The organism is Pseudomonas sp. WPR_5_2 (assembly GCF_003634475.1).
In the GTDB taxonomy this organism is placed as follows: domain Bacteria; phylum Pseudomonadota; class Gammaproteobacteria; order Pseudomonadales; family Pseudomonadaceae; genus Aquipseudomonas; species Aquipseudomonas izuensis.
Genome location: NZ_RBLA01000002.1, coordinates 193,500 through 308,842, shown reverse-complemented (window position 1 = coordinate 308,842; position 115,343 = coordinate 193,500). Strand labels below are relative to the sequence as shown.

Genomic DNA, 115,343 nt, shown 5'->3' with positions numbered 1-115,343 from the left:
ATAAAAAAAGACTGCCTTACCTTAGAAAAACTAAATGATGTCAGACGTTATACCTACGATCACTGCAAGCCACAGAAATCGAATATCAGTACTTAGCCAACGAAATACAAGGCAAAAGCTCACTGACCATAGGAGAACTACTCATGCAATCAGATGCCCCTCGATGAGGACTATTGCTAAAGCCATCATCCAAGGGGTTATCTGGATAGACCTTAAACAACCATTAAATTTAAATACATTACTAGTATTTGGGAGTTCCAAATGAACAGCTTACCAATAAGGCCCGGGGCTCAATATGCTCTATACCAAGACATCCACGAAATAATCACTGTCGATCCCACGCAGATCGCGCTTCGGTCGATCAAAAGTAAACATTACGTATTTATTCCACACGATACGTTTCGTGCCCTGCAAGTGAACGGGGAGCTAACACTTCATCAACAGGCACCGATAGACAAATCACTCACTTCCATCTTGGCTAACTTGAACACCAAACAATCTAAGGACGTGCAGCGAAAAACGTACTATCTACGCGGCCTTGGAAAAAAATATCAAGGTTCGCTACCTCACTCACGAACAATCAATGAATTGACATTATTGGCTGCCAAGATTGGCGACTTAAAACCACCTTGTTACACCACCGTCTATACTTGGTTCCGCGAGTACAAGTCAGCCAATTTCAATCCACTTGCACTCCTCAAACACCCGAGCAATCTCCCGCGAGGCAAACAACTCAACGACGCCACTCATACCATCATCCGAGAATACACTCATAATTTTTATTTAAAAAGACCACATCCAACTGTCAAAACATTATACCGATTCATTTGCTCACACATTGAAAACACAAACCGTGCCAACCTACCACTTAATATCGCCCCAATAGAGATTCCGTCATTGAGTACGGTTCATCGGGCAATTAGAAAAATAAACCGCTATTTATTGGATCTGCATCACCACGGCTTAAGCCATGCCCAGAGAGCTCATAAATATGGCCTGAAGCATGATGTACCCGCGGCATTGCTTGCCGTCGTGGAAGGTGACTCTCATTTGGTCGACTTAGAACTGGTCGATGAAAACGGCAACAACATGGGCCGACCTTGGCTATTCATACTGATCGAAGTGATGACTCGTTGCATTATTGGTTGGGAACTTTCATTTGTACCGCCATGCGCAGAAAAGGTGCTCCGCGCGTTCCGAATGGCGCTCGAAACTTCAGAGGATTCCGAGCCCGGTGGACGCATGGAAGAACTGGTATTGGACAACGGCATGGAAACTGCCAACCAAACGATCCAAAACATTGCTGCGATACTGGGTTTTAAACTCACCTACGGGCCGCCTGGTTGTCCAGATGTGAAAGCTCACATCGAGCGTTTTTTTGGCACACTTAATACAAATTTAATTCACGCCATACCTGGCACCACCTATTCAAATAGAGAAATGAAAGGCGATTATAATTCTGATAAAAAAGCTTGCCTCACTTTAGAAAAACTAAATGATGTTTTTTCACGTTGGATTCGAGATGTATACCATGACTTTTACCATACCGGGATACACCAAACCCCGCACCAGGCTTGGACAGCCGCATTGGCACAACAACTCCCACCGGAACGCTATTCTAGAGAAGATCTGGACGGACTTTGCCGAAGTATAATATTTCGAAAATGTGCAAATGGCTGTGTACATTTTCTTAATTTAAGCTGGACCGGCCCCGCGCTGTCGGACATAGCACACCGCTTAAAAGCCAATCAAAAAGCAATGATTTACTATGACCCCTCAAACTTGTCGACTGTATGGGTTGCTCACCCGGAACGACCCACAGAATTATTTGAAGCCTACTCTACCGATCCACACTATCAGAATCATTTGACTTTATTTGAACACAAACTGGTGCTGGAGCAACTAAAAAAAGAACGCCATGCTTTTTCCGACGTTCACGCACGGCAAACACTTCTCGAAATTCACAAAGAAATTCAGTTAATCAGCGAAGGAAAAAAAGCGAAAGTCACCACCAATAAAAATACAGTAAAAAAATCCACCAAGAAAACCAATGTGCAACACAACAATATCAAGAAAACATCCAAAACACGCCCTGGACTTCCAGCTCCGGCTGAAGCTATACGCATGGATGACCTTGATGGCCCTACCGCCTACCCAATTATTTCCCCGAAGGACGACAAAGATGAATGACTTTATCATGAAGAAACTAATAGCGTTTTCAAGTCTGACAGTACTATATCCGTCATATGAGAGAGCAATCAATAAGATTATGCACAGCGTTAGCGTGACATCCACACGTCGAGAACCAAGCAGTGCAATGCTGTTAGGTAATGCCGGCACAGGTAAATCGACCATCTGCAGGAACCTAGTAAATATTCTGGGAGTACCTGTTGATGCAGAGGACTCTCATGGCGTCTATCGCTATACACCAGCTCTCCTGTGTTCAATTCCAGCCAGCTGCACCATCAAGAGTTTGTCCGTCGAAATTCTCGACCAATTAGGCGCCACCGACACCTACTCCAGAAACGCCATACTCGAACACCTCATAATAACCAAATTGAAGACATGCAAGACAAAAGTCATAATACTCGATGAATTTCACCACCTGCTTGAAAAAGGAGCCGACAAAACTCGCGAGACCCTGTGTAACTGGGTAAAATCGCTAATGAATAACACTTTGGTACCATTTGTGTTAGTTGGGACGCCCAATTGTGAAGCCATTATTGACAACCACCCACAACTGGCAAGACGCTACCCTTTCCGAGCCCGACTGAACAACCTCGGATACAATTCAGAATTCAAGATATTTCTAGCTACTTTAATTGGTGAGATGGTAAAAATTGGTGATTTCCGTGCAGAACCTTTCCTCCTAGATGAGCAAACAAAAAAGATTTTTTATGTCATCAGCGGAGGAAACCTTAATACGTTGTGTCTGCTGCTTTCGGAAATCCTGCTAGTCGCGCTTCTCAGAGAAGAAAACACCTTAACTCGAGAGGACTGCATCTCAGCATTCGACAACCTGGATATCATTCCATTTTTCTCATTGCAGGGTAATCCGTTCACCGCAGATCCCCGCACAATAAATAACATACTTAGCAAGAACTCCCCATGAAACATCTCTGTTTTGTGGCTACTCCCTATCACGAGGAAAGCCCCAGTAGCATCCTGATGAGAACGGCTTTTCATAATGGCTATACCTCTGTTTATGAAATGAAAGCCGCCCTAAACATTTCAAAAACAAAAAGTTTGCTGCAATTGGTTTTCGCAGACGGCAATATGTGTATAGCACTGTGCGGCGAATGCCCTGACCTCGCAACTCGATTAAAAAAAAGTTTCTACTCACAATTGTTGAAACTGCATATATATCGTGACGAAACGATAATTGCTGGAATGACAGTACCCTGGGCGGCGCTTCGGCGACCTTGCGTATTTTGCCCGCTTTGCCTTCAAGAAGGTCATATGAGATTTATTCAAGACATTGCGGGACTCCTATCGTGCCCCTATCATAACGTACAATATTTGACAGTGTGCGCAGCGTGTAATCGTCCTTTTAAATGGAAGGAATCGGTAGATTACCATTGCCGATGCGGGTTCGATTTACGGCTTTCACCATCCGTCTACGATACTGATGATTCAGGTCTTAAGCTACTTGAACTATTCCATAACCATGACCAAGAAACCTTTAATCGAACATTTGCTGCACTTCAATGCCTCAACGTCCGAACTCCAGCCACTCCAACCACTCCGTCTAAATTTGACATTTTTCGCACCGCACTGGAAATTGGATCGCGAAATGAAAAATGCCTATCAGACTTTATCAATGCGTGCATTAAAAGCTATGGGCAAATGCATCCATCCGCCATTACCGCCCCCTGGCTTTTATCTAATGACGCTTGGATACAGACAACCACTGCCAAGCTTAACGCTCAACGGCGATGGAAAAGTACTCCCTGCGCAAAACCAAATTGTTGTGCAAAACTTAGTTTAACATCCGATTATTTTGTTCATCATCTTGCCATGACCAGGACAGCTCTCTCTGAAGCCACAACCATAAGAACCGTCATCAAAAAACGCATCGGCAAAAAATGCTACTACACTTCGGACACCATGTGTGAATTTGTGGCCGATAAAATTGGATGTGCAAACCATTTGCCGAATTTTCACAACATCATTCGGAGTGATTATTGCCATATGCTAGACGCAGTAAAAATACTGCACTTGCCTTACAGGCAGATACACAACCTAATAGACTACGGATACTTTAAAGACTGCATAAAAATCAACAAAACGCATATACTCATAGCAAAAAAAACATTACAAATTTTGCTACCACCTACATTAGCAGTTCTGAGCTAGCGTCTGCTTCATCTATAAAAATCTTCTCAACAACACTTCATGAAGTATTAAAATCTCTTAATATACAAGCACTCGAACTACCTTCTACCTCCTACACCCGTTTCAGGATCTACCCCAGAGCATCCATCAATTCGAAAGTCATAGATCAAATAATCGCATTCAACGACTCACGAAAGCCCGTTCGAAAATCCCGAAAATACTTGCTTCCACCCTCAGCGATCGCAGAAGAACTTAATTTAAAAATTGCCACAACTACTATCATGCTCAAACAACCTCAAGTTTTCGTCAGAAATATTAAAAAAATGTTATCCCTCGACGCAAACCGTTTACCACATTTCCTTCATTCCGAGTTAAGGTACTGGCGCAAACACCATTACACCAGCAAGGAAGCTGCAGCGCGATTAAACATGTCTCACCGTGCTTTCTCACATCGATTCGGAAGCAATAAAGTGCTCTGTCGAAAAAATACTCTACGAGAGACCTTTTACGACGACAAAACATTGAAGTCTATGGAAAAACAATGCCGTCGGTTTATAACAAAACGCCAGGCGCAGGATCTTGGTGATTTTTCTGAAAACCAGCTAGAAAAATGTATTAAACTAGGCTTAATTCGCCAGTTCGACTGCATTAATCAAACAACCTCAATGGTTATCCACCTTGTTTATCTGTCAGATGTTTTGGCTTGTGAACACTCATCACCCGGGCGCGCTCCCCATAATCCATCCTTCGCCCAACTCAGGAACCGATTCTGAAGTTTCGCTACCCGTTCAATGCTCGGTCACAAAAGCCAATCTCTTGCCTTTTGTTTGTTAGATTCTGTGCGCCCCGCCCTTTTCAAAATTAAATTCATGATGAGTTACCGTCAGATATAGTTGTCGTATGCTGAAGCGCGCTCACTTTTTTCAGTAGTAAACGTCTCGATTAGGGATAATTTCGCGTTCTGCTGACACTGAAATTCAAGCCCATGACATCGCCGACCGGACAGCCGCTCTAGCTCATTGGGTAAGTTCACACTTTGATGGCACGCGTCGCTAGGATGGCTTCACGGATCTGAATCTATCACGGAGCTTGCCATCACCATGACCCAACCTGCCAACGACTTGCCTGATATGCAAATCGACACCTCCCTCACCTCGCCCCTGGGCTCGGCCGCTGCACAGCGCGCATTGGACTATTACTTGAAACCGGCTGTTTCAGAAGAAGCGGTCGAGACACGATTCTTTGATGTGAACCGCAACATCAGCAGTGAGGAGGCGCTGGTCCATGCCTCGGACCTGTTGCGTTGTGCCGCCGCCACGGCGTGCGAGTCAGCCAGCCATCTGCAGGGGACAAACCGGGACCTGGCGTTTTCGACGGTGCATATGATCGACATGGCCAAGGCCATGGTGGATCGGTCACTGGAGAGGCATCAGAACGGTTGAAACGAAGGCACGAACAAAGAGGACTGGAAAGAATTTTCCAATCGCGCAGACAATTCATTTGACTTGCAAACGAGAATGATTATTATTGCATCAACTGATCGCGAGATCAGTCGATAGACCAAGGGACCTCAGGTCGGTCTCCTGGACTATCTCCTCATCAGGCTAATCACGGTTTTTGACCCGGCTTTTTGCCGGGTCTTTTTTTGCCAGTTTTCTGGCTTATGGCTTCAGGCTAATGAAGTCTGTAGGTGCTGCAAATTCGATGGCGCGGATGATATCAAAAGAATATTTGTTGGCAAGAGAAGCCGTTGATCATAAAGGAAAAACCAATCGCAGATAGCACTTGAGAATCAATCGTGCAGTCTCTAAGCTGCGTCGGCGTCAGGGAGGACGCCCCCCTATTTCAAGCCCATATCCTCCTTCTGCCGCTTCGCACATCCCGCCGATCATCCATCGCAATACCCGTAGAAACCAGCCTACTCCCCAAGCCACGAACCCAATCTTCGACACCTTGGGTGAAACGTTTTTATGCGCTCCTAACGCCCTTCTCTTGCGTGTAAAGTAGCCAACATAAAAATCTGAATCAGGAACCCTGACCGTGGCTAAAACTCTCGACATCAGTGCCAATTTCGACAGCGGCAACATCCAGGTCATCGATGTCAGCGACCCGCTCAAGCCCCTGCTGGCTATTCGACCCGATACCAAAAGCAATCACTTTCAATGGTTCCACTTCAAGGCCAGCGGCCTGCATGTCGGCCAGGAGCACTGGTTCCGCCTGAACAATGCCAGCCAGTCCTCGTACAACAAGGCCTGGACCGGCTATCAGGCCGTAGCCTCCTACGATCACGTCAACTGGTTCCGCGTACCGACCATCTTCGAAGGCGACTGTCTGCGCTTCTGCCTTGAAGCCACGCAAACCCACGCCTGGTTCGCCTACTTCGAACCCTACAGCCGCGGCCGTCATGACTGGCTGATCGAGCAGGCGCTGACCAAGGCCGGCACCGAACTGCTGGCCACCGGCAAGAGCGTCGAAGGCCGTGACATTCAACTGCTGCGCAAAGGCACGGGTGCCGAAGGCCGGCGCAAGGTGTGGATGATTGCCCAGCAACATCCGGGCGAGCACATGGCCGAGTGGTTCATGGAAGGCGTGATCGAGCGCCTGGAACGGCACGACGACCCGGTGCTGAACAAACTGCTGGCCAGCGCCGACCTGTACCTGGTGCCGAACATGAACCCGGACGGTGCCTTCCACGGCCACCTGCGCACCAACGCCATGGGCCAGGACCTGAACCGCGCATGGCAGAGCGCCAGCCCGGAAGTCAGCCCGGAAGTCTTTTTCGTCCAGCAGCAAATGGAAAAGTATGGCGTCGATATGTTCATCGACGTTCACGGTGACGAGGAAATCCCCCACGTCTTCACCGCCGCTTGCGAAGGCAATCCGGGCTACACGCCGCGGATCGAAAAACTCGAAGAGCACTTCCGCAGCCATCTGAAGAAAACCACCAAGGACTTCCAGACCAAGCACGGCTACACCCGCGATGAACCGGGCAAGGCCAACATGACCCTGGCCTGCAACGCCGTTGGCCAGAAATACGACTGCCTGTCCCTGACCCTGGAAATGCCGTTCAAGGATCATGACGATCATCCGAACGCGGAGACCGGCTGGTCCGGCAAGCGGTCGAAGCAGTTGGGCAAGGATGTGTTGACCACCGTGGCGGAGATGGTCGACTCGTTGCGCTGATCTATCCCCTGATTTCATTGCAAACCGCGGAACCTGTAGGAGTGAGCCTGCTCGCGATCGCGGCGTATCAGTCAATAGAAATATTGAATGTGGCGCCGTCATCGCGAGCAGGCTCGCTCCTACAGGTTTTGCGTGCTATCGATCAACCGCGATCCTTGCCCCGCAACATGCTCTCCAGCACTCCATCACGCCGTATCCACCCATGAAACAACGCCGCCGCCAAGTGCAGCAACACCGTCAAAAACAACAGATACGCCAGATACCCATGGGCCTTGCGCAGGAACGCGAACACCTGCGCGTTCGCCGGCACAATTGACGGCAACTGCATCGAACTGCCGAGCATCACCGGTTCACCGGACGCGGAAATCATCGCCCAGCCGAGCAACGGCAAAATCAGCATCAAAGCATACAGCAATACATGGGATGCCTTCGCCGCCAGCGCTTGCCAACCCGGCAGGTCCGCCGGCAACGGCGGCTGTTGCGTGGAGAAGCGCACCACAAGACGCACGATCACCAGCAACAAAATCGCCACGCCCAAGGGCTTGTGCAGGTGGATCAGCCATTCATGGCGTTCGGAGACCGAGGCGACCATGCCTGCGCCGATGAACAGCATGGCGATGATCATCAGCGCCATCAGCCAGTGCAGCAGGCGCGCCAAGGGAGCGAAATGGTTGGGTTGAGTATTCATTGTTGAGCCTCCTGCTTGGCGGCGGGCAACTGGCTGACTTCGCTGGTGCGACGCAGGTAGGAATTGGAGTAGCCGGCTGAACGCGCGGCGAGCAACGGGTCGTCGGACCCTTCGATGCCCGCAGGCAGCACCAGTGGGTCGTAGTTAATGTCGCGGCACTCACCGTTGAGTTGTGGCTGGGTTTTTTCCAGCACCAGGGTGCCGGCATTCAACACCTTGCGTCCTTCGGGCCAGGCCTTGCTGGCGTCGTTGACCGGGTCGCCGGGGTTGGCCAGGGTGATGTTCAGCTGAAAGCGCAGCGGGCCGGCGGTGATCCGCTGGACCAGGTCGTTCTCTAGAAAATCGCTGCCCTGCGGTGCCGTGGCGCCGGGCGCGTCCTGAGCCACCGGCACCATGCTCCAGCGCACCGCTTGCCGCTGGCCGGCGGCGTTGACCAGATAGAACGCGTTGACGCTGTTGTAAGTTTCCGTCACGTAACTGGCCGAGGGTTTGGCAGTCTTGATCCATGCCAGGAACGGTGCCGATTCCGGGTGCGAGCCGAAGAACGCCGGCACCGCGGCCGGGTCCGGTTTACCGGTCGCGGGAAGCGGCGACTGAGCCTGCTGAAATTGATAGAACGCTTCGGGCGTGCCCACCGGAAACACCGGCATGCTGTTCATCCCGGTGCGCCATTGCTGGCCGTTGGCCTGGGTGAAGCGCAACGCCAGGCTGCGGATCGGCACGGCGCTGTCCGGCGCGTAGGGATTACCCGCCGGCAAGGCAAAACGACCGACCACCGACGTGCGCGGCTCATTGAATACCTGTGCAATGGAATAACTGCGAGCCTCGCCACTGCTCTCGAAATGGCCGATCACGCACACACCCTTGGCATGATTGCGTCGGAATCCGGGGTGCACGCCGTTATTGGTTTCCAGCACATTGATCAGCTTTTTCGGCGTCAGCCGTTGTGGGTCCAAGGTGCCGTTGACGTAGGCAAACGCCCCGGCCACGACAGCGACAACCACGGCAATGCCCGCCAGACGCAACGCAACGCTGGCGGCACTCAAGGGTGGCGGTGATGATCGATCTACCATGAAAGACTCCAGGGCCATCGGCCACAAGTGAGAAGAATCAAGCAGACGAACCGCATACAGGTTTATTCCATCGTGCGGTGTTTATTTTTTCGGGCGTGGAATAACCTCGGTTATCGGGCGTCTTCCTAGTCCCTAGCGTAGTGACTAGTCAGCACTTCATGAACGATATCGACGAACAACTGAGAAAAATCATTCCCGGATTGCGGCGATTTGCCGTGTCATTGACGCGTAACGCCAGCAGCGCCGACGACCTGGTGCAATCGTGCCTTGAGCGTGCACTGTCGAGCTGGGGCAATAAACGCGTCGAGGGCGACTTGCGCGCCTGGCTGTTTGCGATTTTGTATCGACAGTTTCTCGATGCGCATCGCCGCTCCCGACGCTATGCACGAATGCTCGAATTCTTCACCGGGCGCGATGATGCGCAGCCTTCGGTGGAGCGCACCGTGATTGCCCAATCCACCCTCAATGCCTTCGACCAACTGCCCACCGAACAGCGCGCGCTGTTGCTGTGGGTATCGGTGGAAGGCCTGAGTTACAAAGAGGTCGCCGAGATCCTCGACGTACCCACCGGCACCGTGATGTCCCGCCTGTCCCGGGCCCGCCAGGCCCTGCGCCAACTCAGCGATGGCGAAATCACCCGCCCTGCCCTGCGGAGACTCAAATGATCAGCATGCCCCCCAGCGAGCGCGACTTGCACGCCTACGTCGACCACCAACTCAACGAGGACGACCGACACCTGGTCGAGTCTTTTCTCGCCAGCAATGCGCAAGTTGCCGCACAAGTGCGCGCCTGGCAGCAAGACGCCCAGCAACTACGAGCGGCCCTCAGTGGCGCGTTGCAGCAACCGGCCAACCCGGACCTCGATCCGGCGCTGATTCGCCAGCGCCTTAAGCGCCAGTCCCGGCGCCACCTGGCCAGTGCCGCAGTGTTGCTGATTGCGGTCAGCGTCGGCGGGGTCAGCGGCTGGCAAGCCCGGGAAATGACCCTGCTCAGCGCCGCGCAACCGATGGCCGATGCCATGCAGGCTTACCGCCTGATTGCCCAGCAGGGGTTGTTGCCGGCGGACTACAAGGCCGGCGAAGACGGCGACATGCAGGGCTGGCTCGACCGTTATTTCACCCAAGCCAATCGCTTGCCGGACCTGACCGGCGCCGGGTTCAAACCGGTGAGCGGCCGCCTGCTCAGCACCGAACAGGGACCGGCGGCGATGGTGGTGTACGAGAATCAGGACGGCAACAAGATCAGCTTCTACGTGCGCCCGCCGGGACCGAAGAACTTCCTGTTGCCACGAGGCAGTCGCAGTGATGGCGGGTTGCAGGCCGAGTATTGGTCCGGTGGCGGCTACAACTATGCGATGGTCAGCCCGACGGATACGCCGGCGGCGCAGATGCTCAGACAGACCACGAACTTCTGAGCACCATCAAATCACTGTGGGAGCGGGCTTGCCCGCGATGGCGGCCTGGTAGCAATAAAGATATCGCCTGAAAGACCGCTATCGCGGGCAAGCCCGCTCCCACAGGGTTCAATGAGTCTCTGGAGATTGCGCTCAACCTTGTCCGAACACCTGCGACGGCCGCCGTAGCAAAGGATCAAACGGATTGATCCGCGGCCCGATCAACGCCGCTTCACGCTTGAGCATCTCCACCACCGTCGGCAAGCGATCCGGCCCCAGGCGGTCACTCACGGTCGCCACGCTCAACGCCGCCACCGCCCGGCCTTCACGATCGAGGATCGGCACCGCCACCCCGGCCATGCCCTGCAACACACCGGTGTTGCGTCCGGCGTAACCGAGCTTGCGCACATTCTCGACTTCCGAGCGCAGGAACACCTCGTCATACAGATGGAAATCCTTGAGCCGCGGCAGGTTGTAATGGATCACTGTTTCGCGTTCTTCTTCCGGCAGAAACGCCAGGATCGCCAGGCTGCCCTGCCCTACGCCCAGCGCCACCCGGCCACCGATGTCACCGGTGAAGGTGCGAATCGGAAACGGACCTTCGCTGCGGTCCAGGCAGATCGCATCGAAGCCGCTGCGCGCCAGCAGAAACAAGGAATCGCCGAGCGACGCCGAAAGCCGCAGCAACGCCGGGCGCACCAGTTCGCGCAGGTTTCCGCTGTTGCCCGCCCGGGCGGCCAAGGCGAAAAAGTCCAGGCTCAGGCGGTAACGCTTGCTGCGCGCGTCCTGCTCGACCATGCCCTCCTCCATCAGGCTGCGCAGCAAGCGGTGGGTGGTCGGTTGCGATAAACCGATGTGCTGGGCCAGTTGCGTCACGCGCTCGCCGCCCTCCACGGTATCGCCCAATGCCCGCAACACCGCAAACAACCTTGGGACGGCGCCGACACCGACTTCATTTTTGTTTTCATTCCGCTCAATGGAATCTGACATGAATTTTCTCGCATATTAATTTACTCACCGAATGAAACTGAAAATAGTCATCGCTTCAGTGAAATAGGCCATTGAGCCCATCCTAGTCTTCGTCCTAATCTGCGTCCACACAGGGGCGATTCGAACAACAGCGGCAGCCGACCCAAGTCGAGCGCCAACGCACCCCGCAAACATTTTTTCGTATCTGCCCATACAAAAAAGCGCGCCCCGAGGCGCGCATAACAATCTCAGGTGGAGGCGCAGTCATGGCTTTTTTGCAACTTCAAAAACTTGGCAAACGCTACGGTGAAATCGACGCCGTGGTCGCCACCGATCTCTCGGTCGAGAAAGGCGAATTCGTTTCCCTGCTCGGCCCCTCCGGATGCGGCAAGACCACCACCCTGCAAATGATCGCCGGCTTCGTCGACGTCACCAGCGGGCGCATCGTGCTGGACGGTCGCGACATCACTCACGCCAAACCCGCCAGCCGCGGCCTGGGGGTGGTGTTCCAGAGTTATGCGCTGTTCCCGCACATGACCGTCAAGGACAACGTCGCGTTCGGCCTGCGCATGCGCAAGGTGCCGAACGCCGAGATCCAACAGCGGGTCGAGCGTGTATTGAAGCTGGTACGCCTGCATCAGCACGCCGAGCGTTATCCTCGGGAGCTGTCCGGTGGCCAGCGCCAGCGCGTCGCCCTGGCCCGGGCGCTGGTGATCCAGCCGCCGGTGTTGCTGCTGGATGAACCGCTGTCCAACCTCGACGCCAACCTGCGCGAAGAGATGCAATTCGAGATCCGCCGCATTCAACGCGAAGTGGGCATCACCACACTGATGGTCACCCACGACCAGTCCGAAGCGCTATCGATCAGCGATCGCGTGGTGGTGATGCAGGCCGGGCGCATCACTCAAATCGACGCGCCCTACACCCTCTACGAACACCCGCGCACCGAGTTCATTTCCGGCTTCGTTGGCAAGGCCAATCTGCTGCCCGGTGAACGCGATACGAACGGCGCGGTTCAGGTGTGCACTTATGGCGCCGGCGAACTGACCCTGAGCCTGCGTCCGGAAAAAATCGACCTGCGCGAGGCGGGTCACGGGCGCCTGCAAGGCAAGGTCAGCAGCCGCTTCTTCCTGGGCAGCCAATGGCTGTACGGTGTGTCGACGAGCCTCGGCGAACTCAGTGTGGTGCGCCGCAACGACGGTTCGGCCCCGCTGAACGAAGGCACGGCGGTGGGCCTGGATTGGGATACGGCGCTGTTGCGGGTGCTGAGCATTGACGAGGTGACAGCATGAGCACCCTCGCCGCCATCCGCCAGGGACGCCAGGGTTACTGGCTGTCGGCACCGGCCCTGACGCTGTACGTCAGCCTGCTGGTGATCCCGCTGTTGCTGACTCTGGTGCTGTCGTTCAACGTCTTCGACTACGGCTCGGGCATCAACGCCGACGCCTATACCGCCGAGCATTACGGCAGCCTGCTGGGCGATCCGTACTTCTACGAGATCTTCCTGCGCACCCTGTGGATCAGTGCGCTGACCACCTTGCTCTGCGTGCTGATCGGCGTGCCCGAGGCTTACATCCTCAGCCGCATGGGCACCCCGTGGCGCTCGATTTTCCTGATCCTGATCCTTACCCCGTTGCTGATTTCGGTGGTGGTGCGCGCCTTTGGCTGGAGCCTGCTGCTCGGTGCCGACGGCCTGGTCAATCAGGTCCTGCAAGCCTTCGGTGGCTCGCCGATGAAGTTGCTCTATACGCCGTTCGCCGTGGTGATCGCACTGGTTCACGTGATGCTGCCGTTCATGATCATTCCGGTCTGGACCTCGCTGCAGAAGCTCGACCCGGCCGCCGAGCAAGCCGCGCTGTCGCTGGGCGCCAGCCACTTCACGGTGATTCGCCAGGTGGTGCTGCCCCAGGTCATGCCCGGCATCCTTTCCGGAACCCTGATCGTGTTCGGCCTCGCCGCCAGCTCATTTGCCATTCCCGGCCTGCTCGGCGGACGCCGCCTGAAGATGGTCGCCACGCTGATCTACGACCAATACCTGTCGGAACTCAACTGGCCCATGGGCGCGGCCATCGCCGTGGCCCTGCTGCTCATCAACCTGCTGATCATGCTGTCGTGGAACCGCATGATCGAAGGCCGCTACAAGAAGTCATTGGGATAATTCGTCATGTCCAGGAACGGTCCTTTCGCCCTGCTGTTTCATGCCCTTGTGGTGCTGTTCATGCTCGCGCCGCTGGTGGTGGTGTGCCTTGTCGCCTTTACCCCGGAGAACACCCTGAGTCTGCCGACCAGCGATTTTTCCCTGCGCTGGTTCCGCGCCGTGTTCGAGCGTGCCGACTTTGTCGATGCGTTCTACAACAGCCTGATCCTGGCGTTCAGCGCCGCCTCGCTGGCCACCTTGATCGCGGTGCCGGCGGCGCTGGCGATCACCCGTTTCGAATTCCCCGGCCGGGATTTCTTCAACGGGTTGTTCCTGTCGCCGATCATCATTCCGCACCTGGTGCTGGGGGTGGCGTTGCTGCGCCTGTTCGCGCTGATGGGAGTCAACGGCAGCTTTGCGTGGCTGATCTTCGCCCATGTGCTGGTGATCACCCCCTACGTGCTCCGTCTGGTGCTGGCCTCGGCCATCGGCCTGGACCGCAGTGCCGAACACGCCGCGCAATCGTTGGGAGCCGGGCGCTTCACGCTGTTCCGCCAGATCACCCTGCCGATGATTCTGCCGGGGGTCGCCGGGGGCTGGTTGCTGGCGTTCATCAACAGTTTCGACGAGGTCACGCTGTCGATCTTCGTCACCTCGCCGGCCACGCAAACCTTGCCGGTGCGCATGTACGTCTACGCCACCGAGTCCATCGATCCGATGATGGCGGCGGTGTCGGCACTGGTGATCGCGCTGACCGCGCTGACCATGATTCTGCTCGATCGGGTCTACGGCCTGGATCGGGTTCTGGTGGGCAAACAATGAGGGCGCCATGGCTCTGCTGAAACGACTGGCCGAAGGCGACCGCCCGGCCCTGGACTTTACCCTCGATGGCCAACCGGCCAGCGGCCTGCTCGGCGACACCGTACTGACGGCGGTGCTGACCTGCAGCGAACACCTGCGCGGCAGCGACTTCAACGCCGAACCCCGCGCCGGGTTCTGCCTGATGGGCGCCTGCCAGGACTGCTGGGTACGCCTGGGCGATGGCCGCCGGGTCCGCGCCTGCTCGACGTTGCTTGAAGCGGGACAACACATCAGCCGCGAGCCGGGGCGATCGATATGAACAGCTCTTTCACCTGCAAACACCCAATCCCCTGTAGGAGCTGGCTTGCCAGCGAAAGCGGCCTGTCAGCCACCATCAATGTTGCCTGTGCTGCCCCCTTCGCTGGCAAGCCAGCTCCTACAGGAGCGCTGCGTCGGGCACAAAAGCTGCGGCAACTTCCAATCCATTGTGGGAGCTGGCTTGCCAGCGAAAGCGGCTTGTCAGCCACCACCAATGTTGCCTGTGCCGCCCCCATCGCTGGCAAGCCAGCTCCCACAGTGGTCGCGGATCGTTCACAAAAGAGGTGCGCATGAAGCCTGTCGTCATCATCGGCGCCGGCCCGGCCGGTATTCGCGCCGCGCAAACCCTGGTGGCACATGGTGTCCGCCCGGTGTTGCTGGATGAAGCCGCACGCGGTGGCGGGCAGATTTATCGGCGCCAGCCGGCCAATTTCACGCGCTCGCCGGTCAAGCTGTATGGCTTCGAAGCACGCAAGGCCCAGGCCCTGCACCAGACCATCGATCAGTTGCGCGAACAACTCGATTATCGCCCCGACACGCTGGTGTGGAACGCCGAAGACGGTGCCCTCGACACCTTGCACGACGGCCGTGCCGCGCGACTGGGGTTTTCCCGGGTGATCGTCGCCACCGGCGCCACCGACCGGGTTCTGCCGGTGCCGGGCTGGACCTTGCCCGGCGTCTACAGCCTCGGTGCGGCGCAGATTGCCTTGAAATTCCAGGGCTGCGCCATCGGCGAGCGCGTGGTGTTCGCCGGCAGCGGCCCGTTGCTGTATCTGGTCGCCTATCAATACGCCAAGGCTGGCGCGAAGGTGATCGCGGTGCTCGACAGTTCCCCCTTCAGCGCCCAGGCCCGCGCCCTGCCCGGCCTGCTGGCTCAACCGGCCACATTGGCCAAAGGTCTCTATTACCGCGGCTGGCTCACCGCCCACGGCATCCCGGTGCACCAGGGCGCGACGTTGCAAGGTGTCGAAGGTGAGCAACGGGCGCAGGCGCTGATCTGGTCGGACGCAAAAGGCCAACATCGACTGGACTGCGATGCCGTCGCCTTCGCCCACGGCCTGCGCAGCGAAACCCAACTCGCCGACCTGCTTGGCTGCGAATTTGCCTGGAACCCGCTCAACCGTGCCTGGCTGCCACAACGCGACCGCGCCGGACGCAGCAGTGTCGCCGAGGTGTACCTGGCCGGTGATGGCGCCGGGATCATGGGCGCCGACGCTGCGGAAATGGCCGGCGAGCGCGCCGCGCTGGCGTTGCTCGAAGACACCGGCCACCTGATCCCGGCGCAACGCCCCGCGCAGCTTGAACAATCGCTGGAACGCATCGGCGATTTTCGTCAGGGTCTGGAACGTGCCTTTGCCTTTCCCGAGGACTGGGCCGCGCGCATCAACGATGACGTGATGGTCTGCCGCTGCGAAGAAGTTCGTGCCGGCGATATTCGTGAGGTCGTGCGCGAAGGTCACTGGGAAATCAACCGGGTCAAGGCCCACTGCCGGATCGGTATGGGTCGCTGTCAGGGCCGGATGTGTGGCGCGGCCGCAGCGGAAATCATTGCCTGCGAAAGCCGGCGCGACGTGTCCGACATTGGCCGGCTGCGGGCCCAGTCTCCCATCAAACCGCTGCCCTTTGGCCTGGAGATCGAAGCATGATCGAAGTCGACGCAGTGATCATTGGCGGCGGCATCGTCGGCGCTTCGGCGGCGCTGTTTCTTGGCAAGGCCGGGCGGCGCGTGGTGCTGCTGGAGCGGGATTTCTGCGGTTCGCATTCCAGCGGCGTGAACTACGGTGGCGTGCGTCGTCAGGGGCGGCCGCTGTCGCAACTGCCGCTGTCACAACGCGCCCACGCCATCTGGGGGCAGTTGCCGCAATTGATCGGGATCGACGGTGAATATCAACGCAGCGGTCACCTCAAACTTGCTCGCAGCCTCGACGATTTGCGAGCGCTACAGAACTATGAAGTCAGCAGCCAGGGCTTCGGCCTCGATTTGCAGGTGCTTGACCGCACCGAACTGCGCAGGCGTTTTCCATGGGTGGGAGACGTCGCGGTGGGCGCCTCCTATTGCCCGGATGACGGTCATGCCAATCCGCGCCTGGTGTCCCCTGCGTTCGCCCGGGCCGCGCGACGCCATGGCGTGCAGGTACACGAGCAATGCGCGGTTACCGCCGTGGAACACGACGGCCAGCGCTTTCGCGTGCGCACGCAAACCGGCCTGGAGTTGCATGCGCCCTGGTTGTTGAACTGCGCTGGCGCCTGGGCCGGCAGCCTGGCCGCGCAGTTCGATGAACCGGTGCCGATGCATTCCGGACACCCGGCGATGCTGGTCACCGAGCCCTTGCCTCTGGTGATGGATGCCAGCACCGGCGTCGAGGGCGGCGGTATCTATGCACGCCAGGTCGCGCGCGGCAATTGCGTGCTGGGCGGCGGCCAGGGCTTTGCCCTCGACGATGCCCGCGCCCGTCCCGGTCAAGGCGCGGTGCTGGAAATCCTGCGCCAGGCCGTCGAGCTTTACCCGTTTCTGGAAGGCGCCCAGGCGATTCGCACCTGGAGCGGCACCGAAGGTTACCTGCCCGATCGCCAACCGGTGATCGGACACAGCCGTACCCAGCCCGGTCTGTTGCATGCGTTCGGCTTTGCCGGCGCCGGTTTCCAGATCGGCCCGGCGGTGGGCCAGGCGCTCACCGAGATCATCTGTAGCGGCGCGTCAAAGACGTCGCTGGATGCGTTTTCCATCACCCGGTTTCACTCCATCTCCGTAGCTTGATAGAGGAAGGTCGCGCCAATGAATAACGTCAAACGCACTGCTCTGCTCGGTTTGTCCTGCATGAGCGCCCTGCTCGCCGCCGCCCAGGCCCACGCCGAGCCGACGCTGTACCTGGGCATGAACGGCGGGACCATGGAGCGGCTGTACGCCGACAAGGTACTGCCGGCTTTCGAGAAGGCCAACAACGTCAAGGTGGTGATCGTGCCCGGTACCTCCGCCGATATCCTGGCCAAGGTCCAGGCCAGCAAGGGCAACCCGCAGATGCACGTGATGTTCCTCGACGACGGCATCATGTACCGCGCCATCGGCATGGGCCTGTGCGACAAGCTCGAAGACAACCCGACCCTGGCGCAGATCCCGGCCAAGGGCCGGATCAAGGATCAGGCGGTGGCCGTCAGCCTCGGTGTGACCGGTCTGGCCTACAACACCCGACTGTTCAAGGAGAAAGGCTGGAGTGCGCCGACCTCGTGGATGGACATGGCCGATCCGCGCTTCAAGGACAAGGTGGTATTCCAGTCGATGGCCTCCTCCACCTTCGGCCTGCATGGTTTCCTGATGTTCAACCGTATCCAGGGCGGCAGCGAGACCGATGTCGAACCGGGGTTCAAGGCCTGGCCGAACAGCGTCGGGCGCAACGTGCTGGAGTACATTCCGAGCTCGGCGAAGATTTCCGAAATGCTCCAGACCGACGAAGCAGCGCTCTTTCCGCTGACCCCGACCCAGGTCACCGCCCTGAAACTCAAGGGCATGCCGGTGGAATACGCACAACCGAAAGAAGGTGCCGTGGTGCTCAACGTCGCCGAGTGCGCCATCGCCAACAACACTCAGCCGCAATTGGCGCAAAAGCTCGCCGCGTTCCTGCTGACCCCCGAAGCCCAGGCTGCCGCGCTTGAGGATGGCGACCAGATTCCGTCCAACCCCAATACGCCGACAACAGACCGTACCCGCGGGCAGGTCGAGGCGATGAAGCAGTACCTGCAGACGGCGATCGCGGTGGACTGGGATCAGGTCAACGAACAGCGCCCGGCGTGGAATGCGCGGTGGAATCGGAGTATCGAGCGCTAAATCACTGACACAGCCCCTCTAACAAACGACACAAATCTCCTGTAGGAACATGGCTTGCCCGCGATGGCGCCAGTACAGTCAACGACGCTGTGCCTGACCTGCCGCCATCGCGAGCAAGCTTTGCTCCTACAGGGGATCATCGACATCCGCAAAAATCAGACACAACTGGATGCGAATTCCCGCCTCTGGTTACACTATGCCGCCGCAGCTCGGGGAGCCTGCCTGAAGATTACGGGGTGACATCACAGTGGCCGTTCGACCGCCCAACCGTTCGCGACTCACTCCGCGCTGGCCATCGCTGCGCCGCCTCTTCGGCAAGGCAACTACTGCACCCGCCAACGGTGTCGCGAGCGGTCGGGTCATCCACGACTACTTTCACCACAAGGCCCATTCCCAGGGTTACACCCTCAGCCTCAGCCAGCAACGCGTGATCGACTGCATGGCGCAGCATGCCGCGACGCTGCTGGGTGCCGGGGCGAAAACCCTGCCGGGTCTTTACCTGCATGGTGCAGTGGGTCGCGGCAAGAGCTGGCTGCTCGATGGTTTTTTCCAGGCCATCCCCCTTGCGGAAAAACAGCGCCTGCACTTCCACGAGTTTTTTGCCCGGTTGCATCGGGGAATGTTCACTCATCGCGATCAACCGGATGCGCTGGCCACCACGCTGGATGAGTTACTGCGTAACTGCCGCGTACTGTGTTTCGACGAGTTCCATGTCCACGACATCGGCGATGCGATGCTGATCACGCGGCTGTTCAAGGCGTTGTTCCGCCGAGGCATCCTGCTGCTGGTCACCTCCAATTACCCGCCCGAAGGCCTGTTGCCCAACCCGCTGTACCACGCGCGCTTCAAACCGGTGATCGACCTGATCAACGCGCGCATGCAGGTGATGGAAGTCGGCGGGCCACACGACTACCGCAGCCAGGCCAGAACTCACGCGCAGCAACTGTTTACCCAGGGGCAGTATGTCTGGCCCGCCACGCCGGCACAGCGCCAGGCCTCGAACCTGCCTGCCGCCCAAACCCCGGCCATTGCCCTGCCGGTCGGCACCCGCCATCTGCCCGCCCGCTACTGCGAAGGGCGCACCATCGGTTTCACCTTCAGCGACCTGTGCGACCACCCCACCGCCGTCATGGATTACCTGGAACTGTGCCGGCGTTTCGATCACTGGATCATCGACGAACTGCCCAGCCTGGCCGACTGTTCGATTGCCGCCCAGCAACGCTTTATCAATCTGGTGGACGTTTTATACGATCAGGACAAGCACCTGATATTGCTCGGACAGCGCTCGTTGCGCGAAAGCCTGGGTGGCGAGGCCATCGACCTGGCGCGTACGCGCAGCCGGTTGGGGCAGTTGGTTGAGATCCGGGAATCGGTTTAAACCCCGGTTTTGTGTGGCAGTACCGGCCTCTTCGCGAGCAGCGCTCCCACCGTTGACCACGGCGGCCCAATGTGGGAGCGAGCCTGCTCGCGAAGGGGACCTGACAGGCAGCACACTATTCCCGCTATCATGCCGCCCATTCCTTCGACCGATAGCGAACCCGTTCATGCACACCCTTGCACAACTGCGCGCCGGCACGCTGACAGGCATCACTCGCCTGGACCTTAGTTGCGGCCTGACAGAGTTCCCCCGGGAAATCTTCGACCTGGCGGACTCCCTGGAAGTGCTCAACCTCAGTGGCAATGCCTTGAGCAGCCTGCCGGATGACTTGCACCGCCTGACGCGCCTGCGCGTGCTGTTTTGCTCCGATAACCAGTTCACCGAACTGCCTGCTTGCGTGGGTCAATGCGCGACACTGACCATGGTCGCCTTCAAGGCCAACCGTATCGAACACGTACCGGGTGAAGCCCTGCCGCCGTTACTGCGCTGGCTGATCCTGACGGATAACCGCATCCGTGAGCTGCCAACCGAGCTGGGTGAGCGCCCTTATCTGCAAAAACTCATGCTGGCGGGTAACCGCTTGCAGCGCTTGCCCGACAGCTTGCGCAACTGCCATCGGCTCGAGCTTATCCGTATCGCCGCCAACTGTTTGACCGATCTGCCCGAATGGCTACTCTCCCTGCCAGGCCTGACGTGGCTGGCCTACGCCGGTAACCCGCTGGAAACCGAAGCCGATGCGGCCGCCCTTGAAGCCACCGCGAGCATTCCATGGACGGCGCTGGAGCTGGAGCAAAAACTGGGCGAAGGCGCTTCCGGGGTGATTCATCGGGCGACATGGGCACGACCGGGACAACCGGACACGCAGGTGGCGGTCAAACTCTACAAAGGCGAAATGACCAGCGATGGCTCGCCGCTGCACGAAATGAACGCCTGCATCACCGCCAGCACCCATCCCAATCTGATCCGCGTTGAAGGGCGGATTATCGGTCACCCACAGCAAACGGCCGGGCTGGTGATGCAGTTGATCGAGCCGAGCTACCGCAACCTCGCCGCGCTGCCGAGCCTGGCCACCTGCAGCCGCGACGTTTACGCCGACGACACTCGCTTCACTGCCGATGTGGCGCTACGCATCGCCCGTGGCATTGCTTCGGTGGCCGGCCATTTGCACCACCAGGGCATCACCCACGGCGACCTCTATGGTCACAATATCCTGTGGAACGAGCACGGTGATTGCCTGTTGGGCGATTTTGGCGCGGCGTCGTTCCACGCCACGACGGACAGCCTGGAAAGCCGTGCATTGCAACGGATCGAAGTGCGAGCGTTCGGGATCTTGCTGGGGGAATTGCTGGAGCGGATCGACTCGGGGTTGAGCGATGAACGGCGTGTGCAGCTGGAGGCGTTGCAGCAGTGCTGTTGTCAGCCGGAGGTGCTGGCGCGGCCGGGGTTCAGCGAAATCGTTACGGAGTTGAATAACGGGTGACCGCTTCGCGGTCATTCGCGAGCAGGCTCGCTCCCACAGTTGACCGAGTTGCCTTGACGGACACGGTCCAATGTGGAAGCGAGCCTGCTCGCGAAAGCGGTGTCACTGAAGAAACGAATTAACCCGCCAACCCGACAAACATGTCCTGCACGTCATCATGGTTATCAAGACCTTCGAGGAAGGCTTCGACTTCAGCCATCTGCTCATCGCTCAGACCGCTGACCGGGTTCTTCGGCTGGTAGCCCAGCTTGGCCGACAACACGGTGAAGCCTTGCTCAGGCAGGGCTTTCTGTACCGCATCGAGGTCCGTTGGCTCGGTCAGGAACAGGGTCGCGCCGTCTTCACCGGGCTCGAAATCCTGGGCACCGGCTTCGATGGCGGCCATTTCCGGATCGGCATCCGGGGTGTCCGGCGAGGCTTCGATCATGCCGACGTGGTTGAAATCCCAGGCCACCGAACCGGAAGCGCCCAACTGGCCCTTGCGGAACGCGACGCGGATTTCAGCGACGGTGCGGTTGATGTTATCGGTCACGCACTCGACGATCAGCGGCACCTGATGCGGCGCAAAGCCTTCATAGGTCACGCGATGGTATTGCACGGTTTCGCCCAGCAAACCCGCGCCTTTCTTGATGGCGCGATCCAGGGTTTCCTTGGGCATCGAAGCTTTCTTGGCCTGTTCAACCACCAGGCGCAGGTGTGCGTTGGTGGCGACATCGGCGCCGTTGCGCGCAGCAATGGTGATTTCTTTCACCAGTTTGCCGAAGATCTTGCCCTTGGCATTGGCTGCCGCTTCTTTGTGTTTAACCTTCCACTGTGCGCCCATTACTCACTCTCTTGTCTATGGCGCCGAGACATCTATTGGCCGACGCATGGTGCCAAGTTTATACGGCCTAAAGTTGGCAATCGACCAAAAAATATGACCCTCTGATCGGGATTCAGGATCGACAACTTCACCCACCGTTGTAGGGCGATTCTGAAACTTCGATTTGCGATGACTATAAAGCGCTGCGGTTTCGTACCCTCTGTGCCCGTATCCCATGGCAGAAGCGCGTTCGATGCACGACGACAAGGAAAGTCCCTTCACCCTGACCCTCCTCGATGACGACCTGAGTTTGCAGGTGGTGCAGTTCAGCGGTCACGAGGCCCTCAACCAACCCTATCGATTCGACATCGAGGTGCTCGGCCTGGCAGCGGTCATGGAGCCCAATCGCCTGCTGCAACAACCGGCGCACTTGAACCTGGGGCAAGGTCAGGGAATTCATGGCGTGCTGCACAGCGTCAGTCGTGAACATCGCGGGCCGCACCGGTTCAGCTACAAACTGGTGCTGGTGCCCGCGTTGCAAGCACTGGACAAGTACAGATCACGGCGGGTCTTTCAGCATCTCAGCGTGCCCATGATCCTGCGCCGGTTGCTGGAGGAACATGACCTGCCCGACAGCAGTTACCGTTTTGAACTGGGGACCGGGCACTATCCGCTGCGGCCATTTTGCATTCAGTACGAAGAAACCGACCTGACCCTGCTGCAACGGCTGTGCGAAGAAGAAGGCATTCACTATCACTTTGAACATCATCGCGATGCCCATGTGCTGGTTTTCGCCGAAGACAGCCTGAGCCTCCCGCAAGAACCGCTGCTGATGCCGTTTGACGGCGATGCCCCCGAGACAGGCGGCCCTGCGACCATCACCGAATTGTTCCAGCGCCATGATGCGCCCCCCTTGTCCCCACGACTGGATCCCAGGGATCGCGGCGCGGCAGGATGTAACGACAGCGCGGCCAATCAGCCCCTTGCCCCGGCAATGCCGCCCATGCCCCGCCCCGCTGTCGAACAGCGTCATTGCGATCAACGCGCCCGCCGGCACCTGGAGCGCCTGCGTTGCCGGCAAGTGCAAATCCACGGCAAAAGCAATCATCACGAATTACGCAGCGGCCGGATCGTCCAGGTCGCCGAACACCCGCTGCCAGGTTTCAACGATCAATGGCTGGTGATCCAGACGCGGCATCAGGGGCAACAGGGCTCGATTCTGGTACCGGACACGCCGCCGCGTTACCACAATCAGTTCACCGCCATTCCCTGGTCGACGGTATTGCGTCCGGCACTCGAACAGGTCAGGCCGGGCATTCGCGGTTATCAGCCTGCCCGGGTGTGCGGCCCGACGGGGCAACCGACAACACTGGATGATCGCGGCCGGATACAGGTCTGTTTATGGCCCACGGCGGACGCTGATCCTGAGGAATCCGACGGACTCTGGGTACCGATTGCCCTGGCCGCGTCGAACAATCGCATTGACCCGTCCATGCTGCCATTGGCCGGTAGCGACGGGCTGGTCTGTTTCCTTGACGGCGACGCCGACCGACCGGTGTTTTGCGCGAGCATGGGGCAACACCATACGCCCCAGCCCGTCCGATCCCCGACACCGCGTGGCGAATCTCGCCTGCTGCTCGACTGGCTGATCAACCCCACGGACCCTGCACCCTGACCGTCAGCCCTTATCAGCCTTGCCCGCCGCCGGGGCGAACTTCGCCAGGCACACGTTCAGGCTCGGACGCCCGACAATGCCGGGTTCAGGTACGCAGGGGTTTTACAGTCATCGCCCGGTCAGGCACTAACGGATAGTTGGTTTTCAGGCCACCGGGGCGGCTGTTCCAGTGCGGGATCAGCACCAGCGCGGAGAACATCGCGCAGCCGGCGAAGACGATGAATACGGTGACGGTGTCGAAGTAACCCGGCAGCAGCCCGCCGAGAATCGCGCCGACCGAGCCGCAGCCATTGACGAAGCCCGCCGCCGTGGCACCGGCCTTGGCAGTGCCGAAATCGATGGCGGCCGCGCCGCTGATCATCGAGTCAGGGCCATACAGGGTCAGGCCCATGACGAACAGCAATGCCACCACCAGAACCACGCTACCGGTATGCAAGGCGCCCATGAAGAAGGCCAGCGATACGGTCAGCGCCAACAGACTGAGGACACAGGCCGGCATGCGGCGGGCGCCGAACAGTTTGTCCGAGGCCAGGCCGATCATGATCGGCCCCAGCAACCCGGCCAGTTCGAATGCGGTAGGGATAATCGCCGCGCCCACCTTGCCCACCGAGGGCATCTGTTCGAAAACGATCACCGGGCCCCAGAGCAGAATCGCATAGCGCGCCGGCTTCAACATGAAGTACGCGAGACCGAGAATCAGCACCGTACGGTTGCGCAGGATTTCCTTCAACGGCTCCAGGACGCTGATCTTGCTCTGGGCGTACGCCTCTTCAGCGGTCAACTCGGGTTCCGGCTCCACGGCCGGCAAGCCCACGTCTTCGGGTTTGTTGCGTTGAAAAATAAAAAACAGCACGGCGACCAGCCCAACCACCGCCGCACTGGAAATGAATGCCGCGTGCCAGGTTCCGATCAGCGTATACGCCCACCAACCGGCAAACGGCGACGCCACCAGACCGCCAAAGGCGTAGCAGGAACTCCACAGGCCCAGTACCCGCCCGCGCTGCTCGGCGGGAAAGAAACTGCCGAGGTTCTTGCACAGCCCCGACCATCCCGTGGACTGCGCCAGGCCCTGGATCAGCATGCAGGTGGCAAAGATCGGCAACGTGGCGAAGCTGCCCATCACCAGCGCCGCCCCCGCCGAAATCAGCAAGCCACCGAGGACGACAACCCTTGGACCGAAACGGTCGGCAAGGATGCCCCAGGTGAATTGACCGACGGCGTAAGCGGTCAGGTAAATGGCGTCGAGGTTGGCCATGGCCATTTTGTCGAGCATGAACGTCGGGTCTTCGCCGATCCCGAGTTTGGCGACGGAAAATGCTTTGCGGGTGAAGTAGAAAGCGGCGTAGGCGAGCCAGGTGATCGCGAAGATCTGCACGCGCCAACGCTTGATGGTGCCGATGTGCTTGTTCATTGTGGGTCTGACCTCAGGGTGTGAGTGTGCTGGCAGAATTTGAAGAAAACGCCTGTGTTTTTATTGTTGAGCACTGCGAAACTGCCTGGTCCCTGTGGGCGGTTCCGGTCAGATGAGTCCTGCTGTCGCACGCACGGGCTCATGGTACTCGCTGCTGTTCGACCGACCAGTCAGCGGGTTGAGATGATAAAAACAATTACTGATTAATAAGTGAAATCGATTTATCGTATTTCCAATATAAGCTCAGCTTGTACCTGGAGATTTCGATGTCGGTTTCCCACGCCCAGCTCAAAGCCTTCCACGCCGTGGCCGTCCATGGAAGCTTCACCAAAGCCGCCGAGCGGTTGTTTCTCACGCAACCGGCAATTTCCGATCAGGTGCGCAAACTCGAAGAGCGCTACGGTGTGTTGTTGTTCCACCGCAACAAACGCTCGGTGCGTCTCACGGACCTGGGCGAGCGCTTGCTTGGCGTCACCCAGAAACTGTTCGTGATCGAAGCCGAGGCCCAGGAGTTGTTGCAGGACTCCCAGGCGCTGCAGACCGGTAGCCTGATTCTGGCGGTGGATGCGCCGGTGCACGTGTTGCCGCAGATCGCCCGGTTCTGTGAGCGCTACCCCGGCATCAGCGTGAAGATCGAAACCGGAAACACCGATGAATCGTTATTCCGGCTGTTCAATTACCAGGCCGACCTGGCGTTGCTGGGCCGTGATGTCAGCGATGAGCGCCTGATCTCCTTGCCACTGCGCAATGACCCGATGGTGGCGTTCGTTTCGCGTAACCACCCCTGGGCCGATCGCGAGTCCATCTGCCTGGCGGACCTCGACGATACCCCGCTGGTGCTGCGGGAAATCGGCTCGGTGACCCGCCAGACCCTGGAAGAAGAAATGGCCGGCGCGGGATTTCGCATCCGCCCGGCAATTCAGGTGGAAGGACGCGAAGCCGCGCGGGAGGCGGTGGTGGTGGGGATTGGCGTGGGTGTGGTCTCGGCTGCCGAATTCGGCGCCGACTCGCGGGTGTGCGCGTTGCCGATCACCGATTGCAAACGGCGCTTGACCGAGACGCTGGTGTGCTTGCGCGAGCAGAGTTCGCGGCGGATTGTGGCGACGTTTCTGGAGATGGTGCGCGAGAGCCTTGTGTAAGCAGGTCTGGCCCCATCGCTGGCAAGCCAGCTCCCACAGGAATGGGGGCTGGCCACCTATGTTGTGTACGACGCAAAACCTGTGGGAGCAAGGCTTGCCCGCGATGGCCGCACCGCGGTCTACCTGACCGGCGCCAACCCGAAAAACGCCTGAATAAGCCGCAAATCCCGCCGCCGCTCCATGCACCCCATCATGTGCCGGTTCACCAACCCCTCGCCAATGATCGGCACCGCCGCCACCCGTGGGTCGTGGCTGACTTCCACCGACGACACCACGCCCACCCCCAACTCGGCCGCCACCGCCTCGGTGACGGCTTCACGACTGTCCAGCTCCAGCAGCACCCGTGGATTGATCTTGGCCTGAAAGCAGGCTTCGTCGAAGGTGCGTCGGGTGATCGAACTCGGTTCACGAAGCACCATGATCACCTGGTCCAACTCCTTCAGCGGCACGCCCTTGGCCCGTGAAGCCCACGGATGACCATCCGGCACCAATGCACAAATGCGTGACTCGCTCAGCGCCTGCAGATGCAGGCCCTTGCGCGGCTCGACTTCGGTCAGCACTGCCACGTCGGCATGCTCGGACAACAGCGCCGCGAGGGTTTCCTGGGCATTGCCCAGACGCAGGTTCACGGTGATCCCCGGATAGCGCGCCCGCAGGCTCGCGAGCATCGGCATGACCATGTGCGGGCCGTCCGCCGCCACTTCCAGGCGCCCGGTGAGCAACTGCCGGTTGGCCTCCAGCATCACCTGCGCCTCTTCGGCCAGGCCGAACATCGCCCGGGTGATTGCCGCCAGTTTGGTGCCCTCTTCCGTCAACTCCACCCGTCGCGCGGTGCGGCGCAACAGGGTGATCTGGTAGTGCTCTTCCAGCGCCTTGATGTGCCCGGTCACCGCCGGTTGGCTGATGAACAGTCGTGCGGCGGCGCGGGTGAAGCTGCCCTCGCGGGCCACGGCATCGAACGCACGGAGCTGAAACAGGTTCATGAATAACTCTCACTGATGGCTGGCATAACAATAAACAATTTGATTGATAACTCGGCAAATTGCAATTTAAGCCCCGTAGCTTCATCCCATCGATTGCGAGGACACGAGAATGAGTACTGCCGCACCCATCCTGCTCACCCCCGGCCCGTTGACCACTTCGGCCCGCACCCGCCAGGCGATGATGGTCGACTGGGGTTCGTGGGATGACCGCTTCAACCAACTGACCGCCAGCCTGTGCGAGCAACTGCTGGCGATCATCAACGGCGCCGCCAGCCACCATTGCGTGCCCCTGCAAGGCAGCGGCACCTTCGCGGTGGAAGCGGCCATCGGCACCCTGGTGCCTCGCGATGGCAAAGTCCTGGTGCTGATCAACGGCGCCTACGGCAAACGCCTGGCGAAAATCTGCGAAGTGCTCGGCCGCCCGTTCAGTACCTTCGAAACCGCCGAAGACGAACCGACCACCGCCGCCGATGTCGACCGCCTGCTGCGGGGCGATACCGGCATCACCCACGTCGCGCTGATCCATTGCGAAACCAGCACCGGCATCCTCAACCCCTTGCCGGACATCGCCCAGGTCGTCGCGCAACATGGCAAGCGCCTGATCATCGACGCCATGAGCTCCTTCGGCGCGCTGCCTGTCGATGCGCAACAGGTGCCGTTCGACGCATTGATCGCCGCTTCCGGCAAATGCCTGGAAGGCGTACCGGGCATGGGTTTTGTGTTTGCCAATAAAGAATCCCTGGCCGCCGCCGCTGGCAACTCCCATTCGCTGGCGATGGATCTGTTCGACCAGCACGCCTACATGATGAAAACCGGCCAGTGGCGCTTCACCCCGCCGACCCATGTAGTCGCGGCGCTGCACGAAGCCCTGCTGCAATACAACGAAGAAGGCGGCCTGCCGGCGCGGCATGCGCGTTATGCCGCCAACTGCCAGGCACTGATGGAAGAGATGGCCAAGCTGGGGTTGCGCAGCTTCCTGCCGGCCGCGATCCAGGCGCCGATCATCGCCACCTTCCACGCGCCGAAAGACCCGCGCTATCAGTTCAAGGAGTTCTACGAGCGGGTCAAGGCCAAGGGTTACATCCTCTACCCCGGCAAATTGACCCAGGTCGAAACCTTCCGCGTCGGCTGCATCGGCCACGTCCAACCGGCCGAAATGCGTGAAGCCGTGGCAGCCATCGGCGAAGTGTTGCGCGAGATGGAAGTCCTCGAGATCTAAACCACCACGATCCCTGTGGGAGCGGGCTTGCCCGCTCCCACAGGAAAGGCGAACTCCCTAATAGCTCGTTCTCACAGGAATTTTTCACCATGAACTACACCAACCCAACCCAGCTGCAAGCCGCCATCCTCGACTGGGCCGGCACCGTCGTCGATTTCGGTTCTTTCGCACCGACGCAGATTTTTGTCGAAGCCTTCGCCGAATTCGACGTGCAGGTGTCCATCGAAGAAGCCCGTGGCCCGATGGGCATGGGCAAGTGGGACCACATCCGTACCCTGTGCAACCTGCCGGAAGTCGCCGAGCGTTATCGCAAGGTGTTCGGCCGCACACCGACCGACGATGACGTCACCGCCATCTACCAGCGCTTCATGCCGTTGCAGATCGAGAAAATCGCCGAACACTCGGCGTTGATTCCTGGCGCGCTGGACACCATCGCCAACCTGCGCCGGCAAGGGATCAAGATCGGTTCCTGCTCGGGCTACCCGAAACAGGTCATGGACAAGGTCGTCGAGCTGGCGGCCACCAACGGTTACGTCGCCGACCACGTCGTCGCCACCGACGAAGTGCCAAACGGCCGCCCATGGCCGGCCCAGGCCCTGGCCAATGTGATCGCCCTGGGCATCGACGACGTTGCCGCCTGCGTGAAGATCGACGACACCGTGCCGGGCATTCTCGAAGGGCGCCGCGCCGGTATGTGGACCGTGGCACTGATCTGCTCGGGCAACGCGTTGGGTCTGGACTACGAGGGTTATCGCGCCCTCGGCAGCGATACACTGGACAGCGAACGCAAGCGTATCCACGCCCTGTTCGAAGGCTCTCGCCCGCATTACATGATCGACACCATCACCGACTTGCCGGAAGTGATCGCCGACATCAACAAACGCCTGGCCAAAGGCGAGATGCCGCAGACCCACTGATTCACACCAGCCCCCTGTAGGAGCGAGCGAGCTCGCTCCTACAGGCTGTCAATTCCCTGAACTAGGGCATTCAGCGACCGATAACCTCAGGCAAATCCGCTGAAACAGGATTACAGTTAAAGCACACCGTTGATCAGGAACGGTGGCTTGACCCGACCTGTGAGGAACGCCGTATGCCATGGAAAAACTCCGAATCACGCTACAGCACCGTATCGATCGTGCTGCATTGGTTGATGCTGGTCCTGCTGGCGCTGGTTTACGCCAGCATCGAACTGCGTGGGATATTCCCTAAAGGCAGTGGTGGTCGAGCGCTGATTGTGGAGTCACACTTCATGCTCGGCCTGACGGTGTTTGTCCTGGTCTGGTTGCGGTTGTTCGCGCGCAGCTTCGGCCCGGCACCCCAGATTTTCCCGGCATCGCCTCAGTGGCAGACGATGCTGGCCAGGCTGATGCACTGGGCGCTTTACCTGTTCATGATCGCCACGCCGATTCTCGGATGGCTGACCACCAGCGCCAAAGGCAATCAAGTGATGTTCTACGGCGTCGACCTGCCGATGCTGGTGGCTGAAGACAAGGCATTCGCCAGGCAACTGCAGGAATGGCACGAGCTCGCCGGAACCATTGGCTACTGGCTGATCGGCCTGCATGCCGTAGCCGGGCTGTATCACCACTATGTGGTGGGCGATAACACCTTGTTGCGGATGATGCCCAAGGGGGTGAGCCGTAATACTTGAATACACCGAATCCCCCTGTGGGAGCGAGCCTGCTCGCGAAAGCAGTGGCACATCCGGCATTGAGGCGCCTGATATACCGTTTTCGCGAGCAGGCTCGCTCCCCCAGGGGGATTGCGGTGCCTTTCAGATTTGTGGATTGAACCCCCGCCGTCCCTGCAAACCGCCGGTATGCACGAAAATCAGTCGCGTGCCTGGGGCAAACTTCCCCGCCTCAACTTGCTCTTTGAGTGCCAGCAATGCCTTGCCGGTATACAGCGGTTCGAGGGGAACGCCGCTGGCTTGTTCGGTCTGCTCGATGAACTCCAGTAACAGCGAATCGACTTTGGCAAAACCGCCTCGGCTGGCGTCGAGCAGTTCATAGACCGGCTCGGTCACGCCCGCCTCCTCCACGATCCGCTCGACCTGTTGCGCCACACCATGATCGTCAGGCACCGCCAACGCACCATAAACCGGGTGTTTCCCCACTTCGGCCAACACCAGTCCGGCCAGGGTGGTGCCGGTTCCACAGGCCAGCCACCAACCGTCGTAGTCATCCCACCCCAGTCCGTCCAGTTGTGCGCTGACCATTGTCTTCAGCTGTTCGCAACCCTTTGCTCCTTGCAAACCGCCGCCACCTTCCGGGACTGGAAACAGATCGGGATATTGCGCCTGCCATGGGTCCCAGAATCCCGCCTCATGTCGCGCCCGATAGCCGCCGTAGCCTAACCAGTGCAGCTGCATGCCGAACGCCTGCAAGTCGAGGGTCGTGGGTGTTTCCTGAGGATGCCCGCGCAACAGGCCGACCGTGGCAAAACCAAACCGCTTGCCGGCCGCGGCCAGTGCATGCAGGTGATTGGAGTGAGCGCCGCCCAGGCTGATGATGCCTTCGGCACCGGCCCGGTCAGCGGCTTTGAGATGTTCGATGAGCTTGAACCACTTGTTGCCGCTGATCAGTGGGTCGATCAGGTCCAGGCGCAGGATCGCGGACTCGATGCCGGCGGTTTTGAGCCAGTCGAGGTGGAGGGGTTCGAGGGGGGCTTGGGGTAGCCAGTCGGAGGGAGGAAAAAACATTGGCGCCTGATTGAGCTCATAAAGAGCCAGCATTCTAGTCGCTCATAGGCCGCCATCGCGAGCAGGCTCGCTCCCACAAAGGATCTTGGTCGCGCCGAAGATCGAATGTGGGAGCGAGCCTGCTCGCGAAAGCCATTGGCACTTTTAGCCTGCGTATTACAACCCGGCCGCCAACCGCGAACCCTGATTGATCGCCCGCTTGGCATCCAGCTCCGCCGCGACATCCGCGCCGCCGATCAGATGCACGTTCTGCCCCGCCGCCACCAGACCTTCCTGCAACTCGCGCAGCGGGTCCTGCCCGGCGCAGATCACGATGTTGTCCACAGGCAGTACTTGCGGCTCGCCGGTTTCGCCGATGCGGATGTGCAGGCCATCGTCATCGATCTTCAGGTATTCGACGCTGTTGAGCATCTGCACCTGCTTGTTCTTCAGACCGGTGCGGTGAATCCAGCCGGTGGTCTTGCCCAGGCCGTCGCCGACCTTGGATTTCTTGCGTTGCAGCAGGAACACTTCGCGGGCCGGTGCATGGGGCGCGGCCTTGATCCCGGCGACACCGCCACGCGCCTCCAGGTGCGTATCGATGCCCCACTCTTTCCAGAATTCCTCACGATTCAGGCTGGTGGCCTGCCCCTGGTGAACGAGGAATTCCGAGACGTCAAAACCGATACCGCCGGCGCCGATCACTGCGACCCGCTTGCCGACCGGTTTGCGCTCAAGCAGCACGTCCAGGTAGCTCAATACCTTGGCATGCTCCACGCCGGGAATCGCCGGCAGCCGTGGCGCAATGCCGGTGGCCAGGATGATTTCGTCGTAACCGCCCTCGACCAGTCCGGCCACATCCACGCGGGTGTTCAGGCACACCTCGACGTTGGTGGTTTGCAGTTTGCGGCCGAAATAACGCAGGGTTTCATAGAACTCTTCCTTGCCCGGCACGCGCTTGGCAACGTTGAACTGGCCGCCGATTTCGCTGGCCGAATCAAACAGCGTGACCTGATGACCACGCTCGGCCGCCACGGTCGCGGCAGACAAACCGGCAGGGCCGGCACCGACCACGGCGATCTTCTTGAGCTGCTGCACCGGCAGGTAATTGAGTTCGGTTTCGTGGCAGGCTCGCGGGTTCACCAGGCAACTGGTCAACTTGCCGCCGAAGGTGTGATCCAGGCACGCCTGGTTGCAACCGATGCAGGTGTTGATTTCATCGGCGCGACCTTCAGCGGCCTTGTTGACGAAGTCCGGGTCGGCAAGGAACGGCCGCGCCATCGAAACCATATCGGCATCGCCTTCGGCGAGGATCTGCTCGGCGACTTCCGGGGTGTTGATGCGGTTAGTGGTGATCAACGGAATGTTCACCGAACCGCGCAACTTGGCCGTGACCTTGCTGAACGCCGCACGCGGGACTTTGGTGGCAATAGTCGGGATCCGCGCTTCGTGCCAGCCGATACCGGTGTTGATGATCGTCGCACCGGCCTGCTCGATGGCCTTGGCCAACTGCACGATTTCTTCCCAGGTGCTGCCGCCTTCCACCAGGTCGAGCATCGACAGGCGGAAAATGATGATGAAGTTCGGGCCGACCGCTTCACGCACCCGACGCACGATTTCCACCGGCAGGCGCATGCGGTTTTCGTAGCTGCCGCCCCAACGGTCGGTGCGGTGGTTGGTGTGAGCGGCCAGGAACTGGTTAATGAAGTAGCCTTCGGACCCCATGATTTCGACGCCGTCGTACTCGGCCTGTTGCGCCAGGGTCGAGCAGGTGACGAAATCGCTGATCTGTTTCTCGATGCCTTCTTCGTCCAGCTCTTTAGGCTTGAACGGGTTGATCGGTGCCTGGATGGCGCTTGGCGCGACCTGTTTCGGGCTGTAGGCATAACGGCCGGCGTGAAGGATCTGCATGCAAATCTTGCCGCCCGCCTCATGCACCGCGCGAGTCACGATCTGATGCTTGAGCGCTTCTTCCTCGGTGGTCAGCTTGGCGGCACCGGAGTACACACCGCCCTCGTCGTTCGGACCGATACCGCCGGTCACCATCAGGCCGACACCGCCACGGGCACGCTCGGCGAAGTACGCCGCCATGCGCTCGAAGCCACCCGGCTTCTCCTCAAGACCGGTGTGCATCGAGCCCATCAGGGTACGGTTGCGCAAGGTGGTAAAACCCAGGTCCAGCGGGGCCAACAGGTGCGGGTAATGAGCGGCGGTCATCGGTAACTCCACAACGAGCGATCACGGAAAAAGGCGGGCGCTCTTTGGCGCCCCTCAGTCATGGGTTACAGACTATTGGCACTCCAAAGACCTCTCAATGACCGTAAGTGACAAACTAATGATCCAAATGTGCAGAGACGCCGATGCCTTTAACCGTTTGAGCCGGCACAGCATGGACGCCGTGGGTGAAATGGCTCATGTCGTGATGTCGGACCATTGCTGGAGAAACGCGTCAATGGATTGGTTTTTCTCGCGTTTAACGGGATTTCCAGTCGCGTAACCACTGCAAGCCGGCCGAGGTATTGCCACGCGGCCGGTATTCACACCCTACCCAGCCGTCATAGCCCAACTGATCGATCAGCTCGAACAGATAAGGATAATTGACCTCTCCCAGGTCCGGCTCATGTCGGTCCGGCACGCCGGCGATCTGGATGTGGCCGATGCCGTCGAAGTCCCTGCGGAGTTTGGTGGCCAGGTCGCCCTCGACGATTTGGCAGTGGTAGCAGTCGAACTGGACCTTCAGGTTACTGGCTCCCACTTCCTTGCAGATGGCTTGAGCCTGATCCTGCCGATTGAGGAAAAAGCCCGGCATGTCACGCGTATTGATGGGCTCGAGCAGTACGGTGACGCCTGCCTTGGCTGCTTGGGCGGTGGCATAGGCGAGGTTTTCCAGGTAAATGCCGTGATGCCGTGCCCGGTCAATCTCGGAGGGCAGCAGGCCGGCCATGACATGGATGCGAGAATTGCCCAACACGCTGGCGTATTCCAGGGCGCGATCAAATCCACTTCGAAATTCAGTCTCCCGGCCGGGCAACGACACCGTGCCGCGTTCGCCCGCCGCCCAATCACCGGGCGGTGCATTGAAGAGTGCCTGCACCAGGCCGTTGTCGCTCAAGCGCTGCTTGAGCTCTTCGGCGCTGTAGTCGTAGGGAAACAGATACTCCACCGCTTCGAAACCATCGGCAGCCGCGGCGGCGAAGCGATCCAGAAACGCATGTTCCGGGTAGAGCATGCTGAGGTTGGCAGCAAAACGAGGCATGGTAGCTCCTGAGATAGCGGGTTAGACAAAGGGCCAGATCAGCAGGGTAATACAGAAACCCAAGGTGCCGAGCAAGGTGGTCAGCACCGTCCAGGTACGCAGGCCGTCCGCCACGTTCAACCCGGACAGCTTGGTGAAAATCCAGTAACCGGCATCATTGATATGGGACATGGCCAACCCGCCACCGCCCATGGCCAGGCACAGCAAGGCCATGTGGTTCGGGGTGAGATTGAGGGTCGCAATCAGCGGGCTGATGATGCCCGCAGTGGTCACCAGCGCCACCGTGGTCGAGCCCTGCACCGCGCGCAACAGCAGCGTCAGCAGAAAGCCCAGCGCCAGCACCGGCAGACCGGTGGTGCGCAACATGTCGGAAACCACCGCACCGATACCGGTATCCACCAGTACCTTGCCAAACACCCCGCCGGCACCGGCAATCAGGATCACCATGGCCACGCCGGGCAAAGCCGAACCGATCACATCGGAAACCTGACTGCGGCTCCAGCCCCGGCGCGTACCCAGCAGCCAGGCACACAGCAAGGTGTCGAGCAGCAACGCCACCAGCGGGGCACCGAGCACAGTCATGATGCCTCGCAGAAGCGAATCGGCTGGCAGCAACGAGGTCGACAGAGTCCCCAGCAAAATCAGAATGATGGGTAGCAGGATCAGGCTGACGATCAGGCCAAACCCCGGTGCGGGTGCCGGCGGCAACTTGGCAACGATGCTGCTGGTGGACTCCTCCAGGCCCATATGTGATGCAGCCACGGCTGCTTGCGCAGTGTTCGTGTGGTTGCCATTGGACCAGGCGGCCAGATCTTCGTTGGTGACATGCGGGCCATAGACCTCGGCACGAACATCGTCGGTCATCGGGTACACCCGACGGGTCATGTGTCCGGCCACGCGGTAGCCGACATAGCAGAGGAACGCGGTGATCGGCAGACCGAACATCAGCACCCGGCCCAGATCCGCGCCCAACTGACTGGCAGCGGCCACTGCGCCGGGATGTGGCGGCAGAAAGGCGTGTACGGTCAACATCGCCGCGCACATCGGCAACGCGAACACCAACAGCGGCCTGCGCGCACTGCGCGCAACACCATAGGCCAGCGGCATGAGGATGATCACGCCCACCTCGAAGAATACCGGCACCCCGACCATGAAGCCGGCCATCGTCAACGCCAGCGGCGTACGTCGATTGCCGAAACGGGTAATCAGCGTCCTGGCCAGCGCCTCGGCACCGCCGGAGAGCTCGATGATCCGTCCGATCATCGCGCCCAGGGCAATGATGATCGCAATATGACCCAGGGTCTTACCCATGCCGCCTTCGATGGTGGCGACCAGATCGGCCGGCTTCACCCCGGCCACCAGCGCCACCAGAATGCTCACCAGCATCAAGGCCACGAAGGGCTGAAACTTGTACTTGAGCACCAGGAACAACAGCAGAGCGATTCCGAGCCCCGCGGTAATCAGCAGGATTAGCGGGCTCATTGCACACACCCTCCACACCGGGTGAGCGAAACGTTTCCGCCAGTGGATCTGAACATGCCGCCATGAAGATGAGTCATGCCTGGTTATCCTCTTGTTATTGTATTTTTTGGCAAGCCGAGTCCGTCGAGAGTCGCTGCGCGTCTCCCGGTCAGGGCCTCCGTTATCCGTCGGTCGTGTTAAGCCAACGCCTTACCAGTGCGCACCAAAAGCCGCTCGCAGCTCTTCCAGCGCCGCCTGGTCGAGCGGTTCAGGCTTGGGATTGCTCATCAGCCAGAGCCGCGCGGTTTCCTCGAGTTCTTCCAGGGCGTAGCTGGCCCTGGACACCGAACTCTCCCAGACCACCGGGCCCAGCCGTTCGAGCATCACGCCACGAACGCTGTTGGCCAGTTGAGCGACCTGTTCGGCAACCTTCGGGGAACCGGGTCGCTGGTAGCCGATCAACGGGATGTGGCCGACTTTCATGACCTGATACGGCGTCAGCGGTGGCAGGATGTCATCCGCCTGCCAGACACCGGCCAGCGTCAAGGCCACCAAGTGGGTGGAGTGGGTATGCACCACGCCGCCGACACTTGGGTTGCGATCGTAGACCTGGCGATGCAGCGCCAGGGTTTTTGAAGGTTTGTCACCGGACACCCATTCACCCGCCAAATTGACCTTGGCGATGGTTGCCGGATCGAGGCGTCCGAGGCAGACGTCAGTCGGGGTGATCAACCAGCCGTCGTCCAGGCGTGCGCTGATGTTGCCGGCGCTGCCGACGGTGTAACCGCGCTGATAAAGGCTAAGGCCTGTCTCGCAGATTTCTTCGCGCAAGGCGTTTTCGTTACTCACTGCACACCCCCGGCGAGTTGATTCAAGGCTTTGCTGAAGAAATCCCGGCCACCGAAATTGCCCGATTTGAGTGCCAGCGCCAGAGGTTCGTCAGTACTGCTGACGGTCGCGGGGACACCCGGATCGATCTGTGCGCCGATCTGCAGCAGCTGTACGCCCAGTGCCTGCACCACAGCGCCCGAGGTTTCTCCGCCGGCGATCACAAAACGGCGCACGCCGCTCTGGCGCAGACCTCGTGCAATTTCGCCAAAGGCGTTTTCCACCAGGCTTCCGGCTTGATCCACCCCCAGTTGCTGTTGCACCGACTTGACCGTTTCCGGTGAGCTGGTGGCGTAGATCAATACGGTTTGTTCGTTATCACGAGCGAAGGCCAGGGCTTGCGCGACCACCGGTTCACCCGCCGCCAGGGCCAACGGATCAATGCGCAAGGCCGGCCGGCCGGCTTCGAGCCAGGCCGCCACTTGTCCATTGGTGGCGATCGAAGCACTACCGGCCAACACCACTTCCGCGCCGAACACCGCCGGGAGTTTCGAGGCATCGAGGTCGCGCAGCTTGCCGGCGCGACGGAAGTTTTCCGGCAGGCCCAAGGCCAGCCCCGAACCACCTGTCAGTAAAGGCAGATCGGCGCAGGCGGTACCGAGGGTATATAGATCGCTGTCCGACAGGGCATCAGCGATTGCCATGCCGACACCTTGAGCTTTCAACTCTGTGATTCGTGCCCGCACCTGCTCAGCGCCGCAGGCAATGGTGTCGTAGCGCAACAGACCGACATTCAGGCGGGTCTGCGATTGCAGCACCCGAACCAGATTGGCATCGGTCATTGGCGTCAGCGGGTGGTGCTGCATGCCCGATTCGCTGAGCAGTTGATCCTGCACAAACAAGTGACCGCGAAAGATCGTCCGGCCATTTTCCGGGAACGCCGGGCACGCCAGGGTAAAGTCGCTATCCAGTGCGGCCAGCAGCGCTTCACTGACCTGGCCGATATTGCCGGCCGCGGTGGAGTCGAACGTCGAGCAATATTTGAAAAAGATCTGCTCGCAACCTTGCTCGCGCAACCAGGCCAGCGCCGCGAGGGACTGCTCGACCGCTTCGGCGACCGGCGTGGTACGCGACTTCAGGGCAATGACGATCGCATCGGCATCAAGCCCGGCGGCAATTTCCGCGCTCGGGATACCGATGCTTTGCACGGTGCGCATACCGCCGCGCACCAGCATGTTGGCCAGATCCGTGGCACCGGTGAAATCGTCGGCGATGCAACCCAGCAGCGGGCGGGCGGTGGATTTTGTCATGGGGTGTTCCTCAAACGGGTTCAGGCTTCAAACGGACTGGGGCTTGGCAGTCGGCAATTCGATGCCCGGAAAAATCTTGATCACTGCCGAATCATCCTCACGGCCGAACCCGGCACTGGACGCCTGCATGAACATTTGGTGAGCGGTCGCCGACAGCGGCAGCGGGAATTTGCTGGCCCGGGCGGTATCCAGCACCAGGCCCAGGTCCTTGACGAAAATATCCACGGCGGACAACGGTGTGTAGTCAGCCTTGAGAATGTGCGGCACGCGGTTTTCGAACATCCAGGAATTACCGGCGCTGTGGGTGATCACCTCATACAGCGCATCGGCATCGACCCCTTCACGCAGGCCCAGCGCCATGGCTTCGGCAGAGGCGGCAATATGTACGCCGGCAAGGAGCTGGTTGATGATTTTGACCTTCGAGCCCAGGCCATGGACGTCACCCAGGCGATAAACCTTGCCGGCCATGCCAGCCAGGATCGACTCGGCCCTGGCATAGGCGTCGGCCGGCCCCGAGGTCATCATGGTCATCTCGCCAGCGGCCGCCTTGGCGGCCCCCCCGGAAATCGGTGCATCCAGATACAGCAGCCCCAGCGCGGCCAGGCGCTGGCCCAAGTCCACGGCATAGGTCGGGGCTACGGTAGCGCAACCGATCACCAGACTGCCCGGCCGCAGTGAAGCCACGGCACCACCGTCACCGAACAATACGGTTTCGGTCTGCTCGGCATTGACCACCACGGTAATGATCACGTCACACTCAGCGGCCATGTGCGACGGCGAAGGACAAGCCACCCCGCCCTCCCCCGCGAACTGTTCTGTGACGGCAGTGCGCACATCACAGGCATGCACATTGAAACCGCTGCGCAACAACGATCGGGCAATACCCAGACCCATCGCGCCCAGACCGACAACACCGACATTCTTGTTATTCATTGGGAAGACTCCTGAGAAAAACAGCGGCTTATTCAACGCCAGCAAGGCGCAGACGGCAGGCCGCATTGTAGATATGTGCGCGGGCGGCATGCCCGGCGGCGAGCGGATCGCCCAGCCGAATGGCCGCGACGATCGCCTTCTGCGTAATCAATTCGCAGCGGGCGGATATTGGCGTTGGCCGTGACGAAGATGCTGTGCCCTTGTCGGGGTGGCAGCACGCCTTCGGCTTCAATCTTGTCCAGCAACTGCTGAGCGACACTGTCGCTGAGCACGTGAGTCGGGACCTTATCGAACATCTTGGCCACCCTGTTTTTGTCTTGTAATCAGGTCGTCATACAGGTTGGGTAGATAATCCCCCAATGAGCAGATTATGTGAAGTATTTTTTTGAAATAACATTTTTTAACACCGAGTCTGAGCCTTTACCATGGAAGGGTCATCCAAAGGGAACCCCACTCCTTGCCTCATGAGAACAAACATTCGCCACAGCTCGTCCCTTCACCGTAGATTCGCTACTATGTTTTCCCGCTTTCCTTTCATGCGGATTTTTACTTTGGAGCCCGGATGCCTAGTCAAAAGGACATCGCCGACGAACGCGGCGCACCGATGATTCCAGAACAGCGCCGTGAGTTGATGCTGCGCCAGTTGCGCAAGCATCAGGTGCTGAGCGTTCATCAATTGATAGAGATGTTCGACTGCTCGCACATGACCATACGCCGTGATATAGCGCTGCTGGAGCAGGAAGGCCGTGCTTACTCGGTAACCGGTGGCGTGCGAATCGCGAGCCAGCTCCATAGCGAGCCCAGCCATCAGTCCAAGGCGGTGGTCGAGCTGCCACAGAAGCAGGCAATGGCCAGGATGGCTTCGCGGCTGCTGCATGCGGACATGACGATTTATCTGGATGCGGGAACGAGCACGCTGGAGATCGTCCCGTATATCAAGGCGCTGACGGGCGTGACCGTGGTGACCAACGACTTCGGGATCGTGCAGGCATTGATCGATGCACCCCATGTCACAGTCATTCACACCGGCGGGCAGTTGGATCATTCCAATCAATCATGCGTGGGCGGTCTGGCGGTTGCCACCTTGCGCCAGGTTGTCACCGATATCGCGTTCATCTCGACCAGCTCCTGGGATTTGCGTCGTGGCCTCACCACACCTTCGGCGCTGAAAGTGGAGGTCAAGCAAGCCGCGATGCAATCGGCGTCGCAAGTGGTGCTGATCGCCAGCAGTTCGAAGTACGGTACTTTCAGTATGTACAAGATCGCTGGGCTGGAGCAGTTCGACATCATCCTCAGCGACGACGCGCTGACCCCTGCCGCCGCCGATGGCATTCGCAAGCAGGGTGTTGAGCTGTTGCTACCGTCTGACAGCCCTCCGGCTTGAACAACAGGCCTGGATCCGACAGTACCCCGAGCCCTCTCCTCCGTTGTGCTTGGCACGCCATGGCGTGAAGTTGTGGGTGTAGCGGTTTCCGACCGACGACGCTTGGCTTCCAAGTGGATCAGGCGTGTCATGGAAGCAACGGCCCAGGGCCGAAACGCGTAACTGCGAGGGTCCGGGTCAAGGTCGAAAATGACCGGTCCGTGCGAATTTTCAGCAACATGTTTTAAGTTTTCAGGAATCAACCGTGGCGCGTCCGCAGTCCCATCCGACCCCCGTCCTGCTTGACTTCGGCGAGTTCGAGCTCGACGAGGCCAACGCTTGTTTGTTGCGCGATGGGCAAGCGGTGGCGTTGGCGCCGACCCCTTTCCTGTTGTTATGCGTACTCGCTCGCCAGACACGGACGTTGGTATCCAAAGATGCGTTGCTGGATGCCGTGTGGGGGCATCGGTTTGTCAGCGACTCAGTCCTGAAGACGGCCATCAGCGATCTGCGCAAAGTGTTGGGCGATGACCCCAGGCACCCTCGTTTTATCGAGACAGTGTCGCGGCGCGGCTATCGCTTCATCGCCGCGTCGCCCCTTGCTGCTTCGGTACCGCCTGCATCCACGGCAGTTCCGCCGACCGACACACCTCGGTTGCCGTCATTCATCGGTCGCATTGCCGAAGTCGCCAGGCTGCAACGGGCATGGGAGCGGGCCGGTGGCGGCCAGCGGGCCGTGGTCTGGCTGGCTGGAGAACCGGGGATCGGCAAGACCACGCTGATCGAACATTTCCTCGCCGGCCTTGGCGGCATCGCTTGCGCACGCGGCCATTGCATGGAGCACTTCGGCACCGGCGAACCGTACCTGCCGGTGCTGGAGGCGTTGGCCGATCTGTGCCGCAGCGACCCTACCCTGCCGGCGTTATTGCGCGAAGTGGCACCCACCTGGCTGCTGCAATTGCCGTGGCTAAGTAGTACGCAGGAGCGAGACGCATTGCGGCGCGAGCTGGCCGGTGTCGGTCCGGAACGCATGCTGAGGGAATTCGGCGAACTGTTGGACCGCTATACAGCGTTGCGCCCGCTATTGCTGGTGACCGAAGACCTGCACTGGAGCGACCGGGCGACGGTCCAGCTGATTAACTACATGGCCCGACGCCGTGGCCCCGCACGCCTCATGTGGCTGTCAAGCTTCCGCCTTGCCGAGGTGGTGGCGCTCGACCATCCGCTCAGCTCATTGCGCCACGAACTGCGACTGCAACGCTTGTGCGAGGAAGTGGTGCTCGACCCGTTTTCCGAAACCGAGGTCGCCGACTATGTAGCGTTGCGTTCAGCCTCACTCGCATGCGATGAAGCCTTCGTGCGCGCCCTGCACGAACGGACCGACGGCGTGCCGTTGTTCGTTTCCTCGATCATCACTGAAGTGATGGATGCGAAAGAGGACGAAACCACCATCGAAGCTCGGCTGGCCGATCTGGCGGTTCCCGACAACCTTGCGGCCATTATCGATCACTACATTGCCAAGCTGGCTCCCGAGCAACGAACACTTCTCTGCGCGGCGGCGGTGTGCGGGTCCGATTTCCGGACTGAGACGGTTTCGCTGGCCCTCGAGCGTAGTCTCTCTTCGGTGATCGACGCCTGTGAGGAATTGATGCGTGAGCAGGTATGGCTCACACAATCTCGGGCACCCGATGTTGATGAAGCGGTAGAGCTGCCTTACTCGTTCCGCCACGCTCTTTTTCGCCAGGTGTTGTACGACCGCACGCCGCGTTCGTTGCGCATCGATCTCCATGGCCAGGTTGGCACTGCCCTCGAACGCGAGCGCTCGGTCGGAGTGCCGGTTGCTGCCTCGGAACTGGCGATGCACTTCGACCGTGCCCGGCTGCCGATGATCGCGCTGCGTTATTACGCCGAGGCCGCAGAAGCCGCGCTGCTGCACTTCAGCCCGGACTTGTGCATCGGCCTCACTGAGCGCGCCCTGGTCCTGCTTATGCAGGCCCCCGAAGGGACGGAGCGCGATACGCTCGAAATGACTTTGGCTACGTTGCAGGGGGTTTCAGCCTTCCACATGTTCGGTGTCGGCAGCAAAGCCAAGGGCGCTTTCGAACGGGCGTACACGTTGCTCACGGATGTACCCGAGCACCCCATGCGCGGGCGCCTCCTGCATGGATTCGGCTATCTGCTCGGTCTGCGCGGCGACTATTCGCAGGCCTTGGAAGTGGCAGAACGTGCAGAAGCGCTCTCCCTGAACGCAAACGATCAATCGCTCATGCTGGCAGCGTGCATCGTTCAGGGCGAGGTGCATCACCTCCAGGGCCGCACGAAAATGACACGCAGCTGGTTGGAGCGCGCCCTCGCGATCGCCGAGGCTCTGGATATCGGGACAAACGAGATCTTTGCGACTGATCCCCAAGCCATGCTGCACGGAATGCTGGCCATCGAGCTGGTGCGATCTGGCCTGATTGAGCAAGGACGGATCCATATGCAGCGGGCACAAACCCGCGCTCATACGCTTCGACAACCTATGACAGGGCTAGTCGCAACCTGGCAGGAGGTGTTGATCGAAGTGCGACTGGGAAACCCTGTGCGGGTGGCAGCGCTGGCTGACAACATGCAGAAGCTCGTCGACGAATATTCGCTCGCACTCGGTCGTACGGCTTGTCGCTGGTGGCGCGGGTGGGCCGACGCGCGCAACGGGGCGCCGCGAGAGGGCTACCGGCACATCCGTGAGGCTTACGAGGAACACACGGGACTCGGGATGCGCTCCGGTGCCAGCGAAGTACTCGGCTACGCCGCCGAGGCGCTGCTCCTGGCGGGTGATTACGACGCAGCACAAGTCCAATTGCAGGAAGCTTTCCGGATAGGTGAGGAACTGGGCGAACGTGTCTACCTGCCGCAGCTTTTGCTGCTGGAGGCCGCGCTCGCGCGAGCTCAGGGTTGGTCGGACGCCAGCAACTCGGCGGTGCGGCGTGCGATTGAGGAGGCGCGCGCCCAGGAAGCATCATGGCTGGAGCTGCTCGCGCTGGTTGCATTGTGTGAGTACCACGATGCCACGCCAGAGGATCACCAGGCATTGGTAATGCTGATTGATCAACTGCCCGAAACGCACGGAACCGAACAGGTAAAGCGTGCGCGCTCGCTGCTCGAGGCTGTCAAGCGGGCTTGAAGTGACGGTTGTGAGAGCAAAGGTGATCCGACCGAAGTCTGACCTTTTGCTTACGACTCGACCCAGGGGGACGGCTTACGCTGGCATCGAACTTTCTTGATCCCAGGTCTGCAATGAGCCTTAACCCTGAATCCAAATACCCGAGCCGCCGCACCTACGTTCTCAAGCTGCGCAGTGATGCCGAACCGGGCGCCCTGGTGGGTCGTTTGGAGAACCTGGTCACCGGACGTCAGCGCGAGTTCTCGTCGGGCAAAGAGTTGCTGGAGTCGATTAGTACGGATCTGGTGACAGCCGTCAGCGAGCAGGCGGTAGACGTCGATGGTGAATGATCCTTTCCCGCATCGACAGACAAAGCGCATCGCGACCGAACGCTGACGGTTCGCTGACGACTTTGCCTACACAGTCCCCCTACGCTGACGCCACCTCGAACTAGACGAGTCCATTTCTGATGCCGCGACTTTCCACCCCCCATCCGCTGCCTTGCCATGCCGGTGGGACAACCTTGCAACGTACCAAGTGCCCGACCGCGGTTGCCATGGCGGCTGCCTTGGCCACATCGATCGCCTTCGCCCTTTCTGGCTGCTCCACACCGGTCCTCAAACCCTCGGTCGACGTGCCGAGCAACTTCGCCGCGAGTACGGCGTCCGAGATGGAGCCCGAGGCGGCCTGGTGGGAGGTCTACCATGACCCATTGCTGACGGATCTGGTGCGCCGAGCCGCGCGGGAAAATCGCGACGTCAAGATTGCCGCCGAGCGACTGCGTGCCGCGCGGGCCGGAGAAACGGTCAGCCAGTCCTGGCTGCTTCCGAGCGTCGGTGCGTCGGTCTCTGGCAGTGACCACAACACCGGTTTCAATTCGGCCGTCAAACAGGGGTATCCGGATATCAAGACCGCCAGTGCGGGCTTGGACGTCTCGTGGGAACTCGACCTGAGTGGCCGCCTGCGAGCCGGTGCAGCGGCGGCGGATGCCGATGCGCTGGCCGCGGAACACAGCATGCGCGGTGTGCGCCTGCTGGTGATGAGCGATGTCGTCAGCAACTACTTCTCACTGGTCGGTGCACAGCGCCAGGTCGCAACACTGCGCGCTATCTCGGCGATGCAGGACGAGACGCTGCGTCTGGTCACCGCGCGTCAACAGGTGGGGCTGGCCTCCGCATTCGACGTCGAACGCGCACAAACCGACGCCTTGTCCGCGCGGGCGCAGATTCCGCCGTTGGAAACTCAAGTGGCGGTTGCGCGCCACCGTATCGCGGTACTGATTGCCGACCAGTCTTTCAACAGCACCAACATTCAGCCCTCGAGCAGCGACATGACGGATGTGCCTGAGGCCAAGCCCGGGCAGCCAGCCGAATTGCTGCAACGCCGACCTGACGTGCTGGCGTTGATGGCCCAGCTCGATGCCGCCAATGCGCGTCGCCAGCAAGCGAAAGCTGAGTGGTTCCCGCAACTCTTTCTCGGTGCGTCCTTCGGCCGCCAGGGCCTGAACCTGAATGGTGCCGATCTCGGCGCTGCGCGCTTTACCAACGTCGCGGGCCTGCTGGCAATGCCGCTGTTCAATGCCGGACGCACGCAAGCCATCAACGAAGCGGCCGAAAGCGCTCAACAAGAGGCAGTACTACGCGCCGAAGACGGCATCGTGCGAGCGCTCGAGGATGTGGAAAACGCCCTTGTCACCCTTGCGCAGGAACGCCGCCGCTCGGGGTCGCTGCAATTGGCCGCTGCCTCAGCGGAGTCGGCGCAAAGTCGCGCCCAGTCGCTCTATAACCGCGGGCAGATTGACCTGTTGCCTTTGCTGGATTCGCAGCGCGCGCGCCTGGCGGCACGCCTGAATTCCAACGAAAGCAACACCCGCCTGCTACTCGATAGCGTGCAGCTCTACAAAGCACTGGGCGGGGGCTGGCAGGTGTTCGAACAACCCTCCAACCCAACCGCATCCGTCAAAGCCGACCGGCCACCACTTTCCTAAGTATCTGTTGTTTTCCAAAGAGGAACCGTCTTGAAGAATTCCCTTACTGCGGCCGGCACCCTGGCCGTCGTCGCTATGCTGTGCGCGTGCAGCCCGGATCAGCCGTCCGTGCCGGCCCCCAGAGCGGTACGTACTGTTGAAATCAACTACGACAACGCCCGCGACGTCAGCCGCTATGTGGGCACCGTGCAGTCGCGCCATGAAGTCGACCAATCCTTCCGTGTGGGTGGCAAGGTTGCCCAACGCAAGGTCGACGTGGGTCAGGTGGTGCACGAAGGCGACATACTGGCTGTGCTGGATGACAACGACTACCGCCTCGCGGAAGAAGCGTCGCAACAGCAGTGGTCCGCTGCCGTGGAGCAGACGCGCCAGGCAGAATCCGATCGCCAGCGCCTGACGGCCCTGAAGGCGGATGGCTCAGTCAGCGCGGCTGACGATGAGCGTGCACATACCAATGCCCAGACCACGCGTGCGACCGCCGAGGCTGAAGCGCGAAAGCTTGAGCTCGCCCGCAACCGTCTGAAGTACACCGTACTGCGCGCCTCCCGTAGCGGCGTGGTCACGGCGGTACGCATCGAAGCGGGACAAGTCGTGGCGGAAGGCCAACCGGTTATTACGATTGCCAATCCGGACGAATCCGAGGTCGTCATCGATGTCCCCGAAGACCAGTTGTCGGTCTTCAAGGAGGCACATTTCAAAGGTGCGCTGGCCAGTGCGCCAAACGAAAGCTTCGATGCCACCTTGCGCGAATTGTCGCCACAGGCTGCGACGCAAACGCGCACCTACCGCGCTCGACTTAAACCAGCCAAGGCCCTGCCACTGGGTGCCACTGCCACGGTTACGGCCGAGCGCGTGATGACCAGTGTCGCAGTGGCAACGGTTCCGGCGACGGCACTCACGCAAAGTGGCGGTCAGCCAGCGCTTTGGACCGTCTCGCCGGAAGGTGTGGTCGATCTGGAGCGGGTGGCCGTCTGGGGCTATCGCAATGACGAGGTGCTCGTCACTGGGCCGCGGGCTGGCACATTGGTCGTTACGGCCGGTGTACAGAAGATGACCTCAGGATTAAAGGTCGCCCTCCCCAACGCCGCAATCAATGAAACAGACACCACGCAGCAGGCCGCCCGATGAGCAACTTCAATCTCACCGACTGGGCATTGCGCCACCGCGCCATTGTCCTGTTCATGCTGCTCATCGTTGCAGTGGCCGGTGCCTTCAGCTTCACCCGGCTTGGCCAACTGGAAGACCCGAACTTTTCCGTGCCGTCCATGACCGCTATGGTCATCTGGCCGGGCGCCACTGCCCAACAGTTGCAGGACCAGGTCCTCAACCGCATGGAGAAAAAATTCGAGCAGATCGACAACTTCGAGAAGGTGGTTACTTACGCGCGGCAAGGCTATGCCGGCATGACGCTCACCGTGCGCGGCGGCACCTCCAAGGCTGACCAGCGCGAGGCTTGGTACCAGGCGCGCAAGAAACTCAACGATCTGAGTCTGGAGATGCCTGACGGCGTGATCGGCCCGATCCTGAACGACGAGTACGGCGACGTGTATGGCCTGATGTATGCGGTCAAGGGCGACGGCATCGGCCACGCTGAGTTGTCGGACGCGGCCGAAGACATCAAGCGCCAGATGCTGAAGGTGCCGATGGTCAAGAAGATCGATCTCATCGGCAAGCAGGCCAAGCGTGTCTACGTCGAGTTCTCGCACGAGCGCCTGGCAGCGCTGGGCATTACACCGCTGGCCATCGCCGAAAGCCTCAAGAGCCAGAACGCCATGCTGCCCGCAGGCCAGATCGACACCCATGGCGACCGCGTCATGGTGCGCGTGAGTGGCCAGTTCGCCAGCGAAGAGGCCATCCGCAACGTGCCCATTTCCGCGGGCGGCCGGCTGATCAAGCTCGGCGACGTCGCGACCGTTACCCGTGGCTTCGAGGACCCGCCGACCTACACGGTACGTCACAACGGCCAGCCTGTACTGATGCTCGGCATCACGATGACCAGCGACGGCAACATCGTGGACCTTGGCAAGGCGATGGACACGGCAGTCGCCAAGATCCAGTCGGAACTTGCGCACGGTGTGGAACTGGAGCTGGTGGCCGATCAGCCCACCACGGTGAGGGATGCAATCCTGGACTTTGGGCGCGCGCTGGTCGAAGCGCTGGTCATTGTGATTGCGGTCAGTCTGGCCAGCCTGGGCTGGCGCGCAGGCCTGGTGGTCGCGGCCACGGTGCCGCTGGTGCTGGGTGGCGTGGCGCTGGTGATGCTGGCGATGGGCTGGAACCTCGAACGTATCTCGCTCGGCTCCCTGATTATTGCGTTGGGACTGCTGGTGGATGACGCCATCATCGCTATCGAGATGATGGTGGCGAAGATGGAAACCGGCATGGACCGCGTGAAGGCGGCCGCCTTCTCCTATCAGTCCACCGCCATGCCACGGCTGACCGGCGCGCTGATCACGGTCGTAGGCTTCCTGCCGATCGGCCTGTCGAAGTCCACCACCGGCGAGTACGCGGGGGGCATTTTCTGGATCGTCGGTGCCGCGGTGCTGTTCTCGTGGATCTGTTCTGGCATCTTCACACCGTACCTGGCGGTCAAGATGCTGCCCAACGACTTGGGCAAGCACCAGCACGCTGATCCGCACGATACGAAGTTCTACCGCAGCCTGCGCCGCCTGATCGATGCCGCCATTGAGCGCCGCTGGGTGGTCATCGGTGCGACGGTGGGCGCGCTGGTGCTTGCTCTGGCCTGTATCAAGCTGGTGCCGCAGCAATTCTTCCCCAACAGTTCGCGTCCTGAACTGGTCATTGACCTGCGTGTCAAGGAAGGCTCCTCGTTCGCCGCGACGACTGAGCAGGTCAAGCACATGGAGGAGGTCCTGGCGAAGGACGAGGACGTGCGTTTCTATACCGCCTACACCGGCGCCGGCGCACCGCGCTTTTATCTCTCGCTCAACCCCGAGCTGCCTAATCCGGGTTTTGCCCAGTTCGTTGTGATGACCAAAGATCTGGATGCGCGCGAGCGAGTACGTGCGCGGCTGGTGGACTTGGCTAACCAACAATTCCCACAAGCGTGGATACGCGTGACCCGACTCGAGTTGGGGCCACCCGTCGGCTACCCGGTGCAGTTCCGCGTGGTAGGCCCCGATACCCAGGTAGTGCGCAAGATCGCCCGAGACGTGGAGAAGGTAGTGGCGTCCAACCAAAAGGTGCGCGACCTCCAACTCGACTGGAACGACCCGGTGCGTACGCTGAAGGTGGAGCTTGATCAGGACAAGGCGAGTGCGCTCGGCCTCACGCCGGCCGATGTGTCGTTGGCGACCCAGACCGTGATGAATGGCGCAACCCTGTCGCAGTTGCGTGAGCGCGAGGACCTGATCGACATCGTGGCCCGTGCCGTGCCAGAGGAACGCTTGAACCTCGACACACTGAAAAACATCAACCTTTACACACGCCAAGGCACGGTGGTGCCCCTGTCGCAAGTCGCCCAGGTGCGCGCTGAACTGGAAGAGCCGGTACTGTGGCGCCGCAACCGCGACATGGCGATCACGGTGCGTGCCGACGTGAAGGATGGTGAACAGGGTGTATCGGTGACGCAGGAAATCCTGCCATTGCTCAAGGACATCGAAGCCAAGCTGCCGACCGGATACCGCATCGATGTAGGCGGAGCGGTTGAGGAAAGCGACAAGGCAAACAAGGCGCTAGTCGCGGTAGCCCCGTTGATGCTGGTCACCATCCTGCTGTTGCTCATGCTGCAATTGCAGAACTTTTCCCGCATGTGGATGGTGATGCTCACCGCGCCGCTGGGCCTGATTGGCGTAGTGCCGGCGCTACTGGTGTTCCAGTCGCCGCTGGGCTTCGTCGCGATCCTGGGCATCATCGCGCTGGGTGGCATGATCATGCGCAACGCGGTGATCCTGATCGATCAAATACAAATCGAGATCGCCGAGGGGCGCGACCCGTGGAATGCTGTACTGGATGCCGCCATCCACCGAGCACGCCCGGTGATGCTGACGGCACTGGCCACCGTGCTCGCCATGATCCCACTCACACGTAGTGTGTTCTGGGGACCGATGGCGATCGCGATCATGGGTGGTCTCACCGTGGCGACACTGCTGACGATTTTCTTCGTCCCGGCATTGTACGCCGCATGGTTCAAGGTCCGTCGCGGCAAGTCGACTGACACCGGGCAGGTGATAGCAGACTCGTCGCTTTGTACAAGCCCCGCTGCCCCAAGGTGACTCAACCTGCCGCGTGATAGCGGGCCGCCCTCCAGAGGTTTTTCGATTCGGCTGTCAGATGGCGCAAGCCACTGCGGTCGAGCATGCGTTCCGATTCCTCTTGCACGGCGGCCAGCACAGCCGCCTCGTCGACGGCGCGTACGACATAGGCTTCCATCAGGATCCTGCCGTCGACGATGGTGGTACACACGTCCGCACCATTGGCGAAGCACGTGACACGGTGGACCGGCATGTTCATCGGCATCAGGTGCGGCTTGAACAGGTCGATCAAAATGATGTCGGCTTTCTTGCCGACTTCCAGCGAGCCGATCTCATGCTCCATCGACAACGCCCTGGCCGCGTCGATCGTGACCATTTCCAGCACCTTGCCCTGGGGCAGGATGTCCGGGTCGCGAAAATGGCGGCGGTGGTAGTGCATGCACTGAAACATGTGGCGGAACATGTCGTAACCACGGTCCGGGGCGGCGCCGTCGGAACCGATGGCAACGGTGACATTGGCCTCGATCAGTTCCGGCACCGGGCAGCGCCCCAGGATCGACATGATGGCGCTCGGGTTGTGCACGATTTTCGTCTGTGTCTCGCGGCACAGGGCGATGTCTTCCTCGGTCAGGTCAATGCAGTGCGACATGAAGGAGGTCGGGCCGAGCAAACCCAGTTCGCGGTGGGCCAGCGCCAGCGTACCGGCGCGGTGGCCATCCTGGGTGAACGTCAGGCCATAACGGTGGGCCAGCGCCCGGTAATCCTGTGCCTGCTGGCGAAACAGAGGGGCCAGTTCCCGGTGATCGGGCTCGTATTGTGGCGCGTACACCGGCAAGGTGATGGCTATGCGCACCCGCCCGTCCCCCATGCCGTCGCAGGTCCTGGCGACTTCTTCGCAGACTTCGAACATGGTCTGGAAACTGACGTCTCGCCGAGTGGGCGGTTCGGTCGACCAGTCCAGGTAGGTGCGCGGCGCCGGCGGCCGTGACGGCCCGACGGCGACTACCGAGCGTGTACCGATTTCGGCGATGGCCCGGGCGTGGTGCTGCGCGTAGACCGGATCGTCGACCCGCATGATCGAATCGCCTCCGCCCAGTAGCGAGACGCCGGTGGTGGTGCCGCATTTCAGTCGCTCCAGCGCCGACAACCTGGCGTCGACCTCCCAGAACTCCACGCCGGAGGCCGAGGTATAGATGGTCTGGCACGCCTCCATCCAGGCATTGCCCTCTGCGCCGCCGATGGTTTTGAGCATGGCGTGTCCAGCATGGGCGTGGCTGTCGATCAAGCCCGGAAGCACTGCCTTGTTACGGGCATCGATGACTTTTTCAGCCGTAAAGCGAGCCCGCAGCTCATCCGTGCGCCCCACCGCGACGATGCGATTGCCGAGCACGGCCACTGCGCCGTCCTCGATGACGCGCCGTTGATCGTCCACGGTGATGACCACGCCGTGTTCGATCAGCAGGTCGACTTTATTGAGGGGGGCGTTGACGTCGTAGTGATGTGTCATACAAGGCATCCGGTGAAAGTGTTTGGGATCACAGACGGCTGTGCAGCAGGCTGCCATTTTTCGCCACGACGACGCCGCGGCTGATCACCGTGCGCGCCAGCGGACGAGACACAACGGCTTCACTCAGCGTCTCTGCCGGCAGCAACAACAGGTTGGCGGTTTGCCCGGTTGCCAGGCCGTGATCACTGCGCCCAAGTGCCCGCGCCCCATTGCCGGAAGCAGCGTCGAACGCTGCACAGATCTCCAGGTCCGTCCGCATGCCGCAACGCAAGGCGAGCAACATCGCGCGTTCGAGCATGTCGCCATTGCCCATGGGGGTCCAGGCATCGCGAATGCCATCCGAACCGAGGCACACGTTGACCCCGGCCGAGCGCAGCTCGTTGAAGGGCGGGATGGCAATATCCGAAGGCGCCGTGGTCATGAGGGAAATCCGATTGGCCGCCAGGCGTTCAGCCAACGGCTGCACCTGGGCCCAGTCTTTCATGCCCAGGCAAAAGGCATGGCTGATCATGACTCGCCCCTGACGCTGATAGCGCTCGGTGAAGTCCACGATGCGCCCGATCTGCCAGAGCCCCAGCTCGCCACCGTCATGCAGGTGGATATCGATACCGCGATCAAACTGGCTCGCCAGTTCGAACAGGATCGTCAGGTGCGCGATGGGATCGTTGTCGATGCCGCAGGGGTCCAGCCCCCCGACGACCTCGACGCCCTGCGCCAGGGCTTCGCGCATCAACTCTTCAACGCCGGGGCGGTTGACCAGGCCCACCTGTGGGAAGGTGACGAACTCGATCTCCACCAGGTCGGCATAGCGTTCGCGCAGCGCCAACATGGCTTGCACATGCTCGATGCCCAACTCGGGATCGGCGTCGACATGACAGCGAAACAGCAGCGAGCCGCGCGCGATGCATTGTTCCAACAAAGCACCTGCACGCTCGGCAATGGGTGACTTGAGCTCACGCAGGATTTGCCGTTCGTTGGCTATACGCGCTTTGAGGTTTGGGCCTGCGCTATGCGGGCGCCAAGGCTGACCCCACAGGGTCTTGTCCAGGTGGATATGGCTTTCTACCAGTGACGGAACGAGTAATTGACCCTGCCCGTCAAAGTCAGCGCTGGCAACCGGATGGCCGCTGGCTGGCCGACGATCGCCGATGCGACCCTCAATAATCTGTATGTCTTCGACTTCGCCGCCATAGGGGCGGACGTTACGCAACCAGAACGTCATTTGAACCTCATCACTGATTGAGCGTGCCCCGCCGCCAGGTGGCCGAAGGGGGCACTCTTTACGGGACCCAAAGGGCTATTTCAAGTTGCCGGCCAGGAACTGCTTGAGTCGCTCACTTTTGGTGTGCTTGAACAGTTGCTCCGGGTTGCCTTCTTCCTCGATTTTGCCCTGGTGCAGGAAGATCACGTGGTTGGACACCTCGCGGGCAAAGGCCATCTCGTGCGTCACCACCACCATGGTCCGCCCTTCTTCGGCCAGGGCCTGCATCACCTTGAGCACCTCGCCGACCAGCTCCGGGTCAAGCGCCGAGGTCGGCTCGTCGAACAGCATCACTTCCGGTTCCATCGCCAGGGCCCGGGCGATCGCCACACGCTGTTGCTGGCCACCGGACAGGTGCGACGGGTACTTGGCCTCCATGCTGGCCGGCAGACCGACCTTGGCCAGGTACTTGCGCGCGCGGGCCACCGCTTCATCGCGACTGAGGCCAAGGGCGTGCATCGGCGCCTCGATCACGTTTTCCAGCACCGACATGTGCGCCCACAGGTTGAAGTGCTGGAACACCATCGACAGCTTGGTGCGCATACCTTGCAACTGCTTCTGGCTGGCCACGCGCAGCCCGCCGTTCCTGTCCTTCTCAGTACGGATTTCCTCGGCGTTCACCGTGATGCGCCCGGCGCACGGCTGTTCGAGGAAGTTGATGCAGCGCAAGAAGGTACTCTTGCCTGACCCCGAGGAGCCGATGATGCTGATCACATCGCCGGCCTTGGCCTTGATCGACACGCCCTTGAGCACTTCGTGGTTGCCATATTTCTTGTACAGATCGTCTACGGTCAGTTTGTACATGGTGTTGCCCTGCGTATGCGGCCTTCAGGCGGCCTGGGGTTTCAGGAAGGCCAGCCAGCGGGTTTCACCGCGACGAAATAGCCAGACAAGCGACAGCGCAATCACCGCGTACAACAGTGCGGCGATGAAGAAAGCCTCGAACGACGCATAGGTGGCCGAGTTGACGTCGCGGGCGACCTTCAGGATGTCGGGCACCGTGGCGGTAAACGCCACCGAGGTCGAATGCAGCATCATGATCACCTCATTGCTGTAGTACGGCAGTGCGCGACGCAGTGCCGAGGGCAGGATGATGCGGCGGTACAGGGTGAACCGGGACATGCCGAAAGCCCTCGCCGCCTCGACCTCGCCGTAGGGCACCGACCTGATCGCGCCGGCGAAGACTTCCGTGGTGTAGGCGCAGGTGTTGAGCGCGAACGCCAGCACCGTGCAGTTGAAGCCTTCGCGAAAGAACATGTCGAGAAATGCGTGCTCGCGCACCACGCTCAGGCTGTAGACACCGGTGTAGATGATCAACAGTTGTATATAAAGCGGCGTGCCTCGAAACACATAGGTGTAAAACCAGACGGGAAGCCGGATAAAGCGGTTTTTCGACACGCGAGCCACGGCCAGCGGCACCGACAGCACGAAGCCGATGGCGATCGACAGCACCAGCAGCCACAAGGTGATTGCCAGGCCGGAAAAGTTGGCGCCGTCCGACCACAAATACGCTTGCCAATATTCCTGGATAATAGCGATCACAGTTCAGCCTCCCGGATGCCGACGGAGTAATGATGTTTAAGCCATGCCAGGATGCCGTTTGAAACCGTGGTAATGGCGAGATAGATCAGGGCACCGATCACGGTGAAGTAAAACAGCTGCATGGAGCTCTTTCCGGCATCCTGGGTGGCCCTGACGATATCGGACAGGCCGATGATGGATACCAGAGCCGTCGCCTTGATCATGACCTGCCAGTTGTTGGCGATACCGGGCAAGGCAAAACGCATCATTTGCGGGAATAAAATGCGGTAGAACCCCTGCCATGGGCTGAGGCCATAGGCCATGGCCGCCTCCAGCTGACCGCGCGGGACGGCCTGGAAAGCACCGCGGAAGGTCTCGGTAAAATAAGCGCCGTAGATGAACGCGAGCGTCGCGACACCCGCGAGGAAGGGATCGATATCGATTTGGTCCATTCCAAGCCCTTCGGTGACCTGGTTGAGCAGGATTTGAATGCTGTAGAACAGCAACAGCATGGTCACCAGGTCCGGAACACTGCGTATCATCGTGGTATAGAGGGTGGCGATATTGCGCAACCACCGATGACCCGACAACTTGGAACTGGCGCCTGCCAATCCGATCATTACCGAAGCCAGCAGCGATAATATGGCCAGTTTGAGTGTCATCCAGGTGCCACTTGCGATCAGCGGCCCATAGTCTGCCAAGGACATTACATTCTCCTTGAACCCGATAATTCAGCCGATGCCGACTATCTTGTTCAATCGTGCTTTTATTGTTTTTGAATGCCGCAAAAGTCTGGATTCATCAGAGATTCAAGTCCGCGACTTGAAATCAATCAGTTGTAAACATCAAAGGAGAAATATTTATCGGAGATCTTCTGGTAAGTGCCGTCCTTGATAATCTCGGCAAGCGCCCCGTTGATCTGTTCGCGAAGTTCATTGTCGTCCTTGCGCAAACCGATCCCTGCTCCCACGCCGAGCGTTTTCGGGTCGCGCAACTCCGGGCCGGCAAAAGCAAAATCACGTCCGCTCTCGGTTTTCAAAAAGCCCAGATCGGCCTGGACCGAGGATTGCAGCGCTGCATCCAGGCGACCGGCTATCAGGTCCTGATAAACCAGGTCCTGGTTCTGGTAGGTCGTGACGGTGACGCCCTTCGGTGCCCAGTAAGCCCTGGCATAGGTTTCCTGGGTGGAACCCTGCTCGATACCGACACGCTTGCCTTGAAGGGATTCGGGGGTTGGCAGCAGAGTGGAGCCTTTTTTCGCAATGAGACGGGGCAGGACGTTACTGATCTTGTCGGAGAAGGCGATCTGCGCCTGACGCTTCTCGGTCACGCTCATGGAGGAAAGAATGCCATCGAACTTCTTGGCCTTCAGCGCCGGGATAATGCCGTCGAATGAATTCTCGACCCACACACATTTGACCTTCAGCTTTTCGCAGATCGCGTTGCCGAGATCGATATCGAAGCCCACGAGCTGGCCATCGGGCGCCTTCGACTCGAACGGGGCGTAAGTGGGGTCGACGCCGAAGCGAATGACTTGCAAGTCTTTCGCGTAGACGCCGCTGGCGGCCAGGGCCAGAACAACTGAAACTGCGAACTTCTTCATCTTATTCTCCGTAAGCACGTGGGTATTGCGGTTATATAAATGGCCAACCCTGTATGTAACACCGCTCCCTGTAGGAGCGAGCCCTGCTCGCGATGGTCGTTAACGATTACGCGTGTTTGCTGATTAAACGCGGTGCTCTCAAGTACATCGCGAGCAGGGCTCGCTCCTACAAGTATTCATCGCACCCCTTGCATGCTGCGTCGGTAGCTTGCCGGGGCGAACTTGACCGTCAGCACCGCCATCGCTGCGAGCACCCCGATGTGCAACCACCAACCGGTGATGAAACTCCCTCCGGCGTCGCGCAGCCAGCCGATCAACCAGGGCGCACTCGAGGCGAGCAGGAAACCGATGCCCTGGACGAAGGCCGCCAAGGTCCCGGCCGCTTGTGCGTTGGGCAAGTGGTCGAGGCTGACAATCAGGCTGAGGGAGAAGAACCCGCCAAGGCCGAAACCGGCCAGTGCGACCCACAACCACGGCGCTGCAGTGGGCGCCAGCGCGAAGCCGGTGAACCCGGCAACCTGCAGCGCGATCGTCAGCCATAAGGCACCGCGCCGATCAATGCTGCGACGGGCGAGCATCGGCATCGCGAACGCCGCCGTCGCCTGGAACATCGCCAACCACGCGAGCAAGTTGCCCGAGGTTTGCAGGTTCATGTTCTGCTGTTGGTAGAAGGACGGCAGCCATGCCACCAGGCTTGAGTAGCCGCTGTTGGTGAGCCCAAAGTAGGCGGCCAACTGCCACGCGCGCCGATTCTTGAAGAAGCTGCCGGTGAGGACCGGTGCAGGTCCGCCAGCGGCTACCGGCGCAGTACGTGGCGCGCACACCAGCCAAAGCAGGAACACGGCAAGTGCCGGCAACGCCCAGATGGAAAGCCCCAGCCTCCAGCCGCCATACGCGTTCAGCCAGGTACTGGCCAACGAGCCCAGCGCCCCGCCGCCAACCAATGCCGCCGAATAGAGCCCCATCACCATCGCTATCCGATCAGCAAACCAACGTTTGGCGACACCCGGTATCAGGGCCTGGATCATCGCCACGCCGATACCGGCGATACCGGCGCTGGCAATCAACTGCGCGCCGTCCCGGACCACAGCGCGTAACCCGCACCCGAGCATCAACAGCAACAACGCACCGGCCAGCGCCCGCCGCTCGCCGAAGCGACGTGCGACACCGATGCCCATGAAGGCAATCAGGCCCATCAGCACGAAGGGCAAAGTGGTCAGCATTGCCGCGGCGCGAAAGTCGAGGCCGATGTCGGCGCGCACCAGATCGAGTACCGGCCCTACCGACGTGAGAAACGGACGCAAATTCAGGCCCAGCAACACCAGCAGTACCAATGCCGCCAATGACATCTTGTCCGTGCGTGACACGCTTGCAGCGATGCAAGCCGCCGCTGCGGGTGCTGGCTCGGCAGCCTTTTGCTGCATCAGCGTCACGTCACTGGTCATGAGATTTTCCTTGGTCATTCGGGTCAACGGGCCGTTTCAGCGGCTGTTCTGCGAGAGTAAAAGCAGGTGCTATTATTCGGAAATGAAATGTTCGAATGACTATTAGTGGGGAATGTAATGACGTCAGCACTGATCGATCCGTTGCTGCTCAAGAGCTTCGTCGCGGTGGTGGAGAGCGGCAGCTTCACGCGCGCCGGTGAACGCGTGCACCTGAGCCAGTCGACCATCAGCCAGCAGTTGAAGCGGCTTGAGGAGCAACTCGGCTGCGAGCTGGTCAACCGCAGCGGGCGCTACGTCGTCACCACCGAGGACGGCGAGCGCTTGCTCGGCTATGCGCGCCGGGTCCTGGGGCTGATGGAAGAGGTGGTGGAGGAGTTACGCAAAGGCCACGCACAGGGTGAAGTGCACATCGGCGTGCCGGAAGACTTCGCCTCGGACTTGCTGACGCCGACGCTTGGCGCCTTCGCACGGGCGCACCCGTCGATACGGCTTGAGATCAGCAGTGGGCTGAGCAACACGCTGTGGCAACAGTTTTGTGCAGGCGACTACGATCTGGTGCTGGTCAAGCAACGCCCGGGACAGGTGGTGGGGCACGCCGCCTGGCCCGAACCGCTTGCCTGGTTCGACAGCCTTAACGAGCCGACCTGTGAACGCGACCCGCTGCCTCTGGTGGTGTTTCCGGTCGGTGGCTTGTATCGCGATGAAATGATCCACGCGCTCGAGAGCGCCGGCCGACGCTGGCGCATCGGCTACAGCAGCGCGAGCCTGGCGAGCGTGCGCTCGGCAGTCGCCGATGGTCTCGGCGTCAGCGTGCTGCCCTCGCGCCTGGCATTGCCCGGCCACCGACGGTTGGGCGTGGCCGAATCCTTTCCTGAATTGACGCCGCTGGAAATCGCGCTCCACCTGCGCCCCGACGCCCCCCGCCGCGTGATCGACCTGGCCGAACAGCTGACAAAACTATGCGCCCAGGTGACCGGTCACGTCGGCTGACGCCTACCCGCCCTGTGCCAACATTCTGCGGCGCGAGAACGTCATCACGTGGATGGATCGCACAACAGGCCTGGTCTTTGTGCTGTTCGCCGCGCGGCTGGCCTTTAGCAAGCGTTGATGGGAAGTGGCGGCCACACAGCCCCCGACTTCGGAGTGAGTACCCCCAACATTGGGTACCGTCCCCCAGCCATATTCGCGCCTCGATCAGCACAAAGCTTCAGCCTCTGACCCTGCCAGCGGGATCTTCAGGCTGTCGACACATTTTGTCACATTCCTTGCAATGCAATGACCCAGTGAGCTTCTCCCGTTCCTGAAAGGTGGAACGTCGAGGAGTTGCACCTATGACCATTGGCTTACAGCAGGAAGTACCCCTGCAACTCGATGGAAGTGCTGCAGTCATCCTCTGCAACCGTCTTGGGGAATCGCTTATGAACCGCCCTGGATATATGAGTCGTCTTTTATGCTTTCTGGTCTGCCTGCTTACGGTAACGCTGGTGGCGGCCGATGAATCTCAGGGCAATGACGATCAGGCTAATGAGAAGTGGCTGGAGCCGGCGCGCTCCAAGCTCATGCACGTGACTGGCGCGATGCCTTTCTTTCCGCATCGGGCCAATACCACCGGCAACCTGGTTTTGAATGTAAAAGACTTCGACAATGCCCAGGTCTGTGGCGCTTGCCATACGGAGATCTACAAGCAGTGGCGCTCGTCGATGATGTCCCAAGCCTGGGATGAACCCATCTATCGGGCCTTGCTCAAGCGTGCAAGTGCGGCCACCGACGGGAAGGTCGATAACTTCTGCACCGGCTGCCATACCCCGATCGGTCTCACGACCGGGCAAATCACTTCGGATATCAACCGTTCCTCGGTTGAAGACAGCGCGAAAGATCATCCGATGCCCGGGGTCGATTGCGAGACCTGCCACAACATCAGCGCCCGCACGGGCCTCGATAACGGCGCTTATGTCATGAGCCCTCGAGCGCACGGTAAACCGACCAAGTTCGGCCCGCGCAAAGATGCCGTTTCGCCCTATCACGACACCGTGTATTCCGCCCTGCACACGCGCTCGGACTTTTGCGGCACCTGCCACAACGTCACGCACCCCTTCAGCAGCGTGGCGGTCGAGCGAACCTATGACGAATGGCAGGAGAGTTCCTACAGCCTTAACGATGTCACCTGCCAGAGCTGCCATATGCCGGGTTTTGCGGGTAAGGCCGCGATCATGGGGCCAGACCGCGAGAAGGTCGCCTCGCATTGGTTCAGCGGCGCCAACGCCATGATGCTCCAGCATCTGGGCCAGGACGCGGGCGCGCAACGCGGGCGCGACATGCTCTCGAGCGCGGGGGAAATAAAATTCCAGCCACTGCCGGCCGCCATCATTCCCGGGCAATACACCTCGGTATCCGTGAAAGTTGCCAACGTCGGCGCCGGGCACAAGCTGCCGACCGGCTTCCCGGAGGGACGGGAAATGTGGATCGATTTCCGGGTGCTGGATGCCAGTGGTCGCGAGCTCTATCGGCTCGGCACGATCAAGGACGGAAAGACCGAGGACAACACACGTAATTTCAAAGTGCACATCGGCGACAAGGACGGCAATCCGTTGGACGTCGAGGTCTGGAATGCCACGCAAATTCTCTCGGACAACCGCATTCTGCCCAAGGGCTACGCTATCGAGGACTTCAACTTCCTGGTGCCGGCCGATGCCGTCGGGCCCCTCACCTTGTCTGCCGAACTGAACTACTGGCCGTTTTCACAGAAGCTGGCCGACTACCTGCTGGGCAAGGATAAGTTGCACGTGGAAATCACCCAGATGGCCAAAGTCACACAGAGCATCCCCCTGTCGACAAACCTGGCGGCTGTCGGGGCAGACACTGCACACAATTAGCGGCGCGGGTGGCCTGCTAACGTTTTCAACCTGCTTCTGTAGGAGCCGGCTTGCCGGCGAAGGCGTTTTCGCTGGCGCCGCATGACTCACGGTCGTCTTCGCTGGCAAGCCAGCTCCTACAGGTGTTGTGTCAAACCCACGCCTTTCAATCATCCCCGGCCTTTTGTAGGAGCTGGCTTGCCAGCGAAAGCGGTCTGCCAGCCAACACTGATGTTGACCGTGCAGCCGTCTTCGCTGGCAAGCCAGCTCCCACAGGCTTTGCGTCTAGCCCACGCTTTTTCAATCAACCCCGGTCTTTGTAGGAGCTGGCTTGCCAGCGAAAGCGGTCTGCCAGCCAACACTGATGTTGACCGTGCCGCCGTCTTCGCTGGCAAGCCAGCTCCTACAGGGGGAATGCGTACATTCGTGAAAACAGGTCGGCTGTCAGGCCGCCTCGCGTTGCTTTGGCTTTTGACTTACTTGCCCCATCGAGAGGCCGAGTGGAGGTTCTGCGCAGTGGGCAACCCGGCATGGATGCCGGGTTAGCCGCCCCCGGCCATGGATGGCCGATGGCGGCGGGCCCACGGAGCAGGACCGGAAGGAGGGCATGCCGAGCCTAGGCGAGGCACCGAACGACAGGGGCAAGAGCCCTTGGTTACTTGGGGCTCTTCCAAGTGACTCGCCGTAAGGGCGAAACCCTAAGTGGCCGTTACCGCAGGAACGGATATGTACACCATCAAAAAATATGTCGCCTGACACAAAGTCTTCGCGAGCAGGCTCGCTCCCACAAGGGGATCGAGTACATCCGCGAGAATCAAGTCAGCTGTCAGGCAAGTCGAATCGCCGCACCGTCGCTCCCACACTTGAACTGGGTACACCTACGACAGCCAGGTCAGCTTGACCCGAAATCTGCACGTGCTCGGTGAGGTTCAAGACGGTATCTACAGATGTTTTCCACGCGCTTGTGTATAGGCCCGCTTCCGCGCCCGCATGAGATGACGCCACGCAAGCTGCAAACCGAGTCCAAACGAACGGCCAGCTTTCATAAAAAAAGGGAGGGCATCCAATGCCCTCCCCCCTCTGCTTACGCTCCCTGCGACTTTACTGATCAGGACCTCAAGTAGCCAGAATGAAGTCCGTGGCAGTGACCGTTGTTGCGTCGGCTACACCTACCAGGCGGATGGAGTCAGCGCCTCCGAAGCTGACCAGGGTATCCGCACCGACATCAGCGATGGTGACGCTGCCGGCAAAGGTCGCCGCCGTGATGTTGAACGCGGAAATATCGAGCCGGTCCTGGCCTCCCGCCGCGTTGGCATCGAAGCCGATGATCCGATCGGTCCCGAAGCCCGCTGCGAACAGGAAGACATCGTTGCCATTACTGGCATCCATGATGTCGTTGCCGGCACCGCCAGTGACCGTATCGTTGCCGGTACCGCCATCGATCTGGTCATTGCCGATGCCACCCAGCAATGTGTCGTTACCGACACCACCGAGCAGCGTGTCATTGCCATCGCCACCCTGGAGCAGATCGTTACCGATACCGCCATCCAGGCTGTCATCCCCCAGCCCGCCGAGCAGCGTGTCGTCGCCTACCCCACCATTCAACGTATCATTCCCGTCACCGCCGTCGAGGCTGTCATCGCCAGTGCCGCCGTTCAGGGTATCGATGCCAATGCCACCGAACAGTTGGTCGTTACCGGCGTCACCATTGAGCGTGTCATTACCGCCGTTGCCGGTGAGGATGTCATCGCCGTTGTCACCACTGAGGTTGTCATTGCCTGCCCCGCCGGTGATGACGTTGTTCACCAGGTTACCGTTGCCAATGAAGTTGCCAACGCCTGTGAAGGTCAGATTCTCGACATTGGCAGCCAGCGTGTAGCTGGCCAGCGACGTCTGCGCAGTATCCGTACCGCCACCCGCCACCTCGACCACCACGTCCGCGGTTGTATCGACGATGTAGGTGTCGTTACCGGCGCCCCCTACCAACCGGTCAGCACCCGCACCGCCATTGAGGACGTCGTTGCCGACCCCGCCGGTGATGGTGTTGGCCAGCGCGTTACCGGTCCCGGTGAAGTTACCCGCACCGGTATAGGTCAGGTTCTCGACGTTGGCAGCGAGCAGGTAGCTGGCCAGGCTGGTTTGCACCAGATCGGTACCGCCACCCACCGCCTCGGTGACTGTGTCACCGACGTTGTCGACCACAAAGGTGTCGTTGCCGGCACCGCCATTCATGACATCCGCACCCAGCCCACCGTTGAGGATGTCGTTGCCGTCCCCGCCATTGAGGACGTCGTTACCGACCCCGCCGGTGAGGGTGTTGGCCAGCGCGTTACCGGTACCGGTGAAGTTACCGGCGCCGATATAGGTCAGGTTCTCGATATTCGCACCCAGGGTGTAGCTGGCCAGCGCCGTCTGCACGGTATCCGTACCGCCACCCGCCCCCTCGACCACCACGTCCGCGGCGGTATCGACGACATAGGTGTCGTTGCCGACTCCCCCCACCAACTGGTCAGCCCCCGCACCGCCATCAAGGACGTCGTTACCGACCCCACCAGTGATGGTGTTGGCCAGCGCATTACCGGTCCCGGTGAAGTTACCCGCGCCGGTATAGGTCAGGTTTTCGACGTTGGCAGCAAGCAGGTAGCTGGTCAGACTGGTTTGCACCAGATCGGTACCGCCACCCACCGCCTCGGTCACGGTGTCACCGACGTTGTCGACCACGAAGGTGTCGTTGCCGGCACCGCCATTCATGACATCCGCGCCCAGCCCGCCATTGAGGGTGTCGTTGCCGTCCCCGCCATTGAGAACGTCGTTACCGCCCCCGCCGGTGATGATGTTGTCCAGCGCATTACCGGTACCGGTGAAGCTGGCCGCACCGGTATAGGTCAGGTTCTCGACGTTGGCTCCGAGCACATAGCTGGTCAGACTGGTTTGCACCAGATCGGTACCGCCACCCACCGCCTCGGTCACGGTGTCACCGACGTTGTCGACCACATAGGTGTCGTTACCGGCACCGCCATTCATGGCATCCGCGCCAAGCCCGCCGTTGAGGGTGTCGTTGCCGCCCCCGCCATTGAGGGTGTCGTTACCGCTCCCGCCGGTGAGGACGTTGTCCAGCGCATTACCGGTACCGGTGAAGCTGGCCGCACCGGTATAGGTCAGGTTCTCGACGTTGGCTCCGAGCACGTAGCTGGTCAGACTGGTTTGCACCAGATCGGTACCGCCACCCACCGCCTCGATGACGGTGTCACCGACGTTATCGACCACAAAGGTGTCATTGCCGGCACCGCCATTCATGGTATCCGCGCCGGTCCCACCGTTGAGGGTGTCGTTGCCGTCCTCGCCATTGAGGACGTCGTTGTCGTCCCCGCCGTTGAGAATGTCATTGCCGGTGCCGCCCAACAGCTGGTCAATACCGCCCAAGCCGTTGAGCGTATCGTTCCCGCCCAGGCCACTCAGTACATCGTTACCCGCGCCGCCCGTGAGGGTGTTCGGGCCACCGTCACCCGTCAGCACCACGCCAGGCGGTAGCACAACCGCCGCCGTCGCTGCAGAGGTCACCGACTCCAGCGTGCCGAAGCCATCGGTGTAGCGCACGATCACCCGCAGTTGCAGATTGTTCTGCGCCGACCCAGGGGTGAAGGTCGCAGCGGTCGCACCGTTGATGTCGGTGAAGGAAGCGCCGATACCTTGCTGCCATTGGAAGCTGAAGGTGCCCAGCCCATCGACATCAGCAATCCCGGCCGTCAGCGCGGTCAGCACCTGTCCTTGTTCCGGTGTCGTATCGCTGATCAGCAACGCGCCTGTCGGTGCATCGTTGACGTTGGCCACCGGATCCGAAGGGTCGGATGCAATGCTTTCGGCCACACCGAAGTTATCCACGTAACTGACCACCACACGCACCTGGTTGCCGACCTGAGCCTGACCCAGCGTGAAGGTGCTGCCGGTAGCGCCGGGGATGTTGACGAAGCTGACCCCGTTGGTCGCCTGCCACTGGTAGGTGAACTGCGGATTGCTGAGGCCATCGGCATCGACGATGCTCGATGTGTTAGCGGTCAACACCTGGCTCTGCGCCAAAAGCCCGGTGACGGTCGGCCCTGCGGTCGGTGCGCTATTCCCCGCCGAGTCGACGATCTCCAGCGTGCCCTTGGCATCCTGATACACCGCCCGGACGCGGATGTTCAGACCTGCAACATCGTCCGCCACCCGGTAGGTGGTGCCGATCGCCCGCGATACCTCGCCGGCGGCGACAAAGGTGATGTCTTCAAAAACACCCGAGCCCGGAATGTTTTCCACCTGCCAGTAGTAAGCCACCGCACCGGTAACCGCACCGGTCGGATTGGCCCCACTCGCGTTGTCCGCGTCGAATACAGCCTGATCGCTGACGCGCAGCAGTTGGCCGGCGACAGGCGTGTCGTCACGCGTACCGGTGGCATCATCGAGGATTGCCAGATGCCCCGATGGGCCTGCGTTTTGGGCGGTGCCCACGCCGGACGACTGCGCAACGTCAGCGAACTGCAGACGCTCGATGCCCGTCAGGCGATCAACACCGTCACGCCCCGCCACCAGGTCGGTCACGATGACGGTATTGCCCTCGACCACGACGCTGTATTCCGACGCATTACCGGAGAACAGCGCAGTGTCGTATTTGTCTTCGCCGGTCAGAATCTCCCGCACGATGACCAGTTGGCCTGGGTTGTAGGTGCCGTTGAGCATGAAGGGCACCATCGGTTCCATGCTGTCGAAGGAGGCGATTTCCGGGCCAGTGCCATCCGCGTTCGCCCGTACGCTGATGCGTACGTTCAGCCACTTGTCACCGTCGATGATGTCGTCACCACCGCGACCTTCGATGAGGTCGCTGCCGCTGCCACCGAGGATGATGTTGCCGCCGTCGTAGAACGTCGCTCCGGCTGGCAGCAGATTCGCCAGGCCGTTGATCAGGCTGATGTTGGTCAGCACACTGCCGGTTGCCCCCGCGGTGGGTAGCGATGTCGCATCTTCGTTATCACCGCGCAGGAAGTCACCGTGTTTCGAACCCGACAAACCTTCCATGATGTCGAAACGCACCAGCGCCGAGGCCCCTGAACCCGGTACCGGCGGTACGTCGAAAAAGCGATCGCTGTAATCGATGGTCACGCCCTGGGTGAGGTCCTTGAAGGTCGCCCAGTCATAGCCGGAGCCGCCGATATAGCGGTCACCGAAGCCGAGACTACCGACCATGATGTCGTCGCCGCCTTCACCGTTGAACTTGTCGTTCTCGTTGCCGCCAATGAAGACATCGTTGCCGATCACCGGGTCGTTGCCGAGCGGGTCGAAGTTGTCGCCAGGCGCACCGTCCGAGGTGCCCTTCTCGATCCAGTCGTCGCCTTCGTTACCCATGTCCTGCTCGTTGGCCTTACTACCCAGGATGAAGTCGTTGCCCTGGCCACCAATGGCTTCGGAGGCGTCCTCACCGGTCACGATGAAGTCATTGCCGAACCCGCCAATGATCAGGTTGATGCCGTTGCCTCCGTGCAGCACGTCGTTGCCGTCGCCGCCCTGGATGTTATCGTCGCCGCCCATGTCAGTGATGATGTCGTCGCCGGCGCCACCACGCAGCTGGTCGTTGCCGTTACCCCCTTCGATGCGATCGTTGCCGGCATCGCCCCAGACCGTGTCATCGCCACCCCCGGAGACGAGGATGTCTTTGCCGTTGGTGCCGCCCATCACAATGTGCTCATCACCCGAGTACCGGATGTAGTTGGTGTCCGGCCCCACCGTCAGCGGGTTGTCGCGGAACACCACCTGATGATGGTTGTCGTCAAGCGGATCGGCGTTGCCCACGCCATCGTTGTACTGCTTGCTCTGGTCCACTTCCAGATAGAACGTCGGGTCCGAGAACACCAGGCCTGGCAAGTGCGTGGCCGAGGTGTTGGCCATGATCAGCTTGGCGAACGAGTTGCTTTCCAGTTCGGCATTCATCGACAGGCCAGAGGTACGTTCCAGGTAATAGAAGCGGTCGCCGTCCTGGAGTTTTTCCAGCTGGTTCTCGAACACGAAGTTGAAGGTCGTGCCGAGCATGCCGCCGAACGGCGTTTTCGCTTCGGCCAGGCCGCCGATCCAGAGATCGATGGCATCGACACCCGTGATCGTCACACCCTTCAGGTCATCGGCAGTCCCCATCTGCCCGTCCTTGCCGGCCAGGGTTACGTTGGCCCAGGAACCGCTACCGTTGAGGAAGTCCAGGCGGTCAGCCGGTGCACCCGAACCGCCAAAGACGAGCGCCATGGCTGCATCGCGCTTGGCTTCCATCGTGGTCGCCGCGAGGATCGACTGATGCGTGCCATAGGCCGCAATGAAGTTGATCAACGACTCCGGATGCTTGAGGTGCTGCACCAGGTCGACCCAGCTGGTGTACGGCTTGAGTTGGGAATCACCGGTTTGGCTGTAGATGTCGCGGCGGATCGCATTGAGCGAGGGAATGCCCACGTCGCGGCCACGGGCGATGTTGAGCGCCGGCAGGTCGAGCGGCAGGCCCAGCAGGTTATTACGCAGCGCCTCGGTGACGAACTCATCGATTTCGTTACCGGCTTGCCGAGTCACCCCACGGATGATTGCACTGGTCGCATCCTCTGGCGTCAGCCCACTGGCGGCATACGCCAACGGGTTGAGGAACGCCGCAATCAAGCCGATTTGCTGATTGGGATTAGCGCTGTGCGGATCGCCCACCACGTTGTAATTGGCGTCGAAGCGATCAACGGTCTCGGTCAGCATCGAGTGGCCAAACCGGTACACGGTGTGGGCAAACTCGGCGACGATCGAGGCATCGAGGTCGACGTCATAGACCTGGGTCGGTGCGAAGAACAGGTCGACCCTGGGTTGGATGGTCCGTGCAAACTCCTCGAACACCAGGTGCTGATACTGCATCTCGGTGCCGAACTTGGCCGCCTGGAACAAGCGCTCGCCATTCCACACCAGCGCATCGATCTCCGCCTGGTTGACGGGCAGCGCGCTCACCGGATTGAGCAGCCACTCGTTGAGGAAGGCCACGTCATGCGAATCGAGCACAGTGTCCTTGGTCTGTGCGACAAGCCGATTGTGCTCGGCGTGGAAGATCGCATGCACCGCCGTCAGGCCGATGTTCTCATTGACCCGTCCGTCGCCAGCGATGTAGTGCGCATCCAGCAACTCGTTGTCGTAGGTCAGGTTGGCCCCGGTCTGCGGGTTGAACGGCTGTGCGTTGCCGGTATCGTGATCGGCGTCAGGCGCGAGCACGCCACCGCTGAACACAGGTACGGCATTGTTGTTGATGTCGACGAGGAACTGGTGACCGGTGCGTACCGCATTGGCCAGGCTGATCGGGGCAAGCGGATTGCCTTCGACCAGGGTGTCATCCGCCGTGCCGGCGAGACCGTCAAGCCCCTTCATCACGACCATCGGGAAGCCGTGCGGCCCCTTGATGAAGTTGCCGTATGCGTCGGTCGCCAACAGTGGCGCGTTATCGACATCGGCATCGGTAAGGTGGATGCCCAGGACGTCGTTGGCCTGCGCCTTGACCACCTTCCAGGTTGCCATGCCACCGATCTCGGTGTCGTCGCCGGTGCCGTACTTGCCATCGGCGCCCAAGTCACGGTTGGTGATCAGCTTGCCGGTCGCGATGGGGCCGTGGTCAGTCAGCTGATAACCGCGCAGGAAAACCTGGTGCGATGGGTGCGAGCTGTAGGTCTGGTTCTGATCCACGAACGGCGTGGTGCTGTTGGTGTGCTCATGAATGTCGTCGGCCGTGCCGAGCAAACCATCGGCCCCTGGCAGGTTGGTCGCGCGGGTCAGCACCATGAAGTTGGTGTGGCCGCCCGGCACATACAGCGGATCATCCGGTTGCAGCGGGATGTAGACAGTGCCTGAACCGCCCTTGGTGACCAGGTCCAGACCATGGTCGAAGAACTGCCCGAAGAAGGTCATCCAGGCGTTGAACGGCGCGGACAATCCCGCATCCGCCGTGGTGTTCTCGAACAGGTACACGTCGTGGTCGTCGGCAGTACCGAACTGACCATCCAGACCGGGGCTGGCGACTATCCGTACGCCATCCTTGAGCACATCGTCGTTACCCGAACCCACCACGCCGAAGTCGAGATGACCGTTGGCACCCACGTCATGCGCCGTGGCATAGGCCGCCGGGTTGTTCGCCGTCTGGTCGACGATCAGGTTACTGATGGTGCGCGGCTGCGAGTCAAACACAGCACCGCTGTTCTGCGCATAGGACGACCCCGGGATGGCCGGCGAGCCGGGGCCGAAGAAGCCGGCAGGGGCACCTTCCGCCGGATTGAACACCGGATCGCTCAAGCGCGGGAAGGTGTTGTCGGCGGCACCATACTCGGTGTGGTTGTTGCCGTTGAGGTTCATCAGGTTGTTGTTCGACCCGTCGACCGCACGCAGGCCCAGCGGCGCGCGGATGTTCGGGATCAGCGAGAGGATGTCCTGTCCGGCCGCGTCCGCCTCGGCAATCTTGATCTGATCAAGAATGAAGTTGAGGTCGGAACGGACCATGTGCAGGCCTTCGCCACCCGCCGTGGCGTCGACTACAGGTACCGGCGCCGTTGGCACGACCGGTGCGCCGGGAGCCACCACGGCCGTCGGCTGCGAGAACACCACTTCAGTGGTGCCATGACCATCCTGGTAGATCGCCTTGACCCGCAACGACAAACCGGCGAGGTCAGGAGAGACCTTGAACCGGGTGCCGTCGGCACTTTGGAAGGCCAGGTCACCGGCCGGCAACAGGATGATGTCCTCGAAAACGCCACTGCCTGGATTGGCCTCGAACTGCCAGTAGTAGGACACCGAGGAATTGTTGATCGAACCCAGTGGATTGCCCGCCGTAATGTTGTTGGCATCGGTCACCCCGGCCACGCTGACGATCAGCGTGTCGCCCACCGTGATCGCTCCGCCGTTTCCATCGGTGATGGTCGGACTGCCCACCGGTTCTGCGTTCAGCCCCGGCACCAGCACCTTCTGGGAATCGGCGAACTGCAGGCGTTCGATATGCAGCAGGGTATCGGTGCCGTCGCGAGCCGCGACGGTGTCGGCCACCGTCCAGACATCGTCCGACAGATCGTCCGTGCCACGGGTGTCCTGGGTCACCACGTACTCGGACTGGCGCCCAGAGAAAATCGCGGTGTCGAAGGCGTTCCCGCCCGTCGAGGTCCCGGGCAGGATTTCCCGCACGGCCTTGAGCTGACCCGGGTTATAGGTGCGATCCAGCATGAACGGAATCATGTCGACCATGCTGTCGAAGCTGGCGATCTCAGGGCCGGTATGGTTGACATCACCCGGGGCATACACCGCAATCCTGACGTTGATCCATTTGTCGCCGTCGATCAGATCATCGCCACCGCGGCCTTCGATCAGGTCACTGCCATTGCCACCGAGGATGATGTTTCCGGTGGCAAAGCCGGTGGTCGGCAGGCCGGCATCGGCCAGGAACTGCGCCAGTCCGTGGATCAATGCCACATTGGTCAGCGCACTGCCCGTGGCCCCCCCGTGGTTGACGATAGTGACAGCATCCACATCGTCGCCCTTGAGCACATCGCCGTATTTCGAACCGGACAAGCCTTCGACCTCGGCAAAGCGGTCGAGGATCGAGGCCGGCGAGGCACCGACCGGATTGAACACCCCGGCGTTCTGGTTTGGCGCGTTGCCGTGTGGCTGTGCCAGCGCGGCCAGGCTCAGGTCAACGGTCACGCCGACCTTGTCATTTTTGTAGGTCACCCAGTCGAAACCGGACATGCCGTCCATCTTGTCCTGGGCATCGCTGCCGACAAAGATGTCATCGCCGCCCTCGCCGATCATTTCGTCGAAGCCACCGCCACCGATAAAGATGTCGTTGCCGATCACATCGTCATTGAGCAACGGCGAGAAGTTATCGCCAGGTGCACCGTCCTGGGTGCCCTTCTCGATCCAGTCATCGCCTTCGTTGCCGGTCGGTGGCAGGTTGGTCTTGGCACCGAGGATGAAGTCGTCGCCCTGGCCGCCGAAGGTGGTAGTGATGTCTTCGGTGGTGACGATAAAGTCCTGACCATCGCCGCCGAGGATCAGGTTGCCGGCCGCCAGCATGCTGCCGGCGATGATCACGTCGTTGCCGGCATTGCCTTCCAGGCGGTTGTCGCCGAACGAGTCGGTGATGATGTCATCGCCCGCGCCACCGAGTACCGCATCGTTCCCGGCACCGCCTTCGAGAATGTCGTTGCCGCCATCGCCATAAATGGTGTCATCGCCGTCTCCGGAAATGATGATGTCGTTGCCGGCGGTACCACCCAGCACAACATGGTCTTCACCGGTGTACTGCAGATAATTGCTGTCTGCACCAGGCGTGTTGGGGTTGTCGCGGATCACCAGCGGCACGATTTCCACGCCGTTGATCATGATGCCGCCCGTCGGGTCGGCGTTACCGTGCGCGCCCAGGCCCGTGAACTGATTGGCCTGGTTCACTTCGAGGGTGAACGTGGGCGTCAGGAACACGGTGTTCGACAGGTGGGTGACATCGCTGTTGAGCATGATCAGCTTGGCAAAGGAGTTGTTCTCCAGCTCCGTGCCGAAGTTCAGGCCCGCGGTACGCGACAGGTAATAGAAGCGGTCGCCGTTCTGCAACGCTTCCAGTTGGGTTTCAAACACGAAGTTGAAGGTCGAGCCGAGCATGCCGCCGAACGGCATTTTCTGCTCGGCGAGGCCACCGACCCAGAAGTCGATGTCGTCCACACCGGTGGTGGTGACGCCATTGACCATGGCGTAGATGCCCCTACTGTTCAGAAAGTCCAGGCGATCTGCTTCAGTGGCGGTAAAGGTACGTTCATCGGCAGTGCCGACGTTGATCACCGCGCTGCCGCCAAACACCAGGGCAGCGGCGACCGCACGCATCTCGACCAGCGTATCCACATCGGCCGCCGTCAATGCCCCGTGGGTGCCGAAGGCCGCGATGAAGTTGACCAGCGACTCGGGATGCTTGAGGTGGTCCACCAAGTCAGCCCAACTGATGTACGGCTTGAGTTGGCTGTCGCCGGTGGCTGCGTACATCTCACGGCGCGCTTCGTTCAAGGTAGGGATGCCGGTGTCGCGACCGCGCGCCAGGTTCAGCGCCGGCAAATCGAGCGGCAGGCCGAGCAGATTGTTGCGCAGTGCTTCGGTGACGAACTCGTCGATCTCGTTGCCGAGTTGGCGGGTGACACCGCGAATGATCGCCCCGGCCGCTTCGTCCGCAGTCGCCCCGCTGCCGGCGAACGCCAGCGGGTTGAGGAAGGCCGCGATCAGGCCGAGTTGCGAGTCCGGGTTGTTCGGGTCAGTGAGCAGCGGATTGAACTCGGGGTCGAAGCGATCGACCGTCTCGGTCAGCATCGAGTGACCGAAGCGGTACACCACGTGGGCGAACTCGGCGAGGATGGCCGGGTTGATCGAGGTGTCATAACCGTTGGGGGCCAGGAATCCGTCGACCTGCGGTTGAACGGTCCGCGCGAACTCTTCGAACACCAGGTGCTGGTACTGCATCTCGGTACCGAACTTGGCGGCCTGGAACAGCCGTTCGCCGTCCCACACCAACGCGGCGATACCGGCAGGTGTGGTCGGTATCGCCGCCACGTCGTCCACCAGCCATTCATTAAGGAAGGCCAGATCGCCGGCGGCCAGAATGGTGTCCTTCGATTGCTGCACCAGGCGGTTGTGCTCGGAGTGGAACACATGGTGCACGGTGGTCAGGCCGATGTTCTCGTTCACCCGGCCGTCACCGGCAATGTAGTGGGCGTCGAGCAGTTCGTTGTCATAGGTCAGGTTGTTGCCACCTGCGTCAACGGCCTGCGCATTGCCGATATCGGTGTCGCCATCCGCCTGCAGAACCCCACCGACGATGACCGGTGCGGCATTGTGGGCGATGTCGTCGAGGAAGCCATGCCCGGTGCTCACGGCGTTGGCCAGGCTGATCGGTGCATCCCGATTGCCTTCGATCAGTTGAGTAACGTCATCAGCGGTCCCGGCAATCCCGTCAGCACCGTTACTGAAGCGCATCACCACTTGGGGCATGCCGCTCGGGCCCCGGATGAAGTTGCCATACGCATCGGTGGCCAGCAGCGGCACGTTGTGCACATCGGCGTCGGTCAGGTTGATACCGAGAATGTCACGGGCCTGGGCCTTGACCACTGCCCAGGTCGCCATGCCGCCGTTTTCGCCGTCGCCATCATCGGCGGTGCCGAACTTGCCATCGGCGCCGAGATCGCGGTTGGTAATCAGGCGCCCCGTTGCCACAGGGTCACCGGCCGCGTTGAGGACGTACTCGCGCAGGAACACCTGGTGCGAAGGGTGTGAGCTGTAAGTCTGGCTCTGGTCTACAAACGGCGAGGTGGTGTTGAGCTGGCCATCATCGGCAGTGCCGAGTTGTCCGTCCGCACCGGGGGTATGCACGGCGCGTGGCAGCACCATGAAGTTGGTATGGCCGCCCGGTACGTACAAAGGATCGTCCGGCTGCAGCGCAATATAAACGATATCGTTACTGCTCTTGGTGACCAGGTCCAGGCCATGGTCAAAGAACTGGCCGAAAAAGGTCATCCACGAGTTGAAGCCGGCGGTCAGGCCGACGTCCGGCGACACGTTGGGGATGAAAAACACTTCCTTGTCATCGGCCGTGCCGAACACCCCATCCAGACCGGGGCTGATCACCGGATCGGCACCGCCGTTCGCCGCGACTGCAGCCGGGTTGTGGGCGGTCTGGTCGACGATCAGGTTGCTGATAATCCGTGGCTGCGGGTCGACCACATTCCCTGACGCGGCATAGGCCGCTCGATACTGGGCATCCAGCAGGCGCAGGAAGGAATTGTCCGAGGCGCCAAACTCACTTTGCCCGGCGACCAGGTTGTTGTAGCTGCCATCGACGGTTCGCAGACCGAAGGGCACCTGACTGTTGGGTAGCAAATCAATGAGGCTGGCGCCGTTGGCGTGCGCTTCTGCAATGAAGATTTGCTTGAGGATGAATTCCAGGTCCGACTTGTTGAAATTGGCCATTTTACATTGTCCTCGATCTATCTGGGGGTAAGGCGCGGGACGACAGAATCCGCCCGCGCCCAGTCAGGTGCTGACTTGCGCAGTGTGTTGATTCAGTTTTTTGGCGAGAGCAGGCGTGGATCAGGCAAAGCCGTCACCTGGCGCCCGGTAATGCGCGCCTGGAATTCGCAAAAGGAATGGCTCGCTGAGCGATTAGGCAGAGCGATGCCAGGCTGTCGGTGGGCCATGGCATCTGGAGGTCGAGGCGAACCTCCTGTACAGCTCCGTCACTCTGCAAAAGAACGCAATGATCGACATGTTTTGCTCCTTCAGGAGTCAACGTGCCTTGCATTGCCAAAGTGATGGCGGGCTTCAGGCGGGCGACCCTCCCCCATGACTAAAGTTCCATTGCAATTGACTGTCAATATTACGCCGTAAAAGCAGACGACCGGCATCAGACATGCCAACTAACTGTTATTTAACGATATATAGATTTTCTTAAGCACAGCTAGTGCGAAATGTTATTTGAAACTGTATCGCTAGAGAAACAAACGCCACCTACGCTCCTGCATGTGGAAGCACGGCAGAATTCGGGACTGGCCCAGAGAGCTACAGCTTGTGCCGACGAGCTGCCCACACAACTACATATTGTTAGCCAACTACGTTTACTGGCAGCTGTGGCGCCGCAAGGGCCATCGGCTTTTCGGTGGGGGACTACCAAAATGCACAAGCAGTCGAGCACCCGCTCCGAACTCGCCGACGCGATCTTTCGCCTGCGTCGCAGTTTTTACTCGCTGGCAGGGTTCAGTGGCGTCATCAATGTCATGATGTTGACGCCAGCCGTTTACATGCTGCAGGTCTATGATCGGGCCCTGGTCAGCCGCAACGTCACGACTTTGACGATGTTGACCGTGCTGGTGATAGGGCTGTTCCTGCTGATGTCCACGCTGGAATTGGTCCGCACCCGCGTGCTGATCCGGGTCGGCAACTGCCTCGACATGGACCTCAACCGACGCATCTTCACCGCCGCATTCGAACGCAACCTGAGCCGTGCCGGAGGTAATCCGGCCCAGGCCCTGCAAGATCTCGCGCAGGTTCGTCAGTTCCTCACCGGCAATGCCCTGTTCGCCTTCTTCGATGCCCCGTGGACACCGATCTACCTGTTGGTCGCCTACCTGATCCACCCGCTGCTCGGACTGGTGACGCTGATCGGTTCGCTGATACTGATGGGCCTGGCTTATCTCACCGAAAAGGCCACGCAGAAGCCGCTGGCCGAAGCCAATCAGGCCGCCCTCTCCTCCGCCCAATACGCCAACAACAACCTGCGCAACGCCGAGGTCATCGAGGCCATGGGCATGCTGCCGTCGATCAGCAAGCGCTGGTTCCAAAGCCATTTGCGCATTCTGGAAATGCAGACCCTGGCTTCCGACCGCGCCGCCTTGATCAGCAGCACCGGACGCTTCGTGCGCATCACGTTGCAGTCGCTGATCCTTGGCGCCGGCGCGCTGCTGGCCATCGAAGGCAAGATCACCCCGGGAATGATGATCGCCTGCTCGATCCTCACCGGCCGTGCGCTGGGCCCGGTGGAACAGGTCATCGCGTCGTGGAAGCAATTGCTCGGTTGCCGTTCGGCCTGGGGCCGGCTCAACGAGATGTTGCATGACTATCCACGCCGGCCACCGAGCATGTCGCTGCAGCGCCCCTTGGGCATGCTGGCGGTGGAGAACGTATTTGCCGGTGCCCCCGGCACCAACAACACGATTCTGCGCGGGGTGAGCTTCAGCCTCCTCCCGGGCGAAAGCCTTGGCGTCATCGGCCCATCCGCCTCGGGCAAATCCACCCTCGCCCGCCTGCTGGTCGGCGTCTGGCCGGCGCAGGCCGGCAAGGTGCGCCTGGACGGCGCGGACATATTCACCTGGAACAAGGGCGAGCTTGGCCCCTGGCTCGGCTACCTGCCACAGGACGTGGAACTGTTCGAAGGCAGCATCGCCGACAACATTGCGCGCTTTGGCGAAGTGGACAGCGACGCGGTCATCCGTGCGGCCAGGAGCACTGGCGTGCACGAGATGATCCTGCGTTTCCCGCAAGGTTATGACACGCGCCTGGGCACCGATGGCAGCCCGCTTTCCGGTGGCCAGAAGCAACGCATCGCCCTGGCCCGCGCCCTGTACGGCGAACCCAATCTGATCGTGCTGGATGAACCGAACGCCAACCTCGACGACGTCGGTGAAAAGGCCCTGGTCGATGCGTTGGCCGAACTCAAGGGCCGTGGCGCTACCGTCATTCTGATTTCCCACCGTCCCAACGTACTTTGCGCCGTCGACAAGGTGCTGATGCTGCGCGACGGCGGTGTGCAGATGCTCGGCACGCGCGATGAAGTATTCGCAGCGCTGCGCAAGGCCAGTGTGATACCTGCAGGCGCGCCGACTCCGCTGACCTCCGTCAAAGCACGGGAGTGACCGATCATGCAAATGAGCCAACACACCGAGATGATTCAGAACGATCCCAGGAGCGTGGTAGACCTGGACGTCGGCAAACCCGCGCGATGGGGCGTGTGGCTGGTGCTCGCCGGCTTCGGCGGTTTCCTCCTGTGGTCCTGGCTGGCGCCGCTGGATGCCGGCGTGGTCGCGACCGGCACGGTGAAAGTCACCAGCAATCGCAAAGCCGTGCAGCATCTGAGCGGCGGCACCGTGGAGGCCATACTCGTTCGCGAAGGCGATGTGGTGAAGAAAGGCCAGGAGGTGGTCCGCCTCGACTCGTTGCGCGCCGTTGCCGAACAGGGTGCGGTCGGCGCCCAGTACATCGTCAGCAAGACGGTGGAAAACCGCCTGGAAGCGGAACGTGACGACCGCGATGTGGTGAACTTCGATCCCGAGCTGGTCAAGCGCTTCGGCGATGACCACCGCCTGCTGGCCGCCATGGACCTGCAACAGCGCCTGCTGGATACCCGGCGCGCCGGCCTCGCGGGCGAAATCAGCATCCTGCAGGAAAACCTGGCGGCGTCGCAGGTGCAGCTCAAGGGGCTGCAACAGGTCTATGGCGCCCGCGCCTCGCAGATCAACTTCCTCAACCAGGAACTGCAAGGCACCCGCGTGCTGGCGGCTGAAGGCTATGTGCCGCGCAACCGCCTGCTGGAGCTGGAACGCAGCAACGCCGACCTCTCCGCCGGCCAGGCCGAGAACCTCAACAACATCGCTCGGGTGCGTAGCCAGACCACTGAAATCAAGCTGCGCATCCTGCAGCGCCAGCACGATTACCTGAAGGAAGTCGAATCGCAGCTGACTGACACCGCCAAGGAAAACACCACCCTGGCCGACCGCTTGCGCGCGCTGGACTATGAAGTGACCCACACGGTGATTCGTTCGCCCATCGATGGCATGGTCCAGTCACTGAGCATTGCCACCGTCGGCGGGATCATTCAGCCGGGCTTCAAGATCATGGAAATCGTTCCGGTCAACGAACCGCTGCAGGTGGACGCGATGATTCCCGTGCAGGCCATCGACAAGATGGTTCCCGGACTGGATGTGGACATTGCCTTTCCGGCCTTCAACCATGCCCAGACACCCAATATCCCCGGCCGCGTGAAGACCATCTCCGCCGACCGCCTGCTCGACGAGGAAAGCAAGCAACCGTTCTACCTGGCTCAGGTGGAAGTCACGCCCGATGGCATGAACCTGCTGGGCAGCAATCACATTCGCCCGGGCATGCCCGCCAGCGTCACCATCAAGACCGGCGAGCGCAACATGATGAGCTACCTGCTCAAACCAATGCTCGACCGCGTGGACAGCGCCTTCAAGGAACAATGAAATGGACCGTCATTGCCTGTTCTTCTGCCTGCTGGGGCTGAGCCTGCCGGCCGGCGCCATGGACCTCAAACAAGCCTGGGACCTGTTGCAGTACCAAGGCCCCATCTACCGCGCCGCCGTGCATGAAAAAGAGGCCGGCGGGGAAAACCGCGCCATCGGCAAGGCCGGCCTGCTGCCGCAGATCAGTGCCTCGGCCTACGACAACAAGGTCAATGGCACCCAACACCAGAACGGCATCGACAGGGATCTGGACTACGACTCCAAGGGCGCCAACGTGCGCCTGCGCCAGCCGCTGTTCAACAAACAGAAAATGGCCGAATACCGCCAGGGCCAGCAGCGAGCCGACTACAGCGTCGCGGTGTTCGATGCCAAGAGTCAGGACGCCGCGGTGCGCCTGGCCGAAAGCTATTTCGACGTGCTCCTGGCCAGCGAAACCATCGTCCTGGCCAAGTCCAAGCTCAACGCCTTCGAAGAACAACTCGCCTCGGCAAAACGGCGCATGGAATTGGGTGCCGGCACGGTCACCGACATCGATGAGTCGGCCGCTCGCCGCGACCTCGCCGAGGCCGAACTGATCGAAGCCCAGGACAACCTGATCAACGCGCGCCGCAAGCTGGAGGAATACATCGGTGAAACACCCGAATCCCTGACCACCTTGCAGCCGAACTTCGATACACCTCCGCTGCTGCCGAGCAACCTGCAGGACTGGTTGGTCAAGGCCCAGACCGATAGCCCGCTGATCCATGCGCGCCGATATAGCCGCGACCTCGCCGAAGAAGAAGTCAATCGCGCCAAAGCCGGCCACTGGCCAACCCTGGATTTCGTTGCCGGCTACACCGCGGGCGATAGCCAATCAATCTCCGAATTAAATCAACGCAACCGCTACGGCTCGATCGGGCTGGAAGTCAACATCCCGCTGTTCAGCGGTGGCGGTGTCAGCGCACTGACACGCCAGGCCAGCGCCAACAGCGAGAAGGCCACGGACGAACTCGACGCCACACGACAGGATGTCATCTCCGGAACCACCCGTGAGTATCACGGTGTACAGAGCGGCGCCAAACGCGTTCGCGCACTGGAGAAGGCAGTAGCGTCCAACGAACGTTCACTGATTTCGACACGCAAGGGCTTCAAGGAGGGAGGCACCAGTACCAATTCGGACGTCCTCAACGCCGAAGAGTTGCTCTTCGTTGCGCGCCACGATCTGTTCGAGGCCAAGTTGCGCTACCTGATGTCACGCCTGCGCCTGGCCTCTTCGGTGGGCAGCCTGGGCGATGACGATATCGACCAGATCAACGATTACCTTGGACCGGAGCTGCTGGTCACCAACTAACGATCACCTGCCAGCCGGTCGAGCCAAATGATGGCTGACCGGCGTTCCTCCCTCAGGGTAAATATCTTTGATAGTTACCCAAGCCCTGTCACATCTGTGACATTTTCAACCCTCACCGCGGACCAGCGAAGCAACTGGTTCGCGGCGCGCCCGGCATGCTTTTCCCCCACTTCCCGGCCGTCTGGCAACACCCACCAATGCAGAAATATCCTGTCAAAAGCGGTCGGTTGAACGGGGCTGCCACTCCCCCAAAAATGGGCGACCACACCCACTCAGCCGGGCATTTATCACCAGATTTGAGGAATATCACCCACCCCCCGTATCCCCCATTAGTACTAGTTAAACAACCCGCTAATTATTTGGAACTTTTTCTACGCCATGCTGTTGTGGCTCGTTAGTTGCTCTACCCCTTGTACCCGCAACAGCTGTCGTCCCGACAATGGAGACGGCGGGGCATCACGCGAGGGGTGAAAAATGAAACGCGCGACACCACCAAGCAATTCCATCGCCCTGCTGCGCAGGTCAAGCCTGCCTTGTGCGATGCTCATTACCCTGACCACCGCCAATGCCGCGCCGCTCGACGATGTCAGCCAACCACCACCGACAGACCCCTCGGCCTACTCTAATCCCCCGGCCGACCCCAAGGTCGCGCTGGATGCCTTGCTGACCATGCCGCCCGCCAACCAGGGTGCGATAGCCCTGCCCAACGGCGTGTATGGCGACCGCAAAACCCCGCGCGCCGACAACGTACTGCCGCCCAGCCTGCAAACCTCGTTCAAGATCCCCACCAACGGCAAGCCCAGCCCATTGTTCGGGGCCCAGCCGTTCACCCAGCAACTGCTGCTGTTCGAGGAATTCGGCACGGAAAAACTCGACCCGACCCTGCCCGCGCCGCCACTGACATTTCCCGTGCCCCTTGCCGGCCCTGCGCCCCAGCAGGACCCGGACAACATCGCTCGCAGCGGCCCGTCGAGTTCGGCACTGGAAGCCTTCATGCGCCAGCCGGGGCTTTATCCATTTCCGGCGCAGTACTCCAACGTGCTGGACCGCAACCCCTGGAAATCGCAGATCGAAGCCTTCCTCAACCGCCATCCGGTAGGTTCGCCGGCCGAAGGCCGTCCGCCAGGAAAGGGCTGGTCGCACCAGCGCTGGAACGAGTTCTATCCGCAGGTCGCCTTCAAAACCGTGCAAGCGGGCGCCAAACTCAACGGCGGCATGCGCGACCGCCGGCAATTGCACAACTACGCCGCCGGTGAGTTCGGCCCTGGCGGTCTCTACTACCAGACCTCGGACATCCCGACCACAACGGGTACCACCAAAGGCATCGACACCCGCTTTCACCCCAACATGCCGATTCAGAACCACAAGGCGCTCTGGACCTTCGACGGCACCTTTCCGGTCAAACTGCTGATGGTGCGTTACGGCCAACCGGTGCTGATGCGTCACTACAACGCCTTGCCGATCGACCCTTCGGCCAATATGGGGTTCGGCCTGCACACCCTCAGCACCCACGAGCACAACGGCCACTCCCCGGCCGAAAGCGACGGCTATACCAATGCGTTTTTCTTTCCGGGGCAGTACTACGACTATCGCTGGCCGATGCAACTGGCCGGCTACGACACCATCAACACCAAGGCTGAAGACCCTCGCGCAGCATTCCCGTGCGCGCCGGGCGAAACCTTGTTCGTCAACGATGCCACGCCAGGGCTGAAGACCTGCCAGAACGGCACCATCAAGATTCGCGGCGACTGGCGCGAAACCATGAGCACCCACTGGTTCCACGATCACATGCTCGATTTCACCGCGCAGAACGTCTACAAGGGCAACGCGGTGATGATGAACTACTACAGCGCACTGGATCGCGGTAACGAGGCAATCGAAGACGGCGTCAACCTGCGCCTGCCCAGCGGCTCGGCGCTGCCCTGGGGTAACCGCGACTATGACGTCAACTTGATGGTGGCCGACAAGGCCTGGGATAAGAACGGTCAACTGTGGTTCAACCCGTTCAATACCGACGGCTTCCTCGGCGATCAGATCCTGGTGAACTGGCAGTACCAGCCGAAACTCAAAGTACGGGCGCGCAGCTATCGTTTCCGCATTCTCAACGGTTCGGTGTCGCGTTACTTCAGGATTGCCCTCGTGCGTGAAATCGCCGGAACCGGTGGCGAACTCCCCGGGCCGGCAGGTTCCGGCGTCTCTTATGCCCGCGTGCCGTTCCACCTGGTCGGCAACGACGGCAACCTCATGGAACACGCGGTGCCGTTCGACGGCAGCATGGACCTGGACGGTGACGGCGACCTGCAAAACCATAACGCCATCCTGCCGACCCAAGGCATCGCCGAACGCTACGACATCATCGTCAACTTCGCGAAAAACGGGATCAGCGTTGGCGACAAGCTGTACTTCGTCAACTTGATGGCGCACCAGGGCGGCAGGGGGCCGGAAAAGACGCCCCTGAGCCTGGCCGACGTGATGTCCGGGAAGTACAAGGCGGTGCTCAAGCTGGGCAGCAAAGGGCTGGAATGGGACCAGGGCGACCCCGTGGTCGGCAAGTTCCTGCAACTGGTAGTGCAGCCTTACAGCGGCACGGATGTGAGCATGAACCCGGTTGACTATGAGCCTGCAAAACCGGGCAAGGCGGCCGGCAAGATCATGATCCCGTTGACCCTCAACCGTGACGACCCGACCGTGCAGGCCAAACTGAAACTGGCGCGGCATCGCGAGTTCATCTTCGGTCGTTCCGATGGCACCGACGAAGCGCCATGGACCATCAAGACCGATGGGGGATTTGGCTACACCATGGACCCTCGCCGCCTCAGTGCCGCACCGCAACTGGCCAACGGCCCGACCGATGGCGGCTACAGCGGCGACGGCACCCTGGAAGTGTGGAAAATCAAGAACGGTGGCACCGGCTGGAACCACCCGGTGCACGTGCACTTCGAGGAAGGCATCGTCCTCAGCCGCGACGGCAAGGCACCGCCGGAATGGGAGAAATGGGCGCGTAAGGATGTGTACCGCATCGGCGAAGGCATCGACAGTTCGGTGGATGTGGAAATGGCGATTCACTTCCGCGAGTTTGCCGGGACCTACATGGAGCATTGTCACAACACCCAGCACGAAGACAATTCCATGCTGTTGCGTTGGGATATCGAGCATCCGGGTCAGTTCCAGTTGATGCCAACCCCCCTGCCCGGCTGGGACGGCGTCACCTACGTGAACTCCGCGGCGCTGCCGACCTTCCGTAATGGCGCAGGCGAGAACAAAAAACCGGTCGCCAAATCCGACAGCGCCTCCAGCAGCAACGGCAAACCGCTGACCATCAATGTCCTGGCCAACGACAACGACCCGGACGGCAATGTGCCACTTTCCGTGGTGGGGCTGACGCAACCGGCCTCCGGCCAGGGCACGGTCAGCACCGACGGTGTGCGTGTGATCTACACGCCGCCGGCCACTGCCCACCCACGATTCACCGCGAACTTTACCTATCAAGCCAGCGACGCCAAAGGCGCGATGTCGTCACCGGCAACCGTGTCCGTGACGGTCGCGGCAGCACGCTGACGGTGACCGCAACGCCCCCCACCGTCGGGCCCGACACCGGGCTCGACGGTGGCCATCCTGCAACAAAAACTGAAAACCGTGAAAAATCTGTCGCTAACGGTTTGTTTTGCCGTAGCCTCTCTCGGCATCTGAATGCAAAATCCTGCCCTGCACACGGCCGTTTACTGTTTTCCCATGCGTAAATTTTTGTACCTGACCTTTTCAATGGCGCTGATCGCCGCCCTGACGACCTACGCCATGTGGGCCGCGGATCGCCCGGCGGGCCATTACCTCTCGGACCTGCGGATCGATCTCGCCGTCGATGAAGGCACGCCCGCCGACCGTGGCAACCTGCTGGGCATCCAGCCCGAGCTGTTCCCCACCGATTACCAAAGCCCCGAGCGCCTGCACCGCAAACTCGCGGCTTATTTGCAAAAGGCCCAGGAACAAGGCTTGCTCAACGAGAAAACCATCGTCGTGCTGCCCGAACATGTCGGCACCTGGCTGATGGTCAGCGGTGAAAAGGATGAGTTGTACCAGGCCACCTCCCTCAAGGAAGCCATGAATTGGCTCGCCGTGAGCAATCCCTTGAAGTTTGTCCGTGCGCTGATGAGCGCCGAGGGCGGCAGTCGCCTGGATGACGCCCACCTGCGCATGAAAGCCAAAGGCATGGCCAAGGACTACCAGGCCTTGTTCGGCGGTTTGGCGAAAGAATTCCGTGTGACCCTGGTGGCAGGTTCCATCGTATTGCCCGAGCCCGTTGTCATCGACGGCACCCTGAAAATCGGTCGCGGCGCGCTGTACAACAGTAGCGTGGTGTTTGGCCGCGACGGCGTGCCGATCGGCCAACCCCAGCGGCAGATGCACCCGGTGTTTGAACAGCAGGATGCGATCAAGGCCAATGGCGAGCACACGCTCAACGTTGTTGATACCCCGGCCGGACGCCTGGGTGTGCTGATCGGCATCGACAGTTGGTACCCGGACAACTATCGCAAACTCGACGATCAGCAGGTACGGATCGTCGCGGTCCCGGCGTTCGTTGCCGGCCGAGGCACCTGGGATCAACCGTGGCGCGGCTACAAGGGCTCTTCGACGCCGGGTTCCGTCAGCCTCAAGGCCGGGGACCTGAGCGAGGGCCAGGCCTGGCACCGCCTGACCTTGACCGCCCAACCGCCCTCCAGCCAGGCAATAGGCGGCATGAGCGTGTTTTTGCGTGGCCAGTTCTGGGATCAAGCCAGCGCCGGCCAAAGCTTTCTCAGTAGCAACGGTCAACATTTTTCCGACGGCGACGCCCGCGCTGCGCGCCTGCTCAACCTTTGGTTGTAAGCCATGAAACCGCAACCGATGCGACTCGGTGATCTTTCGGTAGGCTTCGTTCACAGCCTGGCCGACGCGGTGCGCAGCCATGGTGTGGACCCGCAGCCTCTGCTGGAACAATACGGCCTCGATGCGGCCCGTCTCGGCGAGGCCGGTGCCCGACTCTCGATTCCACGCTACATGCGCCTGGGCCACAGCGCCATTCAGTTGACCGACAACCCCGCACTCGGCTTGCGCATGGGTCACTTCAGCCGCCTGAGCCAGGCCGGGCTCGCCGGTGTCACCGCCGCCCAGGCGCCGACGGTGCGCGAGGCGGCGCGCTGCCTGATTCGCTTCGAAGCCTTGTACGGCTCCAACTATCGCGGTCAATCGAGTTTTCACGAAGACCCTCAGGGGGCATGGCTGCGCTTCTACTCCATCAGCCCTTACAACAGTTACAACCGCTTCGTGGTGGACTCGATCATCGCAGGCTGGTTGCAGCAATTATCCAGCGTGAGCCCTGCACCGCTGCGCGCCGAGCGCATCGACATCGAATTCGAAGCACCTGACTACCACGCAGCCTATGACGTGCTGGGCGACTGCCCGATTCAGTTTGGCGCTGAACACAACCAGCTGCGCCTGAGCCTGGCCAGCCTCGCTCAGCGTAATCCGGAGCACTGCCCGAGTACCTGGCGCCACTTGCTGAAGTTGTGTGAACGGGAACTGGAGCAACTGACACGCACCCGCAGCCTGCGTGAACGCATCACTCAGTTACTGGGGCCGTTGCTCAATGGTGGCCGGGAACCCGACCTGGAAGAAGTGGCGGCACGCCTGAAGCTGCCCGTCTGGACCTTGCGCCGCAAACTGGCCGAAGAAGGTACGCAGTTTCGCGCGATTCTTAACGACACGCGTCGCGACCTGGCCATGACCTACATCCGCGATACCGAGCTGGCGTTCGGAGAAATTGCCTATCTGCTGGGCTTTGCCTCAGCCGAAGCCTTTCAGCGCGCCTTCAAACGCTGGACCGGCCAGACACCCGGCGAGTTTCGCCGAAGTCATCGACAAACAGCTTGAAGCTGCAGGTCAACCGCTACAAGTTTGAAGCCCGAAAGCAATAATTACAGCTCGGTAGCGTCTTCCGCCGGCTCCGGCGGGTCCAGTTCAAATGCCTGATACTCGAGCAGTTCTTCTTGATAATCGTCCATTTTGAATCCCCCACGGGCTCATTGAAAAAAATGCCTGAATAAATGACCTGCGCCTTGAGCATAAAGTGCCCGAATGAAAGAAAAATGACGCTGGCACGACACTACGTCGCTACTGAATAAAACGTAGCAGGCGCTCAGGAATTTATCACAGGTTTTTTTTCGAGGCAGGCCGCAGGACAGCGGTCTGTTTGACGTGGATCAATCTTGCCACCGCCACGGGACCGGCTTTTTTTGCCCGGCCCCGTCACGTCGATCACTGTCCAGTGATCGGCATGGCCTGAATCGGCTCTGAAGGTGGCGGAATGTCGCTCGGGTTGGCCGGTGGCGTGATCGTTTCCGTGGAAGGCTTCGGCTCGGCGTTCGGGGTCGCGGCAATCGGAGCGGCTTCAGGCGGCGGCGCTACCGGTTCGGACGCGACCGGAGCGGCTTCGACCGGTGCCGATGTCGATTGCGGAGCCAAGGCAGCTGGCGCGGGTTCCGGCATGCCCAGCTCGGTTTTCGGCTTGTCGGTGATGTGCGCCGCTTCTTTCACTTCCTTGGGCAGGAACAGTTCGACCAGCGCGAAGAATCGCTCGTAGAACTTGTGCGACGATACGGTTTCACTCGCGATCTTGACCATCGAGTCGTCCGACGAACCGATCGGCATCGACACCGAACCCAGCACGCCTACACCGAGGCTGGCGGAGTTATTGGTCTTCTTCAGCGCATACTGGTCCTGCAGGGCGTTGGCGAACACCGTGGCGTGATGCCCGGCGCTGCCGTCTTCGGCACAGACCACACTGAAACTGATTTCCATGTGGGTCTCGCCGGTCTGCTGGAAGCTCTTGTGCCCGCTGACCAGTTTCGGATCGCTGCTGGTGATGATGTAGCCCTGGCTCAACAGGGCCCGACGAGCGGCTTCGCAGCTTTGCGCGTCGGTCACCGGGTAATTTCGGGAGAAGGTTCCGGAGTCGTCGAAGTTCTCATGCTCATAGATGGCGGCTTTCTTCGACGAGCACCCGGCCGCAGCGGCCAGCACCAGCGCCAGCCCGGCAACACGCATGGGAAGTGATTTAGACATTGAACATCCTGAAGAAAACGATTCGGGGCGTATTGTGCAACAGATCGATGCTTAGCGTCGCATCGATTGTGTCTTAAAACGGTTACAGGGGTGTTGACTCCGATATTAGGCAAAAAGTCCCATACACTCGTCAGCGCGGCTGTAATAAAAAACCCCGGCCTTTCGGCCGGGGTTCTTGTGTAGCGCATCGCTCAGTCCGACATCAGAAACGCTTGATCTCGGCCTGGCTTTCCAGCTGCTTGCGGTAAGCCGCAAAGTCTTGCTGGCCAACACGGGAAGCGAGGAAGCGACGGTATTGAGCCTTCTCTTCTTCGGTCGGTGCTGCGGCCTCGTTGACACCGTTCAGGCGTACGATCATCAGGTTGCCATCAGGCAGGGTCACGCTGGTGAAGGTCGGCTTGTCCTTGGCGGCAGGCTTGGGCATGCGGAACAGCGCCTGCAGCACGGCTGGGTCGACCCCTTCCTGAGCGCGGGTCGCGGCTTCGGTCACTTTCCAGCTCTGCCCGTCGATCGCCTTGTCCAGCGGAGTCTTGCCATCGCGCAGGCTGGTAATCAGCTCATCGGCCTTGGTCTTGGCAGCAGCACTGGCGTGCTCCTTGGCCAATTGGGCGCGAATCGGACCGGCCACGCTTTCCAGCGGCAGCTGCGAAGGCTTGAGGTGTTCCTTGGCGCGCAAGACGATCACGGTTTCCGGATCAAGCTCGATGGCCGTGCTGTTGGCACCCTCTTCCAGCACTTCCTGGCTGAACGCCGCAGTGACCACGGCACGGTTGGCCGCAACGCCCTCCCCGCCTTCACGGCCAAACGGCTTGGACGTATGAACGGTGAGCTTGAGGTCCTGTGCCGGCTGGGCCAGATCAGAGGCTTCGAACGTGGAGTCTTCCAGTTGCTTGGTTGCCTCGACGAAACGCTGCTCGACCTGCTGGGCCTTCAATTCGCGGGTCAACTTGTCTTTCAGGCTGGCGAGCGTTGGCACTTCAGGCGCTTCCACGCCCAACAGCTTGATCAAGTGGAAACCGAAGTCGGTGCGAACCGGCCCGGAAACCTGATCCTTGGCCAGCGAGTACAGGGTTTTCTCGAACGCTGGATCATAGACGCCAGGGCCGGCGTAGCCGAGATCGCCGCCATTGTTGGCCGAACCCGGATCCTGCGAGAACTCCTTGGCCAGGGCTTCGAACTTATCGCCTTTGGCCAGACGTGCCTGGATCTCTTCGATTTTGGCCTTGGCCTGGGCTTCAGTGGTCTTGTCGTTCACTTCAATCAGAATGTGCGCAGCCCGGCGTTGCTCGGACAGGTTCGCGATTTCTTTCTGATACGCCGCCTGCAGGTCTTCGTCCTTGACGCTGACCTGATCAAAGAAGGAAGCCTTCTTCAACTCCAGGTAATCAATGACCACCTGATCCGGTGTCATGAATTCCTTGGCGTGTTCGTCGTAATAGGCTTTGACTTCGTCGTCGGTCAGCTTAACGGCCGCCGGGTCAACCTTGATGCTCAGGGAAGCGAAATCGCGGGTCTGTTTTTCCAGACGGGCGAAGGCCAGAACCTGTGCATCGGTGACGAAGCCGCTACCCGCCACACCGGCGCGCAACTGGCCAATCAGCATTTCCTGGGCCAGCATCTGGCGGAATTGCATACGGCTGTAGCCGAGTTGGCGAATGACCTGATCGAAACGCTCAGGACTGAATTTGCCATCCACCTGGAATTCAGGTGTTTGCAGGATGACCTGGTCCAGGGCCGCTTCGGAGAAAGCGAATTTCGAACTTTCTGCGCCTTGCAGCAGCAGTTTGCGGTCGATCAGGCCTTTGAGAGCCGATTCGCGCAGCATTTTTTCGTCGAGCAAGGAAGCATCGAAATCCTTGCCCAGCTGTTGCATGAGTTGACGGCGTTGCATATCGACCGCCTGGCTCAGCTCATTCTGGCTGATTTCTTCGCCATTGACCTTCGCCGCCTCATTCTTGTGCGTCGTAGCCTTGAAAATGGCGTCGAAACCGGTCAAAGCCATCAGTGCAACGATGACCCCGATGATGGTCTTGGCAATCCAGCCTTGTGAATTGTCCCTGATATTCTGCAGCATGCGTCCCCCATAAACGGTTGAACTTCAAAATTAGGCAACCGTGGAGCGTGGGTAGAATCCGGATAGAAGAAAGGCGCATCCGAGGATGCGCCTTCTCGTAACTGGCGGAGCGGACCGATGACTCGAACTTGCGAGCCTCGGCGTCTCGGACCGGCGACCTGCCGACTGGACTACCGCTCCGCTGCCAGGTCAGGCATGACCCCGACCCGGATAGGTAAAAACCTGAATCGAACTTAGTTGACAGCTTCTTTCAGTGCTTTACCGGCTTTGAAACCTGGTTTTTTGGCTGCCGCGATTTCCAGTGTCTTACCAGTCTGTGGGTTACGACCAATGCGAGCTGGACGATCAGTTACGGAGAAGGTACCGAAACCAACCAGAACAACGGAGTCGCCAGCCTTGAGAGCGCCAGTGACGGATTCGATTACAGCGTCCAGCGCACGGCCAGCAGCAGCTTTCGGGATATCAGCGGATGCAGCGATAGCATCAATCAGTTCCGACTTGTTCACTCTAAGTCCCCTTATATCTATTTGAGTATGATTCTAAGTTTTTTGGTGAAAGCAAAAACGAGTGCTGAATGGCCTACAGACACTTAAGAGCCGCTTTATAACAAGGGCTCTAAAAAACTGTCAAGGAAGCCCCCCAGGCAAATACGTACTAATGCGTGCTAATTCTTTCCTTAGAATCGGACTCGCGCTTTTCATCCTTCGCGACAATCTCCGGAGCCACATCCGGCAAGGGCTCCGGCGCGTATTGCAGCGCAATTTGCAGGACCTCGTCAATCCATTTAACCGGTTTAATCTGGAGATCTTGCTTGATATTGTCAGGAATTTCCTTCAGATCGCGAACATTCTCTTCAGGAATGATCACAGTCTTGATTCCACCACGGTGAGCGGCGAGCAGTTTTTCTTTCAAACCGCCGATCGCCAGTACCTGGCCACGCAATGTGATTTCACCGGTCATGGCTACATCCGCACGCACCGGAATGCCGGTCAATGCCGATACCAGCGCCGTGCACATGCCCACACCGGCGCTAGGCCCGTCTTTCGGCGTCGCCCCTTCCGGCATGTGGATATGGGTATCGCGCTTCTCGTGGAAGTCCAGGGGAATCCCCAGGCTCTTCGCGCGGCTGCGCACCACGGTCAAGGCTGCGGTGATCGACTCGACCATCACGTCGCCCAGGGAACCGGTCTTGATCAACTGGCCTTTGCCCGGTACGACAGCGGCTTCGATGGTCAGCAATTCGCCGCCCACCTGGGTCCACGCCAACCCGGTAACCTGCCCGATCTGATCCTGCTGTTCTGCCAGGCCATAACGGAATTTACGCACACCCAGGAAGTGTTCCAGATCGTCGGCGGTGACCTTCACCGAGAAGCGTTTTTCCAGGGCATGCTCTTTGACCGCCTTGCGGCAAACCTTGGCAATCTGGCGCTCCAGGCCACGCACACCGGCTTCGCGGGTGTAGTAACGGATGATGTCGCGGATCGCTTCCTCATCGAATTCCAGTTCGCCTTTTTTCAAGCCGTTGGCCTGAATCTGCTTGGGCGAAAGGTATTTGACGGCGATGTTGATCTTCTCGTCCTCGGTGTAGCCCGGCAGACGAATCACTTCCATCCGGTCCAGCAACGCCGGCGGAATGTTCATGGAGTTCGAGGTGCACAGGAACATCACATCGGACAGGTCGTAGTCGACTTCCAGATAGTGGTCGTTGAAGTTGTGGTTCTGCTCGGGATCGAGCACTTCCAGCAACGCCGACGCCGGATCGCCACGCATGTCGCTGCCCATTTTGTCGATTTCATCGAGCAGGAACAGCGGGTTGCGGACGCCCACCTTTGTCATCTTTTGAATCAATCTTCCTGGCATCGAACCGATGTAAGTACGGCGATGACCACGAATTTCCGCCTCATCACGCACACCACCGAGGGCCATGCGCACGAACTTGCGGTTGGTGGCGTGCGCGATCGACTCCGCCAGAGAGGTTTTACCCACCCCCGGAGGACCGACGAGGCACAACACCGGACCACGAATTTTCTTCACGCGCTTTTGCACGGCGAGGTATTCGAGAATCCGCTCTTTGACTTCTTCCAGACCATAATGGTCGGCATCGAGTATGTCTTCTGCGCGCGCCAGGTCCAGACGGACCTTGCTCTGGGCCTTCCACGGCACCTGAACCAGCCAGTCGATGTACGAACGCACCACCGTCGCTTCCGCGGACATTGGCGACATCTGTTTGAGCTTGTTCAGTTCGGCCTGAGCCTTGGCAAGCGCGTCTTTTGGCAGGCCGGCGGCATCGATACGCTTTTTCAGCTCCTCGACTTCGTTGTGACCTTCGTCGCTGTCGCCGAGCTCTTTCTGAATGGCCTTCATCTGCTCGTTCAGGTAGTACTCGCGCTGACTGCGCTCCATTTGTTTTTTGACGCGACCGCGAATGCGTTTTTCGACTTGCAGCAGATCGATCTCGGCGTCCAGCAATGCCAGGACATGTTCGACCCGTGCCGATAGATCGATGATTTCGAGGATTTCCTGCTTCTGCTCGATTTTCAGGGCCATGTGCGCGGCCATGGTGTCGACCAGGCGCCCAGGCTCGTCGATGCTGTTGAGCGACGACAGGACTTCAGCGGGGACTTTCTTGCCCAGTTGCACATATTGTTCGAACTGCGACAGCAGGCTGCGAACAAACACTTCCGACTCGCGCTCTGGCGCGTCGGATTCGTCGATCAACGAGACTTCGGCACGGCAGTGGCCGTCCACTTCGCTGAAACGCTCGACAGCGCCCCGCTGCTCGCCCTCGACCAGAACCTTGACGGTGCCGTCAGGCAGCTTCAGCAGCTGTAGAACGGTAGCTATCGTACCTACGCGATAAAGTGCGTCTTCACCGGGATCGTCGTCGGCAGGGTTTCTCTGAGCCAGCAGAAGGATCTGCTTGTCGCCCGTCATCGCTGCCTCGAGGGCTTCGATGGATTTCTCGCGCCCCACGAACAGCGGGATAACCATGTGCGGATAAACCACGACATCACGCAATGGCAGGAGAGGCAATTCGATGGTTGTCTTCATGATTTCGCCTCTACGGCGGCCTTAAGGCCGGAAACAGATGAAAGTAAGCTTGAAACCAAGATGGGGGCTCGTCTGGAAAAAAACAAGCGGATAAAAGAATCACTTGAAAGATCAGTGCTTGCGGCAGCGCCTGGGGGCCTGATACATCGGAAAAATCAGTTCGGCTTTCATGCCGTCTTCGCTGGCAAGCCAGCTCCTACACAAGCCAGCGCCTACAAAAGCCAGCCCCGGCACAAGCCAGCTCCCCAATAGTAAAGGGGCCCGAAGGCCCCTTCTTTGTACCGACTGCGTGACGCTTAGGCGTCTGGCGCGGCCTTGGCAGCAGGCTCATTGTTCTCATAGATAAACAATGGCTTGGACTTGCCTTCAATAACGCTTTCGTCGATCACTACTTTACTCACCTCGGACTGCGAGGGAATTTCGTACATAGTGTCGAGCAACACACCTTCGAGAATCGAACGCAGTCCGCGAGCACCGGTTTTGCGTTCCAGCGCGCGCTTGGCAACCGACTTCAGCGCGTCAGCCCGGAATTCCAGGTCCACGCCTTCCATCTCGAACAACTTGGCATACTGCTTGGTCAGCGCATTTTTCGGCTCGGTGAGAATCTGCATCAATGCAGCCTCATCCAGCTCGTCCAGCGTTGCAAGGACTGGCAGGCGACCGACGAACTCCGGGATCAAACCGAACTTGACCAGATCATCAGGCTCGACTTCACGCAGGGATTCACCGACTTTCTTGCCTTCTTCCTTGCTGCGCACTTCCGCATTGAAACCAATGCCACCTTTGGTGGAACGGTTCTGAATGACTTTTTCCAGACCGGAGAACGCACCACCACAGATGAACAGGATGTTACGGGTGTCGACCTGCAGGAATTCCTGCTGCGGATGCTTGCGACCACCTTGAGGCGGAACGGAAGCGACCGTGCCTTCGATCAACTTGAGCAGGGCCTGCTGTACGCCTTCACCGGAAACGTCCCGGGTGATCGACGGGTTGTCAGACTTGCGCGAGATCTTGTCGATCTCATCGATGTAGACAATGCCCATCTGGGCCTTTTCCACGTCGTAATCGCACTTCTGCAGCAGCTTCTGAATGATGTTCTCGACATCTTCACCCACGTAACCCGCCTCGGTGAGGGTGGTTGCGTCGGCGATGGTGAACGGAACGTTCAGCAAGCGGGCCAGTGTTTCGGCAAGCAGGGTTTTACCCGAGCCTGTCGGGCCGATCAGCAAGATGTTGCTCTTGCCGAGTTCGACATCGTCATTCTTTTTGTCACGCTGGTTCAGGCGCTTGTAGTGGTTGTACACCGCTACGGCCAGAACCTTTTTCGCACGCTCCTGACCAATCACGTATTGATCAAGGATGCCGCTGATTTCTTTAGGCGAAGGCAATTTATGCGCGCTGCTTTCGGCCTGGGCTTCCTGCACCTCCTCACGGATGATGTCATTGCACAGGTCAACGCACTCGTCGCAGATAAAGACCGAGGGGCCGGCAATCAATTTGCGCACTTCATGCTGGCTTTTGCCACAGAAGGAGCAATAGAGCAGCTTGCCGTTGTCCTCGCCGTTGCGGGTGTCAGTCATTCGTTCGATCCAAATCCGATAGGCTTGCAACACAAGATGAAGGCTATTGCGGGCTTTTTCAAGCCCGCCGGTGATCAGACCAGCCGACCAAGCCTATTTTGAGCTGCTTATTTTAAGCGGGGCGCTGGGTGATGACTTCATCGATCAACCCATACTCACGCGCGGCTTCTGCACTCATGAAGTTATCGCGGTTGGTATCGCGCTCGATTTCTTCAAGCGTGCGCCCGCTGTGCTTGGCCATCAGCGTGTTGAGACGCTCGCGTATGAAGAGGATTTCCTTGGCATGGATTTCGATATCCGACGCCTGGCCCTGGAAACCGCCCAGTGGCTGGTGAATCATCACACGCGAGTTCGGCAAGCAGTAACGCTTGCCAGGGGCACCGGCCGTCAGCAGGAACGCGCCCATGCTGCACGCCTGGCCGATACAGGTGGTCGACACGTTTGGCTTGATGAACTGCATGGTGTCGTAGATCGACATGCCCGCCGTCACCGAACCGCCCGGGGAGTTGATATAGAGATGGATGTCCTTGTCCGGGTTTTCCGCTTCAAGGAACAGCAGTTGCGCACAAATCAGGTTGGCCATGTAGTCCTCTACCGGACCAACCAGAAAGATCACACGCTCCTTGAGCAGGCGCGAGTAAATATCGTAGGCGCGTTCGCCACGAGCGGACTGCTCGACAACCATCGGGACCAGGCCGCCTGCGGCCTGGATATCAGAGTTCTGCTGAATATACGAATTACGGAACATGCTCTGCAGTCACTCCCAAAAGTTATGTCTTGAATACGCATAAGCCAGCTCGAAGGCTGGCTTATGGTGTGTACTTCTAACGCAAAAACAATTTAGTCGGCTTTTGGAGCTTCTACCGGCTTGACTGCTTCTTCGTAAGAGACCGATTTGTCGGTCACGCTAGCTTTCTGCAGAACAGTATCCACAACTTGCTCTTCCAGCACAACCGAACGGACTTCGTTCAGTTGCTGGTCGTTCTTGTAGTACCAGGACACGACCTGCTCAGGCTCTTGGTAAGCCGAAGCCATTTCCTGAATCATTTCGCGAACGCGGGTTTCGTCAGGCTTGAGGTCGAATTGCTTGACCACTTCAGCCACGATCAGACCCAGGACAACACGGCGCTTGGCTTGCTCTTCGAACAGCTCGGCCGGCAGTTGATCAGGCTTGATGTTGCCACCGAACTGCTGAACAGCCTGCACGCGCAGACGGTCAACTTCGTTGGACAGCAGAGCCTTCGGCACTTCGATCGGGTTGGTGGCCAGCAGACCGTCCATTACCTGATTCTTGACCTTGGATTTGATCGCCTGGCGCAGTTCGCGCTCCATGTTCTTGCGAACTTCGGTGCGGAAGCCTTCCAGACCGGTTTCCTTGATGCCGAATTGAGCGAAGAACTCTTCGGTCAGTTCTGGCAGTTTTGGCTCGGAAACGGTGTTTACAGCGACAGTGAACTCAGCGGTTTTGCCAGCCAGGTCCAGGTTCTGATAGTCCTCAGGGAAGGTCAGGTTCAGAACGCGCTCTTCGCCGGCCTTGGCGCCGACCAGACCGTCTTCGAAGCCAGGGATCATGCGGCCGGAACCCAGAACCAGCTGAGTACCCTTGGCGGAACCGCCAGCGAACACTTCACCGTCGACCTTGCCGACGAAATCGATGTTCAGTTGGTCTTCGTTCTGAGCGGCACGCTCGGCCACTTCGAAACGGGTGTTCTGCTTGCGCAGGATGTCCAGCATCTTGTCCAGATCGGCATCAGCCACGTCAGCGCTCAGGCGCTCGACGGTGATACCTTCGAAACCGGCAACGGTGAACTCAGGGAATACTTCGAAAACAGCGACGTATTCCAGGTCCTTGCCAGCTTCCAGGGATTTAGGCTCGATCGAAGGCGAACCAGCCGGGTTCAGCTTCTGCTCAACCACAGCTTCGTAGAAGGAAGACTGGATCACGTCGCCTACCGCTTCCTGGCGAGCTTCAGCGCCGAAACGACGCTTGATTTCGCTCATTGGCACTTTGCCTGGACGGAAGCCTGCGATCTTGGCCTTTTGGGCAGTCTGCTGCAGACGCTTGTTGACCTGAGTCTCGATGCGCTCAGCCGGCACGGTGATGCTCATGCGGCGCTCAAGAGCAGAAGTATTTTCAACAGAAACTTGCATGGATATTCCTCGTTGCACAGACGTTGGCCGGCCGTTTCCGACCCCAGAATCAAGGGCATGCATTCTAGTGGGTCAAACTCAAGAAGTCACCCTACTGAAAACGGGTAAAAACGCAGCAGGCAATTTATAGGTGCGAATGCACGGATGCACCTCGCCCCGGTGGCAAATACAGCCAATCACGCCAAGGCTCTGCGCCAACCCTTCTATATATAGAAGAGGTTGCCAATCATCTCCCTGGCAACCGATCTTGCGAGCAAGGCCGGCGGGCAGCGCAGCATCATCGAGAAACATAAATACGACGAAACGCCCTGCCCCTGCAGCCCGGTACCGCAGCCGCCGAATACTCAAACCACTGAAACAAAAAAGGCGCCAGACTATTAAATCTGGCGCCTTTCGAAATATGGGGTGGACGATGGGGATCGAACCCACGACAACGGGAGTCACAATCCCGTGCTCTACCAACTGAGCTACGCCCACCATATTGCGTGCCAAAGAAGCCAAACAACTTCTTTGTGAGCCCCAGCCAGGCCAATCGGCATGGATGACGCTTTATTTGGTGCGGATGAAGAGACTCGAACTCTTACGCCTCGCGGCGCTGGAACCTAAATCCAGTGTGTCTACCAATTCCACCACATCCGCGGATGAAGCCTTTAAAGCAAAGGCGCCAGACTGTTAATCTGGCGCCTTTTCGAAATATGGGGTGGACGATGGGGATCGAACCCACGACAACGGGAGTCACAATCCCGTGCTCTACCAACTGAGCTACGCCCACCATATTGCGCTACTTGTGCCAAAGCTGCCTAATGGCGCACCCGGCAGGACTCGAACCTGCGACCATCCGCTTAGAAGGCGGATGCTCTATCCAGCTGAGCTACGGGCGCCTTATTAATCTGTACCCTTGAAGGACTACAAACTAAATGCTTTCCAGTCTTGCAGAACCTTGATTCCGCTTGACCTTCTTAACCAGTGCTAGGCTGTGCCCGACAAGTGCGACGAATAGTATAGAGCCCCCCGAAGGTCGTCAAATCCTTTTTAAAAAAAATTCATTTAATTAAAGGAGTTAGGGGAATTTGCAGACCAAGCGCCTTTGCCCTCACCGCACGACATGCGAGAATGCGCTCTCTTTTTTTCCCCTCTCGATGGTTAATCACGCGCAATGACTGCACAACTAATCGACGGCAAATCGATCGCCGCCAGCCTGCGCCAGCAGATCGCCCAACGCGTCACCGAGCGTCGCCAGCAAGGCTTGCGCACACCGGGTCTCGCGGTGATCCTGGTCGGCAGCGATCCTGCCTCTCAGGTTTATGTCTCGCACAAGCGTAAAGACTGTGAAGAGGTCGGCTTCCTTTCCCAAGCTTATGACCTGCCTTCCGACACCACTCAAGAAGCGCTGACCGATCTGATCGATCGCCTCAATGACGATCCGGCGATTGACGGCGTCCTGTTGCAGCTTCCTCTTCCCGAACACCTGGACGCGTCCAGATTGCTGGAGCGCATTCGCCCGGACAAGGACGTCGACGGCTTCCATCCTTACAACGTCGGTCGCCTGGCCCAGCGCATTCCGCTGCTGCGTCCGTGCACCCCTAAAGGCATCATGACCCTGCTGGAAAGCACCGGTGCCGATCTGTACGGGATGAACGCCGTGGTGGTCGGTGCCTCCAACATCGTGGGCCGTCCGATGGCGATGGAACTGTTGCTGGCCGGTTGCACCGTGACCGTCACCCACCGCTTCACCAAGGACCTGGCCGGCCACGTCGGCCGTGCCGACCTGGTCGTGGTGGCCGCCGGCAAGCCTGGCTTGGTCAAGGGTGAATGGATCAAGGAAGGCGCGATCGTGATCGACGTTGGCATCAACCGTCAGGAAGACGGCAAACTGGTCGGCGACGTGATCTACGAAACCGCCCTGCCCCGCGCCGGCTGGATCACGCCGGTACCGGGCGGCGTCGGTCCGATGACCCGTGCCTGCCTGCTGGAAAACACGTTGTATGCAGCGGAAACCCTGCACGGCTGAACCTCACTGCCGAGGTAGCCAGCGACTCAAGGAACCCCGCCCATGGCGGGGTTCTTTTTTGCCCGCGAAACAGGATCGACCATCCGCCGGAAAATGACTTTTTTTTCATGTTTCCAAGGACTTTAACGCCACCCTCGAACAACCATCGACAGTTATTCAGCCATACTCCAGAATGTCGCGCCTTTTAAGAAATAGCCCGTTACATATACGGCGTATCAACACTTTATGAGTCTGCCAGCGTGAAAATCCGTCTTTCTATCCTGAGCCTATTTTTTGCAGTTACAGGGACTTTCATCACGCCAATTGCCAGCGCCGGCGAAACCACCGCGGCGCCTCGAGACACCTCGCATCTCAAGATCGCTTCCGGCAGTGCATTGCTGCTGGATCTGCAGACCAACAAAGTCATCTACGCCAGCAACCCTGACGTGGTTGTACCCATCGCTTCCGTCAGCAAGCTGATGACTGGCCTCGTGGTGGTTGAGGCCAGACAGAACATGGACGAGTACATCAACATCAACATCAGTGACACCCCGGAAATGAAGGGTGTGTTTTCCCGGGTCAAACTCAACAGCGAAATGCCGCGCCGGGAAATGCTGCTGATCGCACTGATGTCTTCCGAAAACCGCGCTGCCGCGAGTCTGGCCCACCACTACCCGGGCGGTTATGCCGCGTTCATCGCCGCGATGAATGCCAAGGCCAAGGCGCTGGGCATGACCAACACCCACTTCGTCGAGCCGACCGGCCTCTCGCCGCACAACGTGTCCACTGCCCGCGACCTGAGTAAATTGTTGATCGCCGCGCACAAGTACCCGCTGCTGACGGAGTTGAGCACCACCAAGGAAAAAACCGTGTCGTTCCGCAAGCCCAACTACAGCCTGGGCTTTCGCAACACCGACCATTTGGTCCGTAAGGCAGACTGGGACATCCAACTGACGAAAACCGGTTTCACCAACGAAGCCGGTCACTGCCTGGTGCTGGTGACCCGGATGGGTGACCGCCCGGTTGCCCTGGTGCTCCTTGACGCTTACGGCAAATTCACCCATTTTGCCGATGCCACGCGCATCCGCAATTGGGTCGAAACCGGCAGAAGTGCCGACGTAGCGTCCGCGGCCTTGCAATACAAATCGGACAAGAACCTCAAGCACCGCCAGAGCGGCGTGGTTGAAGCGTCGAAGTAATCTGGCTGCGACCACATGAAAAAGCCCCGAACATTCGGGGCTTTTTTTCGTCGACGATCAGTCGTTGGGCAGCGGCATTTGATCGTCGTCAGGGATGCCATCGCCCTTGCTGGGATCCCTCCATCCCTGCGGATGTTCGCCCGGCACCACCGTCGGACGGGCCAGCGGATCTCGCAACGGGCTGTCCGGATCCATCACCGGATCGACACTTTCTTCAGGGGTGGTCGGAACGTTTTCCGGACGTTTGTCGTTGAAGCTCGAATCGGTAGACATACGCACCTCCATGAGACCTAGGGTTTCAGATCGCCGAGTGGATCATAGGGCTTTGCCGGGGCCTTGGGATTGTCACCCGGTTTCACATCCCTGGGCGCCTTGGCCGGCCCGACAGGATCGACCTGAGGGTCGGCGAGATCCGGGGAGTCGGGATCGAAGCCCAACTCGTCGCCGGACGAATGTTCGGACGAGTGCGGGCCGGAAGGGGTATCGGAATGTGCCATGGACGCCTCCTGATCGCGGCCCGAAACATCCGGGCCTTGAATATCAGATACCACCAGCGTACCGATGTGCCCGGCAGATGACGAACGGGCTTACTGCGCCTTCAAAGCGCCCTTGGCCTTCGCCGCCGCCTGTTCCTGGCCGGCCTGGGCGAGATCATTGGCCGCCTTGAGCCAGCGCTGCTGATCGACTTCGGCCGGAATCTGTGTCGGCGCCTGAATCAGCACCGCCCATCCACCGGCGTCCTTGAAAGCCGATTCGAACGAGCCAAAGCTCATCAGCAATCGCTGATCCATCCCCGCACGCAACAACACTGTCTGCTTCTGACGATTATACCCGGACAGAATCGCATACCGTGGCTCGGCCCAGAGCACGGAGCCCTCGGTAAAGCGCACCATCACCGGGTAACCGGCCGCCACCTGGGTCAACAAGGCTGGCAAGTTGCTGTCCAGGGGATAAACCATCATTCCGTACTCACGGGCCAGGTTCTGCATGTTTTGTTGCAGCTGGGCTTCGGCGCCCGGCAAATGCAACGGCTTATCCAGCAAGCCCGGGGTTATCACGATGCCTTGCTGGTCCAGCATGCTCGCCAGCACTTGCGGCCCGCTCTGATTGGCCACGCCGCGGTAGAACCGGCCGCTGAGTTCGACACGTTCCGGCAGACGCTTGATCTGCGGTGCAACGCTGCCGGCGCAACCGGCCAGGCCAGCGACGCAACCCACGATCACCGCCGCCGATAGAATTCGAGGAATTACCCGCACCATCATCACTCTCTTGTTCAGACGCCGGGCAATCTGCTTCCCGGCTTGGCTGTCGATCATAGGACGCCGCGCGACCGCGGTATAGCCTTAACCGGTAGTTGATTGCGTTGGATAGAGCGAACTGGTTGGTCGCTGTCGACCTTCAGTCAATAGCGTGCAACATGCCAGCGACTAGACTGTCACTTGCAAAGCGTGTGTGCCCGCTGCAGGGCAAAGAGGAGGCACCGATGAGCCTGACAATGACAATCGTGATGTTGATTTGCAGCTGGCTGGCAGTTGCCGCCGCCATGTTATGGGGGGTACTGCGCATTACCCGCCGCCATCATCACCCTGCCCAGCCGGCACCTTTGACGAAAACCGATAAAACCGCCGTGCATCACGCCTCCGCCCACTGATTGGCATTTTTCCACCGCACAAAAAAACGGCCGCCTGGACTCTTGCGAGTTCAGGCGGCCGTTTTATTCAGCGCCGGTCAGGCTTCAACGGTTACGCGCTTCTGCTTCGCCCGCCGGGACATCATGTTCAACACCTCGATCGCAGCCGAGAACGCCATCGCCGCATAGACGTAGCCTTTCGGTACGTGGGCGCCGAAGCCTTCGGCGATCAGCGTCATGCCAATCATGATCAGGAAGCCCAGGGCCAGCATCACCACCGTCGGGTTGTCATTGATGAATTTGGCCAGCGGGTCAGCAGCCAGCAACATCACCAGTACCGATACCACCACCGCAATGATCATGATCGGCAAATGCTCGGTCATGCCGACAGCGGTAATGATGCTGTCGATGGAGAACACCATGTCCAGCATCAGGATCTGGCCGATCGCGGCGGCAAAGCCCAGGGTCACGGTTGAGGACGCGGACTTCGGATCTTCCGGCGCCGGGTCCATGCTGTGATGAATCTCGGTGGTGGCTTTCCACAACAGGAACAGACCGCCGGCAATCAGGATCATGTCTTTCCAGGAGAACGCCTGGCCGAAGATGTCAATCACAGGCTCGGTCAACTGGACGATGAACGCGATGGTGCTCAACAGGCCCAGGCGCAGGATCAGCGCCATGCAGATACCAATGCGTCGTGCCTTCTGCCGGTGCTGCTCGGGCAACTTGTTGGTCAGGATCGAGATAAAGATCAGGTTATCGATGCCGAGCACGATTTCCATCACCACCAGGGTGGCCAGGGCAACCCAGGCTGCGGGGCTGGCGGCTAGCTGTAAAAGGTATTCCATGGGTCAGTCCTGACTCGCTGTAAGACGGTTTAGATTTCCTGGGACGAAGATTCGGTTTTTTCCGCGTCTTTTTCCGATGATTCTTTTTTGCCGATCAACCCACCGGCCGCATCACTGAGCGCTTGCTCGGCGGCTTTGTGGGTATCGTCGATGGCCTGTTTGGCAGTTTCGGCAGCCTTGCCCATCAGTTGCTGAGCGCTTTTTTCGGCCTGGTCACAACCGGCCAGAACCAGTAAGGACGCAATCAGCAGGGCCGTGGATTTAAGCTTCATGATGTTTTCCTCGATAGAACAAACAGACCGTAACGATGGCCCGTTGATAGCGACGCATTCTAGGGGCCTGAACACTTCAGGAAAATTCGTATTTTCAGCGGTTATACTTCGGTTTTTACGAACTGTAGATCACCATGCTCAACTATCGGCAATTGCATTACTTCTGGGTGGTGGCCAAGACCGGCAGCATCGTGCGCGCCTGCGAGCAGCTGAACCTGACGCCCCAGACCATCAGCGGGCAGATATCGCTGCTCGAACACACCTACGGCATCGAACTGTTTCGCCGGGTAGGCCGGCAACTTGAACTCACCGAAGCCGGGCGCCAGACCCTGCCCTACGCCGAACAAATGTTTCAGCTGGGTGGCGAACTGGAGTTGATGTTGCGGGCGCAACCCCATGAACAGCAGATTCTGTTTCGGGTAGGCGTCGCCGATGTGGTGCCCAAATCCATCGTCTATCGCCTGATCGCGCCCACCATGGAATTGAGCGAGCCGCTGCGTATCAGCTGTCGCGAGGACAAGCTCGAGCGATTGTTGGCCGACCTGGCGATCCAGCGCCTGGACCTGGTGATCTCCGACAGCCCGATGCCCTCGCACCTGGACATCAAGGGCTACAGCCAGAAACTCGGTGAATGCGGGATCAGCTTTTTCGCCACTACCGAATTGGCAGCGCGCTACGGCCAGGACTTTCCTCGCAGTTTGCACGGCGCGCCGCTGCTGATTCCCGGACCGGAAACCGTGGTGCGCAGCCGCTTGCAACGCTGGTTCGCCGAACAGCAGGTCCAGCCGCAGATTGTCGGCGAGTTCGACGACAGCGCCTTGATGCAGGCCTTCGGTCAATCCGGCAGCGGGATTTTCATCGGCCCGAGCGTGATTGCCGATGAAGTGAAGCGCCAATATGGCGTGGAGGTGATCGGCCAGACCGACGCGGTGCGCGAGTCGTTCTACGCCATCTCGGTGGAGCGCAAGGTCAAGCACCCCGGTATTGTCGCCATTACCGAAGGTGCCCGACGCGAGCTGTTTACAGCGCTGTGACGACTTCGCGGGGCTTGAAGGTCATCAACGCGATGGCCAACAGAATTGATGCGAGGATAAACCCGGCGGCGGCAAAACCCAGGCCTTGCAGGCCGACGCTGTCGATCACCCGACCGCCGATCATGGCACCCAGGCCGATCCCGAGATTGGCCCCGGCGATGTTCAGCGACGCGGCGAACGCCGGAGCTTCGGGCGCGGCCTTCATCAGGCGCACATGACTGACCAGGAACAACGCCGCTTGCGTCACCCCCCAGATGCCCATCGCCGCCGCCAGGCCGAAGGGCGAATGAATGTTCGGCACCAGCGTCACCAGGCCGGCAATCATGAACGCACAGAACATCATCGAGGCCACCAGCGGATGACGATCCACCGCGCGCCCGCCCAGCGAATTGCCGATCAGCCCGACCGCGCCGAACCCCATCAGGCACCAGCCGACCACTGTGCCGTTGAAGCCCGCCAGGCGCTCCAGGATGTCCGCCAGGTAGGTGTAGGCAGTGAACATGCCGCTGAACACCACGATCGACAGCAATACATGCCCCACCATCAACGGGCTGCGCAGGATCTTGAACTGCGAGCGGAAGCTGACCTGATGCTGGTGCAGGTTGGTTTTCGGCAGGTAAATAAACAGCAGCAGCGCTTTGGCAAAGGCGATGAACGCCAGAATGGCAAAGGCGCTGCGCCAGCCGAACGCATCGGAAATCAAGGTGCCCACCGGAATGCCGAACACCGTGGCACAGACGATTCCGAAGCCGATCTTGGCAATGGCGCGCCCGGCGTAGTCCGGTCCGACGATGTCCACCGCCGTTTCACTGGCCAGCGCCCAGAACACCGGCAAGCCCAATGCCGGAATCAACCGGGCAAAGGCCATCACCCAAATGTTCGGCGCCAGCGCCGCGAGGGTGTTGGCCAGGCCGAACATGATCAACACCGAGATGAACAGCTTGCGGCGCTCGAAGCGGGCGAAATACGCGGTGAGGAATGGCCCGAACGCAGCGACGGTAAAAGCGAACAGGGTCACCAGCAAACCCGCTTGCGGGATGCTGACGTCCAGGTCACGGGCAATGGCTGGCAACAGGCCGACAATGATGAATTCCGTGGTCAGCACCGTAAAACCGGCGGCCGACAACAGAAGAATGGGCAACAGCATGCAGAACTCCAGAAAACGACAACACCAGCGATAGCCCGAAGGCTCACTGGCAGACATGAAAATGAGGATGGCGAAGCTTAACAGAGTGTTCGCGACCAGGGTTGCACGAAGCTGCAAATCACGCCGGGCACTTGGGTGGCAGATCGTCACAGGCTCAAGGATCGATACGACGCTGTGATAAAGTCCGCGCCCTTGTGGCGAGGGAGCTTGCTCCCGCTGGCCTGCACAGCAGGCCCATTTGTTGGGGCCGCTTCGCTGCCCAGCGGGAGCAAGCGCCCTCGCCACAGGAATTAGCGCTGGCAATAGCCCCGTGTTCTCCCTTTCGGTTTCCCACCTGCGGACGGCCCTGCTTCTTGCTGCAGACTTGCGAAACCATGCATTTATAAAAAATCCGAGATGCCGTTTTATGACCGTTTCATCCCCTTCTCTATTGCAACGCCTGAAACGTACCAGCCTGGTCACGCAGATCATCATCGGCCTGATCGCCGGGATTGCCCTGGCCCTGATCGCGCCTGAAGCGGCAAAGTCCACCGCCTTCATCGGCAAAGTCTTCGTGTCCGCGCTGAAAGCCGTCGCGCCGATTCTGGTGTTCGTCCTGGTCATGGCCTCGATCGCCAACCACAAGCACGGTCAGCAAACCCACATCCGGCCGATCCTGTTCCTGTATCTGCTGGGCACGTTCGCGGCCGCCGTGGTCGCGGTGGTTGCCAGCATGATGTTCCCGTCGAGTCTTGCCCTGTCCACCCACGACATCGCCGTCACCGCACCGGGCGGCATCGGCGAAGTGCTGCAAAGCCTGCTGCTCAGCGTGGTCGACAACCCGGTCAGTGCGCTGATGAACGCCAATTTCATCGGCATTCTGGCCTGGGCCATCGGCATGGGCGTTGCCATTCGCCATGCCGGTGATACCACACGCGAGGTGCTGGGCGACCTGTCCAACGGCGTGACGGTGATCGTGCGCCTGGTCATTTGCTTTGCGCCGCTGGGGATTTTTGGCCTCGTGGCCTCGACCCTGGCCACGTCCGGTTTCGGCGCCCTGATCGGCTACGCGCATCTGCTGGCCGTATTGCTGGGCTGCATGCTGTTCGTGGCCTTGGTGATGAACCCGGTCATCGTGTTCTGGAAGCTGCGCCGCAACCCGTATCCACTGGTGCTGATGTGCCTGCGCGAAAGCGGCATCACCGCGTTCTTCACCCGCAGTTCGGCGGCGAACATTCCGGTCAACCTTGAACTGAGCAAGCGCCTGGGCCTGCACGAAGACACTTACTCGGTGTCGATTCCGCTCGGCGCCACCATCAACATGGCCGGTGCGGCAATCACTATCACCGTGCTAACGTTGGCGGCGGTGCACACCCTGGGCATTGCCGTGGACATTCCCACGGCCATTCTGCTGAGCGTCGTCGCAGCCATTTGTGCCTGTGGTGCCTCGGGCGTGGCCGGTGGTTCGCTGCTGCTGATCCCGCTGGCGTGCAGCCTGTTCGGCATCCCCAGCGAAATCGCCATGCAGGTGGTGGCGGTCGGCTTCATTATTGGTGTGTTGCAGGATTCGGCGGAGACGGCGTTGAATTCGTCCACTGACGTATTGTTCACGGCAGCGGCTTGCCTGGGTGAAGAACAGAACGCGAAACGTCTGGCCTAAACCAAGCCCCCTGTGGGAGCGAGCCTGCTCGCGAAGGCGATAGGCCAGACACCAATATATCGACTGACACGCCGCTTTCGCGAGCAGGCTCGCTCCCACAGAAAGAATGAAAAAGCCCGCCAGGTTTTGCACCTCGGCGGGCTTTTTTGTATCCGGGTGGGTTAGAACGCGCCCATGTAGTCGCGCTTGCCCACTTCCACACCGTTATGACGCAGCAACGCATAGGTGGTGGTGACGTGGAAGAAGAACTGCGGCAAGCCGTAGGTCAGCAGGTAAGCCTGGCCGGAAAAGCGCTTCTCTTTCGGCGTGCCCGGACGGGTCACGATTTCGATGCCTTCCTTGCCGTTGATCTGCTCCGGTTTGATCTCACCAATGAACGCCAGCACCTTGGCGATCAACGCTTGCAGCTCGGCGAAGGTGGTTTCGGTGTCGTCGTACTTCGGCAATTCGACTTCAGCCAGACGCGCGGACACGCCTTTGGCGAAATCAACGGCGATCTGCACCTGACGCACCAGCGGGAACATGTCCGGGTACAGGCGGGCTTGCAGGAAGGCGTTCGGGTCGATGTTCTTGGCGGTGGCGTGGGCTTCGGCCTTGTTCAGTACATCGCTCAGGGCGTTGAGCATCTGTTTGAAAACTGGGACAGAAGCGTCATACAGGGAAATGGTCATGGCAGGTCTCATGGAGTGACGGAGGGAAACATCAGCCACCTGGAGGAGCGAGCCTGCTCGCGATGAACCACCAGACACCACGGGTAATCAGACAACCCGCGTTATCGTTGACGACCATCGCGAGCAGGCTCGCTCCTACAGGGGATCGCATAGTGGGCCGATTATAGCCATGCATGGCCCTTCCCAGACTGCTCTTTTTCAGCTGCCGTACACCTTTGCCGCCGGAACCGCCTGCGCCATCAGTTGTGCGACCGCTTCACCCACCTCGCCAACCGCCCAGCGGCCCTTGCGATCCAGTTCGGGGCCTCGACGCCAGCCGTCGGCAATCGACAACTTGCCGCCCTCGATTTCGAACATCTGACCGGTGACATCGGCAGACGCCTCGGACCCGAGCCACACCACCAGCGGCGCGACGTTTTCCGGGGCGAAGTAATCAAAGCCCTCCTCCGGCTTCTTCATGGTCTCGGCAAACACCTGCTCGGTCATCCCGGTGCGCGCCGCCGGAGCGAGGGCGTTGACGGTAATCCCGTAGCGTCCCAGTTCCGCCGCCTGTACCAACGTCAACGAAGCAATCCCACCCTTGGCCGCCGCATAGTTGGACTGGCCGATGGAACCCTGCAACCCGGCGCCGGAACTGGTGTTGATGATCCGCGCATCGACCTTTGCACCACCCTTGGCCTGTTCACGCCAATACTTCGCGGCATGACTGGCGATACAGAAATGGCCTTTCAGATGCACGGCCACCACCGCATCCCAATCGGCCTCGGTGAGGCTGGCGAACATGCGGTCGCGGCAGATGCCGGCGTTGTTGACCACTACATTCAGTCCGCCGAAGGTTTCGATGGCCTGGCGCACGATGAGCGCCGCCGAGTCATAGCGGGTGATGTCGTCGCTGTTGGCCACGGCGCTGCCGCCCTGACCGAGGATTTCGCCGACCACGGCCAGTGCCGCTTCACGATTGATGTCATTGACCACCACTTTGGCGCCCTCGGCGGCAAAGGCCAGCGCATAGGCCCGGCCCAGACCGCCGCCGGCGCCGGTAATGATCACCACGCGGTTTTCACAGATTTTCATGTTGTTATTCCTTTCTGGTCGACTGGTTCCCTGTGGGAGCTGGCTTGCCAGCGATGCAGACGCCGCGGTCTATCAGGCCCACCGCAGCGATCCCGTCGCTGGCAAGCCAGCTCCCACAGGTTCAGTGTGTATCTGCTTATAAGCGCTCGATAATCGTCACGTTGGCCTGGCCACCGCCTTCGCACATGGTCTGCAAACCATAACGACCGCCGCTGCGTTCCAGTTCATGCAACAGGCTGCACATCAACCGCGTGCCGGTTGCACCCAACGGATGGCCGAGGGCAATCGCGCCGCCATTGACGTTGGTTTGTTCATGGGGATAGCCGGTCTCCTTGAGCCAGGCCATGGCCACCGAGGCGAAAGCTTCGTTGATCTCCACCCGGTCGATGTCTTCAAGCCGCATGCCGGCGCGTTTCAGTGCATAGGCGGTGGCCGGGATCGGCGCGGTGAGCATCCAGATCGGGTCTTCGGCGCGCACGCTCAGGTGGTGAATGCGTGCACGGGGCGTCAGCCCGTACCGCTTGAGCGCCGCTTCGGAGACGATCAGCATCGCGCTGGCCGCATCGCAGGTCTGGCTCGATACTGCCGCCGTCACCCGATCGCAGCCGAACAGAAACTCCAGTTCGGCCATTTTTTCCAGGCTGGTCTGGCGCGGCGTTTCATCGTGCAACACACCGGCCAGCGGTACGATCTCGCGGCTGAATCGGCCTTGTTCGATGGCGCGCAAGGCGCGCTGATGGGACTCCAGCGACCAGGCTTCCAACTGGGCCCGGGACAGGTCCCACTTTTCAGCAATCATCTGCGCCGAACGAAACTGTGTCGGTGGTTGTGCACCATAACGGCGGACCCAGCCTTCGGAACCGCTGAACGGATCGCTGAAGCCCAGGGGCTCGGCGGCGATCATCGCCGAAGAGATCGGGATCTGGGTCATGGTCTGCACGCCACCGGCGATGACCACGTCCTGGGTGCCGCTCATCACTGCCTGCGCCGCGAAGTGCACCGCTTGCTGGGACGAACCGCACTGGCGGTCGATGGTGGTGCCGGGCACCGCTTGCGACAGGCCCGCGGCCAGCCAACTGGTGCGGGCAATGTCCCCGGCCAACGGGCCGATGGTGTCGACACAGCCGAAAATCACATCGTCGTAATCGTCGTCGGGGATGGCATTGCGCTCCACCAGCGCGCGCAACACATGGGCACCCAGGTCGGCGGCGTGAATCTGGCTCAAACCACCCTTGCGCCGCCCGGTGGGCGTGCGCAGGGCGTCGACTATGTAGGCTTCAGGCATGGTTTACCTCGGTGAAAAAAATGAAATCATGAAGGCTGCCAAATAACCTGTGGGAGCGGGCTTGCCCGCGATGGCGGTGTGTCAGTCACCCGAGATGTTGGATGTGATGCCCTCATCGCGGGCAAGCCCGCTCCCACAGTTTTTCGGTGCCCTTGATATCGGGCATCAGTCGCCGTCAGAAAGTACTGCCGGCCCCCAACGCAGGATTACCCTCAAACAACGCCGCACGTATCCGTCCCTTATGCAACCCGCGATCACCCCAGACCTTGTCCAGCGCCCAGGCGCGTTTCATGAACAGATGCAGGTCGACTTCCCAGGTGTACCCCATCGCGCCGTGGGCCTGGATGGTGTTTTTCGCAGCCAGCATGGCCGCTTCCGCCGTCGCCAGTTTGGCGTGGGACACCAGCACGTCCTGCCCTGCCTGCTGCCCGGCGACGGCATGAGCGGCGCGATACAACGGGCCTTTGGCGAATTCGATCTGCACCGCGACATTGGCCATCAAATGCTTGACCGCCTGGAACGAACCGACTGGTTTGCCGAACTGCTTGCGCTCGAAGGTGTAATCCACCGCCAGGTCGACCATGCGCTTGGCCAGCCCCAGCAATTGAGCGGCACTGCCGAGGGCGCCACGGTTGACCGCAGCGGCCCACAAACGACGGCCCTGTTCACCGCTGGCAACGCAGGTAGCAGGCGCCGGCGTCCACTGGACCTGGAACAACTGGCGGCTGGGATCGACCGATACGTTACGCGTCAGGCTCACCGCTTCGCGCTCAACCGCATGCACTTCATCGCCATGGGCCAGCAGGAGCAAATCCGCAACGTGGGCATCACTGACCAGCGGATTCCCTGGCTCGCCAATCGCCAATCGCGCACTGCCCTGTGCAACCCGCGACAACCAGTGCTGCTTGAGTGCTGCGTGTCGATCATCGAGTGCGGCAAGCAACGGCACACCGACCAGCATCGTCTCCACCAACGGCTCGGGCAGCCCGGCATAACCACATTCCTGGGCGATCAGAATGAAGTCCAGTTCATTGAGACCCATGCCATCGTGCGCCTCGGGCACGGTCAGGGCGGTCAGGCCCAGCTCCACCAGTTGCGCCCACAGCTCGTCACTGCGCCCGCTGTCGCTCTGCCAGAGTTCGCGAATGCGCTCCGGGGTGACTTCATTGATCAGAAAACTTCTGACGCTGTCCTGAAACAGCAGTTGGTCGCGGCTGAAACTAAAGTCCATGGTCTCTTCCTCAGGCGCGCGGCATGCCGAGCATGCGTTCGGCGATGATGTTGCGCTGGATCTCGTTGGTGCCGGCGTAGATCGGTCCGGCCTGGGCAAACAGGAAACCTTCCAGCCAATGGCCGACATCGCCGGCCGCCGGTGCTTCGGGCAGTAGTTCGCCGCGCAGGCTGAGGATGCTCATGGCGGTGTCGTGCATGCGTTGATCCAGTTCCGACCAGAAGATCTTGTTGGTCGAGGATTCCGGACCGATCTTGCCGCCCTGTACCAGTTGCGAGGCGGTCATGTAGGTGCTCAGGGTGTAGGCCTCGGCGTCCAGCCAGGCACGCATCACCGCCTCGCCGATGGCCGGGTCGCGGTCGGCATGCTCGCGGTTGGCCTGGTACAACTGCACCAGCCGTCGCGCGGTTTCCTGAAAACGCGCGGGTGAGCGCAGCAGCAATCCCCGTTCGAACCCGGCGGTGGACATCGCCACGTGCCAGCCCATGCCCTCGCCGCCCAGGGCGTTTTCCACCGGCACCTTGACGTCATCGAAGAAGATCTCGGCGAACCCCGGCAGACCGTTGAGCTGCGGGATCGGCCGCACGGTGATGCCGGGCGTGTCCAGCGGCAGCAGAATGAACGTCAGTCCGTGATGGCGCTGGGATTGCCCGTCGGTGCGGAAAATACCGAAGGCCCAATCGGCCCACACCGCGCGGGTCGACCAGGTTTTCTGGCCGTTGATCACGTAGTGGTCGCCGACCCGTTCGGCTCGGGAGCGGATCGCCGCCATGTCGGAACCGGCACCCGGCTCGGACCAGGCCTGGGCCCAGATGTCTTCACCGGTGGCCATGCGCGGCAGAAAACGTGCTTTCTGCTCGTCGCTGCCGTACTCCATCAAGGTCGGGCCGAGCAGGAAGATGCCGTTCTGGTTGACCCGTGCCGGCGCCCCGGAACGGTAGTATTCCTCTTCGAAAATCAGCCATTCGATCAAGTCGCAGCCGCGCCCGCCCAGTTCGGTCGGCCAGGTCACCATGCCCCAACGGCCTTCGTTGAGTTTGGCTTCCCAGGCGCGGTGTTCGGCAAAGCCTTGTTCGGTGTCGAACGATTGCAGCGGTTCACTCGGTACATTGGCCGTCAGCCAGGTTCGCGCCTCGGCACGAAAGGCCTGCTGGGCCGGGGTATAGGTCAGGTCCATGAATATGCCTTCAGCCGTTGAATCGGGCATCGCGTTTCTCGACGAACGAGTCGCGTGCTTCCTGAGAATCCAGTGAGCGATAGGCTTCGAGGGTGAAGCCCTGCTCCCAGCGGTATTTGTCTTCGAGATTGCCGTCTTCGATGCCGGTCAGCGCTTCCTTGGCCAGGCTGATCATTCCCGGGCTCTTCGCGGCGATGGTGCGAGCGATCTGCAACGCGGTCTCGCGCAGGTCTTCGCGCTTGACCACCTGCTCCACCGCACCGAGGCGCCAGGCTTCGGCGGCGTCGATGGCCTGGCCGGTGAAATACATGTGGCGGACTTTCTGCACCGGGAACAGGCGCTGCAAATGCGCACCGCCGCCCATGGCACCGCGATCCACTTCCGGCACGCCGAAGGTGGCGCACTCGGACGCGACAATGATGTCGGCCGCGCCGCAGATGCCGATGCCGCCGCCCAGCACAAAGCCGTGCACCGCGACGATCACCGGTTTCGGGTTGCGGTGGATCGCCTTGAAGCTGTCGTAGTTGCCCTTGTTCACCGCGACGATCAGGTTGCCGTCGGCGGCCAGTTCCTTGATATCGACCCCGGCGCAGAAGCCGCGCCCTTCGGCACGGATCACGATCACCCGCACGTCGCTGTTGCGGCCCAGGCCCTCGATCTCGCTGGCGATGTCGGCCCAGCCCTGGCAGTTGAAGGCGTTGACCGGTGGCCGGTTGAAGACCAGTTCGGCAATGCCGTTATCGATGCTGACGCTAAATGGTTTCATGCCTTTTTTCCTTCACGACACACGGCGGCACAGCTCGCCCAGACGCGCTTCGGCGTCGCGGACGATCTGTTCAATCAATTGGGCGCAGCTGGGCAGGCTGTCGATGGAGGCGGCGATCTGTCCGGCGGGCAATACGCCCTCAGCCGGATGCCCGTCGACCATGGCCTTCTGGATCACCATCGGCGCGTTGGCGGCCATGAGGCTTTGCGCGGCGCTCAGTTCTCCGGCACTGCGCATCTTCAAGGCACTGCCGAGCAGTTGCGTCAGGCTCATGCCGGTATGGCGGCGATACGCCAGGCCACTCTGCAACGCCAGCAGCCAACGCTTGAGGCTTCCACTAGCCTCAAGCCGGTCGAGCAATTCGTTGCGAATCATCCGTTGCGGCATGCCGTCGATGGCGCGGCTGATGATGATCGCCGCCGGGTCCTTGACCGCCAGGTATCGCGCCAATGTCGCCCGCGGCACCGGGCTGTCGGCGCACATCAGAAACCGCGTGCCCATGGCGATGCCTTCGGCACCGTAGGCCAGGGCCGAGACCAGGCCTTTGCCATCCTTGAAGCCACCTGCTGCAACCACCGGCACAGACACGGCATTGACCACTTGGTCGAGCAGCATCGAGGTCGGCACGGAACCGGTGTGCCCGCCGCCCTCGCCGCCCTGCACGGTCACCGCATCGGCGCCCATTTCCACGGCTTTCTGTGCGTGCTTGAGCGCGCCCACGGTGGGAATGCACACCACCCCGGCATCCTTCAGACGGCTGATCATTTGCTTGCCGGGCGAACGGCTGTAGCTGACCGCCCGGACTTTGTGGCGCAACACCAGCTCGACGATGTCAGCGGCGTTGGCTTGATACATGTGGAAGTTCACGCCGAACGGCTGATCCGTCAGACGCCGGGTTTCAAGGATCGCCGCCTCCATGTGCTGCGGCTCGATGGTCGCCCCGGCAAGAAAACCGAAGCCCCCGGCATTGCCCGTGGCCGCCACCAGTTTCGGGTCGGCGACCCAGCCCATGGCGGTCTGGATGATCGGGTAGCGGCAACCGAGCAACCCGGTCAGTCGAGTGTTCAAGGAAATCGCCATGCTCACGCCCCGCCCGCTTTACGCTGGGAACTGGCCATGGCCTTGGCGTCATAGCCACCGAGGCGGTCACCGGACACCAGTTCATTGTGGGCATGGGCGAAGTGGTGCAAGCCAAAGACCATGTCCATGGTCGCGCGCTTGCCCATCAGGTCTTCGGCGTTGTTCACCGCCTGCTTGCTCAATTGCAGACCCAGGCGTGGCATCTGTGCGACGCGCCCGGCGATATCGAGGGTCTGTTGCTCCAGTTCATCGCGGGCGACTACCCGATTGAGCATGCCCATCTGATAGGCACGCGGGGCCGGCATGCGTTCGCCGAGGAACAGGAACTCCTTGGCGATGCGCGGGTTCAGTTCATGCACATGGGCGAAATACTCCACTCCGGGAATGCCCATGCGCACCACAGGATCGGCAAAGTAAGCGTCTTCGCTGGCGACGATCAGGTCACAGACCCAGGCCAGCATCAGTCCGCCGGCAATGCAGGCACCCTGGACCATGGCGATGGTCGGCTTGGGCATCTCGCGCCAGCGTCGGCACATGCCCAGGTAGACTTCCTGCTCACGGGCATAGAGAAACTCGCCACCCGGCTTGTTCACATGGTCGTACCACAGGCTCGCACGGTCGAAGGTCTTGTCCACATCTCGACCGGGCGTGCCGATGTCATGCCCGGCGGAGAAATGCTTGCCGGCACCACGCAACACGATGACCTTCACGTCATCGTCATCGCAGGCCCGGCGAAACGCCGCGTCCAGCGCATAAGTCATCTTCGAGTTCTGCGCATTGTGGTACTCGGGGCGGTTCATGGTGACCAGCGCCACCGCGCCACGCACCTCGTACAGCACCACGTCGGCCTGATTGTTATCGTTATCTTCAGCCATCACTTGTCTCCGCAACGCGTTGCTCAGCGTTGGCCTGGCGGGTTGTCTTTAAGTTGCAGGGCGCGCAGGTTGTGCGGGTCCAGACGCTGGATCAGCTGCAACTGCTCGGCCGTCGGGGCCGCGGTGGTCGGGCAGTCGTCCGGTACGTGCAACTCGAATCCGGTGTTGTCCTGCACTTGCGTCGCCGTCACGCCGGGGTGCAGCGAGCGAATGCGCATCTGCCGTTGCGGACCCTGGAAATCCAGCACGCAGAGGTCGGTGATGATCAGGCGGATATCGATGTCATCCAGCGACCAGCCCCGGGCCAGGCGAGCCGGGTTGTAGCCGACCGAAGCGACCATATCGACCTCGCCTTCGACGAACACCCGACGGTTGTGGCTCGGCACGCAAAACGAGTTGGCGTGGCTGATCGAGTTGCCGGGAAAGCCGCGCACACCGAGCATTTGCGCCTTGGGCTTGGCGTAGTCGCCGATGCAGGAAATGTTGGCCTGGCCGAAACGGTCGATCTGGGTCGGGCCGACCAGCGCATGACGCTTGCCGCCCCAGACGTTGTCGAAAATCCGCGAGAAGCCCATCCAGCTGTCGCGCTTGGGCTCGTAGCCATTGCGTGCGCCCAAGGGCACCGGTTCGGCAACCATGTAGGCTTCGGAATCGGTCATCAGCAGTTGCGGGTTGCTGGTGAGCATGGCCAGTGACGCGGCCAGGCGCGGGATTACGCCGATGCCGCTGGCCAACACTTCGCCGTCTTCGCGCCAGGCTTCAGAGGCCGCGCAGATCATCAACTCGGCGAGGCTATAAGTAGTCGTGTTCATCGAAAGGCTTCCTCAGAAAATCGGCAACGGCAGTTCACGGATGGCAGCCAGGCCACCGACCTTGTCCAGGTACTGTTCGTGGGTGCAGTCAACGTAGTCACGGACGTAGCCCTGCCAGCCATCGGCCGCCTGGACCGTGGCGTTGTAAGCCTTGAAGTGCGCGACGTCGAAGCCGTACAGCGGCGCGCAGGACGACGGATGCGCCCCGCCCGGCACGTGGGCCACGGCGGTGGTCAGGTTGCGTTCCCAGAACACCTGATGCGCCAGTGCCGGGTCGCGGTGGAAATACGCGCTGTCCACCAGCTCATCGCAGGTCACGTAGCTGTGGGTCGCCGCGCGGACGAACAGGTCGTCCATGTAGTGATCCGGACCACTGATCTGGCATACGCCGCGCGCATCGGCGCGGTCGACGTGCACCAGCGCCGCATCGAGCTTGAGCGCCGGCATGGCGACCCAGTCCTTGCCATCGGCATAGGGCGAGGCGATCAGTTTGATCTGCGGGTTGTGCCGCAGCACATCGGTACCCAGGCCCACTGCCGTGGGAATGAACGGCACGTTCATCGCCGCTGCGCGAAGGCCAAGCAACAGCATGCCTTCATCGATCTCCATCACCTCCAGCGCTGCATCCTGGCGCGCCTTGCGGAAGTACGGTTCCAGGGGAATGAAGTCCAGCGAGACGAAGGCGAATATCAGTTTCTTGATCTTGCCCGCCGCGCAGAGCATGCCGACATCGGCGCCACCGTAGGCGACCACGGTCAGGTCCTTGAGGTCCGAACGCAGAATCTCGCGCACCAGGGCCATGGGTTTGCGCCGCGGACCCCAGCCACCGATGCCGATGGTCATGCCGTCACGCAGCTGGCCGACGATCTCGGCCGTGGTCATTTGCTTGTTCAAGGTTATGCTCCTCATTGACGACCGACGCTGAAGTCATGGCCCCAATGGCTGACCACGGTGCTTTCGAACGGCGTATGGCGATCCCAGTCGACCACCAGGCCATCGCAGCCATACTCCAGATCGAACCCGGACGGCGTCTTGATGTAGAAGGAAATCATCTGGTCGTTGGTGTGCTGGCCGAGAGTCGCCGAGAGCTTCACGCCGTTGGCGTGCACCCGGTCCAGGGCGCGGCCGACTTCGTCCAGGGCATTGACCTCGACCATCATGTGCACGCAGCCGTGGGGCATCGGGCACTCGAAGATCGCCAGCGAGTGGTGTCGGCCGTTGTTGCAGTGCAGGAAGTGGATGCGCTTTTGCGGCTCGGCCGGGTCCGGGGTGAAGCGGACTTTCATCAGGTCGGACAGGCCGAAGCCCAGCACCTGCTCGTAAAAATCCCGGCAGCGCTCGAAGCTCGGCGCCGGCAGTACCACGTGGCCCATGCCCAGATCGTTGGTGACGAAACCCTTGACCCCGACTGGCGAGACGAAACGGGCGAAGTCTTGCAACGGTCCCCAGAACAGCTCGTGGCGATTACCATCCGGGTCGCTGAAGTGCACCAGTTCCTGAACCTTGCGCAGTTCGGCTTCGACAGCGGTGCCGCGAGTGACCTGTACATCGGCTTGTTGCAGCTCGCTGATCGCCTGTTCGAACGCCGCCTTTCCGGCCATTTCCCAGCCGCAGGCACCGAAGCCGTTCTCGGCATTTTTCTGTACCAGAATGCGGTAATGGCGCTCGTCCATTTTCAAGTACAGATACTCACCGTCATCGTCGCCGGCGACCATCATCCCCAGCACCTGGCTTGCGTAATGACGCCACTGCGCCAGGTCGCTGGACAACAGGGTGACGTAACCCAGACCACGGATATCCATGGATGCACTCCTCGTTTTGCTCAGGCCGTGCCGCCCTTCGGCGATTGCCGGGGGAGACTTTATGTGGGCCTATTCAAACGGGTTCGGACAGGGGCAACATCGTCCAATGGGACTAGCGAAACTGATTGGGGCGGGAATAAAAAACGGGCCTTGGGGACCCGTTGGAAAGTTGGCCTGGATTCCGTTCCAGACCTGAAAACCCGGAAGCTCGGGAACGATAGAGAACACTGTGGGAGCGAGCCTGCTCGCGAAAGCATTGTGTCAGTCAACATCAACTCTGAATGTGCCGCCCTCTTCGCTGGCAAGCCAGCTCCCACAGGCTCCTGTGGCGGATGCAAAGTCCACAAACAACACAAAACCTGTGGGAGCGCGGCTTGCCCGCGATGGCGGTGTGTCAGTCGACATTGATATTGTCTGACACAGTGCTTTCGCGATCAGGCTCGCTCCTACAGGTTCCTGTGGCGGATGCAAAGTCCGCAAACAACACAAAACCTGTGGGAGCGCGGCTTGCCCGCGATGGCGGTGTGTCAGTCGACATTGATGTTGCCTGACACA

At 60.2% G+C, this 115,343-nt stretch carries 87 protein-coding genes, 4 tRNA genes and 1 pseudogene (1 of these 92 only partly in view); 43 read left to right on the top strand and 49 right to left on the bottom strand.

Annotated features, from left to right (window positions below; translation table 11 throughout):
* From BJ917_RS10075 to BJ917_RS10050, 6 genes are all read left to right on the top strand, one after another.
* Positions 1–38, top strand: partial view of a DDE-type integrase/transposase/recombinase gene (locus tag BJ917_RS10075; protein WP_121103249.1) — the 3' end only. Its footprint begins 550 nt before the window's first position; only the last 38 of its 588 coding nucleotides appear in the window; the start codon falls outside the window, past its left edge; it ends in the stop codon at positions 36–38.
* A gap of 223 nt (positions 39–261) precedes the next feature.
* Positions 262–2,190 (top strand): DDE-type integrase/transposase/recombinase, encoded by a 1,929-nt coding sequence (locus BJ917_RS10070; RefSeq protein ID WP_121103248.1) that lies wholly within the window; start codon positions 262–264, stop codon positions 2,188–2,190.
* Complete coding sequence (locus BJ917_RS10065) at positions 2,183–3,112, top strand: TniB family NTP-binding protein (protein WP_158602476.1); 930 nt, start codon at positions 2,183–2,185, stop codon at positions 3,110–3,112. Before BJ917_RS10070 ends, BJ917_RS10065 begins: the two co-directional genes overlap by 8 nt.
* Positions 3,109–4,356 carry a TniQ family protein gene (locus BJ917_RS10060; protein ID WP_121103246.1) on the top strand — a complete coding sequence of 416 codons (1,248 nt, stop codon included), beginning with the start codon at positions 3,109–3,111 and terminating at the stop codon, positions 4,354–4,356. The genes BJ917_RS10065 and BJ917_RS10060 overlap by 4 nt, the downstream gene beginning before the upstream one ends.
* A 1,079-nt stretch (positions 4,357–5,435) precedes the next feature.
* Positions 5,436–5,777, top strand: coding sequence for a DUF6124 family protein (locus BJ917_RS10055; protein WP_121103245.1), 342 nt, complete (start codon positions 5,436–5,438; stop codon positions 5,775–5,777).
* A gap of 592 nt (positions 5,778–6,369) precedes the next feature.
* Positions 6,370–7,518 (top strand): M14-type cytosolic carboxypeptidase, encoded by a 1,149-nt coding sequence (locus BJ917_RS10050; protein ID WP_096510084.1) that lies wholly within the window; start codon positions 6,370–6,372, stop codon positions 7,516–7,518.
* Between the two features lie 142 nt (positions 7,519–7,660).
* Here the strand turns inward: BJ917_RS10050 and BJ917_RS10045 are convergent, their stop codons facing one another.
* Together BJ917_RS10045 and BJ917_RS10040 are read right to left on the bottom strand one after the other, a co-directional pair.
* Entirely contained in the window at positions 7,661–8,206 is a 546-nt protein-coding gene (locus BJ917_RS10045) for a cytochrome b (protein ID WP_121103244.1), read from the bottom strand.
* On the bottom strand, positions 8,203–9,279 hold the full coding sequence (locus BJ917_RS10040; protein WP_121103243.1) for a catalase family peroxidase: 1,077 nt from the start codon (positions 9,277–9,279) through the stop codon (positions 8,203–8,205). The genes BJ917_RS10045 and BJ917_RS10040 overlap by 4 nt, the downstream gene beginning before the upstream one ends.
* A gap of 158 nt (positions 9,280–9,437) precedes the next feature.
* Here BJ917_RS10040 and BJ917_RS10035 point away from each other — a divergent pair, with 158 nt between their 5' ends.
* Entirely contained in the window at positions 9,438–9,944 is a 507-nt protein-coding gene (locus BJ917_RS10035) for a sigma-70 family RNA polymerase sigma factor (RefSeq protein ID WP_121103242.1), read from the top strand.
* A complete protein-coding gene (locus BJ917_RS10030; RefSeq protein ID WP_121103241.1) occupies positions 9,941–10,693 on the top strand; it encodes an anti-sigma factor in 753 nt (250 codons plus the stop codon). The genes BJ917_RS10035 and BJ917_RS10030 overlap by 4 nt, the downstream gene beginning before the upstream one ends.
* A 132-nt stretch (positions 10,694–10,825) precedes the next feature.
* Here the strand turns inward: BJ917_RS10030 and BJ917_RS10025 are convergent, their stop codons facing one another.
* Positions 10,826–11,662 carry an IclR family transcriptional regulator gene (locus BJ917_RS10025; RefSeq protein WP_096510079.1) on the bottom strand — a complete coding sequence of 279 codons (837 nt, stop codon included), beginning with the start codon at positions 11,660–11,662 and terminating at the stop codon, positions 10,826–10,828.
* Between the two features lie 245 nt (positions 11,663–11,907).
* Between BJ917_RS10025 and BJ917_RS10020 the strand changes: the two genes are divergently transcribed.
* From BJ917_RS10020 to BJ917_RS09975, 9 genes are all read left to right on the top strand, one after another.
* Positions 11,908–12,933 carry an ABC transporter ATP-binding protein gene (locus tag BJ917_RS10020; protein WP_121103240.1) on the top strand — a complete coding sequence of 342 codons (1,026 nt, stop codon included), beginning with the start codon at positions 11,908–11,910 and terminating at the stop codon, positions 12,931–12,933.
* Entirely contained in the window at positions 12,930–13,799 is an 870-nt protein-coding gene (locus BJ917_RS10015) for an ABC transporter permease (RefSeq protein WP_096510077.1), read from the top strand. The genes BJ917_RS10020 and BJ917_RS10015 overlap by 4 nt, the downstream gene beginning before the upstream one ends.
* 6 nt (positions 13,800–13,805) lie before the next feature.
* Positions 13,806–14,600, top strand: coding sequence for an ABC transporter permease (locus BJ917_RS10010; RefSeq protein ID WP_096510076.1), 795 nt, complete (start codon positions 13,806–13,808; stop codon positions 14,598–14,600).
* Between the two features lie 7 nt (positions 14,601–14,607).
* Entirely contained in the window at positions 14,608–14,898 is a 291-nt protein-coding gene (locus BJ917_RS10005) for a (2Fe-2S)-binding protein (protein WP_121103239.1), read from the top strand.
* A 289-nt stretch (positions 14,899–15,187) separates the two neighbouring features.
* The gene (locus tag BJ917_RS09995) at positions 15,188–16,543 is read left to right on the top strand and encodes an NAD(P)/FAD-dependent oxidoreductase (RefSeq protein ID WP_121103237.1); all 1,356 of its coding nucleotides are present in this window, start codon (positions 15,188–15,190) and stop codon (positions 16,541–16,543) included.
* Entirely contained in the window at positions 16,540–17,655 is a 1,116-nt protein-coding gene (locus tag BJ917_RS09990; RefSeq protein ID WP_096510073.1) for an FAD-binding oxidoreductase, read from the top strand. Before BJ917_RS09995 ends, BJ917_RS09990 begins: the two co-directional genes overlap by 4 nt.
* Before the next feature lie 18 nt (positions 17,656–17,673).
* Positions 17,674–18,720 carry an ABC transporter substrate-binding protein gene (locus BJ917_RS09985; RefSeq protein ID WP_096510072.1) on the top strand — a complete coding sequence of 349 codons (1,047 nt, stop codon included), beginning with the start codon at positions 17,674–17,676 and terminating at the stop codon, positions 18,718–18,720.
* Positions 18,721–18,967: 247 nt separating this feature from the next.
* Positions 18,968–20,098: a cell division protein ZapE gene (gene zapE, locus BJ917_RS09980; RefSeq protein WP_096510071.1), complete on the top strand. Its 1,131-nt coding sequence runs from the start codon at positions 18,968–18,970 to the stop codon at positions 20,096–20,098.
* Positions 20,099–20,264: 166 nt separating this feature from the next.
* A complete protein-coding gene (locus BJ917_RS09975) occupies positions 20,265–21,578 on the top strand; it encodes a leucine-rich repeat-containing protein kinase family protein (protein ID WP_121103236.1) in 1,314 nt (437 codons plus the stop codon).
* A 118-nt stretch (positions 21,579–21,696) separates the two neighbouring features.
* Here BJ917_RS09975 and BJ917_RS09970 read toward each other — a convergent pair whose 3' ends face one another.
* Entirely contained in the window at positions 21,697–22,401 is a 705-nt protein-coding gene (locus BJ917_RS09970; protein WP_008020881.1) for a YebC/PmpR family DNA-binding transcriptional regulator, read from the bottom strand.
* Between the two features lie 232 nt (positions 22,402–22,633).
* Here BJ917_RS09970 and BJ917_RS09965 point away from each other — a divergent pair, with 232 nt between their 5' ends.
* Positions 22,634–24,055 (top strand): type VI secretion system Vgr family protein, encoded by a 1,422-nt coding sequence (locus BJ917_RS09965; RefSeq protein ID WP_121103235.1) that lies wholly within the window; start codon positions 22,634–22,636, stop codon positions 24,053–24,055.
* 85 nt (positions 24,056–24,140) lie between these two features.
* Here the strand turns inward: BJ917_RS09965 and BJ917_RS09960 are convergent, their stop codons facing one another.
* A complete protein-coding gene (locus tag BJ917_RS09960) occupies positions 24,141–25,466 on the bottom strand; it encodes an MFS transporter (RefSeq protein ID WP_096510068.1) in 1,326 nt (441 codons plus the stop codon).
* Between the two features lie 266 nt (positions 25,467–25,732).
* On the opposite strand from BJ917_RS09960, the gene BJ917_RS09955 reads away from it, so the two are divergent.
* Positions 25,733–26,605 (top strand): LysR family transcriptional regulator, encoded by an 873-nt coding sequence (locus tag BJ917_RS09955; RefSeq protein WP_096510067.1) that lies wholly within the window; start codon positions 25,733–25,735, stop codon positions 26,603–26,605.
* A gap of 119 nt (positions 26,606–26,724) precedes the next feature.
* Here the strand turns inward: BJ917_RS09955 and BJ917_RS09950 are convergent, their stop codons facing one another.
* The gene (locus BJ917_RS09950; protein ID WP_096510066.1) at positions 26,725–27,588 is read right to left on the bottom strand and encodes a LysR substrate-binding domain-containing protein; all 864 of its coding nucleotides are present in this window, start codon (positions 27,586–27,588) and stop codon (positions 26,725–26,727) included.
* A gap of 109 nt (positions 27,589–27,697) precedes the next feature.
* On the opposite strand from BJ917_RS09950, the gene BJ917_RS09945 reads away from it, so the two are divergent.
* From BJ917_RS09945 to BJ917_RS09935, 3 genes are all read left to right on the top strand, one after another.
* The gene (locus BJ917_RS09945; RefSeq protein WP_121103234.1) at positions 27,698–28,807 is read left to right on the top strand and encodes a 2-aminoethylphosphonate--pyruvate transaminase; all 1,110 of its coding nucleotides are present in this window, start codon (positions 27,698–27,700) and stop codon (positions 28,805–28,807) included.
* Between the two features lie 89 nt (positions 28,808–28,896).
* On the top strand, positions 28,897–29,724 hold the full coding sequence (gene phnX, locus BJ917_RS09940; RefSeq protein WP_096510064.1) for a phosphonoacetaldehyde hydrolase: 828 nt from the start codon (positions 28,897–28,899) through the stop codon (positions 29,722–29,724).
* Positions 29,725–29,897: 173 nt separating this feature from the next.
* Positions 29,898–30,458, top strand: coding sequence for a cytochrome b (locus tag BJ917_RS09935; RefSeq protein WP_096510063.1), 561 nt, complete (start codon positions 29,898–29,900; stop codon positions 30,456–30,458).
* A 123-nt stretch (positions 30,459–30,581) separates the two neighbouring features.
* Here BJ917_RS09935 and BJ917_RS09930 read toward each other — a convergent pair whose 3' ends face one another.
* The 7 genes from BJ917_RS09930 to ltnD all read right to left on the bottom strand — a co-directional run bounded on the left by BJ917_RS09930 (position 30,582) and on the right by ltnD (position 39,275).
* A complete protein-coding gene (locus BJ917_RS09930; RefSeq protein WP_121103501.1) occupies positions 30,582–31,508 on the bottom strand; it encodes a 1-aminocyclopropane-1-carboxylate deaminase/D-cysteine desulfhydrase in 927 nt (308 codons plus the stop codon).
* Positions 31,509–31,664: 156 nt separating this feature from the next.
* Positions 31,665–33,704, bottom strand: coding sequence for an FAD-dependent oxidoreductase (locus BJ917_RS09925; protein WP_096510062.1), 2,040 nt, complete (start codon positions 33,702–33,704; stop codon positions 31,665–31,667).
* 256 nt (positions 33,705–33,960) lie between these two features.
* The gene (gene otnI / locus BJ917_RS09920; protein WP_121103233.1) at positions 33,961–34,743 is read right to left on the bottom strand and encodes a 2-oxo-tetronate isomerase; all 783 of its coding nucleotides are present in this window, start codon (positions 34,741–34,743) and stop codon (positions 33,961–33,963) included.
* Positions 34,744–34,764: 21 nt separating this feature from the next.
* Positions 34,765–36,225, bottom strand: coding sequence for an SLC13 family permease (locus BJ917_RS09915; protein ID WP_121103232.1), 1,461 nt, complete (start codon positions 36,223–36,225; stop codon positions 34,765–34,767).
* A 189-nt stretch (positions 36,226–36,414) separates the two neighbouring features.
* Positions 36,415–37,053, bottom strand: coding sequence for an aldolase (locus tag BJ917_RS09910; protein ID WP_096510059.1), 639 nt, complete (start codon positions 37,051–37,053; stop codon positions 36,415–36,417).
* Positions 37,050–38,342 carry a 3-oxo-tetronate kinase gene (gene otnK, locus BJ917_RS09905; protein WP_121103231.1) on the bottom strand — a complete coding sequence of 431 codons (1,293 nt, stop codon included), beginning with the start codon at positions 38,340–38,342 and terminating at the stop codon, positions 37,050–37,052. The genes BJ917_RS09910 and otnK overlap by 4 nt, the downstream gene beginning before the upstream one ends.
* Positions 38,343–38,369: 27 nt before the next feature.
* Positions 38,370–39,275: an L-threonate dehydrogenase gene (gene ltnD / locus BJ917_RS09900; protein ID WP_096510057.1), complete on the bottom strand. Its 906-nt coding sequence runs from the start codon at positions 39,273–39,275 to the stop codon at positions 38,370–38,372.
* A gap of 119 nt (positions 39,276–39,394) precedes the next feature.
* On the opposite strand from ltnD, the gene BJ917_RS32000 reads away from it, so the two are divergent.
* The 7 genes from BJ917_RS32000 to BJ917_RS09865 all read left to right on the top strand — a co-directional run bounded on the left by BJ917_RS32000 (position 39,395) and on the right by BJ917_RS09865 (position 50,002).
* Complete coding sequence (locus BJ917_RS32000; RefSeq protein ID WP_177435576.1) at positions 39,395–39,598, top strand: hypothetical protein; 204 nt, start codon at positions 39,395–39,397, stop codon at positions 39,596–39,598.
* A gap of 239 nt (positions 39,599–39,837) precedes the next feature.
* Positions 39,838–40,659 carry a DeoR/GlpR family DNA-binding transcription regulator gene (locus BJ917_RS09890; protein ID WP_096510056.1) on the top strand — a complete coding sequence of 274 codons (822 nt, stop codon included), beginning with the start codon at positions 39,838–39,840 and terminating at the stop codon, positions 40,657–40,659.
* Positions 40,660–40,903: 244 nt separating this feature from the next.
* Positions 40,904–43,801 (top strand): AAA family ATPase, encoded by a 2,898-nt coding sequence (locus BJ917_RS09885; RefSeq protein ID WP_121103230.1) that lies wholly within the window; start codon positions 40,904–40,906, stop codon positions 43,799–43,801.
* A gap of 113 nt (positions 43,802–43,914) precedes the next feature.
* Positions 43,915–44,130 carry a hypothetical protein gene (locus tag BJ917_RS09880; protein ID WP_121103229.1) on the top strand — a complete coding sequence of 72 codons (216 nt, stop codon included), beginning with the start codon at positions 43,915–43,917 and terminating at the stop codon, positions 44,128–44,130.
* A 173-nt stretch (positions 44,131–44,303) separates the two neighbouring features.
* Positions 44,304–45,767, top strand: coding sequence for a TolC family protein (locus BJ917_RS09875; protein WP_256658536.1), 1,464 nt, complete (start codon positions 44,304–44,306; stop codon positions 45,765–45,767).
* 30 nt (positions 45,768–45,797) lie between these two features.
* Positions 45,798–46,895, top strand: coding sequence for an efflux RND transporter periplasmic adaptor subunit (locus tag BJ917_RS09870; RefSeq protein ID WP_096510052.1), 1,098 nt, complete (start codon positions 45,798–45,800; stop codon positions 46,893–46,895).
* Complete coding sequence (locus BJ917_RS09865) at positions 46,892–50,002, top strand: efflux RND transporter permease subunit (RefSeq protein WP_121103227.1); 3,111 nt, start codon at positions 46,892–46,894, stop codon at positions 50,000–50,002. Before BJ917_RS09870 ends, BJ917_RS09865 begins: the two co-directional genes overlap by 4 nt.
* A gap of 1 nt (position 50,003) precedes the next feature.
* Here the strand turns inward: BJ917_RS09865 and BJ917_RS09860 are convergent, their stop codons facing one another.
* From BJ917_RS09860 to BJ917_RS09830, 7 genes are all read right to left on the bottom strand, one after another.
* Positions 50,004–51,488, bottom strand: a complete 1,485-nt coding sequence (locus tag BJ917_RS09860; RefSeq protein ID WP_121103226.1) for an amidohydrolase family protein — start codon at positions 51,486–51,488, stop codon at positions 50,004–50,006.
* A 28-nt stretch (positions 51,489–51,516) separates the two neighbouring features.
* Positions 51,517–52,710 (bottom strand): amidohydrolase family protein, encoded by a 1,194-nt coding sequence (locus BJ917_RS09855; RefSeq protein WP_121103225.1) that lies wholly within the window; start codon positions 52,708–52,710, stop codon positions 51,517–51,519.
* 75 nt (positions 52,711–52,785) lie between these two features.
* Positions 52,786–53,553 carry an ABC transporter ATP-binding protein gene (locus tag BJ917_RS09850; protein WP_121103224.1) on the bottom strand — a complete coding sequence of 256 codons (768 nt, stop codon included), beginning with the start codon at positions 53,551–53,553 and terminating at the stop codon, positions 52,786–52,788.
* A gap of 24 nt (positions 53,554–53,577) precedes the next feature.
* Complete coding sequence (locus BJ917_RS09845) at positions 53,578–54,291, bottom strand: ABC transporter permease (protein WP_096510047.1); 714 nt, start codon at positions 54,289–54,291, stop codon at positions 53,578–53,580.
* On the bottom strand, positions 54,288–54,977 hold the full coding sequence (locus tag BJ917_RS09840) for an ABC transporter permease (protein WP_121103223.1): 690 nt from the start codon (positions 54,975–54,977) through the stop codon (positions 54,288–54,290). Before BJ917_RS09840 ends, BJ917_RS09845 begins: the two co-directional genes overlap by 4 nt.
* 125 nt (positions 54,978–55,102) lie before the next feature.
* The gene (locus BJ917_RS09835; RefSeq protein WP_121103222.1) at positions 55,103–55,873 is read right to left on the bottom strand and encodes an ABC transporter substrate-binding protein; all 771 of its coding nucleotides are present in this window, start codon (positions 55,871–55,873) and stop codon (positions 55,103–55,105) included.
* Between the two features lie 176 nt (positions 55,874–56,049).
* A complete protein-coding gene (locus BJ917_RS09830; protein WP_256658535.1) occupies positions 56,050–57,318 on the bottom strand; it encodes a cyanate transporter in 1,269 nt (422 codons plus the stop codon).
* Positions 57,319–57,435: 117 nt separating this feature from the next.
* On the opposite strand from BJ917_RS09830, the gene BJ917_RS09825 reads away from it, so the two are divergent.
* The 3 genes and pseudogenes from BJ917_RS09825 (at position 57,436) to BJ917_RS09815 (ending at position 60,191) form a co-directional block, all read left to right on the top strand.
* Positions 57,436–58,308, top strand: coding sequence for a LysR family transcriptional regulator (locus BJ917_RS09825; protein WP_096510044.1), 873 nt, complete (start codon positions 57,436–57,438; stop codon positions 58,306–58,308).
* Positions 58,309–58,324: 16 nt separating this feature from the next.
* Positions 58,325–58,426, top strand: a pseudogene (locus BJ917_RS09820) (LysE family translocator); the annotation flags it as partial.
* Between the two features lie 310 nt (positions 58,427–58,736).
* Positions 58,737–60,191: a cytochrome c family protein gene (locus BJ917_RS09815; RefSeq protein ID WP_254007549.1), complete on the top strand. Its 1,455-nt coding sequence runs from the start codon at positions 58,737–58,739 to the stop codon at positions 60,189–60,191.
* 1,095 nt (positions 60,192–61,286) lie between these two features.
* Here BJ917_RS09815 and BJ917_RS09800 read toward each other — a convergent pair.
* On the bottom strand, positions 61,287–73,187 hold the full coding sequence (locus BJ917_RS09800) for a peroxidase family protein (RefSeq protein WP_121103221.1): 11,901 nt from the start codon (positions 73,185–73,187) through the stop codon (positions 61,287–61,289).
* A gap of 701 nt (positions 73,188–73,888) precedes the next feature.
* Between BJ917_RS09800 and BJ917_RS09795 the strand changes: the two genes are divergently transcribed.
* The 6 genes from BJ917_RS09795 (at position 73,889) to BJ917_RS09770 (ending at position 84,209) form a co-directional block, all read left to right on the top strand.
* Positions 73,889–75,625, top strand: a complete 1,737-nt coding sequence (locus BJ917_RS09795; protein ID WP_096510040.1) for a type I secretion system permease/ATPase — start codon at positions 73,889–73,891, stop codon at positions 75,623–75,625.
* A gap of 6 nt (positions 75,626–75,631) precedes the next feature.
* Positions 75,632–76,972 (top strand): HlyD family type I secretion periplasmic adaptor subunit, encoded by a 1,341-nt coding sequence (locus BJ917_RS09790; RefSeq protein ID WP_121103220.1) that lies wholly within the window; start codon positions 75,632–75,634, stop codon positions 76,970–76,972.
* 1 nt (position 76,973) lies between these two features.
* Positions 76,974–78,302 carry a TolC family outer membrane protein gene (locus BJ917_RS09785; RefSeq protein WP_121103219.1) on the top strand — a complete coding sequence of 443 codons (1,329 nt, stop codon included), beginning with the start codon at positions 76,974–76,976 and terminating at the stop codon, positions 78,300–78,302.
* Positions 78,303–78,776: 474 nt separating this feature from the next.
* Positions 78,777–81,860, top strand: a complete 3,084-nt coding sequence (locus tag BJ917_RS09780) for an Ig-like domain-containing protein (RefSeq protein WP_256658534.1) — start codon at positions 78,777–78,779, stop codon at positions 81,858–81,860.
* Positions 81,861–82,034: 174 nt separating this feature from the next.
* The gene (locus BJ917_RS09775) at positions 82,035–83,165 is read left to right on the top strand and encodes a nitrilase-related carbon-nitrogen hydrolase (protein WP_121103499.1); all 1,131 of its coding nucleotides are present in this window, start codon (positions 82,035–82,037) and stop codon (positions 83,163–83,165) included.
* 3 nt (positions 83,166–83,168) lie between these two features.
* Positions 83,169–84,209, top strand: coding sequence for an AraC family transcriptional regulator (locus BJ917_RS09770; protein WP_121103218.1), 1,041 nt, complete (start codon positions 83,169–83,171; stop codon positions 84,207–84,209).
* 384 nt (positions 84,210–84,593) lie between these two features.
* Here BJ917_RS09770 and BJ917_RS09765 read toward each other — a convergent pair whose 3' ends face one another.
* The 11 genes from BJ917_RS09765 to BJ917_RS09715 all read right to left on the bottom strand — a co-directional run bounded on the left by BJ917_RS09765 (position 84,594) and on the right by BJ917_RS09715 (position 95,137).
* Entirely contained in the window at positions 84,594–85,400 is an 807-nt protein-coding gene (locus BJ917_RS09765) for a DUF2242 domain-containing protein (protein WP_096510036.1), read from the bottom strand.
* Between the two features lie 202 nt (positions 85,401–85,602).
* Positions 85,603–87,474, bottom strand: coding sequence for a SurA N-terminal domain-containing protein (locus BJ917_RS09760; RefSeq protein WP_096510035.1), 1,872 nt, complete (start codon positions 87,472–87,474; stop codon positions 85,603–85,605).
* A gap of 233 nt (positions 87,475–87,707) precedes the next feature.
* Complete coding sequence (locus BJ917_RS09755) at positions 87,708–87,980, bottom strand: HU family DNA-binding protein (RefSeq protein ID WP_002552737.1); 273 nt, start codon at positions 87,978–87,980, stop codon at positions 87,708–87,710.
* Positions 87,981–88,128: 148 nt separating this feature from the next.
* Positions 88,129–90,525 carry an endopeptidase La gene (gene lon, locus BJ917_RS09750; RefSeq protein WP_096510034.1) on the bottom strand — a complete coding sequence of 799 codons (2,397 nt, stop codon included), beginning with the start codon at positions 90,523–90,525 and terminating at the stop codon, positions 88,129–88,131.
* A gap of 296 nt (positions 90,526–90,821) precedes the next feature.
* Complete coding sequence (clpX, locus tag BJ917_RS09745) at positions 90,822–92,105, bottom strand: ATP-dependent Clp protease ATP-binding subunit ClpX (protein WP_096510033.1); 1,284 nt, start codon at positions 92,103–92,105, stop codon at positions 90,822–90,824.
* A 112-nt stretch (positions 92,106–92,217) separates the two neighbouring features.
* On the bottom strand, positions 92,218–92,853 hold the full coding sequence (clpP, locus tag BJ917_RS09740) for an ATP-dependent Clp endopeptidase proteolytic subunit ClpP (protein ID WP_008034105.1): 636 nt from the start codon (positions 92,851–92,853) through the stop codon (positions 92,218–92,220).
* A gap of 92 nt (positions 92,854–92,945) precedes the next feature.
* On the bottom strand, positions 92,946–94,256 hold the full coding sequence (gene tig, locus BJ917_RS09735; protein ID WP_121103217.1) for a trigger factor: 1,311 nt from the start codon (positions 94,254–94,256) through the stop codon (positions 92,946–92,948).
* Between the two features lie 401 nt (positions 94,257–94,657).
* Positions 94,658–94,733 (bottom strand) — tRNA-His (locus BJ917_RS09730).
* Positions 94,734–94,810: 77 nt separating this feature from the next.
* Positions 94,811–94,895: transfer RNA gene (locus tag BJ917_RS09725), tRNA-Leu, on the bottom strand.
* Between the two features lie 57 nt (positions 94,896–94,952).
* Positions 94,953–95,028, bottom strand: a tRNA-His gene (locus BJ917_RS09720).
* A gap of 32 nt (positions 95,029–95,060) precedes the next feature.
* Positions 95,061–95,137 (bottom strand) — tRNA-Arg (locus BJ917_RS09715).
* Positions 95,138–95,412: 275 nt separating this feature from the next.
* On the opposite strand from BJ917_RS09715, the gene folD reads away from it, so the two are divergent.
* On the top strand, positions 95,413–96,267 hold the full coding sequence (gene folD, locus BJ917_RS09710) for a bifunctional methylenetetrahydrofolate dehydrogenase/methenyltetrahydrofolate cyclohydrolase FolD (RefSeq protein ID WP_096510031.1): 855 nt from the start codon (positions 95,413–95,415) through the stop codon (positions 96,265–96,267).
* Between the two features lie 239 nt (positions 96,268–96,506).
* Positions 96,507–97,445 (top strand): D-alanyl-D-alanine endopeptidase, encoded by a 939-nt coding sequence (pbpG, locus tag BJ917_RS09705; RefSeq protein ID WP_096510030.1) that lies wholly within the window; start codon positions 96,507–96,509, stop codon positions 97,443–97,445.
* Positions 97,446–97,502: 57 nt separating this feature from the next.
* Here the strand turns inward: pbpG and BJ917_RS09700 are convergent, their stop codons facing one another.
* From BJ917_RS09700 to BJ917_RS09690, 3 genes are all read right to left on the bottom strand, one after another.
* Positions 97,503–97,718, bottom strand: a complete 216-nt coding sequence (locus tag BJ917_RS09700; RefSeq protein ID WP_096510029.1) for a hypothetical protein — start codon at positions 97,716–97,718, stop codon at positions 97,503–97,505.
* Positions 97,719–97,735: 17 nt separating this feature from the next.
* Positions 97,736–97,942 carry a DUF6021 family protein gene (locus BJ917_RS09695; RefSeq protein WP_096510028.1) on the bottom strand — a complete coding sequence of 69 codons (207 nt, stop codon included), beginning with the start codon at positions 97,940–97,942 and terminating at the stop codon, positions 97,736–97,738.
* 90 nt (positions 97,943–98,032) lie between these two features.
* Positions 98,033–98,761, bottom strand: coding sequence for a peptidase C39 family protein (locus tag BJ917_RS09690; protein ID WP_096510027.1), 729 nt, complete (start codon positions 98,759–98,761; stop codon positions 98,033–98,035).
* A 167-nt stretch (positions 98,762–98,928) separates the two neighbouring features.
* Here BJ917_RS09690 and BJ917_RS31995 point away from each other — a divergent pair, with 167 nt between their 5' ends.
* Positions 98,929–99,096 (top strand): hypothetical protein, encoded by a 168-nt coding sequence (locus BJ917_RS31995; protein WP_172901578.1) that lies wholly within the window; start codon positions 98,929–98,931, stop codon positions 99,094–99,096.
* A 77-nt stretch (positions 99,097–99,173) separates the two neighbouring features.
* On the opposite strand, the gene BJ917_RS09685 is transcribed toward BJ917_RS31995, so the two are convergent.
* Both BJ917_RS09685 and BJ917_RS09680 read right to left on the bottom strand, forming a co-directional pair.
* Entirely contained in the window at positions 99,174–99,923 is a 750-nt protein-coding gene (locus BJ917_RS09685) for a TerC family protein (RefSeq protein WP_121103216.1), read from the bottom strand.
* A gap of 29 nt (positions 99,924–99,952) precedes the next feature.
* On the bottom strand, positions 99,953–100,195 hold the full coding sequence (locus tag BJ917_RS09680) for a hypothetical protein (protein ID WP_096510025.1): 243 nt from the start codon (positions 100,193–100,195) through the stop codon (positions 99,953–99,955).
* Positions 100,196–100,329: 134 nt separating this feature from the next.
* Here BJ917_RS09680 and nhaR point away from each other — a divergent pair, with 134 nt between their 5' ends.
* Entirely contained in the window at positions 100,330–101,229 is a 900-nt protein-coding gene (nhaR, locus tag BJ917_RS09675) for a transcriptional activator NhaR (protein ID WP_121103215.1), read from the top strand.
* Here the strand turns inward: nhaR and BJ917_RS09670 are convergent.
* On the bottom strand, positions 101,216–102,376 hold the full coding sequence (locus tag BJ917_RS09670; RefSeq protein ID WP_096510023.1) for an MFS transporter: 1,161 nt from the start codon (positions 102,374–102,376) through the stop codon (positions 101,216–101,218). The two genes, nhaR and BJ917_RS09670, sit on opposite strands and share 14 nt — an antisense overlap.
* Before the next feature lie 406 nt (positions 102,377–102,782).
* Between BJ917_RS09670 and sstT the strand changes: the two genes are divergently transcribed.
* Positions 102,783–104,015: a serine/threonine transporter SstT gene (gene sstT, locus BJ917_RS09665; protein ID WP_121103214.1), complete on the top strand. Its 1,233-nt coding sequence runs from the start codon at positions 102,783–102,785 to the stop codon at positions 104,013–104,015.
* 161 nt (positions 104,016–104,176) lie between these two features.
* Here sstT and BJ917_RS09660 read toward each other — a convergent pair whose 3' ends face one another.
* The 11 genes from BJ917_RS09660 to BJ917_RS09610 form a co-directional block, all read right to left on the bottom strand.
* Positions 104,177–104,686, bottom strand: a complete 510-nt coding sequence (locus BJ917_RS09660) for a DUF1993 family protein (RefSeq protein WP_096510021.1) — start codon at positions 104,684–104,686, stop codon at positions 104,177–104,179.
* A gap of 198 nt (positions 104,687–104,884) precedes the next feature.
* A complete protein-coding gene (locus BJ917_RS09655) occupies positions 104,885–105,760 on the bottom strand; it encodes an SDR family oxidoreductase (protein WP_121103213.1) in 876 nt (291 codons plus the stop codon).
* Positions 105,761–105,896: 136 nt separating this feature from the next.
* A complete protein-coding gene (locus tag BJ917_RS09650; RefSeq protein WP_096510019.1) occupies positions 105,897–107,045 on the bottom strand; it encodes an acetyl-CoA C-acetyltransferase in 1,149 nt (382 codons plus the stop codon).
* Positions 107,046–107,220: 175 nt separating this feature from the next.
* A complete protein-coding gene (locus tag BJ917_RS09645; protein WP_121103212.1) occupies positions 107,221–108,276 on the bottom strand; it encodes an acyl-CoA dehydrogenase family protein in 1,056 nt (351 codons plus the stop codon).
* A 10-nt stretch (positions 108,277–108,286) separates the two neighbouring features.
* Positions 108,287–109,453 carry an acyl-CoA dehydrogenase family protein gene (locus tag BJ917_RS09640; protein WP_096515277.1) on the bottom strand — a complete coding sequence of 389 codons (1,167 nt, stop codon included), beginning with the start codon at positions 109,451–109,453 and terminating at the stop codon, positions 108,287–108,289.
* 10 nt (positions 109,454–109,463) lie between these two features.
* Positions 109,464–110,219 carry an enoyl-CoA hydratase family protein gene (locus tag BJ917_RS09635; RefSeq protein ID WP_096510017.1) on the bottom strand — a complete coding sequence of 252 codons (756 nt, stop codon included), beginning with the start codon at positions 110,217–110,219 and terminating at the stop codon, positions 109,464–109,466.
* Between the two features lie 12 nt (positions 110,220–110,231).
* Positions 110,232–111,299 carry a nitronate monooxygenase family protein gene (locus BJ917_RS09630; protein WP_121103211.1) on the bottom strand — a complete coding sequence of 356 codons (1,068 nt, stop codon included), beginning with the start codon at positions 111,297–111,299 and terminating at the stop codon, positions 110,232–110,234.
* Between the two features lie 2 nt (positions 111,300–111,301).
* Positions 111,302–112,174: an enoyl-CoA hydratase gene (locus tag BJ917_RS09625; RefSeq protein ID WP_121103210.1), complete on the bottom strand. Its 873-nt coding sequence runs from the start codon at positions 112,172–112,174 to the stop codon at positions 111,302–111,304.
* A gap of 23 nt (positions 112,175–112,197) precedes the next feature.
* Entirely contained in the window at positions 112,198–112,986 is a 789-nt protein-coding gene (locus BJ917_RS09620; protein ID WP_121103209.1) for a CoA-transferase subunit beta, read from the bottom strand.
* Positions 112,987–112,998: 12 nt separating this feature from the next.
* Entirely contained in the window at positions 112,999–113,880 is an 882-nt protein-coding gene (locus BJ917_RS09615; RefSeq protein ID WP_096515275.1) for a CoA transferase subunit A, read from the bottom strand.
* Positions 113,881–113,891: 11 nt separating this feature from the next.
* Complete coding sequence (locus BJ917_RS09610) at positions 113,892–114,788, bottom strand: VOC family protein (RefSeq protein WP_121103208.1); 897 nt, start codon at positions 114,786–114,788, stop codon at positions 113,892–113,894.
* Positions 114,789–115,343 lie beyond the last annotated feature (555 nt).

Coding starts and splice junctions, on each gene's coding strand:
- BJ917_RS10070 (WP_121103248.1), top strand. CDS start 262: ATGAACAGCTTACCAATAAGGCCCGGGGCTCAATATGCTCTATACCAA.
- BJ917_RS10065 (WP_158602476.1), top strand. CDS start 2,183: ATGAATGACTTTATCATGAAGAAACTAATAGCGTTTTCAAGTCTGACA.
- BJ917_RS10060 (WP_121103246.1), top strand. CDS start 3,109: ATGAAACATCTCTGTTTTGTGGCTACTCCCTATCACGAGGAAAGCCCC.
- BJ917_RS10055 (WP_121103245.1), top strand. CDS start 5,436: ATGACCCAACCTGCCAACGACTTGCCTGATATGCAAATCGACACCTCC.
- BJ917_RS10045 (WP_121103244.1), bottom strand. CDS start 8,206: ATGAATACTCAACCCAACCATTTCGCTCCCTTGGCGCGCCTGCTGCAC.
- BJ917_RS10040 (WP_121103243.1), bottom strand. CDS start 9,279: ATGGTAGATCGATCATCACCGCCACCCTTGAGTGCCGCCAGCGTTGCG.
- BJ917_RS10035 (WP_121103242.1), top strand. CDS start 9,438: ATGAACGATATCGACGAACAACTGAGAAAAATCATTCCCGGATTGCGG.
- BJ917_RS10030 (WP_121103241.1), top strand. CDS start 9,941: ATGATCAGCATGCCCCCCAGCGAGCGCGACTTGCACGCCTACGTCGAC.
- BJ917_RS10025 (WP_096510079.1), bottom strand. CDS start 11,662: ATGTCAGATTCCATTGAGCGGAATGAAAACAAAAATGAAGTCGGTGTC.
- BJ917_RS10020 (WP_121103240.1), top strand. CDS start 11,908: ATGGCTTTTTTGCAACTTCAAAAACTTGGCAAACGCTACGGTGAAATC.
- BJ917_RS10015 (WP_096510077.1), top strand. CDS start 12,930: ATGAGCACCCTCGCCGCCATCCGCCAGGGACGCCAGGGTTACTGGCTG.
- BJ917_RS10010 (WP_096510076.1), top strand. CDS start 13,806: ATGTCCAGGAACGGTCCTTTCGCCCTGCTGTTTCATGCCCTTGTGGTG.
- BJ917_RS10005 (WP_121103239.1), top strand. CDS start 14,608: ATGGCTCTGCTGAAACGACTGGCCGAAGGCGACCGCCCGGCCCTGGAC.
- BJ917_RS09995 (WP_121103237.1), top strand. CDS start 15,188: ATGAAGCCTGTCGTCATCATCGGCGCCGGCCCGGCCGGTATTCGCGCC.
- BJ917_RS09990 (WP_096510073.1), top strand. CDS start 16,540: ATGATCGAAGTCGACGCAGTGATCATTGGCGGCGGCATCGTCGGCGCT.
- BJ917_RS09985 (WP_096510072.1), top strand. CDS start 17,674: ATGAATAACGTCAAACGCACTGCTCTGCTCGGTTTGTCCTGCATGAGC.
- BJ917_RS09975 (WP_121103236.1), top strand. CDS start 20,265: ATGCACACCCTTGCACAACTGCGCGCCGGCACGCTGACAGGCATCACT.
- BJ917_RS09970 (WP_008020881.1), bottom strand. CDS start 22,401: ATGGGCGCACAGTGGAAGGTTAAACACAAAGAAGCGGCAGCCAATGCC.
- BJ917_RS09965 (WP_121103235.1), top strand. CDS start 22,634: ATGCACGACGACAAGGAAAGTCCCTTCACCCTGACCCTCCTCGATGAC.
- BJ917_RS09960 (WP_096510068.1), bottom strand. CDS start 25,466: ATGAACAAGCACATCGGCACCATCAAGCGTTGGCGCGTGCAGATCTTC.
- BJ917_RS09955 (WP_096510067.1), top strand. CDS start 25,733: ATGTCGGTTTCCCACGCCCAGCTCAAAGCCTTCCACGCCGTGGCCGTC.
- BJ917_RS09950 (WP_096510066.1), bottom strand. CDS start 27,588: ATGAACCTGTTTCAGCTCCGTGCGTTCGATGCCGTGGCCCGCGAGGGC.
- BJ917_RS09945 (WP_121103234.1), top strand. CDS start 27,698: ATGAGTACTGCCGCACCCATCCTGCTCACCCCCGGCCCGTTGACCACT.
- phnX (WP_096510064.1), top strand. CDS start 28,897: ATGAACTACACCAACCCAACCCAGCTGCAAGCCGCCATCCTCGACTGG.
- BJ917_RS09935 (WP_096510063.1), top strand. CDS start 29,898: ATGCCATGGAAAAACTCCGAATCACGCTACAGCACCGTATCGATCGTG.
- BJ917_RS09930 (WP_121103501.1), bottom strand. CDS start 31,508: ATGTTTTTTCCTCCCTCCGACTGGCTACCCCAAGCCCCCCTCGAACCC.
- BJ917_RS09925 (WP_096510062.1), bottom strand. CDS start 33,704: ATGACCGCCGCTCATTACCCGCACCTGTTGGCCCCGCTGGACCTGGGT.
- otnI (WP_121103233.1), bottom strand. CDS start 34,743: ATGCCTCGTTTTGCTGCCAACCTCAGCATGCTCTACCCGGAACATGCG.
- BJ917_RS09915 (WP_121103232.1), bottom strand. CDS start 36,225: ATGAGCCCGCTAATCCTGCTGATTACCGCGGGGCTCGGAATCGCTCTG.
- otnK (WP_121103231.1), bottom strand. CDS start 38,342: ATGACAAAATCCACCGCCCGCCCGCTGCTGGGTTGCATCGCCGACGAT.
- ltnD (WP_096510057.1), bottom strand. CDS start 39,275: ATGAATAACAAGAATGTCGGTGTTGTCGGTCTGGGCGCGATGGGTCTG.
- BJ917_RS32000 (WP_177435576.1), top strand. CDS start 39,395: ATGGCCGCGACGATCGCCTTCTGCGTAATCAATTCGCAGCGGGCGGAT.
- BJ917_RS09890 (WP_096510056.1), top strand. CDS start 39,838: ATGCCTAGTCAAAAGGACATCGCCGACGAACGCGGCGCACCGATGATT.
- BJ917_RS09880 (WP_121103229.1), top strand. CDS start 43,915: ATGAGCCTTAACCCTGAATCCAAATACCCGAGCCGCCGCACCTACGTT.
- BJ917_RS09865 (WP_121103227.1), top strand. CDS start 46,892: ATGAGCAACTTCAATCTCACCGACTGGGCATTGCGCCACCGCGCCATT.
- BJ917_RS09860 (WP_121103226.1), bottom strand. CDS start 51,488: ATGACACATCACTACGACGTCAACGCCCCCCTCAATAAAGTCGACCTG.
- BJ917_RS09855 (WP_121103225.1), bottom strand. CDS start 52,710: ATGACGTTCTGGTTGCGTAACGTCCGCCCCTATGGCGGCGAAGTCGAA.
- BJ917_RS09850 (WP_121103224.1), bottom strand. CDS start 53,553: ATGTACAAACTGACCGTAGACGATCTGTACAAGAAATATGGCAACCAC.
- BJ917_RS09840 (WP_121103223.1), bottom strand. CDS start 54,977: ATGTCCTTGGCAGACTATGGGCCGCTGATCGCAAGTGGCACCTGGATG.
- BJ917_RS09835 (WP_121103222.1), bottom strand. CDS start 55,873: ATGAAGAAGTTCGCAGTTTCAGTTGTTCTGGCCCTGGCCGCCAGCGGC.
- BJ917_RS09830 (WP_256658535.1), bottom strand. CDS start 57,318: ATGACCAGTGACGTGACGCTGATGCAGCAAAAGGCTGCCGAGCCAGCA.
- BJ917_RS09825 (WP_096510044.1), top strand. CDS start 57,436: ATGACGTCAGCACTGATCGATCCGTTGCTGCTCAAGAGCTTCGTCGCG.
- BJ917_RS09815 (WP_254007549.1), top strand. CDS start 58,737: ATGAACCGCCCTGGATATATGAGTCGTCTTTTATGCTTTCTGGTCTGC.
- BJ917_RS09800 (WP_121103221.1), bottom strand. CDS start 73,187: ATGGCCAATTTCAACAAGTCGGACCTGGAATTCATCCTCAAGCAAATC.
- BJ917_RS09795 (WP_096510040.1), top strand. CDS start 73,889: ATGCACAAGCAGTCGAGCACCCGCTCCGAACTCGCCGACGCGATCTTT.
- BJ917_RS09790 (WP_121103220.1), top strand. CDS start 75,632: ATGCAAATGAGCCAACACACCGAGATGATTCAGAACGATCCCAGGAGC.
- BJ917_RS09785 (WP_121103219.1), top strand. CDS start 76,974: ATGGACCGTCATTGCCTGTTCTTCTGCCTGCTGGGGCTGAGCCTGCCG.
- BJ917_RS09780 (WP_256658534.1), top strand. CDS start 78,777: ATGAAACGCGCGACACCACCAAGCAATTCCATCGCCCTGCTGCGCAGG.
- BJ917_RS09775 (WP_121103499.1), top strand. CDS start 82,035: ATGCGTAAATTTTTGTACCTGACCTTTTCAATGGCGCTGATCGCCGCC.
- BJ917_RS09770 (WP_121103218.1), top strand. CDS start 83,169: ATGAAACCGCAACCGATGCGACTCGGTGATCTTTCGGTAGGCTTCGTT.
- BJ917_RS09765 (WP_096510036.1), bottom strand. CDS start 85,400: ATGTCTAAATCACTTCCCATGCGTGTTGCCGGGCTGGCGCTGGTGCTG.
- BJ917_RS09760 (WP_096510035.1), bottom strand. CDS start 87,474: ATGCTGCAGAATATCAGGGACAATTCACAAGGCTGGATTGCCAAGACC.
- lon (WP_096510034.1), bottom strand. CDS start 90,525: ATGAAGACAACCATCGAATTGCCTCTCCTGCCATTGCGTGATGTCGTG.
- clpX (WP_096510033.1), bottom strand. CDS start 92,105: ATGACTGACACCCGCAACGGCGAGGACAACGGCAAGCTGCTCTATTGC.
- clpP (WP_008034105.1), bottom strand. CDS start 92,853: ATGTTCCGTAATTCGTATATTCAGCAGAACTCTGATATCCAGGCCGCA.
- tig (WP_121103217.1), bottom strand. CDS start 94,256: ATGCAAGTTTCTGTTGAAAATACTTCTGCTCTTGAGCGCCGCATGAGC.
- folD (WP_096510031.1), top strand. CDS start 95,413: ATGACTGCACAACTAATCGACGGCAAATCGATCGCCGCCAGCCTGCGC.
- BJ917_RS09700 (WP_096510029.1), bottom strand. CDS start 97,718: ATGTCTACCGATTCGAGCTTCAACGACAAACGTCCGGAAAACGTTCCG.
- BJ917_RS09695 (WP_096510028.1), bottom strand. CDS start 97,942: ATGGCACATTCCGATACCCCTTCCGGCCCGCACTCGTCCGAACATTCG.
- BJ917_RS09690 (WP_096510027.1), bottom strand. CDS start 98,761: ATGATCGACAGCCAAGCCGGGAAGCAGATTGCCCGGCGTCTGAACAAG.
- BJ917_RS31995 (WP_172901578.1), top strand. CDS start 98,929: ATGAGCCTGACAATGACAATCGTGATGTTGATTTGCAGCTGGCTGGCA.
- BJ917_RS09685 (WP_121103216.1), bottom strand. CDS start 99,923: ATGGAATACCTTTTACAGCTAGCCGCCAGCCCCGCAGCCTGGGTTGCC.
- BJ917_RS09680 (WP_096510025.1), bottom strand. CDS start 100,195: ATGAAGCTTAAATCCACGGCCCTGCTGATTGCGTCCTTACTGGTTCTG.
- nhaR (WP_121103215.1), top strand. CDS start 100,330: ATGCTCAACTATCGGCAATTGCATTACTTCTGGGTGGTGGCCAAGACC.
- BJ917_RS09670 (WP_096510023.1), bottom strand. CDS start 102,376: ATGCTGTTGCCCATTCTTCTGTTGTCGGCCGCCGGTTTTACGGTGCTG.
- sstT (WP_121103214.1), top strand. CDS start 102,783: ATGACCGTTTCATCCCCTTCTCTATTGCAACGCCTGAAACGTACCAGC.
- BJ917_RS09660 (WP_096510021.1), bottom strand. CDS start 104,686: ATGACCATTTCCCTGTATGACGCTTCTGTCCCAGTTTTCAAACAGATG.
- BJ917_RS09655 (WP_121103213.1), bottom strand. CDS start 105,760: ATGAAAATCTGTGAAAACCGCGTGGTGATCATTACCGGCGCCGGCGGC.
- BJ917_RS09650 (WP_096510019.1), bottom strand. CDS start 107,045: ATGCCTGAAGCCTACATAGTCGACGCCCTGCGCACGCCCACCGGGCGG.
- BJ917_RS09645 (WP_121103212.1), bottom strand. CDS start 108,276: ATGGACTTTAGTTTCAGCCGCGACCAACTGCTGTTTCAGGACAGCGTC.
- BJ917_RS09640 (WP_096515277.1), bottom strand. CDS start 109,453: ATGGACCTGACCTATACCCCGGCCCAGCAGGCCTTTCGTGCCGAGGCG.
- BJ917_RS09635 (WP_096510017.1), bottom strand. CDS start 110,219: ATGAAACCATTTAGCGTCAGCATCGATAACGGCATTGCCGAACTGGTC.
- BJ917_RS09630 (WP_121103211.1), bottom strand. CDS start 111,299: ATGGCGATTTCCTTGAACACTCGACTGACCGGGTTGCTCGGTTGCCGC.
- BJ917_RS09625 (WP_121103210.1), bottom strand. CDS start 112,174: ATGGCTGAAGATAACGATAACAATCAGGCCGACGTGGTGCTGTACGAG.
- BJ917_RS09620 (WP_121103209.1), bottom strand. CDS start 112,986: ATGAACACGACTACTTATAGCCTCGCCGAGTTGATGATCTGCGCGGCC.
- BJ917_RS09610 (WP_121103208.1), bottom strand. CDS start 114,788: ATGGATATCCGTGGTCTGGGTTACGTCACCCTGTTGTCCAGCGACCTG.